At 35.4% G+C, this 96,765-nt stretch carries 54 protein-coding genes and 1 rRNA gene (1 of these 55 only partly in view); 37 read left to right on the top strand and 18 right to left on the bottom strand.

Going from position 1 to position 96,765, the window contains the following annotated elements; genetic code table 11:
• Positions 1-13: 13 nt before the first annotated feature.
• Positions 14-123 (top strand): 5S ribosomal RNA (gene rrf / locus ACFS3A_RS20925).
• A 376-nt stretch (positions 124-499) separates the two neighbouring features.
• On the opposite strand, the gene ACFS3A_RS20920 is transcribed toward rrf, so the two are convergent.
• On the bottom strand, positions 500-1,336 hold the full coding sequence (locus tag ACFS3A_RS20920; RefSeq protein ID WP_379827511.1) for an AraC family transcriptional regulator: 837 nt from the start codon (positions 1,334-1,336) through the stop codon (positions 500-502).
• Between the two features lie 125 nt (positions 1,337-1,461).
• Here ACFS3A_RS20920 and ACFS3A_RS20915 point away from each other — a divergent pair, with 125 nt between their 5' ends.
• Positions 1,462-2,229 (top strand): siderophore-interacting protein, encoded by a 768-nt coding sequence (locus ACFS3A_RS20915; RefSeq protein WP_379827510.1) that lies wholly within the window; start codon positions 1,462-1,464, stop codon positions 2,227-2,229.
• 75 nt (positions 2,230-2,304) lie between these two features.
• Here ACFS3A_RS20915 and ACFS3A_RS20910 read toward each other — a convergent pair whose 3' ends face one another.
• The 4 genes from ACFS3A_RS20910 to ACFS3A_RS20895 are packed head-to-tail and all read right to left on the bottom strand — an operon-like array spanning position 2,305 to position 7,921.
• Positions 2,305-3,006 (bottom strand): hypothetical protein, encoded by a 702-nt coding sequence (locus ACFS3A_RS20910; protein WP_379827508.1) that lies wholly within the window; start codon positions 3,004-3,006, stop codon positions 2,305-2,307.
• A gap of 37 nt (positions 3,007-3,043) precedes the next feature.
• Positions 3,044-4,207 (bottom strand): PepSY-associated TM helix domain-containing protein, encoded by a 1,164-nt coding sequence (locus ACFS3A_RS20905; RefSeq protein WP_379827507.1) that lies wholly within the window; start codon positions 4,205-4,207, stop codon positions 3,044-3,046.
• Positions 4,208-4,215: 8 nt separating this feature from the next.
• Entirely contained in the window at positions 4,216-5,472 is a 1,257-nt protein-coding gene (locus tag ACFS3A_RS20900) for a hypothetical protein (RefSeq protein ID WP_379827506.1), read from the bottom strand.
• A gap of 22 nt (positions 5,473-5,494) precedes the next feature.
• Complete coding sequence (locus tag ACFS3A_RS20895) at positions 5,495-7,921, bottom strand: TonB-dependent receptor (RefSeq protein WP_379827505.1); 2,427 nt, start codon at positions 7,919-7,921, stop codon at positions 5,495-5,497.
• A 122-nt stretch (positions 7,922-8,043) separates the two neighbouring features.
• On the opposite strand from ACFS3A_RS20895, the gene ACFS3A_RS20890 reads away from it, so the two are divergent.
• On the top strand, positions 8,044-9,042 hold the full coding sequence (locus ACFS3A_RS20890; RefSeq protein WP_379827504.1) for a helix-turn-helix domain-containing protein: 999 nt from the start codon (positions 8,044-8,046) through the stop codon (positions 9,040-9,042).
• Between the two features lie 335 nt (positions 9,043-9,377).
• On the opposite strand, the gene ACFS3A_RS20885 is transcribed toward ACFS3A_RS20890, so the two are convergent.
• Together ACFS3A_RS20885 and ACFS3A_RS20880 are read right to left on the bottom strand one after the other, a co-directional pair.
• Positions 9,378-10,592: a hypothetical protein gene (locus ACFS3A_RS20885; protein WP_379827503.1), complete on the bottom strand. Its 1,215-nt coding sequence runs from the start codon at positions 10,590-10,592 to the stop codon at positions 9,378-9,380.
• 21 nt (positions 10,593-10,613) lie between these two features.
• A complete protein-coding gene (locus tag ACFS3A_RS20880) occupies positions 10,614-12,983 on the bottom strand; it encodes a TonB-dependent receptor (RefSeq protein ID WP_379827502.1) in 2,370 nt (789 codons plus the stop codon).
• A gap of 324 nt (positions 12,984-13,307) precedes the next feature.
• Between ACFS3A_RS20880 and ACFS3A_RS20875 the strand changes: the two genes are divergently transcribed.
• Positions 13,308-15,623: a TonB-dependent receptor gene (locus ACFS3A_RS20875; RefSeq protein WP_379827501.1), complete on the top strand. Its 2,316-nt coding sequence runs from the start codon at positions 13,308-13,310 to the stop codon at positions 15,621-15,623.
• A gap of 63 nt (positions 15,624-15,686) precedes the next feature.
• Positions 15,687-16,808 (top strand): PepSY-associated TM helix domain-containing protein, encoded by a 1,122-nt coding sequence (locus ACFS3A_RS20870; protein ID WP_379827500.1) that lies wholly within the window; start codon positions 15,687-15,689, stop codon positions 16,806-16,808.
• 88 nt (positions 16,809-16,896) lie between these two features.
• Here ACFS3A_RS20870 and ACFS3A_RS20865 read toward each other — a convergent pair whose 3' ends face one another.
• The 5 genes from ACFS3A_RS20865 to ACFS3A_RS20845 are packed head-to-tail and all read right to left on the bottom strand — an operon-like array spanning position 16,897 to position 26,659.
• A complete protein-coding gene (locus ACFS3A_RS20865) occupies positions 16,897-17,949 on the bottom strand; it encodes a GntR family transcriptional regulator (RefSeq protein ID WP_379827499.1) in 1,053 nt (350 codons plus the stop codon).
• A 38-nt stretch (positions 17,950-17,987) separates the two neighbouring features.
• Entirely contained in the window at positions 17,988-19,808 is a 1,821-nt protein-coding gene (locus tag ACFS3A_RS20860) for an alpha/beta hydrolase fold domain-containing protein (RefSeq protein ID WP_379827498.1), read from the bottom strand.
• Positions 19,792-22,734, bottom strand: coding sequence for a glycoside hydrolase family 2 protein (locus ACFS3A_RS20855; RefSeq protein WP_379827497.1), 2,943 nt, complete (start codon positions 22,732-22,734; stop codon positions 19,792-19,794). The genes ACFS3A_RS20860 and ACFS3A_RS20855 overlap by 17 nt, the downstream gene beginning before the upstream one ends.
• A complete protein-coding gene (locus ACFS3A_RS20850) occupies positions 22,734-23,849 on the bottom strand; it encodes a glycoside hydrolase family 88/105 protein (protein WP_379827496.1) in 1,116 nt (371 codons plus the stop codon). The genes ACFS3A_RS20855 and ACFS3A_RS20850 overlap by 1 nt, the downstream gene beginning before the upstream one ends.
• An 11-nt stretch (positions 23,850-23,860) precedes the next feature.
• A complete protein-coding gene (locus ACFS3A_RS20845; protein ID WP_379827494.1) occupies positions 23,861-26,659 on the bottom strand; it encodes a glycosyl hydrolase in 2,799 nt (932 codons plus the stop codon).
• A gap of 460 nt (positions 26,660-27,119) precedes the next feature.
• On the opposite strand from ACFS3A_RS20845, the gene ACFS3A_RS20840 reads away from it, so the two are divergent.
• The 14 genes from ACFS3A_RS20840 to ACFS3A_RS20775 all read left to right on the top strand — a co-directional run bounded on the left by ACFS3A_RS20840 (position 27,120) and on the right by ACFS3A_RS20775 (position 54,701).
• Positions 27,120-30,263, top strand: coding sequence for a SusC/RagA family TonB-linked outer membrane protein (locus tag ACFS3A_RS20840; protein WP_379827493.1), 3,144 nt, complete (start codon positions 27,120-27,122; stop codon positions 30,261-30,263).
• A gap of 6 nt (positions 30,264-30,269) precedes the next feature.
• Complete coding sequence (locus ACFS3A_RS20835) at positions 30,270-31,802, top strand: RagB/SusD family nutrient uptake outer membrane protein (RefSeq protein WP_379827492.1); 1,533 nt, start codon at positions 30,270-30,272, stop codon at positions 31,800-31,802.
• Between the two features lie 424 nt (positions 31,803-32,226).
• Positions 32,227-35,382, top strand: coding sequence for a SusC/RagA family TonB-linked outer membrane protein (locus ACFS3A_RS20830; RefSeq protein WP_379827491.1), 3,156 nt, complete (start codon positions 32,227-32,229; stop codon positions 35,380-35,382).
• A gap of 41 nt (positions 35,383-35,423) precedes the next feature.
• Positions 35,424-37,523, top strand: a complete 2,100-nt coding sequence (locus ACFS3A_RS20825) for a RagB/SusD family nutrient uptake outer membrane protein (RefSeq protein ID WP_379827490.1) — start codon at positions 35,424-35,426, stop codon at positions 37,521-37,523.
• Between the two features lie 424 nt (positions 37,524-37,947).
• The gene (locus ACFS3A_RS20820) at positions 37,948-41,085 is read left to right on the top strand and encodes a SusC/RagA family TonB-linked outer membrane protein (RefSeq protein WP_379827489.1); all 3,138 of its coding nucleotides are present in this window, start codon (positions 37,948-37,950) and stop codon (positions 41,083-41,085) included.
• Positions 41,086-41,107: 22 nt separating this feature from the next.
• A complete protein-coding gene (locus ACFS3A_RS20815) occupies positions 41,108-43,054 on the top strand; it encodes a RagB/SusD family nutrient uptake outer membrane protein (protein WP_379827488.1) in 1,947 nt (648 codons plus the stop codon).
• A gap of 227 nt (positions 43,055-43,281) precedes the next feature.
• The gene (locus tag ACFS3A_RS20810; protein WP_379827487.1) at positions 43,282-44,748 is read left to right on the top strand and encodes a sialate O-acetylesterase; all 1,467 of its coding nucleotides are present in this window, start codon (positions 43,282-43,284) and stop codon (positions 44,746-44,748) included.
• Positions 44,749-44,910: 162 nt separating this feature from the next.
• Entirely contained in the window at positions 44,911-45,930 is a 1,020-nt protein-coding gene (locus ACFS3A_RS20805) for a family 43 glycosylhydrolase (RefSeq protein WP_379827486.1), read from the top strand.
• Positions 45,931-45,933: 3 nt separating this feature from the next.
• On the top strand, positions 45,934-46,263 hold the full coding sequence (gene rhaM / locus ACFS3A_RS20800; protein WP_379827484.1) for an L-rhamnose mutarotase: 330 nt from the start codon (positions 45,934-45,936) through the stop codon (positions 46,261-46,263).
• 108 nt (positions 46,264-46,371) lie between these two features.
• Positions 46,372-47,706, top strand: coding sequence for a glycoside hydrolase family 88/105 protein (locus ACFS3A_RS20795; protein WP_379827483.1), 1,335 nt, complete (start codon positions 46,372-46,374; stop codon positions 47,704-47,706).
• A gap of 211 nt (positions 47,707-47,917) precedes the next feature.
• A complete protein-coding gene (locus tag ACFS3A_RS20790) occupies positions 47,918-49,258 on the top strand; it encodes a hypothetical protein (RefSeq protein WP_379827482.1) in 1,341 nt (446 codons plus the stop codon).
• 50 nt (positions 49,259-49,308) lie between these two features.
• Positions 49,309-50,712 carry a family 43 glycosylhydrolase gene (locus ACFS3A_RS20785; protein WP_379827481.1) on the top strand — a complete coding sequence of 468 codons (1,404 nt, stop codon included), beginning with the start codon at positions 49,309-49,311 and terminating at the stop codon, positions 50,710-50,712.
• A 27-nt stretch (positions 50,713-50,739) separates the two neighbouring features.
• Positions 50,740-52,068, top strand: a complete 1,329-nt coding sequence (locus tag ACFS3A_RS20780; protein ID WP_379827480.1) for a rhamnogalacturonidase — start codon at positions 50,740-50,742, stop codon at positions 52,066-52,068.
• A 191-nt stretch (positions 52,069-52,259) separates the two neighbouring features.
• Positions 52,260-54,701, top strand: a complete 2,442-nt coding sequence (locus ACFS3A_RS20775) for a glycosyl hydrolase 115 family protein (protein WP_379827479.1) — start codon at positions 52,260-52,262, stop codon at positions 54,699-54,701.
• Positions 54,702-55,039: 338 nt separating this feature from the next.
• Here ACFS3A_RS20775 and ACFS3A_RS20770 read toward each other — a convergent pair whose 3' ends face one another.
• The 3 genes from ACFS3A_RS20770 to ACFS3A_RS20760 form a co-directional block, all read right to left on the bottom strand.
• Positions 55,040-56,548: a rhamnogalacturonan acetylesterase gene (locus ACFS3A_RS20770; RefSeq protein WP_379827478.1), complete on the bottom strand. Its 1,509-nt coding sequence runs from the start codon at positions 56,546-56,548 to the stop codon at positions 55,040-55,042.
• A 170-nt stretch (positions 56,549-56,718) separates the two neighbouring features.
• The gene (locus ACFS3A_RS20765; protein WP_379827477.1) at positions 56,719-59,586 is read right to left on the bottom strand and encodes a glycoside hydrolase family 2 TIM barrel-domain containing protein; all 2,868 of its coding nucleotides are present in this window, start codon (positions 59,584-59,586) and stop codon (positions 56,719-56,721) included.
• A 17-nt stretch (positions 59,587-59,603) separates the two neighbouring features.
• Positions 59,604-60,962: a rhamnogalacturonan acetylesterase gene (locus ACFS3A_RS20760; protein WP_379827476.1), complete on the bottom strand. Its 1,359-nt coding sequence runs from the start codon at positions 60,960-60,962 to the stop codon at positions 59,604-59,606.
• 245 nt (positions 60,963-61,207) lie between these two features.
• Here ACFS3A_RS20760 and ACFS3A_RS20755 point away from each other — a divergent pair, with 245 nt between their 5' ends.
• The 7 genes from ACFS3A_RS20755 (at position 61,208) to ACFS3A_RS20725 (ending at position 75,857) form a co-directional block, all read left to right on the top strand.
• Positions 61,208-64,825 (top strand): DUF4450 domain-containing protein, encoded by a 3,618-nt coding sequence (locus ACFS3A_RS20755; protein WP_379827475.1) that lies wholly within the window; start codon positions 61,208-61,210, stop codon positions 64,823-64,825.
• A 165-nt stretch (positions 64,826-64,990) separates the two neighbouring features.
• A complete protein-coding gene (locus ACFS3A_RS20750) occupies positions 64,991-67,282 on the top strand; it encodes a hypothetical protein (RefSeq protein ID WP_379827474.1) in 2,292 nt (763 codons plus the stop codon).
• A gap of 37 nt (positions 67,283-67,319) precedes the next feature.
• Positions 67,320-68,342, top strand: a complete 1,023-nt coding sequence (locus tag ACFS3A_RS20745; RefSeq protein WP_379827473.1) for a redoxin domain-containing protein — start codon at positions 67,320-67,322, stop codon at positions 68,340-68,342.
• 66 nt (positions 68,343-68,408) lie between these two features.
• Positions 68,409-70,535 (top strand): hypothetical protein, encoded by a 2,127-nt coding sequence (locus ACFS3A_RS20740; RefSeq protein ID WP_379827472.1) that lies wholly within the window; start codon positions 68,409-68,411, stop codon positions 70,533-70,535.
• 224 nt (positions 70,536-70,759) lie between these two features.
• Positions 70,760-72,610 carry a rhamnogalacturonan lyase gene (locus ACFS3A_RS20735; RefSeq protein WP_379827471.1) on the top strand — a complete coding sequence of 617 codons (1,851 nt, stop codon included), beginning with the start codon at positions 70,760-70,762 and terminating at the stop codon, positions 72,608-72,610.
• 270 nt (positions 72,611-72,880) lie between these two features.
• Positions 72,881-74,251 carry a glycoside hydrolase family 28 protein gene (locus ACFS3A_RS20730; protein ID WP_379827470.1) on the top strand — a complete coding sequence of 457 codons (1,371 nt, stop codon included), beginning with the start codon at positions 72,881-72,883 and terminating at the stop codon, positions 74,249-74,251.
• 16 nt (positions 74,252-74,267) lie between these two features.
• A complete protein-coding gene (locus ACFS3A_RS20725; RefSeq protein ID WP_379827469.1) occupies positions 74,268-75,857 on the top strand; it encodes a family 43 glycosylhydrolase in 1,590 nt (529 codons plus the stop codon).
• Positions 75,858-75,930: 73 nt separating this feature from the next.
• Here the strand turns inward: ACFS3A_RS20725 and ACFS3A_RS20720 are convergent, their stop codons facing one another.
• Positions 75,931-76,476 (bottom strand): hypothetical protein, encoded by a 546-nt coding sequence (locus tag ACFS3A_RS20720; protein WP_379827468.1) that lies wholly within the window; start codon positions 76,474-76,476, stop codon positions 75,931-75,933.
• A gap of 288 nt (positions 76,477-76,764) precedes the next feature.
• Between ACFS3A_RS20720 and ACFS3A_RS20715 the strand changes: the two genes are divergently transcribed.
• Positions 76,765-77,010: a hypothetical protein gene (locus tag ACFS3A_RS20715; RefSeq protein ID WP_379827467.1), complete on the top strand. Its 246-nt coding sequence runs from the start codon at positions 76,765-76,767 to the stop codon at positions 77,008-77,010.
• 63 nt (positions 77,011-77,073) lie between these two features.
• On the opposite strand, the gene ACFS3A_RS20710 is transcribed toward ACFS3A_RS20715, so the two are convergent.
• Entirely contained in the window at positions 77,074-77,601 is a 528-nt protein-coding gene (locus tag ACFS3A_RS20710) for a DUF6252 family protein (protein ID WP_379827466.1), read from the bottom strand.
• A 286-nt stretch (positions 77,602-77,887) separates the two neighbouring features.
• Complete coding sequence (locus tag ACFS3A_RS20705) at positions 77,888-78,724, bottom strand: T9SS sorting signal type C domain-containing protein (protein ID WP_379827465.1); 837 nt, start codon at positions 78,722-78,724, stop codon at positions 77,888-77,890.
• A gap of 838 nt (positions 78,725-79,562) precedes the next feature.
• On the opposite strand from ACFS3A_RS20705, the gene ACFS3A_RS20700 reads away from it, so the two are divergent.
• From ACFS3A_RS20700 to ACFS3A_RS20655, 10 genes are all read left to right on the top strand, one after another.
• Positions 79,563-80,534, top strand: a complete 972-nt coding sequence (locus tag ACFS3A_RS20700; protein ID WP_379827464.1) for a pectinesterase family protein — start codon at positions 79,563-79,565, stop codon at positions 80,532-80,534.
• A 40-nt stretch (positions 80,535-80,574) separates the two neighbouring features.
• Positions 80,575-82,143: a glycoside hydrolase family 28 protein gene (locus ACFS3A_RS20695; RefSeq protein WP_379827463.1), complete on the top strand. Its 1,569-nt coding sequence runs from the start codon at positions 80,575-80,577 to the stop codon at positions 82,141-82,143.
• A gap of 1 nt (position 82,144) precedes the next feature.
• On the top strand, positions 82,145-83,065 hold the full coding sequence (locus ACFS3A_RS20690; protein WP_379827462.1) for an alpha/beta hydrolase: 921 nt from the start codon (positions 82,145-82,147) through the stop codon (positions 83,063-83,065).
• A gap of 63 nt (positions 83,066-83,128) precedes the next feature.
• A complete protein-coding gene (locus ACFS3A_RS20685) occupies positions 83,129-84,178 on the top strand; it encodes a pectinesterase family protein (RefSeq protein WP_379827461.1) in 1,050 nt (349 codons plus the stop codon).
• Positions 84,179-84,184: 6 nt separating this feature from the next.
• Positions 84,185-86,731: a glycoside hydrolase family 95 protein gene (locus ACFS3A_RS20680; RefSeq protein ID WP_379827460.1), complete on the top strand. Its 2,547-nt coding sequence runs from the start codon at positions 84,185-84,187 to the stop codon at positions 86,729-86,731.
• Between the two features lie 409 nt (positions 86,732-87,140).
• On the top strand, positions 87,141-90,509 hold the full coding sequence (locus ACFS3A_RS20675; RefSeq protein ID WP_379827459.1) for a SusC/RagA family TonB-linked outer membrane protein: 3,369 nt from the start codon (positions 87,141-87,143) through the stop codon (positions 90,507-90,509).
• A gap of 12 nt (positions 90,510-90,521) precedes the next feature.
• Positions 90,522-92,543 carry a RagB/SusD family nutrient uptake outer membrane protein gene (locus tag ACFS3A_RS20670; protein WP_379827458.1) on the top strand — a complete coding sequence of 674 codons (2,022 nt, stop codon included), beginning with the start codon at positions 90,522-90,524 and terminating at the stop codon, positions 92,541-92,543.
• 25 nt (positions 92,544-92,568) lie between these two features.
• Complete coding sequence (locus ACFS3A_RS20665) at positions 92,569-94,158, top strand: hypothetical protein (RefSeq protein ID WP_379827457.1); 1,590 nt, start codon at positions 92,569-92,571, stop codon at positions 94,156-94,158.
• Positions 94,159-94,240: 82 nt separating this feature from the next.
• The gene (locus ACFS3A_RS20660; protein WP_379827456.1) at positions 94,241-95,737 is read left to right on the top strand and encodes a pectate lyase; all 1,497 of its coding nucleotides are present in this window, start codon (positions 94,241-94,243) and stop codon (positions 95,735-95,737) included.
• 117 nt (positions 95,738-95,854) lie between these two features.
• A protein-coding gene (locus ACFS3A_RS20655) for a glycoside hydrolase family 95 protein (protein ID WP_379827455.1) crosses the window boundary here: on the top strand, positions 95,855-96,765 show its 5' portion. 1,558 nt of this gene lie beyond the right edge of the window; 911 of the gene's 2,469 nt are visible here — the first part of the coding sequence; it begins with the start codon at positions 95,855-95,857; its stop codon lies off the right edge, out of view.

Below are 96,765 nucleotides of genomic sequence, written 5' to 3'. Positions count from 1 at the left end.
CAACTAAAAACCTTAAGGTGGTTATTGCGGCGGGGCTCACCTCTTCCCATCCCGAACAGAGAAGTTAAGCCCGCCTGCGCAGATGGTACTGCAGTTTTGTGGGAGAGTATGTCGTCGCCTTTCTTTTAAGAATCCTCATCAGTTATCTGATGAGGATTTTTTGTTTTAGAATTGTTTCTATTATTTTCTTTAAGCCCGGAAAACTGCTTTTAATCCCAATGCGTTAGCGATGGAAGCGGCATCCTTTTGTTTTTTTCTTTAAAAAACAAAAGATACAGCACACAGCCCGACCCGGAGGGAAACGATATTAATATTCTAACGTTTATTTGTTGATATTTCTTTATTATTTAGGTTGTATAAGTAGTTTTATTAATTGATGGTCTATTACGTTTTATTTGATGAATTTTTCTTTAAATAGAGGGAATTTAATAGTTAATATTAGTTTATGTGAGTTGTGTTGAATGATAAGTTCTTCATAATGATGTTTTTTTAGTAAAATTTAAATATCAGAACGCGTTTTTATTTTATATACAGATGGTGCTATGCCAAAATGTTTTTTAAATGCTTTGTTAAAATGACTTTCATCAGTAAAACCGAATTCATAAGTTAATTTGACCGGAGTGAAGCTTTCTTTTTTTATTTCATGTGCGATTAATTCAAATCGAAGATTTTGAATGTAAGATTTGAGGGGTTGATTCGTGTTTCTTTTAAAGTATATTCCAAAATATGTTTCAGCTATATTGAATTTTTTGGCAAGGTATGCCACTGTAAGAAATTGCGGTTGTTTAATGTTCTTGCTTATATGTTTTATGATATCATTAATTTCGGCTGATTTTTTTTCGATGTTATGTGAAATGTCAGCATTTCTTTCTATCAATGAAACAAGGCAAATAAGCTGGTAATAAATAAGATTTTCATTGTTTAAAGGATTTTTAGCCAACTGAAACAGGTAAGCCAAAAGATCTTTTGTGAGCTGTAAATCCGCGTGACTGAATGTGATTCTGTTACTAAAAGGAGAACGAGCTTTTAGCAATCCGTTAGCTCTGCCATTTGATTGCAGTACGAGATCTCGTAAAACCAATTTGCACTCTTCGGTAAACTTTATAAGATAAACAGATGTATTTTCAATAGCTTCAAGGCTGTGTTCTGCATTTCTGTTCACAAAAAACAAATGATTTTCAGTGTAATCTTTTTTTAATTCATTAATTGTATGAAAACCATTTCCCGATTCTATAAATAGAAACTCATAAAAATCATGACAGTGTGTAAACTTGTCTCCTTTATTCAGAAATGATTTTGATACAACAATAGATTGAAGTAGTTTATTTGGTTTCATATTTCAGTAGAATTATAATGTAAAAATACCAATAAAAGATTGAAAATTACCAGAAAAGACAGTTTGCATGATTGAAATTTGCAGGTATATAAAATTAAATAATTATGGAAAAAAGATCTGGAATAATGAAAGGTATACTAACAGTAAGCGAAAAAATATATCTTACGCCGAATTATATCCGTATCAGACTTCGTGGAACTGACCTGGAAAATTTCGAGGTCGCCCGTGTAGGAGATAATAATAAAATTGTATTACCTAATGATAAGGGGATTATTGTTTTTCCTGAATTTGGAGGAAGTAATAGCAGTAGTAATCTAAAAACAGTTATAAGGACCTATACAATGCGGGATTTAAATAAAGATTTTATGACTGTTGATTTTGTTTGTCATGGTGATGAAGGACCAGCATCCAGATGGGCAACTTCAGCGGTAGAAGGAGATAAGCTGGGAGTATTAATGAAAGAGAAATCGAAGCCGCTTTACCAGAAAGCAAGTCATTATTATCTGACGGGAGATCATACAGCATTGCCTGTTATTAGCGTTATTTTGGAAACGCTTCCTGTCGATGCAAAGGGAAAGGCAGTTATTGAAGTATTTAGTAAGCAGGATGTACTGAATTTAAAAAAGCCTGAAAATCTGGAAATTGAATGGTTATTTAATAGCACTCCGGGTAAAGACAGTAAGCTTGCTCAAAAATTACGTGACTTTAATGTAGACAAGAATAGGAGCATATTTGTTTATGCGGCAGCAGAATCTTCAATAATAAAAGAAATACAATATATTTTAAGAACAGAAAAAGAGCTGGACAGGGAAAAATGGCAATCCTATTCCTATTGGAAACTTGGACATGCTGAGGATGAATCTGCTCAGGAAAGAAGAGAAAGTACAAGGTAAATTCTTTAAAGGAAAAAAATATTTATTTTAGAAATGGCCGCCTTTTAACAAGGCGGCCAAATCGAACAATTAAAACTAATTAGAAATGAATAAATTTGATGTTAAAGTATGGATGACAAATTGATAGCCATCTCCTGGTCGGTCATCTTTGTATTGAATTTCAATTTGATAATTTCCTTTTTCTGTAAAAGCATACTCTAAAAGCCCGTTTTTGAGATCTTTAAAAGTTTTTAATTCATTAGATGGAGTAAAAACAGTTACCTGAACTTTTCCAGAAACATATTCGGGGACTTTTAGGTCAATTTTTTTCTGATTGCCATGTTGGATAATATTAAAGTTTAAAGGTATTTTATATTCAGATTTTGTCGCTTTTGAGTTTCCAACCTGTACATTTGATTTTGCATAAAAATAAGGTACAAACGCTGGAGTATTCGGAAAATTTAAGGGCCCTATTGTAATGTTTTTTGCAATAACCTGATAAGTTCCATTTTGACTTGGAATGAAATCAGCCTGATAATAGTCTTTCTGCACATTTGTTTTCAGTTGGCTTAATTTTCCATCCGGACTTTGCAGCCAAAGCTCAAAATTTTTAACCATTGACCATTCTTTGCCAGAAACGGCTTCCCAGCTTTCCCCAACTTCTGCAAAATAGACTTTGACAGAATGAGAAACTCCTTTTTTTCCTGCTGTATTAGTTTCGACCCAAAGGGCATGTGCCATACCGTTTTGCAGACCAAATAAGATCATGAAAACTAGTAATATTCTTGACAGTTTCATATGTAATATTATTTAGCGATTATGTGTTATCGCTTGTTTATAATTCTTTTGGACTTTTCTTTTTCTTAAATTTTCGATTATACCATATAATAAAGCCTGTAATGGGCAGACTGGTGCAAATAAGGCAGATTAAAAAAGTTAAAATTTTAGCCGGCAGACCGTACCAGGTTCCCAGATGTAGAGACAAATTCATATTTCCCATATTTAATTCTGTTAATAATTCTGGAGTTAAATCCATTTTTTGACCAGAATAAACATTTACATAATTAATATCTCCACGGTAAGTAACCATACTGGATTCCTGCTCGGTACGAATCATAAGTGCTCCCGATTTAGGATTTGGTATACCAATGGTCATCTGTGGTGTAGCTGCATTTTTGTACGAAGCAATAAGCTTTGCGACTGGAATTGCTGTTTTTGTGCTGTCAGCGGGCGGTAGGGCAGTTCGTATAGAGGCTCTTTCGGTTGTACCACTAAAAACCGTAAAAAATACATTCTTAACAGGCTCATAGGTTATAATTAATCCTGTTAAAGTTAAAACTATCGCCAATGGGAGAGCATAAAAACCCAGTACATTATGCAGGTCGATATTAATCCTTTTCCAATTGGCATTCCATTTAATCTTAAAACTTTTATTAACGTTTGTTTTGTTCCATTTTTTGGGCCACCACCAGATCAGACCTGATATCAGTTCGATCAGGAAAATGATTGTAGAAATGCGTACAATCTGCAGTCCTGTTTTTCCTAATAGTAAATTGCCATGAATCTCAGCGATAAATCGGAAAATACCGTAAGTATAATCCATTTTTAAAACTTTTCCAGAATACGGATCCACATAAATATTGCCTAAACCCAATTGTGGCGGTTTAGCAGAGCGGTCAAAAGACATAATTTTTACTGATTTTGACGGATCTTTATAAGTGGTAAATTGCATGAGCATTATCTCCGGATACTGTTTTTTTACATTGGATAAGACAGAATCTATGGCAATTTTTTCAGCGCCATTTGGAACCTCTACATAGCGAACTTCTTGATTGACAAGGTTATTGATTTCATCATGAAAGACAAAGGCAACCCCCGTGAGGCAGATAATAAAAACAATAATTCCTGAAATCAATCCCAGCCAAAGATGCAGCCAATTGTTGACCTTTCGCCAAGTGCTTTTTTGCTGTTTATTTTCTTTTTTATTTTGTAATGCCATTTACTAATTTAATTACCAGATAAGCGTACAAAACCTTTAGCTTCTCCACCTCGTGAAATACTGAAAGCCTGACTAGCCGTAACTCCATCTGCATTTAACTTATAGTATCCATTGAAACCTTCTGTTTTATTTATTATACGAATGAACAAGTTGTCATCAATTACTTCCAGATTACCAATCGTAAAGCCAAATGTGGTTAAAGGAAGACCAGTAATATGAACGGATGATTTACTTTCAATATCAACAGCATAAAAACGATACATGATATCTAAAAGATTACTGTATGAAGGAAGTTCTACTTTTCTCTCAGAAACATCAACAAATAATTTTCCTTTATAAACTTTTAAACTCCAAAGTTGTGCCCCTTCAGGCATTCCTAAATCTGTTGCTTTTAAGAACCAGTTTTGATCAAAATCAGTTTGTCCGGCTTTAATACGGAAAATCGTAGAAGGCTGTGGTTCCATAACACCAGAAGTATTATAGTCCCAACCTGTTGTTACCATATAAATGGTTCCGTCTGGAGCCTGAGTGTAAGCAGGATATTCAGAACGTGCATGTCCTTGATTTTTTACAAATGAATGTACAATCGTTTTTTCTGGTTTTCCTGTTGCAATATCGATAACAGCAAGGGTAAATTTTCTAGTATTTTCATTAAAACCGCTTCCACCTTCACGGGAGTAGCTTACGTTTACGTATAATTTCCCTTCTTTGGCTATAATGGTCTGATCTCCGGTTGTTACATTAGTACTAATTCCAGTCCCTTTTTCTACTAAAGACGATAGGTCGATTTCTCCTGTTCGCTGCATTGTAGTAGGATTAAACTTTTGAATTTTAGTTTTACCGCGATCAGCATCAAAGTAAAACCCAGTTGTTTCATCTACCACCAAATTTTGTGCAGAAGTGCCACATTTTATAAATCCGGATTGCTCCAGAATTCCTGAAGCATTTAAAGAAAAACGCACCACACCTGTTTCTCCTGATAGTGTAGCTTTATTGAAAATCCAGTTTTTATAATGTCTGAAACCGCCATAAGCTCGTGCTTGTAAAGAATAACCGCCAATGTTATCGACAGCTCCAGTTGGCAAATTATCGTATGCAGCATAATATCCCGCATTTGCTGTAGTACTTTCGGCTGTTAAAAGGACATATTTTCCTGTTGCCGAAGGTTCTGTTGTTGCAGTATCGTTATTGTCGCTGCTGCAAGATGTAAGCGCTAAACTTCCCATAGTAAGGAATAGCACCGAAGTCAAAAATCTTTTTTTCATTGTTGTTTGATTTTAGTTAAGATTAATATTTAAGGATGTAATTCAGTTTAAGATGAAAACTTCTTCCGGCATTCTGCACTCTGAAGTTGTCGTAAATCGTTTTGTCAAAAATGTTTTTGCACTCAAAATTGACTGAAAGTAAGCGGCTGTTCCATGGCGTCCATAATACACCAGCGCTTTGAATAGTTTGAGTTGGAATAATATTTGGGGCATTGACTTTTGCTTTTCCCCAAAGACCAAGAAATCCATCAGGCTCTGTGTTTTTCGGAATATAATCCAGATAATATTGATGCACATAGCCCATATTCCAGTACATTTTTAACTGATCTTGTTTATTGAAAATCTTAGAAAAATGTACATCAACTCCTAAATTGGCAAAGAAAAAAGGCATGTTTCGCAGTCTGGCTCCTTCCAGGTATCGTATAAGAGGATTTTCAACATGGTACAAGCGGAAATCCTGATACGTAAAATTTCCATTAAGACGAAGCCAGGAAATAGGAGTGACATGCAAATCTGCCTCTAATCCGATTCCTCTGACTTGTTCTACGTTTACATTCTGCGTATAAATTAAATTTACAGGAACGGAGTGTATTAAATCTTTTGTGATGCGGTAGAAAGCATTTAACTCCAAATCAAAAAGACCTTGCTTTCCTGTTCCAAAACCAATATTTCCGTTCATGCTTCGTTCAGGTTTCAGACTGAAATTAGATAAAGCAAAAGAACCATCTCCCAATATTTCACTTTGTTCAGGAAGTCTTGTTGCTAGTTCTCCTGAAATTCTCATAAAAGTTTGTCGTGTCCAGTCGTATTTTAAAGATTCTGCCACGCCCAAAGTAGATACATTTGTTTTTGTAGTTGCCGCTTTTAACATTGCTGTATTTATATCTACTTCCTGTCCAACCATATCGGCGTAATAAAACTTAACTTGAAATGTATTTCTTAGTTTTTCTTCCATTAAAACAGAGTTCAATCCTAACGTTGCAACAGCTTTATTGTAATCTGCAGGAAGACTTTGTAGATCTACAGGATTCTCGCCTGCAGATTTAGCCCCGTAAGGATCTTTTCCATTTCTCGAATATGCATTGTAGATGACATTGAAAGTAATATTATGAGAGCCAGAAATCGTATAATTTGCCCCTGTACGTGAAGTAAAGTTGGTAAACCAGACATCTAGTAAAGAGGCATTGCCGCTTTCTCCACGTTGATTTTCGTTTATAGGGTCATGATAATTTCCAAACCAATCATAAAATCCTACCAAAGTATCGTCATGAAGGCTGTTGATTTTACTGTAAACCAAAAACTGGTCAACATCCAGACGATCCTCCAAAAATTTCTTTTTATATCGTATAGTCGGAATAACAGGTGTATATTGTTCGTTATATGATGCCCCGTAAGGTTTTTCCATTAAAGCCGCGAATTGATTATCACGTTTAATGTAGAATGAAGTTAGTCCTACTCTAAATTCATCAGCCCAGGAAAGATTATGAAATCCGGCAAATATTTCTCCATAAATTTGTTTATAGGTATTATGGAAAAGCTTAACTCTTGTTGGAATTACATTGGCCGTTTCCTGATCTGGAACGCCTGCCGTAACATCATAATTGTTATCAGAATAATTGTAGAAAGAATTTAAGCCCCAAAACACCTTTTGATTTGGCGTATTATATAATAAATTGGCAGATATTCTATGGGTATTAAAGGAGCTTATTTCATAAGATAAAGCCAGATAACGCTGCTGATCTGCACGCGAAACCATGTTTACGGCACCTCCAAGCGCATCAGCTCCCAGATTTGCAGGTAAAACACCTTTAAAAACTTCGACACGTTCGAGCATATTTATTGGTATTGCCGAAATATTAAATGCATTTCCCAAATAATCAGTAGGAATACCATCTTTAAAAATTTTAATGGCCTTTCCTTGAAAACCATTGAGCATAATATTCGTATTCGCCCCTAAACCGCCAGTTTGGCGAATACGTACTCCGGCAGACTGATTCATTAGTTCAACCAAAGTAGCAGCTTGCCCCTGAACAGCTTTTGTATCCACAATTTCAGCTTTTATAGTTTCATTTTTTGCTGCCCTATTTGCAGAGGTTTTGTATACTTTAACTTCATCAATTTCTACAGATTCATCAGAAAGAATAAATAAAAGTTCTACATCTTTATTCTGCTGAAGATTCAAAATCCTATTCTCTGTTTTCATACCCATATAAGTGACTTTAAGGGTGTCAGACTTTGATGAATTTGTGGTCAAAGTAAATTTTCCTTGTAAATCGGTTTGTGTTTGAAGATTTGCCCCAACGAGCAGAATATTAGCATAAGGAATGGCGGTTTTGTTTTCAAATAAAACCTGTCCGTGTATTCTTTTAGTTGTATTTTGAGCTTTGACTTCTGTTGTAATAAAACTGAAGAAAATAGAAAGTACAATGCTATGGTATAAGTATTTCATTTAATTTATAAATTTGCATTATTTAGATTTAATAAAAACAAGGCAAAAGTAAAGAGACCGTTATACGGTTTTAACAGCATTGTATACGATAAAAGCAGTACTAGTTAGTTGATAAAAATGTTATGGAAAATGAATTAAAAAACCAGTTGGCTATTCCGAAAACTGTTATTGAAGTAGATAGTGATTGCTTGTTCACTGAGCAGAAAAGCATTATTGAAACAAAAACTAGAATAGAGTCCAATGAGTTTAGTATTGAGAAACACAGTATTAAAATTGATGGTGTTTTTATTCATTTTTATAAAAAGAATATTTTTCAGCAGCAAAAGCTTAGAGTAATAAGCAAGTCGGGTTACATTCAAATGCATTTTGAACTTTCTACAGGAGCAACCCTTTATGAATCAGGCATAAAAAGAGGATCATTTCTTCCTATCTATCAAAATCAACATATGTTGTTTTTTGAGCCTTATTTGGATGGATATTTAACTTTTCCTGTTTGTTCGGGAGCTATGACAGTTGAAATTGAATTATCAGAAGAATGGTTGAAAAAACACTTTGGAGAAGAATTAACACTGCTTCAAGATTTTGCTTTTGGTCTTAAATCCAATAGTCCATCGATTTTAGGAGGCAGAACTTACCCCATTTGTTCAGATATTTATTTGATTATAAAACAGCTTTATAATTGTCCCTATACAGGAGATCTAAAGAAATTTTTTATTGAAAGTAAACTGCTTGAACTTTTAGCTGTTAAAATACATAAAGCCGCTAATACTTTAGAAACTAAAAATCCTGTTAATATATCAAAAACAGATAAGGAACGTCTTTATCAATTAAAGGAACTTCTTTCTTCTGCAAAAAAAGAACAGCTGACAATTCAGCAAATGACAGAATTGACTTTTATGAACCGTACAAAACTGCAAAACTCTTTTAAACAGCTTTTTGGAATGACAGTTCATGAATTTGTTGTAAACAAACGGATGGAGGAGGCTTATGATTTATTAAAATACTCTTCAGATTGGACTGTTGCTGAAGTTGCACGCCATGTTGGATACAAACACTACAATCATTTTTCGATTGCCTTTAAGAATAAATTTGGTATTTCACCCAGCAAAATTTCAAATTAGGGAAGAAAAGAGTTGACATATTATTTTTATAAATCTGAAAACAATAAATTAGTTAAGGGCTAAAATAGTAATTCATATTGTTTTTCTTTATTCCAATTGCTACACTAAATGTTCTTTAGAAAACGGTTATCGGGAAATATCCGGTTGGCTTACAAAGTATGTTCTTTGTAAGATTTTATTTTTTAAAATTTGTACCTCAATATACTTACCTCTATAAAATAGGAATTGTTAATAAGCATCGAAAATTAGAAGTTACAAAAGAAATACAAATAATATAAAAAAGAATCTGTCCAGACAGACAGATTCTCTTTTATGTAATGCTTTCAGGGGATTTATTATCTCAATCTTCCAACAAATATTAAACTACCTCCGATTGCTTCAGAAACAGCTTCAAATTCAGCTGCTCCTTTTTGTTTCAAAAGACTGAATTTACCATCAGGTGCAGTGATATTTCCATAATATTCTACACCATCAATTGTACCAACTGTATAAACAGTACCATATTTTTCAAAAGAAGTAAAAGGTTCCACCTTTAATGTTTTTAAATCTACAAGCGCAAATTTTGTAGGAGCATTATACCAGTCAGCAGGTTTTGCTGGTGGCGTAAAAGTGTTATCAAGATATTGTGCCAGAGCTTTATCTCCATGAACATAAGCCACTACATTTACAGAATGTGCATTTAGAGGTGCTTTTAAGTCTACAAAAAAGTTAGGATCAAATGTACCGTTAGGATTTACCTTTAACATTCCACCAGCTGGAGGAGCTCCTGTTACAGTACTGTAATCCAACGACAGAGATGTAGCACGTGAAGGTCTGTAATACAAAGTACCATCATTTCCTTTTGCAAACGTATCATAGCCCATTGACATACGAGTATCTTTCACATAAGTTACTACTTTTGATGCTATATCAAAAACTGCAATTTGAGCATATTGCGGAAACTTGTTAAAATTTGTTGGTGTAGCAGCCACAGGTAAAATTATTTTTTTTGCCGAAGTTACATAACTCATATAAGTAGATGTTTTTACATCGGCATCGTTACTTAATGGTAATGGAGTAACCGCTATAGTTTCTGTTATAGACATAGTTGTTGGATTGAACTTAATAATTTTTCCGTCATTTAAGGCGAAAAAATAAGCTTCTGTCTCGGATACGAAAGCGGGAGGTCCGAAAGTACCGCTGACACCTGTACCGGCAAGACTTAAGGCATCTGCACTCGAAATTTTCATGTCGTTGCTCACATTGTATTTAGTTAAGGTCGAAGCTGTCCCATTCCAAACATAAGGATGTTCTCCATAAGAATAGATTGTTGCGCCTGGACCAATCTCTGTCATTGTTTTATAATCAAGGGTGGAAGGAAATTTATCGTATGCTCCTAGATAAAAAACTCTGCCTGAAGGAGTATTTACACGTACTGATGCAATAACAGCTGGATTATCACCCTGGCCTTCATCGGTTTTGTTATCATCTGAACTGCATGATGTTAAAGCGAATACCGAACACATTATTACCGCAACGGTATACTTTGTAAAAAATCGATTTGTTTTCATACTTATTGGTTGTATAATTAATTAAAATTGAGTTACTAATTTGATGTTAAATGATCTTCCCGGTTTTTGTACACCAAAAAAATCATAATTTTTTTCATTGGTTAAGTTTTGAATCTCTGCAGTTATGGCATATTTAGTACCATTAAGGCTGTTATGATAAGTCGTACCCAAATCAAAAGTCTGCTGACTCGGAATGATAAATGGATTTACAGAAGCGCTTTCCCAGCTTCTAAAAAATTCATACACGTATCTGGCATCAAGAAAAAATGATAATTTATCTGATTTGCCTATTATGTTGTGAAAAGAATAATTAGCACCTCCGTTTGCAAAAAAGTAGGGTTGATTAGGCACTCTATCTCCTTTGTAAGCGGCAAATATTCCTTCGTTTGAATCATTGTAAAAGTGTTGGTATGTACTATTGGCGTGAAATGAAAGTTTATCATTTTTAGAAGTCCAGCTTCCTGAAACTTCAATTCCCTTAGATGTTGCTGCAAATACATTCTGAAAAGTATTGTTACGGTCTAAGCTGGGCACAAATAAGATTTGATTGTCTATCTTTCTCAAAAAGAGATTAGTCTGAACCTGCCAGTTGCTTGCTTCATAATTAGCTTTAGATTTGAAAAAAAGCTCAAAATTGACATTATGACTGCGCTCCGGTTTTAAGTTCATATTACCTTGTATAAATTGCCCATCTCCAAACAATTCATCTGTTTGAGGCAGACGAGTGGCATATTCATACGTTAATCTGGTAGAAAATTGTTCATTGAATTTAAAACGAACCCCATTTCCAAAACCAAAATAGTTCACACTTCTGTTTTCTTTGATTATGGAGTTGTTAGACGGTATTTTCTCTTCAGAATTTACTTTTTGCAGGTAATTTTTAATAAACAATAGATTCTCTAATTTTTCATGAAATGCATTTATTTTAAAGTCAGCACCATTAACCCATGTAAGCAATTCTCTTACGGCAGTGGCAGGGTCATAGCCCGTAATAAATCTGTCGTCTCCGGTTTGTTTAGAATAGGTGGGAGCAGAGGTAAAACTTAAGGCATATTGGTTATTGATTTTCCATGAAGCTTTTAGACGTGAAAAAGCATCATTATTCCAGGTATAAGTATCACTTGGTCCAGTAGATTCTGAAATCTCTCCGCTGACATTTCCTGCAGAGCCTTCAATGCGTTCACCGTACCAATTGTAGACATAGTCGGATACATCTGTAAACTGTCGTTCTCTATAATTATATCCTGAGATAAAATCTAACGCAAAATTTTCACCAAAGTCATTGCGATAGGTAAGGACGGTTCCAGCCGATTTTCGATAAGTCATTACCTCTCCGTAAGGAACTCCAACCATTAATTGATTGTGCTGGATTTCTTTTGTATAATCCGTGTAAAATCCTTCTATGCTCAATTGCTTTGCCCAGCTTCTGTCTTTGATACCCGTTATTAATTGTACTCCAAAGCCATCGTATGCATCATGAAATCTTGGTACAGTTACCTTTTTTATCTTACCGGCATCATCAGGAACGTCAACATCTACTTTATAATTGTTTTTAGAGGTATCGTAAAAACCGCTTCCCTTTATAAAAAATCCAGTCTTTTCATTGTAATTATTAAGGATTAAAGAGGTTCGGTAGGTTCCAAAAGAACCTGCCTGAGCTGAAAAAGAACCACTAAAACCAGATTTTATTTTTGGGGTGATTAAATTGACAGCACCCCCAAGAGCATCTGCTCCAAATTCAATTGGAACTACTCCCTTATACACTTCTACACGATCAATTAAATTAACAGGAACTGTCGAAATCCCGAAAGTATAACCATGATATTCCAATGGAATGCCGTCTAAGAAGAAACGGATTTGATTGCCTGTTAATCCATTCATCGAAAAGTTTGTTCTGGATCCTAAACCTCCGGTACGTCTAACATTTATGCCCTGTGTTTGTGAAAGTACTTCGCCTAAATCTGTAGTTTTAAACTTCGCTTCCCGCATTTCTATTACAGAAACGGCTTGTGCCGTTTCTTCTTTTTTTCTCTTTTCAGATATACTCTTTACTACGACATCATTTAATTTCTCTGCATCGTTCGATGTTTGAGCTGTTTTTTCTAAAATAATGTCAACGGAAATATTTTGAGAATTTTCTAAAATAATGGAATGCTTTTTTGAAATATATCCATCTGAATTTACTTCGATTATGTATTGGCCATTTGCCAGATTTTCTATCAGATAAAATCCACTAGCATTTGTTTTTACACTAATTGCTGTACTTAAAAGCTGAATACTAACTCCTGCCAAAGGACTTCCAGATTCATTACTTATTTTACCTGATAAGGTGTTTTGCGCTATTAAAAATGTCGACGAAAAAATAAAGAGCAGTACTATTTTGAGTTTCATGAAATAAAGTTAGAATGTATTTGTTTTTATTTAGAATGAATAAAAAGAATTCAAAAGTATGAAATTATTTATTAATAATATACTAAGGGTATATGAAAATATTTTCCCATAAATGGTAATCTATTTTACATCTTATTTGAAAAAAAATGGCTCTTTAAATTTTGTAGTTTGTACCAAAAAGCACTATTAATGATAGTTGCTTAAGTCTTAATGTGCTCACTTTAAAATCTTAACTATTTGTGAAATAATTTAGAATGCCTACTTTTGCAAAGAATCAATCTAAATAAAAATAACGTAGTAATGTTTTTTTTGAATACCTTAAAAATGAATTTTAAACGCCCTATTTTTCTAATTATTTTAATTTTTTTAACCGTTAGTTTAAATGCACAATCACTTCGCTTAAAGGTTGAAAATGAATCGAAAAACCCTATTTCAAATGCTTCAGTTTCTTCTGGCAATAAAATTATTGGTACAACAAATAAGTCAGGTGAAGTTTCAGTTTTAAGCAGTGAAATACAAAACAATACTGTTTCAATTACAGCTTCGGAATATGAGCCATTTGTGCATGTTTTTTCAAACCTGCAAGAAAAAAATATAGTTTCAATTGTTTTAATCAGCGAAAATAAATTGCAGGAAGTTGTAATTACGGCCGGTAGAAAGCAAGAAAATATTGCTACAGTTCCTTCTTCGATAACCATAATGAGCCAAAAAGAAATACAAGTTCAAAGCAGTATTAATACTAATTTATCTTCTATTTTAGGGAATGTTATTCCAGGGCTTGGTACATCGACAAATAAAGCAACTAACTCTGGACAGACTTTAAGAGGACGTCAGGTTTTAGTTTTGATTGATGGAATTCCGCAGTCAACACCTTTAATGAATGGGGCTCGTGATATTCGTGTGGTCGATGCTAATGCAATTGAGCGTATTGAGGTGATTAAGGGAGCTACTTCTATTTATGGAAACGGTTCAGGAGGTGGAATTATCAATTATATTACTAAAAAAAGTCCATTGGTTGATAGTTTTCAGGGAATAACTACCGTTGGGACTACTTTTAATCCGCTGCATAGTAAAGAAACTTTTGGTTATCGTGTTTCACAGTTTTTTAACGGAAGAAAAAACAGATTTAGTTATGTTATTGGTGGAGCTTTTGATTACACGGGACTTCAAAGAGACGCCGATGGCAGACCTTTAGGACAGACAGACGGTCTTTCTAATTCTTCTCAGTCAAATGCTTTTGTGAAATTAGGATATGACATGGACGAGCATACTAGTTTTAATGTCGTATACAATTTTTACAGCAGTACTCAAAATGCTAAATATATTAGTCAGACAGGTGTCTATGGTCAGACTCCTACAATTGGTGTAAGAGGTACAGAACCTGGTAAAAATGCAGGAACTCCATTTAATCATAATTTTATGTTTACCTTTTCGAAAAACAATTTATTTAATTCAACACAATTAGATGTGTCGGCTTATTTGAATTCTTTTCAATCTATGAATCGTTATGTCGCGTCTGCAACAGCTTGGTATGGTCCGGGACAAACCATGATTAATTCTAATAAAATTGGAACGAGAATAAACTTGAATACGCCCTTTAAAATTGGTTCTGTTTCTTCTGAAATTACTTATGGTATAGATGTGTTAAATGATGTTACTTTTCAGGATCTGGTTGATGGACGTGTTTACATTCCTAAAATGGATATGTTGAATATTGCTCCTTATGCACAATTGAAAGTAGATGTTTTAGAAAACTTAATTTTCAAAGGAGGGTTGCGTTATGAAAATGCAACAGTTAGAGTTAAAGATTATAATACAATTGCTTCGGGACCAGGAAACCAAGGAAGTATTTTTGTAGAAGGAGGTAAAATTCCGTATAACGCTACGATGTTCAATGCAGGTCTTCGCTTTAACAAATATGAAATTTTTAATCCGTTTGTGAGTTTTTCTCAGGCGTTTGCTATAAATGAACTAGGAAGAATTTTGAGAAGTGCAGAAGAAAGTACTATAGCGAGTTTAGCAACTGACCCAATTATTACGAACAATTATGAAGCTGGTTTTTCCAGTAAGTTTTACAATTTTAATGTAACCGCAGCTTATTATATCAGTACATCAAAATTAGGAGCTAATTTGATTGAAGTTGACGGCCGTTTGGTTGCACAGCGTGAACCTGAAAAAATTAAAGGATATGAGATAACATTAGATTACAGAGTTTCTAATAAATTGAATCTAGGCGGAAGCTATTCGTATGTTGATGGAAAAGCTGAATTTGATGATGGAAGTACTGTTTACTTAAATGGATCACGTATTGCTCCTCCTAAAGCAACGGGTTATATTAATTACAAACCTACATCTGACTGGTTTTTGCAATTATCTTGGGTTAATACTGGTTGTCGTAATCGTTTTGAACCTAATACGAATGGAAGATATAATAATAGTGAAGGACCAATTTCGACAGTGAACCTGATTAATTTTGCAGGAAGTTATGCCTTTAATAAAAACTGGTCACTAAACTTAGGAGTTGAGAATTTATTAAACAACAGCTATTATTCAACTTTAAGCCAGTATCGTGCTGTAAATGCAGATTATGTTATGGGCAGCGGTATGACAACTAGTTTAAATCTGCGTTATAAATTTTAAAAAATAAATCATTTTTTGCATGCTTTGGTTATATTTGAAAACTACTTAGGAACAATATAGTAAATGAATAAAACACTTAAAAAAAATATTGGCTTATTGCACCTTTGGCTCGGACTTGCTTCCGGGTTAATTGTTTTTATAGTTGCCCTTACAGGAAGTATATTAGTATTTGAAGAGGAACTGGATGAGTTCTTTAATCCTGAATTTTATAAAGTAGCTAATATTGGTAAGGAAAAGCTTCCAATAGATGGTATTATTTCTGAAGTACAAAAAGAATTTCATCTTAAAAAAATTGATCGTATTCACTCTTTTGCTGATCCAGAAAGAAGCTTAATAATTACAGGAACTGATTCAGACAAGAAAAAAATGATTTTTTCTGTTGATACTTATAGTGGTAAAGTTTTAGGATCGGTACCTGCTAAAAAACGTTTCTTTTCGGTTGTACTTGATTTACACCGTCATTTGGTTTTGGGTGATTTTGGACAAGCCGTTACAGGAATTAGCTGTCTCATCTTTGTGTTTATGCTTTTGTCTGGACTTGTTTTATGGTGGCCAAATAAAATTAAAAACCTCAAGCAAAGATTAACGGTAAAATGGGGAGCTTCATTTAAAAGAGTGAACTGGGATTTTCATTCAACTTTTGGTTTTTATACTTTTTTAGTACTGCTGATTATCTCATTAACAGGTTTAACATGGTCATATAAGTGGTTTGAGAGTGGTATTTATTTATTAGCTGATGGAACAACTAAGAAACCTTCTGCTAAAGTTGAAAACCCAACTAAAACAGATCCGGAAGGAAATAAGTCGTTTTTCTATCAAAATATATTTTCAAAAACAGATAGTATTTACAGTTATAATGGAGATACACAGATCAGAATGCCATCTGATACTATAAATAGTATTATGGTTATTAAAATGAATCTTGAAAAAGAAATACCCAACATTGCTAGTCTTGCTTACTTTGATAAATATACAGGCAAAATTGTAGAAACGAGACCCTATGAATCATTTAGTAATGGTGATAAAGTAAGACGTTTGATATACCCAATCCATACAGGAAGCATTTATGGATATCCAACAAAAATAGTAGCGTTTTTGGTTTGTCTTTTTGCAGTTACACTTCCAATTACGGGGCTTTTAATATGGCTTGGAAGGAAAAAGAAGAAAAAGATAATTAGAAATTAAATTATTTATATTATGAGCGGGATTTAAACCTTAAGTTTGAAACCCGTGCATTTCCAGCGTCTCTTCTTTTTAACATTTATATTTTACATTAAAGAGAAGTGCGTTCAATATAACGAAATGGGTTTTTTGAAATTTCTTTTTTTCTGTTAAGAATTAGTTCTCCTGCTTTTTGTCCCATTGCTTTAAAATCGGTGCTCATAACGGTAATATCCAAAAGCGCTTTCAGCGGTGTTTCATTGTAGGAAATGACTCCTACGTCTTTTCCTACTTTAAGTTTTTTTTCTTTAATCTGCTGAATCAGACTAACCAGATCATTGTCTTCAATAGTAATATAAACCTCTTTATTTTTAAATTCTAATCCCTCATATATTCTGTCTGCGATTTCAAATTCAAAATTATAAGTATTACAGAATTCGACAAAACCCTCAACTAAAGATGCGGGAGATGGAAAAGCAGCTTTTTCAGGATGAACAAAAATTATTTTTTTATATTTTTTTAATTTTTTAATTCCTTCTTTCAAAGCATTAAATATATCCGATTTAAAATCCTGATAAACAGCTGTAAAATCTCCGGTGATCTCTTCACAGGAATTGTCTAATATCACCAATTTTTCTTTCGGGATACCTTCAATGAAATTGATCACATTTGGAGTATAATTCACATGACTCTCTTCTGCATTTCGAAAATGGGGCATAATGACAAAATAGTTGTAATTGTGAATGTTTTTTTTCAGGACTTCAATAAATAGCTGTTCGTCATTATAATAAAGATGCATATCAACATGAACATCGTTTCCCATTGTGGTGACAAATGAATCGTAAACTTCCATCTTGTAAGAGCAGGGTTTGTTGATTAAAAAAAGGATGCTCTTAGATTTTTCATCATCAATACAAACAAAATTGCCAACACCCATTACAGAAAAAGCCAGATTTCGGTCTCTCAGCTCTTTATAGGCTTTCTCAGCGGTATCACGAGAGATAGACTTTGCTTTGCTAAGTTCATTAATAGACAGAAGTCGCTGTCCTTTTTCCATCTTTCCGGATAAAATTTCCTCTGCTAGATTGTTGGCAACCTGAATATATTTAGGAATACTGGAATTAGAATCTATTTTTATTTCTGAATGCTCTGTCTTTGATGTCATCGCTTTTATGGTATTTAGTTTATGAGGTGAAGAATCTGTTAATTGCTGCCTGATTCCTTTTTTAAAATGTTTAATTCTGCCGAAGAAATTCTTATCACGGTACCGTGACGTGCTCCAACTGGAAAACTAATTTGCTCCGAAATATCTTCCCAGCCTTTTGCCGTTTCTTTAACCGCGCCGTATTTCTTTTCTGTATATTTATCAAAATAGACTATCCAGCTGTTATCAATTTTTACCGCAGTTGGTCCTTCTGCCCAGTACTTTCCCGTTATGGGTTCGCTAGCTTTACTGTAAGATCCCGTCAAATTTTTACTGTGAGCAACTTTAAGATTCTTCTGTACCGGATTTCGGGTTTCATCTTTTAGATACATTACATATTGTTTGTCTTGTTTGACAATTGAAGCATCAATTACATTAAAACCGGGATCGTAAAGTAGTTTGGTTTTGCTGAATTTTTTAAAATCTCTGGTTGTGGTATAATAAATTCGGTGATTATATCCCTTTTCTTCTTCCGATTTTGTCTCAGGGAATTTCCCATCAATAGTCGAAGCCCAGTAAATCATATATTCTTTGTTTTTTTCGTCATAAGTAATTTCCGGAGCCCAAGTGTTACGGGCTTTTTCTTCATGCATCATGACGGGAATAAAATCCTGTTTCGACCAATGAATTAAATCTTTGGAAGAAGCGTATCCAATACCTTTATCCGTCCAGCTTACCGTCCAGACCATGTGGTATAATCCGTCTCCGCCTTTAATTACGCAAGGATCACGCATGAGTTTATCTTTTCCTACTTCAGGAGTCAAGAAGGAAGTATCATTTTTAAGACTATTCCATTTATAACCGTCTTCGCTGTATGCCAGATGCAGTCCGTCTTCGCCGTTTCCTTTAAAATAAGTAAATACATAAGCATCGGACTTAAGAGTGAAATTATTTGCTGCAAGCCATTTTTCGCAGGTTTTTGGCCAGAAGGAGTTGGTTCCTTTTACACCTAAACCAAAACCGTGTCCACCGTTTTCATACAAATGCATTTCGACTGTAACTTTTTCCTTTTTTAAAGCCAAATAATAATTGATGCTGTTTTCTACAGGAACAGCCTTGTCATCTGTTGCATGCACCAAAAAAGCTTTTGGGGTTGTAGCATTTACCTGTTTTTCATTAGAATAGAAGTCAACTAGCGCAGGATCAGGATTTTTTCCAAGTAAATTATCTTTTGAACCCTGATGCGTAACACCTTCCTGAGTTGAAATAACGGGATAGATTAAAATAGAGAAATTGGGCTTTGCACTGGTTGTATCTGAAGGAATATATACTTTGTCGTTATAATGAGTACTTAAAGTTGAAGCTAGATGTCCTCCGGCAGAAAATCCCATGATACCGATTTTGTTCGGATCAATTTTCCATTTCACAGCATTGCGTCTCACCATACGCAGTGCTTCCTGTGCATCCTGCAATGGACCGACAGTTTTGTTTTTCATTATCAAATCACTAGGCAGACGGTATTTTAATACAAAAGCGTGAATGCCGATACTGTTAAGCCATTCCGCAACTTTAAAACCTTCCTTATTAATGGCAAGCATTCCGTAAGCTCCTCCAGGGCATATGATAACGGCACTTCCATTTGATTTTTCGGGGTCGGCAAAATAAGGCGTTAAAGTTGGTATAGTTACTTTTCTGACCCCTTCTGCAATTCCGTCTTTATTGTAATCTATTTTTTCTACGTATTCTTTTGACTGAATTTCATCGGGAATTTTATCCCATAATGGTATTTCCTTCTTTTGTGCCGAAGCAGCAAAACTTATCAATAAAGAAGCTAAAAATGTGGTTGCTTTTAGTTTTTGGATGTTAATCGATTTTTTCATAAAATTCTATTTCTACAATGCGTAACTGTCCCGACGCATCAACGGACGTTTTATCTTTAAATAAATCAAGTTCTTTTGTAGGATCTACTTCCGTAATTTTCGAAAAATTATCTTTTTCGGTGTTAATGCCAATCAATTCAATTGTGATTTTTTCAGCTAAGATAGGTTTTAACGGAATTGTGATATACCCTAGACTCTGAGTTGTATTTCCTTTAAAAACTTCCTGTCCATCTGCCAAAATCCTGATTGGGTAAATTTTGGATCTCCAGCCTGTAAGTTTTACTACTATTTCGTTTACAATAGAGGCTTTCGCCAAAGTATACGTTATAGTTCCAGTATTGATGTTCCCATCGTTTCTCCATTCTGTCAACTCGTTATCATCATAACTTTTGTAAGTGTCGTTATTGTTTGACGGAGAAACAGCATTTAAGATATAAACGGGTTTTCTTTTTAGCGTATAAGAGGATGTTTTGGGAGTTGGCCCACGTTCTAAGTAAGAAGGAAGATCTGTTCCTGGAAGCTGTTTTGAAAGTCCGTTTGAAGATTCTATTGGCTTGCTTTCAAAAATCAATTCAGCAGGCTGTAATCCTTTAGAAACGGCTTTAATCTTAATTTTGCCTGATTGTATCATCGATTGAATCATAACTCTATTAATGCCATTTTCAACTGGAATTTCTTTAGAAAGAATATAATTTTTAGGGCCAAGCGCAATCCCTCCAAGCCATTCTGCAGGGCCTTCCAAAGTAAAAGAAATCATATTGTTGCTGATTGAACAGCGATTACCTTCTTTATCAACTGTTTCAACATCAATCAATGCTGTGTCAGCACCGTCGGCAGTTAAGCCATTGGGATTTGTGTTTAATTTTAATCTAATGGCATAAGGCTCGTCAGAAGTGCTTTTAGAATCCTCGCTCAGAGTTGTTCCGTTTTCATCATAACCAATCGCTTTTAGAGCTCCCGATTTCCATTTTATATTTTCAAAAGTAAATAGGAATTCACTGCTTCTATTTCCAAAACCCAGTGAAGAACCATTTAAAAATAGCTCAACTTTTGATGCGGTTGAAACTACATAAATATTTTTGGTAACGGAATCAGAATAATTCCAATGTCCCATAATATGGGTGCGGTGTTTTTCGATATCCACCCAACCGTCCCACATTACTTGATGTGCCCAAAAACCGTCTTTAGGAATACGCATGGCATCGACTTCGCCGCTGGTTCTGTAATTTACTTCACCGCGATGATGTGTATTGGAATCCGAAAAAATGATATTGACACCGCCTGAACTGACTCTTTTTCCAGTTCCCGGTCTTTCTCGGTAATAATCGTACCATCGGACAATATTTTCAATGGCATGTTTGTCCTGATTATGATTGTAAGCTTCAGCAGGATTACCGCGGTATAAGGGGCCATCGCCTTCTTTATGATAGGGAGGAGAAAACTCATCCCAATATTTGCGTAGTCCTTCATCTCTAGAATATTCGGTTGCCCAAAGCGGTTTTCCAGCGCTTTTGTTAATGTAAAGCATTTCACCTCCATATTCCGCTTCACGGCTATCAAGCATTTCACGAGAACCAATAGCACGTCCTCCAAAAGGATCATAGGTATAGCGAAGGCTTTTCATTTCATGCATATGCGCTTCGCTGATGGATTCATTACCGCTTTCATAAAAAATGATACTCGGATTATTTCTGTTGTAAATAATAGCATCCCGCATCAGGTTTACTCTTTGTTTCCAAGTATCACCTTGGGCGTCTTTTTCTGTATCTCCTGCCGGCATTGCCTGCAAGAGCCCAACTCTGTCACAGGATTCGATGTCTTGTTTCCAAGGTGTTACATGCATCCAGCGAACCAGATTTCCGTTTCCTTCCACAATCATTTTATTACTGAAATCACTGAGCCATGCCGGAACCGACATACCAATGGCAGGCCATTCATTGCTGGTTCTTTGCGCATAACCTTTTAACTGCAATACACGATCGTTTAGCCAAAATTGACCGTCTTTAAAATCAGTTTTTCTGAGACCTGTTCTGGTCACTACTTCATCAGCCGTTTTCCCGTCAATTTTTAAAATTGTTTTTACATTATATAAATAGCCATATCCCCAGCTCCAGAAATTTAGTTTTTTAACTAATTGATGCGCTTTGATAATTTTGGTTTCATTAGGATTAATAAGGATTTTGTCTCCTGAAAATAACGCTTTTTGATGTCCTTCTAAATCTTCTATTACAACTTCAAATGTTGCCATTTTAGGAGTGTCGAATTCATTCTTGATTTGAGATTCAACGTTGATGACGGCACTTTCGGCTTGTATATTTATTTGAGAAGGATAAATATAGACTCCAGTCGTTTTTAGATTAGAATAAAGCGGTAATGTCTGATATAGTTTTCCAGTAATATGAAGAAATACATTTTTAGGAATTCCGCCGTAGTTTGCATTAAAATTAATGTTATTCCATTGGTAAGATGCTCCGGTGGCTTGTTCCTTGTATTTCCAGTCGTTATCAATTCGGAGTGCGATACAATTTTCCTGCGGATAAGGTTTAAGCAGGTTTGAAATATCAAAACCAAAAGCCATTACGCCATTTTCATGAAGCCCGATTTTTTGTCCGTTTACATAAATAACGCCTGCCTGACGAATTCCTTCAAATTCTATAAAAACTTTATTGTTTTTAATGCCTTTTAGTAGTTTGAATTTTTTACGATACCAGACAATTCCTGTGGTAAGATGTTCGATATCTTTTTCAAAAGCCTCTTCTTGATTGTAGGCATGAGGAAGCGTGACATTTTTCCACGAATTATCATTAGAATCACCTGCTTTCAGTTTCCAATCCGAATTGAAATTGTATTTTTCTCTCTTAAATTCCTGAGAAAATAAAGCGGTATTAAATAGAATTAACGCAGTATATAAGAGAGTCTTTTTCATCACTTCATTTTATAAATTTCTGAACCAGCCAGTAAAAAACATCCCAATCCGTAATCTTCGAAATCAGGAATTTTGTCATAAGATAATGGCTGTCCGTCTTTAGGCTCTTTTCCAGTTGACTGTAAAAATCCTAAAAATCCGTTTTCGTGAAGACTTTCTTTTGTAAGGGCATTCCAGGCTTTTTCAATTACAGGAAGGTATGTTTCTTTTTTCAAAATGCCGTTGTTTACTCCGTAAGCCATTCCATAAACAAATAATGCAGTTCCAGAAGCTTCTTTTTCTCCAAAATTAGTTGGATCGTGCAAACTTACATTCCAGAAACCGTCAGTTCTTTGAATAGGAACAAGTGCAGCAGCCATTGCTTTTAAATCTTTTACATATTGCTCTCTGTGTGGCGCGTTTTGAGGAATAATGGTCAATACTTTTGCTAAAGCAGCAATTACCCAGCCATTGCCACGACTCCAGTAGCAATCTTCTCCGTTTGGTTCTTTGTACGGAGGGTCAAAATCGGCATCACGCCACCATAAACCGTCTTTTGGATTAAAAAGTCCGTGGTCGCCGTGTTTGTTTCTCGAATACATATACATTTGATACATTTTTTCGAAATAACGATTGTCTTTTTCTAAAACCCCCATTTTCGCAAACACAGGCATTCCCATCTGGATAGCATCAATCCACGACCAGTCATCAAGCTGAGGCGTGTTTAAAAGCATGTTCAAATTGGCTTTTGTATTTTTTAATTTTTTAGGATCTGGATTTAAATTATACAAATCGATATAGGTTTGGGCTGCGCAGTAATTATCAGCATTTCGCGTAGTATTTCCACCGTTGAATCCCCATTTGTGGAACTCAGACCACGACATAGCATAATCATAATAAGCATCTTTCGGAAAAATTTCATGCAGTGCCATTAATCCTTCATAATAAACCCCTCTTGTCCAAATATTGCTAGGACGTTCTTTATTGGTAATAATTGTTTTTCCAGTCTCCGGCCATTTCTGCATAAAATAATCATTGGCCAAAATCATTTGTTTGAGCACTAATTTTTTATCAAACTGCTGCGCGGTGGCGGTATAGAAAGCTCCAATAGCGAAGATTAAAAGTAATTTTCTCATTTTAGATAGTATTATTTAATAGTTAGTTTAGATGTTAAAGGAGTAATGGTTACGGGGCCTAATAATCCAGAAGGCATTGGGCTCCATTTTGTTGCGTCAAATTTTTTATAATCTTTATCGACCATATTGATTTCATAAAAAATCTTCCATTCTTCTCCTTTTAATTCTTTATCACGAATTCTGTTGGCAGAAAGATTCGTTACCTGAACCTTAAGAATGTTTTTGCCTGATTTTAATTTTCCAACATTCAATTGATATGGAACAGACCATGCTGTTCCAACATATTGATCATTCAGCCATACTTTTGCGCTTTCGCGGACATCGCCCAGATTTAGATTCCAGGATTCTGTTTTCGTATTCGGATTGTCAAATTCCAGAGTATAGGTTGCAGAGCCTGAAAAGGCTTCGGCTTCAGGACTTAATTTTGTCCATGATTCCAAATTTGAAATTGTGGCTGGGCTTGGCAGTTTAGGGCCTCCTTTATCAAAAGTAATTTTCCATTTTCCATTTAGAGGAACAGCTTCGGCAGTCGGTTCAAAATAACTCCATTTTTTTTGTGACGCCGTGTTTTCTGTTTTTAGAAAATAAGATTTGCCCGGTTCTATTCTGATTTTGACAAATGTTTTATCCCCTGATTTTTTTACGATGGCATTGCCAAATTCCCTGTTCAGCGGATCAAGAATAATAACTTCTTTATTGCTGATCTGCAATGGAATAAAATCATCAATTGTTTTTGTGGTATGATTGACCAAATAGTATATTTTTTCTCCGTCGATTGTTCTTCGGATATATTTTAAACCTGTATTTACAAGTGTTTCTGGGTAAATCTGTACACTTTCTAATGCTGTAAAAATATCAGAGACAGGTTTTACCTCTTTGTTTTCAGCTAAAAGTGAATGTAGTTTTTCTTCCTGTTTTTTATAATCATTAAAGCCAGGAACAGATTCCGGCAGATTTTCAAAAATAATAGCAGCACCCGCTTTTTTCAATTCGATTAATTTTTGAAGTGTTGTTAAAGGCATTTTCTTGCAAGAAGGAATAATTAAAGATTTAAAAGTTCCTCCGGGCAGGACTATTTTTCCATCAATCACTTTGGCATCAGCTATGAAATTATCTGAAATAAAATCAACACCATATCCTTTTTTCATCAGTTTGTTGGTCATATCATAAAATGAGGTTCCATGCAGCCATTCGGAAAGAGAATGTATTTTAAATTCAAAAAACAAAGTACCTTTTTTGTATTCGTTCCAAGTATCAAAAATTGGAAAATACAGTAAAATTTCATTGTCTGATTTTCCCTCTTGCAGCAATGATTGACAATTGGCGATATAGGAGAATAGGGCAGGACCATCTTCCCAAATGCTGTTATTGGCATTAAAGTTTACAGAAGCATAAAACTGCCAGCCCGGCCAAGTGGCTCTGTCTGGCGAATAAGTAGAACCGTGCAGAAAAATATGATTGATTCCGTTCAGCATTAAATCTTCTGCTTCTGGTTTGCATTGTGACAATGCCGCTTTAAAATGTTCGCGAAGCCAAGTAAATGTTTCAGAAGAAACGAGATTTTTTCCTGAGATATGAGCAGCCGATGAAGAAAATTTCAGCATTACAGGATCAGCATCTCCAGGACGAATATCTTCTTTTTCACGTCTAAAGCCTGGAATATCAAAAGGCATGGAACCAAAGGTTTCACATTCCGGAATATCAGCAGAAGCATACAAATCAATTAAATTCCCAGGAGACCCATGTGCCTGAAGTTTGGTTTTAAAGTTTTTAGAATTGGCCCATTTAGTCCAGGGTTTGTCAAATTTATTCAGTAATAAATCACCAATAGTCTGACGGTAATCGCTTCGAATTCTGTTGCTTATTTCATCGTCGGTTTCATTTAGAAGCAAAGGAAGTTGTTTTTTAAGATCGTAGCCTCTGAGTTTTAAGAATTCATCAAAAAAAGCAGGAGTAAAATCGGTGCCATACACTTCATAACTGTCATTAAATATAGCTCTGATTTTGCCTTCTCGGCCTTTGAAAGCATTGTTAAACGGAACAGTGTAAGCATTTAAAGCTTCTTCAGAATAGTGGTCTAATGTAAAACCAGCTCCGCCCGGTGCAGCTCTTTTTACTTGCTGTCCTGTTTTGCCTGTAAAAACAGCATATAAAGTGTAATCTGTTTTTTTTGCAGTCCATTTTAGCTTATTAGGTTCAGGATTTGGTAATAAAACTGAACTTCCATCAAAACCTTTGTCTTTTGATTTCGATTTACTTCCCGCAAGCTGATCTGTGAGATTGATATAAGATCCGTCACTTCCATAAGCTACAACGTACAAAAGTGAAGCGGGATTTTTTTCTTTGCTGTTTTCTAGTTTGATAATCCTGTCGATTGTCTCATTTTTTTTAAGAGGATATTTTTCGACAATCAGTTTGGTAGCGGCATATTCAGGTGTAACGTGAGATCCGCCGTATGGCCATCCTGTACCCAATACCATATCGACCTGCATATGAAGACTGTCTGAAACGTGAATAGTATAATCAAGCATTTCCAGCCATTTTGGAGAAAGATAATCGATGAAGTTTTTTTCTTCGCCTTTAACCCCATAAATTGGAGTAATTTCTACACCCCCAATTCCTGCTTTATGAAAATCGAGTAAGCTTCTCTTTAAGTTAGGTTTGTCCACCGCACTTCCCATCCACCACCATCTGGTCCATGGCTGGTTTATGTTTGAAGATTGAGGCCAGGGAGATTTTTCATTTTTCTGACTAAAAGAAATTAGAGTTATAAAGAAGAAAAATGCGATATATGATTTTGGTATTCTCATTTTTTTAGTGGTTGGTCAGTTATAGTTGGTAAGGTGTTTATATTTAGTTGTTTAAATGATTTCTTTCTGTCTTAACTAGATATAATTATAAAGTAAAAATATTTTTTGTGAGTCAGAATGCTATCCTGTAGCGTCCTGTTTTTTATGAATTTAATAAATGTATTATCTACAATTATTGTTATTTGTTTTTGAATAATATTCTTTTTTTGAATGGTTAAATAAGTAATACTTTAATTTTTTTTAAAATAAATTTTGAATGTGAAAATTGGGGTTTTTAAAAGATTTGCGTGCTTGAAAATCAGTAAGTTGACACTATTTATCTTGTTAAAAAAAGTAAAATAAAAATGCGCTAGAAATATAATATATTGATTTATAACAGGATACTACAGGATACCACGGATGTTGCTTCTAAATACATTTGGATTACTAGCTAACTATTAATTAACCAAATTAAACCTTTATGAAGAACAATCTTAATCTTTTGCTGATTATGATCTTATTTTTGCTTGCCAACTCATCAGGCTATGCGCAAGAAAAAACGGTTACAGGAACCGTTACAGACCCAGCCAAATTATCAATACCGGGTGTTAATGTAATTGTAAAGGGGACCAGCAGGTCGGCCAGTACAGATTTTGACGGTAAATACTCTATTTCGGCAGCACCCGGAGAAACATTGATTTTTTCGTTTGTGGGATTTGTTAAACAGGAAGTAAAACTTGGAGCCAACGCGAGTTACAATGTATCGCTTGAAGCTGAGAGTGCGAACCTAAATGAAGTTGTAGTAATTGGTTATGGGACTCAAAAGAAGAAACTAACCTCTGGAGCAATTTCAGGAATTAAAACAGAAACTTTTACAGAACGTCCAATCTCACGAATTGACCAAGGATTAATTGGTCAGGTAGCGGGGGTTCGTGTAAAGCAAACGACTGGTCTCCCAGGACAGCCTTTTAGTATAGAAATCAGAGGGGCTGGTTCTATTACAGCAGGAAACGAGCCTTTGTATGTTATTGATGGATTCCCAATTTACACTGAAGGGTCAAACAGTAACGGAGGCTTTTCTAACGGAAGTCCCCTTGACAATATGAATCCAAATGATGTGGCTTCGATTGAAGTTTTAAAAGATGCTTCTGCAGCAGCAATTTATGGTTCTAGAGCTTCAAATGGAGTAGTGATTATTACTACAAAGAAAGGTAAAAGGGGAAAGCCAAAATTTACTTTCAATACATACGGAGGAGTTAATAAAGAAGCTAACAGAGTGGATATGCTCTCTGCAGAAGGATGGATTAAGCGTGCAAAAACGATGATCGATTCGCAATGGGTTGGTTCTGGAATTGCCGGAGCATCTGCAAGTCAGACTACAGCACAAAGAATAGCAGCTTACAATGCGGTAAATCCTGCAACTCCGCTTACAACATCCAATTCAAGATATTTTACTTATTTATATGATGACAGATGGGACATGCCGGGGCATCCGGGATTGGATTATATTGACTGGCAGGATAAAGTTTTCCGTACGGGAGAATTCAGTAATTACCAATTAACGGCTTCTGGAGCTACAGATGCTGTAAATTATTATGTTTCTGCCAATTATCAAAAAAATACGGGATACATCATTGGAACTGATTATTCTCTTTTTTCTGCAAGAGCAAATGTAGATGTTAAATTGTCCGAAAACTTTAAAATGGGAATCAATTTGGCGCCTTCATATTCAATTAAAAATGATCCCGGAGTTGAAGGAAAAGATAATACTTTGTTTAAAGCTCTTACTGCAACTCCAGTTTTTGAAAGTGCTTCAAACGCCAAAGGAGAAAAATATACAACTCGTTATCCATGGGGGTCTAGTACAACAAATATGCTGAACGCTTTAGCGAGAACAGGGAGAAATTCTATGTACAGAAATCTAATTTCAGGATATGCCAGTTATCAGTTTGCTAAAAGTTTTACTTTAAAAAGCACTATTAATTTTGATAACTCAGACAATGTAAATGAAAGTTACACGCCAAATGATGTTATTGCAAGTATCAGAGGAGCATATAATACATACAGAAGACAAAATATCGTAAATGAAAATACGCTTACTTATGATAGAACTTTTGGAAAACACAGTTTTAATGTGCTTTTAGGAGAGTCTTTCAATTCGTATGAAATTACAAAATCTACAATGTCATCAGGAGCGCTTTATAACAGTTCAAGTATAGAAACACTTCCTGCGGGATCTATTGGTTCTACTACTGCTGAGAAAAACACATTACTTTCTTATTTTTCACGTCTTCAGTATAATTTCAAAGAAAAATACATTTTTGCAGCTAGTATCAGACGTGATGGATCTTCAAAATTTGGTACAGATAGAAGATGGGGAACTTTTTCTTCTCTTTCATTAGGATGGAGAGTTAAACAAGAAGCTTTTCTTGAGAATGTTGACTGGTTGACCGAATTTAAACTAAGAGCAAGTACTGGTATAAATGGAAGTAATAATATTGGAAGTTATGCGCAATATGCAACTCTAGGTACTTACAACTACACAATTGGAGGTGCAGTTGCAATTGGTCAGGGAGCAGCTTCTATACCAAACCCTTCATTGCATTGGGAAGAATCAAAAAGTATTGATTTTGGTTTGGATTTCGGATTTATTAAAAACAGACTTACCGGAACATTTGAGTTATACAGGAAAAATAATAGCGAATTGCTTTTAAGAGTTCCAGTTCCGGGAGATTCTGGTTTTCAAACCTATTTAACTAATATTGGAGAGGTGCAGAATCAGGGGTGGGAATTTGAGTTGAACTCTTTAAATGTTAAGACACCAAGTTTTGAATGGAGAACTTCTGCAAACATAAGTCATAATGAAAACAAAGTTTTGGCATTAGGTACTGGTCAGTCTAAAATTGAAATCAGCAATGCATATGATGGAGGTGTTCCATTTGTAAAGTTAGAAGTTGGAAAGCCAATGTATACAATTTTTGGATTGAAACAGAATGGAGTAATAACTCAGGCAGATATTGATGCAGGTGGAACTACAATCGGAGGAAATAAATTAGTACTGGGAGATCCAAGATATGTGGATCAAAACGGAGACAAAAAAATCAATTCAGAAGACCGTGTTGATTTAGGAAATCCAACTCCAAAATACACGTGGGGAATTACCAATACTTTTAAATACAAGGATTTAGATTTAAATGTTTTGGTTCAAGGGCAAAACGGAGGAACAGTTTACGGCTTAACAGGACGTGCTATTGACCGTACCGGAATGGGGTCCGTAGAAAACTCATTAAACGTTGATCCAGCTGTTAGAGGAAACTGGAGAACATCTTTTGGTTATCAGGCTAACTCAGACTGGTTGTATAAGTCGGATTATGTGAGTATTAGAAGTATTTCGATTGGTTATAACTTAAGACAAGCGCTTAAAGGAATTTCAAGAATTGATAATGCCAGATTATATGTAACAGGAGAAAACTGGTTTTACTGGAATAAATACAGAGTAGGTTTTAACCCGGAAGCAGTAAATACTTCTGCAAGTTCAAATAGTGATTTCTCTGTTCCTGTTGATTATGGTGGAGCACCTTTGGCAAAATCTTTAGTAATTGGGCTTAATATTAATTTTAATTAAAAGAAAATGAAAAAATATATCATCATAGCAGCAGGTGTTTTGTTATTTGCACAGTCATCTTGTACAGATGAATTGACACAATTGCCTTTGTCACAGGGAACAATCGAAAACTTTTATGCGACTCCGGGCGATTTTGTACAAGCTAGAAACGCAACGTATTCGATAGCTTTTCATGGAACATCTGTTTATGGTTACGCAAACCGATTAATGAATTTAAGCGAAACCAGATCAGATAATTTGATGGCTACAACACAGGCATCAAGAGATTGGGAAGGAATCAACAGTTTTTATACTTCTATCAGTTCTAATACTTACGTGAAAGAAGCTTATTTAACTAATTACAATGCAATTTACAAAGCCAATCAGTTATTGGAAAAAATAGCAGAAAAAGGAGATGCGATTTTTACGAATCCTGCTGATAAAACTTCAATGGCCGCAGAAGCTCGTTTTTTGAGAGCATTTTGTTATTTTGATTTAGTAAGATGGTTTGGCCGCGTACCGTTAATAGACAAAACATTAACAGCACAAGAAGCAACAAAAATACCAAGAACAGCTGTGGTAGATGTTTATAAACTAATTATTTCCGATTTAGAATTGGCTATTGCTGATCTTCCTCCATCTTATGATACTGCAAATTTTGGGCGTGTTACTAAATATGGCGCAAAGGCATTATTAGGACTAGTTTACATGACGCGATCAAGTCCAACTTACGGTATTGATGGTTCAACATTAGGATTAAATGAATGGGATAAGGCATACAAAGAATTAAATGACATTAAGTTAAGTGGTTTGTATGCTTTCGGAGCAGACTACGATCCAATTTTTAAAACAGAAGGGAATGCTAACAAAGAAAATGTACTTGTAATTCCGTACACACAAAATATTTCAACTCCGGTGGGAGGTAATTTTATGGTGGAATTAGGTTATGAGCCTTATTTTGCTTCTTTAAACTTGTCAGCACAAGGAGCTTTAGAATCCAGACCTATTTCAAACGGTTTTATGAGCTTGTTTGCTGCAACGGATAAAAGAAAAACCTTTGGAATTGCAACAAGTTATACTGTGGCTTCCGGAACATACAAAGGCAGTTATACACTTCCGGTTTTTAAAAAATATATTGATGCAACAAGATACGGAAACGGTCGTGAGGACTGGGGAGTCGATTTTATGATTACACGTTATACAGATGTATTAATGTTAATGGCTGAATGTACGCTTCATGGCGGTGGAGGTTCACAGGCAGAAGTTGATGATATAGTAAATAAAGTAAGAACCAGAGCGGGAGTTACCGCAAATGCCTCTAATATTACATTAGATGAATTGTTCGCAGAAAGAAGAAAAGAGTTTTTTGCAGAAGGAACAAGATGGTTTGATTTAATAAGATCAGGCAAAGCTGTAACGATTATGAATGCTTGGAGAGCAGCGGAAGATACTGAGAATAAAATCAGAACTATTGATAATAATTCATTGTTATATCCAATTCCGTTGTCAGAAATGCTTGCAGTTCCTGGATTATACGATCAGAATCTTGGTTACGATTGATAAATTTTGCTCCATTTTATTTTTTGTTTTGAGGAAAATCGTCTCATTTGAGACGATTTTTTTTGTTTTGATATGGTGAAAACCGGATAATATTTCTAAAAAAATAATTTTAAATGTTATGGGAATAGGTTTTTAAATGTAGAAATCGCACTTATTTTACTTATTAATTTTATAGTGTGTAAAAAAAAATATAAAAAATTACGACAATCTTAATTATTATCTTGATTTGTTTTTTTGTAATGATTTTTTGCTCTTTTCCTTTTGAAATCAAGGCTTACATGGATTTTATTGGTTAAAAAAAACTTAATAAGTGTATTTTATACACTGTAAATTAGGCGTCTAAGTCAGGATACAACAGGATACGGTGCAAAATGCTTCTGGATAAATTTGGAATAACTGATTAACTAACCAAATTTAACTTTTTATGAAAAACAAATGGAGTCTATTTGTGGTCTTCCTTATGTGTGTACTTGTACATACTTTGGGTTACGCACAAAACAAACCGGTTAAAGGTACAATTACCGATGTATCTGGGCTGCCTGTTCCGGGAGCCAACGTAATTATTAAGGGAACAAAGCAGGGAACTAGTACTGATTTTGACGGAAAGTATTCGATAAGTGCTTCTGCGGGACAAGTTTTGGTTTTTTCTTCTACCGGTTCAAAAACAGTTGAAAAAACAGTCGGAACTAATTCAGAAATTAATGTAGTGCTTGCTGACGAAATCTCTCAACTTAATGAGATTGTTGTTGTTGGTTATGGAACTCAGAAAAAATCTGATGTAACGGGATCAGTTTCAACTATTAATGCTGAGCAATTAATGAATCGACCTGTTTCAAATGCGACTGAAGCTTTACAGGGGAAAATTGCAGGGGTTGATATTACAACAAATGAGCGCCCTGGTAGTCTTGGTACCGTACGTATTCGTGGTACCCGATCTTTGACAGCAAGTAATGATCCTTTGTATGTTGTGGATGGTGTGCCGTTAATGTCTGCCTCTGCAATTGAAACTTTAAACCCGAGAGATATCGAATCGATGGATATTCTGAAAGATGCTTCGGCAACTGCTATTTATGGATCTCGTGGTGCAAACGGAGTTATTATTGTAACTACTAAACAAGGTAAAGCCGGCAGATTTACTTTAAATTATGCGGGTACAGTAACCACTTCTCAAATTGTAGACAGATCGCCATCAATGAGTGCTTCTGATTTTATTACTTTCAGACGTTGGGCCGCGTATAACCTTGACCCGACTAAATATGCTAATCCTGCAACACCTACTTATGATAATGACAAATTAATTTTTGACAGTGCGTTAGATGGTCAGACATCCAGAGATAATGTGTTAAAAGGATGGGCAAGTGGTACATGGGATGCTTCTAAAGTAACCAATACAGACTGGACTGATTATGTAACTCAGGGAGGAGTTAGTACAGAGCATGTTATTAGTGCCAGTGGAGGTTCTGAAAAAGTAAATACATACGGTTCTGTAGGTTATTTAGATAATCAGGGTACTCAAAGAGGACAATGGTATAAACGTTATACTGCAAAACTTACTTCGAATATCACTCCTGTAGATTGGTTTAAAATGAATGCTTCTTTTAATGTTTCATGGAGCGAACAGGATTACGGTATGTCAACTTTAAGCGCAAGAAGCGGTACATCTCCGGATGCAATTTATGGTGCGGCTAAACAAATTTACAATATTGCGGTTCCTTACGCTGCAAACGGTAATTTGATTATTAATCCGGGCGGTGAATCAGGTGTTTATACTATCATGGATGAGTGGGATAAAAGTACACAGCAATCTCAGACTATGCGTATTTTGGCTAACTTTTCTGCTAGTTTAGATTTCGGCAAAATGACAAAATCATTAGAAGGACTTACTTATAAGTTGAATTTTGGACCTGATTATCGTCATTGGAGAGAAGGTGCTTATATTGATGGAACATCATCATTAAAAGTAAACTCAAATGGTAGTGCTGGTGTTAATTATGCCCGCCTTCAAAACCGTCGCGATCTTTCGTGGACTGTAGATAATATTATTAACTATGACCGTACATTTGCTGCAAAACACAAAGTTGGTTTAACTTTACTACAAACAGCATCATCCTGGAATATAGAGAATTCTTCAATGAGTGCTAATAATATTCCTAAACCATCATTTTTATGGAATGCAATGGGCTCGGTAGATGCTACAAATGCAGCCAATAATGCACGTATGAGTTCAGGCCTTACGGAACGAGGTATTAGTTCTTATATGGTTCGTACTAATTATGGTTATGATAATCGTTATTTATTAACCGTGTCAGGACGTTGGGATGGAGTTACGCAATTATCGGAAGGGCATAAATGGGATTTTTTCCCTTCAGCAGCATTAGCATGGCGCGTTAACAATGAAAAATTCTTAAAAGATGTTGCGTGGATTGAAAATCTGAAATTTCGCTTAGGTGTTGGTACTTCTGGTAATTCTTCAGTTGATCCTTATGGAACATTAGGAAATATCAGTCAAATATTCCTTCCATTTAATGGAATGAGCAATGTGATAGGTTTTACTACAAACGAACCTTATTATACTTCTACTCAAACAGGAATGCCAAATAAAAACCTGGGATGGGAAAAAACGACACAATACAATCTTGGTTTTGACTTTAGTTTCTTAAAAAACAGAATCAGCGGTACTATTGATGCTTACAAATCGGATACTAAAGATTTATTATTACAAGTTGATATTCCGCCAGTATCAGGTTATCCATACATTGTTTCCAATATTGGCCAAACCAAAAATCATGGGGTTGAGGTAACGTTAAATCTTATTCCGGTACAAACAGCAAGCGGATTTACATGGGAAACTAATTTAAACGGTGCTTGGCAAAAAGATCAAATCGTTAGTTTGGCAAATGGTGCACAAGACATGGTAAGCAACTCATGGTTCATTGGTCAGTCTATTGCGGTTCGTTATGGATATGATAATCAGGGAATGTGGCAGAATACTCCTGAAGATCTTGCTGAAATGGCTAAATGGAATGCTAATGGTTACAAATTTACACCAGGAAACGTAAGACCTAAAGATCAGAATGGTGATTATAAAATGGATGGTACTGACCGTGTAGTTGTAGGGAACAGTAATCCTAACTGGACAATGGGATGGAATAATAACTTTACTTATAAAGGGTTTGATCTTGGAATAAATCTATATGGACGTATGGGCTATACTGCTTCTTTAGGAGGTGAAGCTTTAACAGCACATGCTAATCAACGTGAAACGGATTACTGGACTCCGGATAATCCAAATGCTGAATTTCAAAAACCAATTTTAGGTCAGGCAACTTCAGGTTCAGCAGATGCTTTCTCCGGACTTCTTGGTTTTCAAAAAGCGGCATTTGTAAAAATTCGTAATATTTCTTTGGGGTATAATTTGTCTAAAGATTTTGCAAATAAAATTGGGTTGGCAAATATGAAATTATATGTTCAGGCTGTCAATCCGGGAAGTATTTACCAGTCACTAGATTGGTATGATTTTGACACTAATAGAACTTATTTCAATCGCAGTTTTGTTATGGGCGTTGAAGTTGGTTTTTAATGAATTGTGGCGAATTGAAGTATAATATTAAATGTGAAAAAATGAATAATATAAAAAATATAGGAATCGGTCTTTTATTAATGACAGGGCTGTTTTTTGCTTCGTGTTCAGAAGACTTTCTTGACGAAGAACAAACAAATGCATATTCTACAGCTTATTTTGATACACCTGAAGGGCTTCAGGCTCTAACGGTGTCACTTTATGGTAATATTCGTTGGCATTTTGGTTTTGAATGGTCTTATGGAAATACATTGTATGGTACAGATGAGTTTACCAATGCAAATGATCTTACCAACGAAATGTGGAATACCTATGATAACCGTTTTGGACCGGTAGGGGCATCAACTTCAACGGGAGCGGCGAATGGAAATGCTACGAATCCAAATGCTCTTTGGGATGAAATGTATTATGGTATTGCATCTTGTAATACGATCATAGCTAAAGCAGAAACGGTGATTTCAGATTTAAAAATCAGAAACCGTTGTTTAGCCCATGCTTATTTTTTAAGAGGATACAACTATTATAGACTTGTTGCGCAATACGGAGGTGTTGTACTGCAAACAAAACCTATTGAAGGAGTTGTTCGTAACTACGAACGCGCTACAGAGGAGAAATGTTGGGAACAGGTAATTTCTGATTTCCGTAATGCTTACAGTCTTTTTGAAGGAGAAGTTTTTACTTATGGAAAAGGGATTACATGGACAAAAGCCACTGCGGCACATTTTCTTGCAAAAGCTTTGTTGTTCCGTTCATCTGAGCGTAATGATACGTGGAATAATGCTTATAAAGATACGGATCTTAAAGAAGCAATTGATGCTTGTTCGTATGCTATTACAGCACGCGGACCACTAACACCTAATTATAGTGATTTATATGCAAACTGGACAGGAATTGACTGCCCGAATGAACAGTTAAATGAAATTTTGATGGCTGCGGGACATAATGCAGATGCGGCTACAGTTGGTCGTTTTGGAAACCGTACCTATAGCTATTTTGCCCCTCAATTTTCAAGTTTTTCAGGCGGATGGGTTAGACGTGGTGTTTGGATTGGAAGTATGGATTTTCAGCGTTGTCGTCCAACGGAATATACATACGGAATTTTTGATCACGTAAACGATGCACGTATGTGGAAAACATTTAGAACTGTTTATGGAGCAAATACTGTAGTGACTGCAAGTGCAGGTGTGAAAGTCGGAGATCCTGGTATTGTAATGATCTTGAATACTAAAAATGACAATACTTATAATAGTGCTAAATTTGGTGCTAGTGTACAAGCGCCAACTTGGACAGATGTTAATGGTCGTCTTCCGGAATGGAATACAGGAGCGAGACAAACCGCTACTTCTGGAACTTTGGCAGTTAAAAAAGGACAATTTGTACCGAACTCTTCAGTATTATACCAAAATGGAGTTTATGTAGCCCCTACATTTAAAAACCAGCCAATTTGTAACTTCTTTGCTGGTATCAATAAAACAGAATGCGGATCTCGTACTGCTGAAAGAGGTGATTCACATCGTGATGTAATTATGGCGCGTCTTGCAGAAACTTATTTGGTGCGTGCGGAATGTTATGCTCGTCTTGGTCAGTATGGAAATGCGATGCAGGATATCAATGTAGTGAGAGTCAGAGCGCAATGGAAAGCTGGAGAAAACAGATCGTATTACAATGATGGTTCTCAGGCGTTTAAAGTAAATCCTTTAAATACAGGAACTTCAGCTACAAACTTTACAGCTTCTAATTTAGATATGAATACCTATTATTTGTCTAATCCAACACTTGCTGTTACAACTGCAGCTTCAGATCTAAGATTAACTTCATTTCCTAATAATTTACCGGCTGAAGACGAGGCTGTTATGGTTAAAGTTGGAGCTTCAACAGATAAAGAACGTGCAATCAACTTTATTCTTAATGAGTCTACTCGTGAGCTTTTAGGAGAATGGCAGCGTTGGGAAACACTTTCTCGTACTGGAATGCTTATTAAACGTGCGAAAGCATTTAATGCTGAAGCAGCACCTAACATTACTGTTAATAAACACGAACTTCGTCCAATTCCTCAATCATTTATTGATGGATTGTTAAACGATGATGGCTCTAATTTATCCAGCTCACAAAAAGCAGCATGGCAGAATCCTGGATATTAGCATTTTTTATTTTTTGTTTTTGAAGAAGAAAATCGTCTCATCTGAGACGATTTTTTTTTGATTTAAATGTGATTAATAAGCAGATAATGTCATGAAAAGTTAGTCTTTGTTTTTTGAAGTTTTAGAAATGGGCTTTCGAATATTAAAATATCAATTATTTTACCTGTTAATTTATTTATTTTTAAAATTTTTTATAAAAAAATATAAGAATCTAACCTATGGTGTTTGTTTTATTTTATTTTAATGATTTTTTAATGTTTCCTTTTAAAATCAAGCCTTTTGAAGATTTTATTGGTTAAAAAAAAGTTAATAAGTGTATTTAATACACTGTTAATTAGGCTTGTAAGTCAGGATACCACAGGACACAGCGAAATTAACTTCTGAATAAATTTGGTTAACTAATTATTTAACCAAATTTAACTTTATGAAAAACAATTTGAATGTGCTGCTGCTAACAGGTATGCTTGTATTATTTCATACAATCAGTTATGCACAGAGCAAAGTAGTGAAAGGCACTGTTAAAGACGCTGCCGGATTACCGATTCCGGGAGTTAATGTACTCATTAAAGGAAGCCAGAATGGCGTAAGCACAGATCTGGATGGAAGTTACACCATTAATGCCGCTTCAGGAGATGTTCTTACTTACAGTTTTATCGGTTTTAAAAAACAGGAAATTCCTGTTGGACAGGCTGCGGTTTACAATGTTGTGCTTAAAGAAGATGACAATTCTCTCGAAGAGGTAGTCGTAGTAGGTTACGGTGTAAAAAAGAAAAAGGATCTCACAGGATCAATTGTAAGTGTGAATGCTGAAGAGATTGCATCAAGACCAGTTGTAAATGCAGTTCAGGCTATGCAGGGAAAAGCTGCGGGGGTAGATGTCTCTTCTAATGAGCGTCCGGGAACTGTCGGTAGTATTACAATTCGTGGAGCTCGTTCTATTTCTGCTTCAAATGCACCTCTTTACGTAGTAGATGGTATTCCTTTAAATTCAAGATTGGTTACAGATGCCTCAACAGGAAAAATTAGCGTTGATGCCAATTCGGGAGGTATAGATTTCTTAAATCCTACTGATATCGAAACGATTGACGTTTTAAAAGACGCCTCTGCTACTGCAATCTATGGTTCCCGAGGAGCAAACGGAGTTATTATTGTAACAACGAAAAAAGGTAAAAACGGAAAATTTACGTTGAATTACGATACTTCACTGATGACAGAAACAATTCATGAAAACGCTCCAATGATGACTGCTGCCGAATATATTGAATTTCGTCGTTGGGGAAGATATTACTCTAATCCTTCCGCTTTTCCAAAAGGAGATGCTCCAAACATTGAAAATGACAGATTGATTTTCCTGGCTTCAGCAGATCCTTCTGCATGGGCAAATGTAGAAAAAGGATGGAGGGATGCAAATGGAAATCTTACTACAACCTGGGATGGCTCTAAAGTAGCTACAACAGACTGGAGTAAATTTGTAACCCGAACAGGAAACACACAACAACATACCATTGCGGTTAGTGGTGGAACTGAAAAAATGAAAGGTTACGGTTCATTTGGATATCTGAACAATACAGGAACGCTGTTTGGACAAAGCTATGTACGCTATAGTGGTACAGCAAATGTAGATATTACGCCAACAAAATGGTTTTCAATGGGAGTAAGTCTTAACACAAGTTACGGTATAAATGAATATGGACAGTCTAATGTGGGAAGAACCGCTGTTACAAGTTCGACAGGAATTTATAATACAGCCCGAACCAATCTTCCTTATGCGGTTCCTTATGACAGTAACGGAAACAGAATTGACAACCCAGGAGGAGATTCTACTATTCGAACTCCTGTTGATGAATATAAATTGTCTCAGGATCAGCGTGTAACACTTCGTGCTTTTGGTAGTTTATATGCGCAGTTTGATTTAGGAGCAATTTCTTCTAAACTAGACGGATTAAAATACCGTATCAATTTTGGACCAGATCTTACTTCTTATCGTGACGGAGTTTATTTGGATGGTAAATCGGCTATTCGTTCAGGAACAAGTTTTGCTTCTCTTGCAAATGAAAAAACCATTTCATATACACTGGACAACTTACTGCTTTACAATAAAACTTTCGGGAAACACAATATTGGAGGAACTTTGTTAATGAGCCAGACAGAATATCATAATGAGAATAGTTCGATGTCTGCAAATGATATTAAAAACCCTGCAAACAAGTGGAATGCTTTGAATCCTGCAAATGTTACACTTGCCGGATATTCTTCCGGATTAACAGATACTGGATTATTGTCTTATATGGGAAGGGTAAGTTATGGATATACAGATAAATATTTGCTTACAGCTTCAGGTCGTTATGATGGAGCTTCCCAATTGGCATCAGATAACAGATGGGCATTTTTTCCTAGTGCATCTGCTGCATGGGTAATTAATAAAGAAAAATTCCTTGAAAATGTAAACTGGCTTAATCAATTAAAAATTAGAGTTGGTTATGGTGTTACGGGCAACGCTGCCGTTCCTGCTTATGCTACTCAGCCTCCATTAATTGGTATTGTTTATCCAACCGGATCTGGTGTAACAAACAATACTTCGTTAGGAAATGTTGATTTAGGTTGGGAAAAAACAGCACAGTTTAACTACGGTTTAGATTTTTCAATGTTTAATAGCAGAATTTCCGGAGCTCTGGATTATTTCACAAGTAAAACAACAGATTTGTTACTAAAAAGTAGTATTCCAACGACTGGCGGGGTTAAAGATACTTATCGAAATGTTGGAGAAACGGAAGGACATGGTCTTGAGCTTACTTTGAATACTATAAACGTTGCAGTTAAGGATTTTGAATGGACAACCAATATTAGTGCTTCTTATCAGCAGAACAAAATTGTGTCACTTCAAAATGGAAAATTTGACGATATCAACAACAATTTATTTATTGGAAATTCGCAAAATGTAATTTATGGTTTCGCATCAAATGGAATATGGAGGCCTGAAGATGCTGATGAAATGGCAAAATTTAATGCTGCTGCAGGGTCAAATATTTTCTCTTTTGGTAATGCAAGACCTGTAGATCAAAATGGAGATTATAAAATAGATGCTAATAATGACCGTGTTATTATTGGTTCTAAAGATCCAAAGTATATCGTAGGTATGACCAATAGTTTTACCTATAAAAATTTAGACTTTTCAATCTTTGTATATGGTCGTATGGGATATTTATACGATACTTTAGGAGAGAATGAAGGAGCTAAGGGAAGCCAAAGACAAATCAATTATTATACAGACAATAATACAAATGCTGAATACCAGAAACCAATTTATTCTGCAGGAACCGGAGATCCTTATTTTCCGGTATTAGGATATCGAAATGGTTCATTTTTAAAAATAAGAAATATTTCTCTTGGTTATCGTTTTGATAAGGAATTTGTAGAAAAATTAGGTCTTGCAAAGCTTAGATTATACTGTCAGGCTAATAATTTGGGGATGATTTTTACTAAAGTGAAATGGACTGATCTGGATACGCAAACAACTGCTTCAAACCGCGGTATGACTTTAGGACTAAATGTCGAATTTTAAAATAATTCTAAAAGACAACATTATGAAAAATTATAAAAAAAGATATATTAATATGATGCTGCTTACCGTTGTGGCTTTTAGCACTTCATGTAATAAAGATTTTCTTGATGAAGAACTGACTACTGCGTATAGTAAAGATTATTATAAAACAGAGGCAGGAATCCAGGCTTTAGCTGTTGGAACAAATTATCAGGTTTTGGCCACCGAATTTGTGGGTGAAGTACCTCTTGCTGTATCACAATCGGGTACAGATGAGTTTCATGCCGGAGGAGATCCTTCGAACTGGATTTGGAATTCCTATTCTTCAGGTTTCAAAGCTTTTGTAACAGTGAATAACGCCAATACAGTGGCGGCAAATACCAATTGGGATAATTTATATATCGGAATTGGAAATGCTAATCAGTTAATCGAAGCAGCTACTGAGATTGTGTCAAGTAATGATGCTGTCAAGAAAACAGCTTTGGGCGAAGGCTATTTTTTAAGAGCTTTTAATTATTTAAAATTAGTAAACCAGTATGGAGCGGTTCCTTTAGTTCTAAAAACAAGCACTACTGTTCAGTTAGAATTTACAAGAGCAACACCTCAGGAAGTTTTAACTCAGGTAATTGCCGATTTTACGCAAGCTTATAATTTACTTTCGAATGCTGGTGCTCCTGCAAAAATTACAAAAGATGCAGCGGCGCATTATTTGGCAAAAGCTTATTTGTTTCGTGCGAGTGAAGTTAATGACGTCTGGAACTCTGCAACAAAAACTGCCGATTTGCAGCAGGTCGTTACTTTATCAGATGAAGTTATTTCACATCATCCATTAGCGGCAAATTATCAAAATTTATGGAATTATACTACTGCTGACGGCGCTAACGAACAATTATCAGAGTTGATTCTTTCTGCGCAGTTTAATGCCAGTACTCTAATCACTACTGCAAATCAACAGCACTTGTATTTTCTTTCTACTTACGACCAGCTCCCTCAAATGAAACGTAATCTGGCCGGTGGAAGACCTTTCAGTCGTCTGGCGCCTACTTATTTTGTTTATGATGTGTTTGATCATGTAAACGATTCCCGTTTCTGGAAAAGTTTTCAGACCAAAAGCATCATTAATAACAAATCAGGTAATTATTATGCAAACGGCGATTTAGGTATTATGTATGTCGTAAACAATGCATCTGATACTCGTTTTGTGAACACAAAAAATACTGATGTGATTGTTAATCCAAAAACCGGAAAAACAATTCCAAGTGTATATGTGGCATACGCGGCAGACAAAAAAGGTCTAATGTCGGATGTTCGTTTTCCTTCTCTAAGTAAATACATGGATGGAAACAGAATCGATTTAAGTAGTATAAGAGGATCTCGTGACGTGATATTGGCACGTTCAGCTGAAACATACTTAATGGCTGCCGAAGCAAAAATACGTTTGGCAAAAGCTGGAGGAGGAGCCAGTTTTTCTGATGCTTTAGTCTATATAAATGCTGTACGAAACCGAGCGACTTATAAATCGGGAGAAAATCGCAGTGCTTATGTTGACGGTTCTGCGGCGTGGACAGTAACGGGTCAGGCAGGAATTCCTATTTCGTATACTCCTGAAAATTCGTATTACGAATCTAATAATATTGCGACTACAACTGCTCCAACAAATTTAACGATTACAAGCGTAAACGTATTACCTGCAGAGGATATGGCAGTTATTGCCAAATTAGGATACAGTAGTGATTACGATAGAATGTTGTGTCTAATATTAAATGAACGAACAAGAGAACTCTGTGGTGAATTTCATCGTTGGCAGGACCTTAGCAGGACTAAAACTTTAGTAGCAAGAGCCAGAGCTTATAATATTGAAGCGTCTCCAAATATTCAAGAGTATCATAATTTGCGTCCGATTCCACAAACCTTTCTGGATGGTGTGTATGCAAGTGGAAAACCTTTAACTTCTGCTGAAAAACAAGCGATGCAAAATCCGGGATATTAATTTTTAAGTTTTTATATACAATAGAACCGCCAATTTTAAGGCGGTTCTTTATATTTTAGAAGTAATTAGAAACATTGTTTAGACTACATTTCGTAAACAGGGTACTACAGGATACCAATAACGATTAAGTATCATATCTTTAAATTTTTAGTATTAAAATTATATAACTAATGATTTATTCGGTAAATTTTTTTCTATTATTTATTTTTTTTGGAATAGGGCTGAATTTGACTGCACAAGTAAAACTGCCGGCTTTGGTAGGGGATAATATGGTCTTACAGCAAAACTCAAAAGTTAATTTGTGGGGATGGGCTTCTCCAAATGAAAAAATAAATCTTAAGTTAGGATGGAAGCAGAATGCAGTAGAAATTACAACTAATATTGACGGAACGTGGAAAACTGTTGTTGAAACGCCACAAGGAAGCGAAAAGTCATATGAAATCACAATTGAAGCTTCCAATAAAATCATTCTTAAAAATGTACTGATTGGTGAAGTTTGGGTTTGTTCCGGACAGTCAAATATGTATTTTCCAGTGGGAAAAGAAGACGGCACTTGGAAAACAGGTGTTAAAAACTACGAAGAAGAAATTCAAAGTGCCAACTTTCCATCTATCAGATTATTTACCGTTCCAACTAAAGCTTCTCAAAAGCCTTTAGACGATGTCAGTGCAAACTGGAAAGAATGTTCGCCTCTATCAATCAAAACATTTTCAGCCGTGGCTTATTTTTTTGGACGCGATTTATACCAAAATTTGAAAGTTCCAATTGGATTAATTTCTTCTTCATGGGGAGGAACAAAAGCTGAAGCTTGGACTTCGCAAAAGGTTTTGGAAGAAAACCCAGACTTTCTGGGAATATTAGAAAATGATGCCAAAAACGAAAAATTATTTCAAGAGAAACTAGAAAAATATTATGCGGATTTAAAAGCCGAAAGAACTTCAAATAATAACGATTTAACCAAAACGGAGCTTAAAAAACCGAAAAAAGAAGAAAATAAAACTTCTTATGTTTTGTACAATGCCATGCTTCATCCTTTGACCAATTATACTATAAAAGGGGTAATCTGGTATCAGGGAGAAAGTAATGCCGAAAAAGCATTTTTGTACAGAAGTCTTTTTCCAGCTATGATAAAAAACTGGAGAAGCGATTGGAATCAGGGAGATTTTCCATTTTATTTTGTTCAGATCACGCCGCACAAAGGTCAGAATCCTGATATAAGAGAAGCACAGTTATTGGTTTCAAAATCGGTTCCAAATACTGGAATGGTCGTCACTACAGATGTTGGAAATGAAACTAATATTCATCCCATAGACAAACAGACAGTGGGATATCGTTTAGCTTTACTGGCAAGATCTAAAACGTACAACGAAAAAAATTTAGTGTATTCGGGACCAGTTTACAATCATATGAAAATCAAAAAACAGAAAATTCAGTTGTTTTTTGATGAGGTAGAAAACGGATTTAAAAAGACAGCTGATTTAAGAGAATTTGAAGTTGCAGGAAGCGATCAAGTTTTTTATCCTGCAGAAGCAAAAATTGATGGAAAAACAATTATCGTTTCCTCATCAAAAGTAAAAAATCCGGAAGCGGTGCGTTTTGCATGGAAAGCCGTTCCGAATCCAAATTTATTTAATACTGAGAATCTCCCAGCATCTCCTTTTAGAACTGATGATTGGCAGAATATTAAAAATTAAAAGTTTGTAGACTTTGTATAAAAATAAGTCCAGTTTGTCATTCCGAGAAACGAGGAATCACACTAGTAACTCGACACAGTATGTCGCCAATCTTTATCGAATCCCGAGTGTGATTCCTCGTTTCTCGGAATGACAAAATTGAGCAAAAAATAACAAAACCAAATGAAAAATAAACTAAAAAATCTTTTTCTAAATCTTGCAACTGTGTTGTTCACTTTGACAATGATAGCTCAAAAAGAAAATAAAGAAGATCAAAAACATGCGGCGCCAAAGCCATTGTATCGCGATCCTATTTATGACGGTGCTGCCGATCCTACCATTGTATGGAATAAAAAAGAAAAGCTGTGGTTTATGTTTTATACCAATAGGAGAGCAAATGATTCTACAGCTAAGGGAATTACATGGGTTCATGGCACTAAAATAGGAATTGCAGTATCAAAAGACGGCGCAAAGTGGACCTACAAAGATACTTGCAACATCAATTATAAACTTAAAGATATAACGTACTGGGCTCCAGATGTAATTGAATACAAAAATAAATACCATATGTATCTTACCATCGTACCAGGAATATTTAATGACTGGTATCATCCGCGTTCGATAATTCATCTTACCAGCACTAATTTGATGGATTGGAAGTTCGAATCGGAACTAAAATTGGCTTCTGAGCGATGCATTGACGCTTCGGTTTTTAGATTGCCAAATGGAACTTGGAGAATGTTTTACAATAATGAAAACGATGGAAAATCAATTTATTATGCAGACAGTAATGATTTGTACAATTGGAAAGACAGCGGTACAAAAATTATAAAAGACCGTGGCGAAGGGCCAAAAGTTTTTGTTTGGAAAGGAAAAAACTGGATGATTTCTGATTCCTGGAGAGGACTGAATGTGTATTCTTCCGAAGATTTTCTAAACTGGAACCGTCAGGAGAAAAATATACTGCAGCTTCCTGGAAGTGGCCAAGATGACAAAGTAATTGGAGGACATGCAGATGTCATGGTAAATGATGGTAAAGCGTATGTTTTTTATTTCACTCATCCGGGAAGAACTCCAGAAAACAAAGGAGTTGACAATTATGAAACTAAAAGAAGCTCTATACAGGTTGCAGAACTTGAATATAGTAACGGAGAAATTAGCTGTAATCGTGACAAATCAGTTCAAATTAATTTAAAACATTAGAAAATGGAAAATAAAAAGACCATTAGGAATGCTTTCAAAATGAAATTAAAACCGGGTTTTGAAGCAGAATATAAAAAAAGACATGACGAAATCTGGCCGGAACTACAGGCTTTATTGTCTGAAACAGGCATACAGGATTACACTATTTTTTTAGATGAAGAAACACTGATTTTATTTGCAGTTCAAAAAATCAGTCCTGATTTTGATGAAAAGTATCTGCCGAACCATCCATTAATAAAAAAATGGTGGGCTTATATGGCTGATATAATGGATACCAATCCAGATAATTCTCCGATTGCCATTTCGTTAAAAGAAGTTTTTCATATAGATTAAAAAATAATTTTATAACTTCTTCGCTTTCAATGACAATAGACCACTTTGGGAAACCAAAATTGTTATTGCAATATTAAATTGAATCTTATTAACCAAAAAATACTAACTATGAACCATTCATCTGTAAAAATACTTGCCTTAATCACATTTGGGGTTTTTGCTTCCGCGAATGCGCAGACAAATGATGTTACCACACCTTTGCATGCCATGCAGCCGGATTATATAACGCCTTATGTTGTTCCAGAGAAAAATAATATTGAAGCTGTTTTAAATCGGGTGTATAATTTTCTTGAAGAAAATACCGCTTCAAAAGTTCTCAATGCAAGTGACAATTCAGAAGTAAAAGATTTCAAAAAAGCAAAAGGCAAACTTGTTTTTTCTCCAGGCTCTTTCAGGCTTACAAGCTACGAATGGGGTGTTACTTATGCCGGAATGCTTTTGGCGACTGAAGCAACAGGAAAAAAAGAATATGCAGATTATGCTAATAAGCGTATTAAATTAATCGCAGATCTTGCTGAAAATTTCAAAAGCGACAATGTACAAGATTCGCCAATTCGCACCGTTTTAAAGCCGCATGCATTAGACGATGCCGGAGCACTTTGTGCTGCTTTTATCAAAGCAAAAAAAGGAGGACTAAATGCAAATGTTGATCCGGTAATAAATAACTTCATTAAATACATCAGCGAAAAAGAATATCGTCTAAAAGATGGAACACTGGCTAGAAATAGACCACAAAATAATACACTTTGGCTGGATGATATGTTTATGAGTGTTCCAGCTTTAGCACAAATGGGGAGTTATACAGGAGACAAAAAATATTTTGATGATGCTGTAAAACAAGTCAATCAGTTTTCAGAAAGAATGTTCAACAGTCAAAAAGGAATTTATATGCACGGCTGGGTAGAGTCAATGCAGACACACCCCGAGTTTCATTGGGCAAGGGCAAATGGATGGGCAGTGATGACTATGGTAGAATTATTGGAAGTGCTGCCAAAAAATCATCCTGGATATCCTCAGGTTCTAGCGCAGCTTCAAAAACATATAGCCGGACTTATGCAGTATCAAGACGGAACAGGTTTCTGGCATCAATTGCTGGATCGAAACGATTCTTATCTTGAAACTTCGGCAACTGCCATTTATACGTATTCTATTGCAAGAGCAATTAATCGTGGTTATGTTGATAAATTGGCTTATGCACCTGCAGTTTTATTAGCGTGGAATGCAGTAGCTTCCAAAGTAAATGAAAAAGGTCAGGTAGAAGGAACCTGTGTAGGAACTGGAATGGCATTTGACCCTGCTTTTTACTATTACCGTCCCATAAATTTATTTGCAGCTCATGGTTACGGACCAGTGCTATTGGCTGGAGCCGAAATAATCACACTTTTAAAAAATAATCAATTTGAAATGAATGACAGTTCTATTCAGTTGAAAATTAAGGGATAATAGGTTGTAAGTTATAAGTTATAGGTTATAAGTTATGAGGTAAGAGGTATTCGGTATTCGGTATATGTGAGAGTTTACCGTTCCAATTTTAAAAACATAACCCATAGTTTCAACTATGGGAATGCGATGATGTGCAGTATGCGTTTATCATTTTAATTTTAAAGACATAGCGCATATTTTCAATTAGATAAGGTTAATCAAAAGCAAACGGATGAAATTCAAATCAATCTCAATTATATTTTTACTTTTTTTCTCGGCGACAACTTTTAGTCAGATTGGAAAACGCTTCCCATCTGAGAAAAAGATAATCAAAGATCCGGTTACAGGTGTTGATTTAATCTTTTTAACTACGAAATCGGCAGGTGATTCGAAAACATATCCAACTCATCCGCAATGGACAGCAGATGGCGAGTGGCTCATTTTCAGAACCAAAAGAGCCAATGGTGATGCAGTTGCGGTAAATGAAAAATCAGGTGTGATGGTTCAGGTTACAGAAGGCGGTTACAGCGGTACTTTGTGTATGGCGCAAAAATCGATGAAATTGTATTATATGCGCAAAGGCGAAGAAAATACAATGCAAATTGTAGAAGTAAATCTGGAAAACGTTTTTAAGGACAGTCATGCCGGAAAAATGAAAACGGTTGCTGCTTACGAACGAATCTGCGGGATAACACCTTCAGAAATGGGCGCTTCTGGCGATATGGCTTTGGATGCTGATGAAGATCGTGTGTATTTTAGAATTGGAAGAGAAGAAGCAGCTAAACATTTAGATCCGAATGTTAAACTAGAAAAAAACTATGGTCCTAGAAATATGGGAGCAGGCCCTGGAGGTATTGGCAGTATGAATATAAAAACAGGAGAATTGAAACATGTAGTTTCGGTGCCGTTTCAAGTAGGTCATATTCAATCGAATATCTGGAATCCAGGCGAACTGGTTTTTTGCTGGGAAACTGGCGGTAAATCGCCTCAGCGTACCTGGACGGTTATGGCAGACGGAACGGGTTTAAGACCGCTGTATCCTGAATCAGATTATGAATGGGTAACTCACGAAGCGGTAATTTCTAAGGATGAGGTGGCAATGGCTATTATGGGACACCGAAAAATAGATATTCAAAAAGAAACTCCCGTTGAAGTTACGGAAAGCACAGAAATCAGAAATCCGCAGAATCCAGGACAGGAAAGCAATTGGGGAAATTCGGGAACTCGTGAAAAACCAACAGGTTTAGCAATTGTAAATTTAAGAACCCGCGAAATGATTATTGCCGGACAAACCAAAAGTGGCAGCGGATTATGGCATGTACACGGTTCTGCTGACGGAAGATGGGCTGTTGGAGATGATTTCTCTAGAAGTTTATATCTGATTGATCGTAAAACCAACGAAATGATAATGCTGACAACAGGTCACAAACAAACTGCTGCAGATCATGTACATCCGACTTTTAACAGAGATGGAACTAAAATTCAAATTCAGTCAGCAATGCTTTCTGAGGATAACAGAACTTTAAATATCTGTATTGTAAATGTGCCTAAAGACTGGCTGAAGAGAAAATAGCTTTATAAAAATTCCAAATTTTAAATCCAACCGAAACTAAAATATAAACAATGAAAAAAACAGTATTCTGGATAGTTTTTCTTGCCAATATCATTATTTCTTCTGCTCAAAAGTTGGAGAGAATGGATGCTGTTTATTCTGGAGTACCATGGTTTGATCAGAACGGAAATATCGTTAGTGCACACGGCGCCTGTATTGTAAAAGAAAAAGAGACGTTTTATCTTTTTGGAGAAGCTCATTCTGATGACAACAATGCATTTGCAGGATTTAATTGTTATTCGTCCAGAGATCTTTATAATTGGAAGTTTGAAAGTGTGGCTTTGCCATTGCAAAAAGAAGGAAAATTAGGCCCCAATCGTGTTGGAGAAAGAGTAAAGGTGATGAAATGTCCCAAAACGGCTGAGTATGTAATGTATATGCACGCCGATTCTCTGACCTATAAAGACCAATTTGTGGGTTATGCTGTTTCAAAAAACATAGAAGGACCTTATACATTTAAAGGCCCGCTTTTGTTTGAAGGAAAACCGATCAAAAAATGGGATATGGGAACTTTTCAAGACGATGATGGTTCGGGATATATTTTGGTTCACGGCGGTGAAATTTATAAATTAAGTGATGATTATAAGTCGGTTACAGAAAAAGTGAACGAAAATATAACAACAGGTTTTGAGTCGCCAACCATGCTTAAAAAAGATAATCTGTATTATTTTATTGGCTCGCATCTGACCAGCTGGGAACGAAATGACAATTATTATTACACTTCAAATTCAATTAAAGGTCCATGGGAATCGAGTGGTTTAATTGCTCCCGAAGGAACATTGACATGGAATTCCCAATCAACTTTTGTTTTGCCTGTTAAGGGAACAAAAACAACAAGTTATATATTTATGGGAGACCGCTGGTCTTTTCCAAAACAAGCATCTTCGGCAACTTATGTCTGGCAGCCGCTTACTATTTCGGGAACTTCTTTAAAAATTCCAGAGTATCAAGAAAGCTGGCAGATTGATTTACAGACTGGAATTGTGTCTGTACAAAAAAATGCAGACAAAATCTTAAAAAACACAGATTCAAAAATTAAATATTCTGGTAATTGGAATCATGCTGTAAAAGAGAATAAGATTTCAGAAAGCAAATCAGATGATAAAAATGCTTCATTTTCTGTACAATTTAAAGGACAACAGATTGGCTTTTCGAGTTTTGTTGGCAGTGAAAATGGTTATGCCAAAGTTGTTTTGACAGATAAAGAAGGAAAAACGATTACCACTGCAATCATTGATATGTACAGTAAAAGTACAATGGAAACATCAGTTTATAAATCTCCAGTCTTAAAAAAAGATACTTATACGTTGACAGTTTATGGAACTGGAGAAAGACCAAATTGGTCAGACAAAAGAAAATCAAATTACGGCAGTACAGGAAATTATATTTCTTTAACCAAGATTACCATAAGATAATAAAACACAAAAATAAAATAAGGCACAATGAAAAAGTTTTTCACTTTAGTTTTTTGCATTTTAGGGATTGTTCAAAATGCATCTTCACAAAAATACAGCAATGATAAATTTCCCGATGGAAGTGAAATTGCGCCATGGTTTAAAGATTATACCAAACTGGAGCTTAAAAGTCTAGGTAAACAATATAAAATTACAGACTATGGAGTGAGAACAGACAGCACTAAAATACAAACAGCTGCCATTCAGAAGGTAATTGACAAAGCAGCCACAAACGGTGGTGGCGTAATTGTAATTCCAAAAGGCGTTTTCCTGAGTGGCGCTTTATTTTTTAAACCTAAGACTAAATTATATGTCAGTGAAGGCGGTGTCTTGAAAGGTTCTGATAATATAGCTGATTTTCCTATTATGGCTTCCAGAATGGAAGGACAGAATCTGGATTATTTCCCGGCTGTAGTCAATGCTTACGGAGTTGATAATTTTTCAATTTCAGGAAAAGGAACGATTAACGGAAACGGAAAAAAATATTGGGATGCTTTTTGGGCGCGTCGTAAAGAAAATCCAAAATGTACGAACCTGGAAGTTTCGAGACCCAGATTGGTATTTGTGTGGAATTCTAATAATGTGCAGTTTCAGGATGTAAAATTGATTAATTCCGGTTTTTGGACGAATCACTTTTACAAATGCAATAATGTTAAACTGCTCGATTTGTATATTTTTTCTCCTCATGTTAAAGATAAAGCGCCAAGTACGGATGCTATTGATGTAGATATCTGTACCAATGTTTTGATAAAAGGCTGTTATATGTCGGTTAATGATGATGCTGTTGCGCTTAAAGGTGGAAAAGGCCCTTATGCAGACCAAGATCCAAACAATGGAGCAAACAAGAATATTATTATTGAAGACTGTAATTTCGGTTTCTGCCATTCCGCTTTGACCAATGGAAGCGAGGCAATACACAATAGAAATATAATTATGCGCAATTGTAAAATTGACGGCGCTTCAAGATTATTGTGGCTGAAAATGAGACCTGACACACCGCAACGTTACGAATATATCAGAGTTGAAGATATTAAGGGAGAAGCAAAAACGGGATTAGCTGTTTTTGCCTGGAAACAATTCTTTGATTTGAAAGGACGCCCAGATATTCCGCTTTCGTACGGCGATAATGTTACTATGAAAAACATCGAATTGAAATGCGATACTTTTTACGGAGTAGAAAACGACCCGAATGTTCGTTTGTCTAATTTCACTTTCGAAAATATAAATGTAGAATCAGTAAAAACAAATATTGACAAGAGTTTGATAAATGGTGTGACGTTTAAGAATGTTTATGTGAACAAGCAACTTGTGAATTAAGGAATAAAGAAAGAATGGCTCAGTTTTTTTTCTAGTTTGTCATTCTGAGGAACGAAGGATCGCAAAAGGAACTCTGTAAAGAATATCGCCAATCTTTGTAGATTCTCTAGTGTGATCCTTCGTTCCTCAGGATGACAAAAATGGAACTGAAATTTTGTGCCTTAGTGCCTTTGTGGCAAAAGAAAATAAAAATGAAGAAAATACTAACATTAATTTTCGCAATAACAGCTTTAAATTGCTTTAGTCAGAATGAAGAATCAGTGCAGTTTTTAATTGCAGATTCCAATCAGGCAGTAAACATTTTCATTGACAAAAACACGGATTCACTGATTGTCTGGGCTGTAAACGAACTAGCAGACGATATTAAGGAAATAACAGGAAAACGTCCTGAAATTGTTAATACAAATAAGGTTTCAAAAAAGGGAATTTATGTTGGTCAGATTTCTTCAAAATTATTTCAATACAAAAACAATCAGAAAGAATTAACGAATCAATGGGAAAAATTTTCAATTAAAAAAGAAAAAGACAATCTTTTCATTGTTGGTTCAGATGTTAGGGGAACTGTTTATGCAGTTTTTGAAATTGCCGAACGTCTCGGAATTTCTCCCTGGAAATGGTGGGCAGATGTTCATCCGTTAAAAAAAGAAAATCTTTCGTTGTATCTTCCATCAAAAGGAATTGTTGAAGCTCCATCTGTACAATATCGAGGTATTTTTCTAAATGACGAAGACTGGGGATTACAGCCTTGGGCAGCCAAAACTTTTGAGCCAGAAACGGGAGATATCGGCCCTAAAAGCTATGAGAAAATTTTTCAGTTACTCCTGCGTTTAAAAGCGAATACAATTTGGCCTGCTATGCATCCGTCTACAAGAGGTTTTTTTACCCTTTCGGGGAATAAGGAAATGGCACAGCAATATCGAATTGTGATTGGTTCTTCTCATGCCGAGCCGATGCTGAGAAACAATGTTGACGAATGGAAGCAGAAAATTTACGGCGATTACAACTATTTTACGAATAAATCTCAGGTCGATAAATATTGGCAGGAGCGATTGGATGAATTAAAATCGGCTCAAAATGAAACAATTATGACATTAGGAATGCGTGGTGTTCATGATAGTAAAATGGAAGGCGCAAAAGATTTAAAGGAATCGATTGGAATGGTGGAAAAGATTATTTTAAACCAGCGTGAGATGCTTTCAAACACTTTTAAAAAACCGCTTTCCGACATTCCTCAGGCTTTTGTTCCATATAAGGAAGTACTGGAATTATATGATAACGGACTCAAAGTTCCAGACGATATAACGCTTGTTTGGCCCGATGATAATTATGGTTACATTCGTCGTTTGAGCAGTCTAGAAGAACAAAAGCGAACAGGAGGAAGCGGTGTGTATTATCACATTAGTTATTGGGGACGTCCTCATGATTATCTTTGGTTGAGCACCACACAGCCGGGTTTGATTTGGTATGAAATGACAAAAGCGTATCAAAATGGTGCAAAAAAAATGTGGATTGTAAATGTTGGAGACATCAAACCAGCAGAATACGATACTGAGTTTTTTCTAGATTTAGCTTGGAATGTCAACAGTATTAAATCCGACGGAATTGATGAATATCTGAAAAACTGGACGGCAAGAGAATTTTCTGTTGCGTTAAGTCAAGAGTCGGCATTAATTATCAAAGAATATTACCGTTTGGCAATGCTCAGAAAGCCTGAATATATGGGATGGAGCCAGACGGAGCCAACAACTCCCGTTAAATTTTCTGATTTTTCTGAAGAAGAATCCTTAAACCGAATAAAAGCTTATGAAAATCTAGTCCAAAAAATAGACGAACTGGAAAAGCTTATTCCCGAAGAAAGAAAAGACGCGTGGTTTCAATTGATGGTTTATCCTGTTAGAGGTGCTGCTTATATGAATTACAAATTTTTGTATTGGAATTTAGCAGCTACGGTTTCAGATGTAACTCAAAAAGAAAAGTATAATACTTTGGCCACTCAGGCTTTTGAGAAAATTCAGGAATTGACCAGTTTTTATAATGAAAAAGTAAGCAATGGTAAGTGGAATTATATGATGTCAATGCAGCCAAGAAAACTGCCCGTTTTTGAAGCAGTTAAAAAGACTGAAAATCCTAAGGAAAAGTCAGTAAAAACAACTGACAGAATTTATATTCAAGCAGACCAATTTACTTCCAAAAGAGACACAGAGAATTATCAATGGAAAACAATTCAAGGTTTAGGATATAGTAATAATGCCATGACTTTGTTTCCGTTTACGCAGCGTTATTTTAAAAATGAAAAACCGTCTGTTTCTTATGAATTTGAAATTGGAAAATCAGGCGATTATGAAATTGAAGTACGTCTGCTTCCAACACATTCCAATAATTTTGACCATGAAATCGGAATTCAAGTAGACGGAAAAGGCACGGAATTCTTTAAAATAAATACCAAAGACCGGGATAAAACCTGGAAAGAAAATGTGCTTAGAAACAGTGCAATTGTAAAAATTCCAGCCTCAAATCTTTCAAAAGGAAAACATATTGTTAAGATTGAAGTCAATCAAACCGGAATTGTACTCGACCAATTAGCAGTTTACTTAGCTGCCGAAGGAGGAACTTATGAAATTCCAATTAACTAAAATTTAGCTCAAAAGTAAAGTTCTATTTTTGTAAGCTTCGGAGAAGCGAAATCTTTATAGCAAATGAAATTCCAATGAATAAAAATTTAGCTTCAAATTAAAGCTCCCTTTTTGTAAGCTTCGGAGAAGCGAAATATTTATAGCAAAATTTAATGTTTACAATACAAAAAGCTCCAGAGGAGCGACATATTTCTAGATCATAAAAATCATGTCAATAATCTAAAGCTTTTTTTAACCACAAATTGCACAAATTTCCACAGATTAATTTGCGAAAATTTGTGCAATTTGCGGTTAAAATGAAGTTTTACAACCTTAAGGAGTTCAAGTCCATAACTGCTTTATTTAGGAATTTCAATATAATCCTTCAAATTACAGTTTTTTAATTTTTGAATGCTTTCAGCTACAGTTAGGGCATTAAACTGTGCACCTTCCAAACCGGTATGCGTATGGTCTTTTGGGAAAAAAGCTTTTACTTTTTCTTTTCCAAGTAACTCATATTTTTGCGCCACATTTTCATTCAAATCAATATAAAGAACATCTTGTTTTTCTGCGGCAATTTTAGACCAATTGCCATAAGTATCAGTTCTTCGTTCTACTTTATCATTCGGCCATTCATTACGTGGGGTTTGACTCAAGACTATTGGAATGGCACCTTTTTCTTTGGCTTCGCGAATGAATTTCTCCATATACCAGCCAAAAGTATGTACAATCTCTTTAGTGCCGTCTGGACGGGTAACTTCCTGCGTTTCTTCGCCGTTTCCTTTCAAGGAACCTCTGAATTTTTCTTTATCAATATCGCCAGCATCATTATGCCCAAACTGAATGAGAATGAAATTTCCAGGTTCCAGCTGATTTTTGACTTCATTCCATAAACCTTCATAATCAAAAGTTCTGGTACTTCTGCCGCCGCGTGCTTTGTTGATAACTTCAATTCTGGTCGTATCGTAATATTGAGGAAATGGAACTCCCCAGCCAACGGCATCAGGATTATTGTTATTGTTTGCCATAGTAGAATCGCCAATCAAAAAGACTTTTTTCTTGGCAGGAAGTACAATTTTTGGATGGTCTAAAATGTATTTTTTTAGAGAATTTTTACTGTTTTTCAATTCATCAATAATAACAGAAGCGGAAAGCACAGCTCCTTTTGCCGAGGTATGCGTATGGTCTTTTTTATAGAAATAAGTGCCGGTAACTTTTGTTTCTCCAAATTTTTCCATTTCAAGAGCCATTTTTTCGTTCAGGTTGATAAAAGTTACCTTTTCCTTTTCAGCAATCTGTTTGGCCCATAATCCGTATGATGTGTCATTTCGAGGTACTTTTCCATTCTGCCAGTCATTGCGCGGAATTGGAGAGCAAATAATCGGAATTGCACCTTTTGATTTCGCTTCACGAACTACTTTCTGAATATACCAGCCGTAAGTATGTACAATTTCATGTTTTTTGGTTAAGATATTGTCTATTTCTTGGGTTTCAGAACCAATTCCTTTAATGGTGCCTCTTGCGCGGAAACTGTCATTTACAGGGCCATTGTCATTGTGTCCAAACTGAATCAGAACATAATCTCCTTTTTTTAGTTTATTTAAAACCGCTGTCCACAATCCTTTATCTTGAAATGTACGGCTGCTGGTGCCTCCCAATGCATGATTTTCAATCCTGATTTTTGTTGTATCCAGATATTGCCCAATGAAATCTCCCCAACCCCAAAGACCACCGGCTCCATCTCCTTTACCATTTTTTACAGTCGAATCTCCAACCATAAAAAGAGTAGGTCTGTTGTCTTGTTTTGATGTAAAATTGAAAAATAATACAGCCAAAAGTAATGCAGTAAGTATTTTAAATAATTTCATGTTTTGAATTATAAATTTTGAATAATGTTATGCATATTTACTTAACCGCAAAGTTCGCAAGGGTTTACGCGATGAGCGCAAAGCTTTGCGAACTTATTTTCTTTCAATATCAACAGATAAAAATCTTAGCGTTCTTTGCGGTTAAAAGATTTTAGTATTTAAACTTAAAACTATATTTTATCTCTAAAATCAAACCATAGATTCATTTTGATTCCCTCGTCTCCACTTTTGATGCGAATATTGGTAGGCTGACTTTGAGGCCCTTGCTGTTCAAGAGGTTTAAAATCTCTCATGGCTGGAATTTCATACATAAACGAAATATCTCCTTCCGGAAAAGCTGGCTGCGGATAACTGCCAGGGAAACCATTTTTAGGCAAATCCGGAGTAAATAACCTCAAAAATAGATTATCAGATTCACTGAAAACTTTAAAAGAAGAAGTTCCCGCTTTTAAATTTGCTCCAATAACATTAGCATGATAGCCCTTAAATTCAGGATATACCAGATTTTCAAAACTTTCTCCTGTTATTGTAGTATTATAATCTTTCTCCCAAATTCCGTAGGTAGTGCCTTTTATTCTATTTTTCCAAACACGGTATGGCCCCCTTCCAAACCATTTCATACCCGTGACATCCTTTTCAGGAAAACTGAAAGTGATTCCGAAAGAATTGATTTTATCTTCAAAAAATGCTCCGTCAAAACCATCAAAACCGCTTGGTGCTTTTTCGTTTTTCAGGACAATCATTTCCATTTTAAATCTTCCGTCAGCTTCCATTGTCCATTTTATAGTTGAAATTCCACCAACATAGGAAACCAAACAAACTGCTTTATCTCCCTCTTGTGAAACCTGAATGTCTTTTAATTTAGCTTTCATTCCGATAGGACGCGGGCCATTTGTTAATGGAATAGTTGAAATTCCGTTTTTAACAGAAGTAATTTCTCCATTAGCAGCATTGAGAACAACGGTAACATTATTTCCTTTTAAAGTAACTTCGGTTGCCGTTTTAATTGCCGATGCTTTTGCTTTTGTATTTTGAACGGCTAAAAACTTATTGGCATAAAAAAGCGCTTTATGAATTGGCCATGTCCAAGTATAAATTTCTTTGTCAAACTGGTCATAAGCGGTAATAGAAAGTACATCTCCCTCAGCAAAATTGTTTGGAACGGCAAACTGAATTTTACGTGTTTCTCCCGGATTTATATCTGGAATTTGAATTTTGCCAGAACTTATTGCTTGTGCATTTTTGTTGCTGTATAAAACGTCTGCATCAGATTTTAGTACTTTAAATTCCATTCTGCACGAGTTCAGATTGCTGAACAAATAATCATTTGTAATCAGAAAAGAACCGTCAAAATTTGGAGTAACTTGTTTTGGCTGAAACTGGATGGGTGCCCAAACTTCCTTTACAGTATAATAACTACCTTCTTTTTCGCGATGAGGCCCTAAAATTCCATCGGCTGCTAAAGAACCTTTCGAGTCAAATTTCATATCTCCAGTCCAATCTGAGCGTTTTACTGCTTCGTCTAGCATCGCCCACATAAAACCTCCAGCAAAAAGCGGACTTTCTTTGTAGCGGTTCCAGAAATCTTCCAGTGCGGCGCCGTGACCGTTATCATAAGTTCCGTGCATAAATTCGGTTGGAAAAAACACATTCTCGCCCGCATTAAAACGATGCATTCCCGTTAAGTAAGTTGGATAATGATGTGTATCCCAGCCGTTAAAATCAGCCCACGGATGAATCACAATTCGTTTCTGCGGGTCTTTTTCAGCAAAAACCTTATCAACTTCATAATTCCATCCTCCTTCATTTCCATTGTCCCAGATAATTACAGATGGATGATTGACGTCACGTGTTACCATTTCGCCGACCAATTTCGTTCCCGTTTCCGTATCGTATGAGTTTTGCCAGCCTGCCAGTTCATTTAAAACAAAAATTCCAAGAGAATCACAAACTTCTAGAAAGTGTTCGTCTGGAGGATAATGCCCGCGGACAGCATTCATGTTCATGTCTTTGATTAGTTTTCCGTCCAGTTCACTGATTCTTTTGCTGGTGCTTCGTCCTCCTTCTGGCCAAAACGAATGACGGTTAATTCCCTTCATGACAATTTTAGTTCCGTTTACATAAATTCCGTCCTGTTTTTTAAACTCCAGAGTCCTGAAACCTATTTTTTTATTGTATTGATGAATTACATTTCCGTTTTGTTTTAAAACCAATTGTAATTCATATAAATTAGGATTTTCTGGATTCCAAGGTTTGATGTTTTTCCATTGTGCCGAAATCCTTTCTTTAGTAGTTTTCGCTTTAAGCGGAAAAGAAAAAGCTTCCAGACTTTCTCCGTTTAAACCTTTTAACGAGGCTTCTAAAGTGGTATTTTTTGGAATATTTTTTAAATCCAAATCAACTGTGATGCTGCCATCCATTTTTGGATTTACGGCTATATGCTGAATATTGGTTTTAGGAGAAACTTCCAGCCAAACCGGACGATAAATACCTCCAAACAACCACCAGTCGGCTCTTCTTTCAGCTGCATTAACCGATTTGTTAGCAGAGTGTTTCCAGACATGGACTTCCAGAATATTTTTAGCATCATAAGTTACTAACGATGAAATATCATATTTAAACTCATAAAAACCGCCTTGATGAATAGCGCCTGCTAGCTTTCCGTTTACTTTTACCTCAGTGTCCGTCATGGCACCGCCAAAAACAATCTTCACTTCCTTGTCCTTGTAAGATGCTGGAACTTCAAATTCATATTTGTATAAACCTTCTTCTTTGCTTGGTTCTTTTTGGTTTAGTTCTTTATACCAGCGACCGTAGGTATATTCCCCAAAACCTTCCAATTCCCATTGAGAAGGGACATTTATTTTTGACCATTTTTTACTGTTATTACCGTCGGTGCAGTAAAAATCCCATTGTACAGGATGTTCAAAATCTTTTCCCGAAAGATAGATTTTGTCAGTCTGCTGTGCTGTAAGATGTAACGAAATAAAAATGGTCAGGGCTGTAATCCACTGAAATTTAAGTTTTTTTAGTTGCATAAAAGTTGGTTCTTTGGTTAGTTTCCATCTGGTTTTGAAATTTCAAAGCGAGCACTCATTGGCAGTGTCCAACTCGAAATATAGTTAGGTTTCTTCGGATCGTAATCTGGAATATCTTTTTTGATTTGTTTTTTTAACGGAACATCAAGCTGTCGGATTCCCTTAATTACACAAAGCGCAATTTCGTTAGCCCCAAAGCTATTAAAATGCGTATTGTCGTCCAATACTTTTTCCTGACCAGGAAAGGTGTTGGCAGGATATTGTACAAAAGCTTTTCTGGATACTTCATCGCCCCAGGTTTCGTAAAGCTCGGTTGTCATTTTTGTAATATCAATAAGAGCTGTATTGTTTTTTTGAGCCACGGCACGCATCGCTGGAGGAAAATCGCCATGCGTATCTTTTAGAGTGCCATTTTCATTGAAAAAACGGCGCTGTGTTGGAGTAACTAAAATCGGAATTGCGCCTTTATCTTTAGCTGCCTGAGTAAATTCTGCCAATAAATCTGAATACGATTCCCACGGGCCATTGCCGGCGCCTTTTATTTTTTCGTCATTATGACCAAATTCCACAAAAAGATAATCTCCTTTTTTGATTTGGAAAAGTATTTTTTTCAAGCGGTTGCTGGCTTTAAAAGAACTCAATGAAGAACCCGAATACGCATAATTTGCTACAACAACATTTTCATTAAAATAAGCAGTGATGAATTGTCCCCACGATGCCCAAGGCTCTACATCTTGGTCGGTAACAGTAGAATCTCCGGCTAGATAGAGAACCGTTAAATTGTCTTTTTTTGTGATTTTGATACTCTGAACAGCTGTTTCGCCTAGAAATTCAAGTGTCAATTTATCATCCCAATCTAAGATATCTTTTTCGCGGTCTTTAAGAGTAACACTCAGTTTGTCATCAATTTTAGGATTTCTAACATTTACATTAAAAACTTGTCCTGCTGATTTTCCTTTTGCTACAATAAACTCATTAACCATTAATCGGCGGGACTCCGCTTTTATGGTTGTTTTAAGGTCTTTTTGAGGAATTCCTAAAACTACTTCAACTTGATAATTTCCTTCAGGAAGTTTTACAGAAAAGTAGACAGGCTTTTCAATAGAAAAAGAATTGGAGTTTAATTTTAGGTTGGATTCGGTATTAAAGTCAAATCCATATCCTAAATCAGATTTGTATTTTAAAGATTTTGTTACCGAAATCCCTTTTTTGATTTTTAAATCAGTGCCAAACTGAAAAAGCATTGTTTTTTTTAGACTGTCTTCCAAAACGACTTTGGCTGGAAAGATATTTTTGGTTGAATTGCTCGCAAACAAAGGAAACGAGATCAAAACAGAGAACAAGAATAAATAGGAATATGTGAAAAATTTAGTCAATTTTTTAAGATTTTAATTTATTTTATTTTCAAATCTAATCGTTATGATTTTATATAGTATCCTGTACTATGATGTTAAAAAACGATGAAAAAAGTAAATTTTTATTCTATAAGTCAGGTATGTACAGGATACGATGTAATGAAAAAACAAAGAAATTGCATGAAAATAATATTGAATTGATAAAAAAATCAATAAATAATTTCGTTATGTATTTATTTTAAAAACATAATTTTTTAGCCATTTTTATGAAATCTAAAACATCCCTTATTGCAGTATTTATTGGCATTCTTTTCTGGAATTCGTTAGTAATAAACGGACAGGAAAAAACGACGCGTAAAATTCATTACGCACCCGAGGGAAATAGTTTTGTATTAAAAAATGGCACTAGAAAATTTAACAGGGCACTTTATGGTTCCAATACCGGATTTAGGGCAGAGGCGGGAGATTTACCAGAATTTGCGCTCTACATGCCAGGAATGGGAGGCAATTTTAAATTGGGTTTAATAAGTGGTAAAAACAGCAGATGGATTACTGAAGCATCAAAAATTCACACCAGCTATGTTCAAGGAACCATGCACTACGAAATTCAAGATGCTCTTTTGGGAAGTGGAAAACTAATTGTTGATGTAGTCGCTTTAAGAGAAAAAGAAGGTTTTATCATTAAAGTATCAGGTAGCAATGTGCCAAAAGATTGCAGTCTTGTTTGGGTTTACGGTGGTGCGACAGGGAAAAAGTTTAGTCGTGACGGAGATATCGGAGCCGACCCCGAATCGGTGTTTTATTTGAAACCTGAATATTGCATCAATAATAAGTATACTTTAGAAAAAGAGTCTTTTCTGTTGGAATATGGTTCAGAAAGCAACAAACAAAAAGACGGAAACAATAAGAGTTTAACAGGTTATTTTCCTGATTCAGCTGTTCATTTGGCAAATGCCGAGAAACAGAGCTCGCCTTTAGAATTGTATAATTCCAATTCAGAATCACTAATGGTGGTTGCGGGAAAAGTCAAGAACTTTCAAAACGAAAATTATTGGTTTCTGACTCCTGAAAAACTACAAAATCTTACACAGAAAGATATTGCATCGTTTTACGAAGAAGCTGTTCAGCAAACAGCAGTTTTAGCCAATAGAGTAAAGGTAGTTACGCCAGATCCTTACATCAATACCTTGGGAGCTGTACTTTCAATTGCTTCTGACGGAATTTGGGAAAGTCCAGCTTATCTGCATGGAGCAGTAGCATGGAGAATGTATCTTAATGCCTGGCGCGGTGCTTACACAGCTGATCCTTTAGGATGGCATGATCGTGCAAAATCTCATTTTAAGAGTTACAGCAACTCACAGGTTACAAGTCCTGAAAATGGCCCTGTGGTGTTTGATCCTGAAAAAAATCTTGCGAGACAGAAAGAAGAAATAGGAACATCCATGTTCAGCAGCGGTTACATCAACAGAAATCCGAATAAAAATACTGTTGCGCATCATTATGATATGAATTTGGTTTTTATCGACCAGATGCTGCGTCATTTTAAATGGACTGGAGATACTGATTTTATGAAGGAAATGTGGCCTGTACTTCAGAGGCACATTAACTGGGAAAAACGAAATTTTGACGCAGATAGCGATGGTCTTTATGATGCTTATGCTTCTATCTGGGCGAGTGACGCCCTTCAATATAGTGGTGGTGCCGTAATTCATTCTTCAGCCTATAATTATTATGCCAATAAAACTATTGCTTCTACAGCCCAAAAAATACAAGAAGATGGACTTCCATTTTCAAAAGAGGCAGACAAAATCTTAAAGGCTTCCAATCAGACTTTATGGCTTCCAAAAAAAGGAATTTTTGCAGAGTATAAAGACGCTTTAGGAAATAGATTATTACACGAAACTCCTGGAATATGGAGTATTTATCATACGATTGATTCTGAAATGTCTACTCCATTTGAGAGTTTCCAGATGTTGCATTATGTGGATAAACAAATTCCTCGCATACCCATTGAAGCGGAAGGATTAGATAGAACTGATTTATTTACCATTAGTACCACGAATTGGCAGCCTTACACTTGGTCAGTCAATAATGTGGCATTGGCGGAACAATTGCATACCGCTTTGGCCTTTTGGCAGGGTGGACAAGCCGAAAAAGCGTATCATTTATGGGAAAGCGCTTTGATAGAAAGCATGTATTTAGGAGCTTCGCCAGGAGCTTTTGAACAGCTTTTGTACCAAGATGCAATGCGTGGCGAGCTGTATCGTGATTTTGCCGATCCAATCGGAATGGCTTCAAGGACTTTAGTTGAAGGACTTTACGGAATTCAACCTGATGCATTAGCGGGAACTTTGACTATTTCTCCTGGTTTTCCTTCTCAATGGGATCAAGCCTCAATTGAAATCCCGGATATTTCCTTTTCTTTTAAAAGAGAAAATAAAAAAGACAGCTATAAAATCGAAAATCGTTTTCCATCCAAAATGAGTTTAAAGTTGCTTTTGGATGCACCTTATGATAAAATCGAAAGTATCATGATAAACGGCAAAACTGCTTCTTATAGCGCAATTTCGGAAAGTATCGGAAAACCAAAAATTTGTATTGAAGTGCCTTACAATGCCGTTTATGACGTGGTTGTAAATTGGAAAGGTTTTCCGTTAGAAACAAAAAAACAAACACCATTTTATACTAGCGGTCAAGATTTGCATATGATGACTCTTAAAGCTGAAATTCTTTCGGTTTACGATCCGCAGTCGGTTTTAAGTGCTATTTCGAAAACTCAAAATGAGCTTCATGGAAAGCTTAATGGAGAAGGAAACAGCGTGTTTTTTATAAAACTGAAACAAGGCGAAATGTCTTGGTGGCATCCTGTCGAAGTTAATTTTAAACCAAAATTAGAAGCTGCAGCAAAACTTACAGAAGCCAATACTTTAGAAGTTTCCATTAAAAACAATACTGTAAAAAAGATGGAAGGTTCTTTGGTTTTAAATAAAAATGAAAAAGCGAGCCAGCCAATTAATTTTAATGTTTTAGAAAAGAAAACAGTTCAAATTCCAGTTCAGGATTTAATGCCGGGAACGAACAGATTGGAAATTAAAAATGGCAATTCATACATTCAAAATATTGAAATAATCAATTGGGATATTCCGTTTTCGGCTTCCCATAAACAGGAATCGATTGCTCTTTCTTCTTATTTTAATGCTAAAGTTACAGATGTTTTTACCAATGAATATCTTTCGCCAAGGCCAAAAACTACTACATTACAGCTTCCGAAACAGGGAATCGGGAATTGGTGTTATCCCAATTTAGAGGTAAAAATTGACGACAGCGGACTTCGTGAAAAAGCAAAAAACAAAGAACAAATTACTTCTCCCGAAGGAATTCTATTTAAAACGCCTTCTGCAGCAGACAAAAAAAATATTGTTTTCACTTCCATGTGGGATAATTATCCGGAAAGTGTTACGATTCCGTTATCCGGAAAAGCTTCACATGTTTATTTTATGGTAGCAGGAACGACGAATCCGATGCAGAGCCGAATGACAAATGGTGAAATCATAGTAAATTATACAGACGGAACTTCTGAAATTTTAGCACTTAAAAATCCAGAAAACTGGTGGCCGATTGAGCAGGATTATTTTATTGACGGACTAGCATTTACTACGGATGCTCCAAAACCACCAAGAGTTTATCTGAAATCGGGAGAAATTTCGAGAGATTTTAAAGATTTTAAACCCATAAAAGGACTTACCAATTATGGAGTCGAAGGCGGTGCGGGAACGATTCTGGATTTGCCATTGGATAAAAATAAAACATTAAAAAGTTTGACTTTGAAAACCATTGCTAATGATGTGGTGATTGGTTTGATGAGTTTGACTTTAATTCGATAATTTGATAATGAGTCAATTTGATAATTATAAAATTGTAAAATGTGAGATGTAAAATGGACTTCTGCCGAAGTCGCGGGATGCTCAGAAAGACATTCGTTTTCACAATAATTCTGAGCGAAATTGAAGCCTTTTTGAACCTGTAAACTGAAATAAAAAATATAATTAATGAGTGCAAAACGGAATTGTTTTTTATACTTTTCTAAAGCTGTCCTTGCCATAGGGATATTAAGCTCTTTGCCCTCTTATGCACAAGTCAAAACGGATGGCTCTGATCAGTTAGCTGAAAATTTGCAAAAAGCCACACAATATGTAGTTGCAGATGTTGTATATATACAAACGAGTAAAAACATTTATGAAACAGAGGAAGATGTTTGGTTCAAAGGATATGTTTTGGATGGACAATATTTTACACCTTCAATACGCAGTAAAACATTGTTTTTACAATTAATTGAAGATAAAACGGATAATGTAGTTTGGGAGAAAAAGTATGAAATTGAAAATGGTTTTGTCAATGGACATCTTTTTCTTGAAAATTCTTTGCCAGAAGGGAATTATACATTGGCAGGTTATAGTGCTTACTCGTTTTTTAAAGAGCCCAAAGAATTTTATGCGCTAAAAAAAATAAAAATTGTAAAAACAATTAACCAGGTAAAAAATACAGTTGTTACAGAAAATGATAATGCGGTGCATTTTTCTTCTTTTCCAGAAGGTGGAAAATTAATTTCGGGGATTCAGAGTCGCTTGGGATTTAAAGCTGTAAATTCAAAAGGTTTACCAGTAGCTGTTTCGGGCACTTTATTTGAAGATAACATTCCTTTGCAAAAGTTTAAAAGTGGTCATGCTGGAATGGGAGTAATTAGTATAACTCCATTTGAGAATAAAAAATATCACATTCAATTAAATGAACCTACGCTTATTGAGACTTTGTCAATAGATACAATACATGCAAGTGGTAAGGTTTTTAGCTTAATGAAAAATACTAAAGAAACTTTGGTTTTCAGGGTTTCGCAAAGTGATGTTTTGCCAGAAGAAAAGATATATCTGCGCTTACAAGTGCGTGGAATTGTGTATAGTATTGCTGTTGGAATGCTGAAAAAAGAATTAGTTGTCAAAATTCCTATAAAAGACGTGCCGCAGGGAATTGCAGAAGTGACACTTTTCAATAAAGATTTATTACCAGTAGCAGAAAGACTTGTATATGTAAATCCTGAGCAAAAGTTAGCAATTAAAACAGAATTGGATAAGATCGATTACACCACTAGGGGTAAAGTGAATTTAAAAATAAAAGTGACAGATCAAAATAATCAGGCAGTAGTAGCTCATTTGGGATTAAGTATTCATGATAGCTTGTACCATAATAAACAAGATGCAAAAAATATTCAAAGTCATTATTTGCTTTCTACACAGCTAAAAGGAAATATTTACAATCCGGCTTATTATTTTGATGAACAAAATAAAGATCGTAAAGAAAGTTTAGATGTATTAATGCTGACTCAGGGATGGAGAAATTATGTTTGGAACGAAGAGAATTATAGAGAGTACGGCAATACCATAACACCTATAGTTTCTGACGAGTTAAGAGGTAAAGTTCAGTTAGAAAAACCAGATAAGAAAGCATCCATTATAGCTACACAAAAAGGTGTTGTGGTATTTGCAGCAGATGATTTTAAAGGTAAAGATCTTATAACTATTGATGAAGAAGGAAGTTTTACAATTACACCGGATCATTTGAAAAAAGGAGAAAATGGATATACTTATTTTAAGCTATTGGCCTTAACAAAGCCTAAATATTTGATTAATGTTAAAGATTTCTCGTTTGAACAAATTAATAAAAACCGTAAAGACAAAATCGTAGTTTACCCTTTCGCAGAACTTAAAAAAGTGCAAACGGAAGAAAGTTTTTCATTTTCTGGTCGTGAAACTGTAAATAAATTAAATGAAGTTTTGATTGTTGCCAAAAAGAAAATGTTTCGAGACAAGTATATTGGAAAATTAGACAGTTTAGCGAAACTCAATAGTGATTATGTGTGTTCTTTAAATGTTTTAAATTGTCCAAATTGGGTAAAACACGGTGGAGAAATCACAAAACCGGTAGAAGGCAAACAGTATAAAATATTTACAGGTGATGTTACTACAAACACTATTTATCATTATAAAGATTATACTGAAGCAGAGTTGTTAAAAATGTTCAACACCGTTGCTGTCGAAGGTTATTATGGTAAAAAAGTGTTTTATGAAGCTGTTTATGATGATGTAACCATAATCAATTCAACTCCGGATTATAGAAATACTTTATTTTGGAAACCAGATATAGTTACCAATCTGCAGGGCGAGGCTAATATAAGTTTTTTCTGTTCGGATATTAAAAGCCTTTTTATGGGGACTATTGAAGGAGTAACTAGTGAAGGTTTGTTAGGCAGTCAAAATTTTAAGTTTTTAGTTAAAAAATCAAAATAAGATGTTTGCTAATTAATTTCTGGAGTTCAAAAAACTCTTGATAAAAAAAGGAATAAGTATGAAGAAAATCGTATTTGTGTTAGTTATAATAGCTGTGGTTTCCTTTACTATAAAGCAAGAATCAGGCTTTTCTTTAAGTGGAAAAACCAATAATTTAGAAAATGGTACAGTCTTATATTTAAAAGATAATTTGACCGATAAAATTATTGATTCGACGACGGTAAAGGACAATCAATTTGTCTTTGCCACAAAAATAGACAAGTTTCCTTTGCGAGTTTTATTATATAATAAAGCATTTTCACAGTGGAGGGATATTTGGCTGGAGAATAATCAAATATTTTTTGATGCTTCTAAAGGTGATTTCAAAAATGCGAATGTAACGGGTTCTCAATCAGAAAATTTAACGCAAAAACTTTATGAAAATGCAAGTACATTATCTTTTGAAGAAAGAAACCTGCTAGAGAAAAAATTTGTAAAAGATAACCCAAATACTATTGTAAGTGCTTTTATTCTATCTGTATTTGCTGCAGACTGGGGTAAGGATTATTCAAAGCGATGTTACGAAAGATTTTCTGGAGATGTAAAAAAATCGGAATACGGAAAAAGAATTTCAAATTACATCACGCTAAATAAAGATGTTAAAATTGGAGATCAATACGCCAACTTTGTAATGAAAGATAAAGATGGAACTCCAAAAGAATTGTCCAAATTAATTAGAAAAGTGACACTGCTAGAATTTTGGGCTTCCTGGTGTGGACCCTGTCGAGAGGAGAATCCGAATTTAGTAAAAAACTACGAAAAATATAAACTAAAAGGATTCGAAATAGTAGCAATCTCTTTAGACAAGGATAAGAAAAAATGGCTTGCTGCAATCGAAAAAGATGGGCTGATGTGGGCTCAATTTTGCGACTTTGGGGTTTGGGAAAGCAAAACGGCATTGATGTATGGCGTTTATGCACTTCCTGAAAATTTTCTGATAGATAAGAATGGGAAAATTGTGGCAAGAAATATTAGAGGGGAAGAACTAAATAAAAAATTAACTGAACTAATAAGTGATTAAAATGCAGTTTGATACAATTGTTTTGTTTAGTCATTTGTATAAATAATTTACTAAAAATTTAAAAACATGAAGAAATACGCTATTGTTGGTGTTTTGTTATTTTCACTTTCGCTTTTTTCACAGCAGAAAATCGACCGAGAATCGCTGGTGAATCGTCATAATGTTCAAATTACAGCAATCGATACGCTGGCTTCTTTAACAGTCGGGAATGGCGCTTTTGCCTTTACGGTGGATGCAACAGGACTTCAGACTTTTCCAAAAACGTATCAAAACGGAATTCCGTTAGGAACACAGTCAGAATGGGGCTGGGACAGTTATAAAAATGCAAACGGCTATAAATTTTCAGAGACTTTAAGAGATTACAAACAGTATGGAAGAGACATTTCATATACTGTTCAAATTAAGGAACCGACAAGAAGAGTTGAGGCGGTAAACTGGTTCAGGCAGAATCCACATTTATTGCAATTGGGGAATTTAGGCTTTGAAATCACTAAAAAAGACGGAAGCATTATAAAGCCAACCGACCTTAAAGCGATTTCCCAAAAATTGAATTTATGGACGGGCGAAATTGAAAGTTACTTTGAAGTTGAAGGAACTCCGGTAACCGTTTATACTGCTTCGCATCAAGACAAAGATGAAATTGGTGTAAAAGTTAAGTCCGCTTTATTGAAAGAAAAACGACTGAAAATCAGTTTAAGAATTCCTTTTCCAACAGGAGATTGGGCTGATATGGGAACAAAATGGGAAGGAAAACAGGATTATAAAAGTACTTTATCTGAAAAATCTAAAACACAGGCTGTTGTAAAACATGTAATGGACAGTATTTCGTATAATGTGGGTTTAAGCTGGAAAGGAAATGCGCAGATTAAGAAAACAGGAGAACATTATTTTGTTTTAGAACCCTCAAATATAGATGTATTAGAATTAAGCTGTCTTTTCGCTTTAGCGGAAAAACCAGTTTCAAATTCTTCTTTTTTGGTTATCGAAAATAGCAGTATCAAAGGCTGGGAACAGTTTTGGAAAAGTGGTGCTGCAGTTGATTTTTCTGGAAGCACAGATCCGCGTGCCAAGGAATTGGAACGCAGAGTAATTTTGTCGCAGTATCTAACCAAAGTGCAATGTACAGGAAAAGTGCCTCCGCAGGAAACAGGATTAACTTACAACAGTTGGTATGGAAAGCCACATTTAGAAATGCATTGGTGGCACGGTGTTCATTTTGCGCTTTGGAACAGAGCAGATTTATTAGAAAAAAGCCTTCCGTGGTATCAGAAAGTTTTTGATAAAGCAAAAAATATTGCCAAAAGACAAGGTTTTGAAGGAGCAAGATGGCAGAAAATGACTGATCCTGATGGTAACGAAAGTCCGTCATCTGTAGGTTCGTTTCTGATTTGGCAGCAACCTCATTTTATTACCTATGCTGAATTACTATATCGCAATAAACCTGAAAAAGCAACTTTAGATTTATACAGCGAAAGAGTTTTTGCAACCGCAGATTTTATGGCTTCGTTTGCTAATTATGATGCTAAAAAAGACCGTTATGTTTTAGGGCCGGGCGTTATTCCAGCGCAGGAACGTTTTAAAGCTATGGAAACGTTTAATCCGACTTATGAGTTGGCGTATTGGAATTGGGCTTTGAAAACAGCTATTGCATGGAAGAAAAAATTGAACCAAAAAGTACCTGAGAAATGGGAAACGGTTTTAGCTAAATTGTCTCCACTGCCAATTTCAGATCAGGTTTATCTTGCGACAGAAAGTGCGACGGATTCTTATACCAATCCAGAATTTAAAACTGATCATCCTTCGGTTTTAGGAACTTTCGGAATGCTTCCAGAAACTTCTTTGTTGGATAAGAAAATCATGAAAAATACTTTTGATTTGGTTTGGAAGACTTGGTCATGGGATAAAACCTGGGGTTGGGATTTCCCAATGACGGCTATGTCTGCTGCTCGTCTGCAAATGCCGGAAAAAGCAATTGATGCCTTGTTTATGAATGTGACTACGAATACCTATCTGAAAAATGGACATAATTATCAAGCAGAACGATTAACACTTTATCTTCCAGGAAATGGCGGATTACTGACAGCAGTAGCCATGATGTGCGCGGGTTGGGACGGAACTAATGAAGAGAATCCGGGTTTCCCAAAAGATGGAACATGGAAAGTAAAAAGCGAAGGATTTAAGAAGTTTTTTTGAGAGATTCTGAGTTGCTAAGGTTCTGAGATGCTAAGTTTTTAAGTTTAGCTTGTCATTCCGAGGAACTCCATAAAGTAAATCGTCAATCTTTATTGAGCCACTTACGAGGATTTCTCGTTCCTCTGAATGACAAGAATACCTGAGAAATCTTTGTTAATCTGCCAAAATCATTTTAATCCCGATAGCTATCTAGAGCGTGAAATTTTTATAATAAATAATGAATCATGAAAAATATAATTCTATTAATAATTTCATTTTTAACGGTTTCTATTTCTGCACAAAGGCAAATGGAAAACCTCGATCGAGGCGTTATTGCTGTAAAAAACAAAGGTCAGTTTTTTATTGGATGGCGTGTTTTAGGAACTGATCCAGATGATCTGGCTTTTAATTTATATCGTAAAAGTGGTAATAAAAAAGCAGTAAAATTAAATGATAAATCCATTACTGGCTCAACAAATTTTATAGATGAAAAAGCAAATCCGCAAGAAGAAAATACTTGGATTGTAAAAACGGTTTTAAAAGGAAAAGAATCTGATGCAAAAGGAAGTTTTACGATTCCGGCTTCAAGCCCTGACAAAGATTATTTGTCAATTGCATTAAAACAAATTGAAGGTTATACGGCAAATGATCTTTCGGTGGGTGATTTGGATGGTGATGGAAAGTATGATCTTGTGGTGCACATGACAGGAAAAGGTCATGATAATTCACATACAGGAATTACAGATCCTCCTGTTTTTCAAGCCTATACTTTGGAAGGTAAATTTTTATGGGAAATCAATTTAGGAAAGAACATTCGTGAAGGCGCACATTATACTCAGTTTATGGTGTACGATTTGGATGGTGACGGAATTTCGGAGTTTGTATGCAAAACAGCAGACGGTACAAGAGACAGTCAGAATAATGTGGTAGGAGATGCATCAAAAGACTGGGTTGATCGAGATCCAAATTCAGCAACTTTTGGAAAAATTTTAAAAGGCCCTGAATATCTTTCTGTCTTTAACGGAAAAACAGGAAAACTAATTACAACAGTCGATTATATTGCAGAAAGAGGCGATTTGGCGGGCTGGGGAGGACATGGCGGAAGCGGTGGAAATGATACTAAAGGAAACCGTATGGATCGTTTTTTGGCTTGTGTTGCTTATCTTGACGGAATTCATCCAAGCGTTGTAATGTGTCGTGGTTATTATGGAAGGACAGTTTTGGCGGCTTGGGATTTTAAGGATCAAAAACTAACTTCAAGATGGGTTTTTGATAGTAAAGATTCTGAGAATCCCTATTCGGGAATGGGAAATCACAATCTTACCGTTACTGATGTGGATAATGATGGAAAAGATGAAATTATTTATGGTTCGATGTGTGTTGATGACAACGGAAAAGGTTTGTACACAACGGGTTTTAGACATGGAGATGCCATTCATGTTTCAGATTTAGATCCTGATCGTCCAGGTCTAGAAGTTTTTGGAATTCATGAAATTGAAAATGGTACAAAAGGGCCTGGGGTTACTATTTATGCCGCTGCAGATGGAAAAGTTTTATTTACGGATTCTCTAAATGAAGATGTCGGCAGAGGTGTTGCAGATAATATTGATCCAACCCGTAAAGGCGCTCAATTCTGGTGGTCAGGTTCTCCAAATTTGTATGATATGAAAGGTAATGTAGTTGGGAAAGCACCAAGTTCGGTTAATTTCTTAATTTATTGGGATGGAGATGCATCACGTGAAATTCTCAATTCGAATTATATCGATAAATATGAAAAAGGCCGTTTGTTTACTGCAAATGGTGCGGTTTCTAATAATGGTACAAAATCGACACCGGCACTTTCAGCAGATATTCTAGGCGACTGGCGTGAGGAATTGATTTTGAGATCGGAAGACAATAAAGAGCTGCGAATTTATTCTACCACTATTCCGACCCAAATCAGACAGTATACACTCATGCATGATCCACAGTACAGATTGAGCATTGCATGGCAGAATGTTGGTTATAATCAGCCTCCACATACCAGTTTTTATATGGGAGCAGACATGAAACCTGCTCCAAAACCAAATATTGTATTAGTATCGGATAAGAAATAGTACCGATTATGTATTCAATGAGACTATTCGAAAAGTATCAGACAGAAAAATACGCTTCGGAGAAGCGAAATATTTATAGAAATCGTATCAGTATCGATAGTAAAGCTCCAGAGGAGCGATATCTTTTTTACAATGATTATATATTTCGCTCCGCTGGAGCTCTTTTACATATGCATAATTGAAGTTCTATAAATATTACGCTCCTCTGGAGCTTGATAAAATAATTAATTTAGAAAGAACAGCATTCATAAGATTAAAATCAATTTCATCATGAAAAAAATAATATTTTGTACGGCTTTAGTGATTTCGTTTGTTTTTGTATCGTTTAAAAAAAATGATTCAGGAGTAACCTTAAAAGAAGTGACTGTAAATGCACCTTTTGAAATGCCAGCGATAAAAATTCCTGATTTCAGCAACTGTAAAGAATTTTCGATTACAGATTTTGGTGCTGTTGCAGGAGATTTGAATAAAACTTCTGAGGCAATCAGTAAAGCTATTGCTAAGGCCAGCAAATCGGGTGGTGGAACAGTTGTTATTCCTGAAGGAGAATGGTTAACAAAGAAAATTCATTTTAAAAGCAATGTAAACCTGCATTTAAAGAAAGGGGCAGTTTTGCTTTTTTCAGAAAACCCAAAAGATTACCTGCCAGCGGTACGCTCGACTTGGGAAGGCTATGAATGTTATAATTATTCGCCTTTGATTTATGCGTATCAATGTAAAAATATAGCTATTACGGGAGAAGGTGAATTAAAAGCAAAAATGGATGTTTGGAAACAATGGTTTGCAAGACCCAAAGCGCACATGGAAAGCCTGAAGAGATTATATTATCTGGCTTCTTACAATAAACCCATGAAAGAAAGACAGATGGTAAATGATACTGCCAATTTCCGTCCACAGTTTATTCAGTTTAATAGATGCGAAAATATTTTGATGGAAGGTGTGAAAATTACGAACAGTCCGTTTTGGACGATTCATCCTTTTTTGTCTAAAGATGTGGTGCTTAGAAATCTGAATGTTTATGCTCACGGGCATAATAATGATGGTGTGGATCCCGAAATGAGTCAGAATGTTTTGATAGAAAATTGTGTTTTTGACCAGGGAGACGATGCGATTGCGATTAAATCTGGAAGTAATCAGGATGCTTGGAGATTGAATACGCCTTCAAAAAATATTGTAATGCGAAACTGTACTGTCAAAAACGGTCACCAATTAGTTGCTATTGGAAGTGAATTATCAGGAGGTATCGAAAATGTTTTTATTGATAATTGCACCGTTGTTGATGGCGCAAAACTCAATCATCTTTTATTCATTAAAACCAATGAACGAAGAGGTGGTTATGTAAAGAACATTCACATGACCAACATAACTTCAGGAAAAATTGACGAGGGAATTCTCGGAATTGAAACCGATGTTTTGTACCAATGGCGAAATTTAGTTCCAACAATCGAAAGAAGACTCACACCGATTCAAGACGTTTATCTTGAAAATGTAAAAGCTACAAACGTCAAATTTATCTCTAGAATTTTGGCACAGAAAGAACTTCCAGTCGAAAATGTTTTTCTTAAAAATGTAACGGCTCAGAATGTTCAGGGAGAAAAATCCATTCATGAAAATGTAAAAAACTTTAGTATTCAAAACTGATTTAAATTTTAGAAAGATGAATATCAATACCCTTCTGTTCAAAATACTTTTAGTTTTTATATGCTGTTTTAACGGTTCTGTTGTTGAAGCGCAATTATTGAATATTAAAAATGATTCTTTTTGGAAAACCAAAGATGGAAAACCCATTTACAGTCAGGGAGGCGGTATTTTTAAATTTACAGAACCGATGAGCGGTGTCCAGAAATATTATTGGTATGGCGTACAATATGAAGAAGCAGATGTTTACCGCAATAATCCTGCTGTTACACTGCCAACATCAACTTTTCAGGCAGTAACCTGCTATAGTTCTACGGATTTGGTTAATTGGACTTTTGAAGGGGATGTTTTGACCAAAGAAAAAGTAAATAAAAATGGCAAAACATGGGTTGGACGTTTGGGAGTTGCTTACATCAAAGAATGGAAAAAATATGCGATGTTCGTACAACACGACTCAGAAGTATTGATTACACTTTCAGATTCGCCGACAGGTCAGTTTGAATGGCATCAGAAAATCAATATGGAAAAAATGATTGGAACGAGCAACACCGGTGACCAGACTGTTTTTACAGATGTAGATACCGGAAAATCTTATTTAATCTATTCTTACGGAAGAGGGCGAAATAAAATCTATGTTTCTGAAATTGGTATCAAAGACGAAAAAATAAATCTTTTGGATTGTACAGAAGTTTTTAAAGGCGAAAGCCGTGAGGGAAACTGTATGTTTAAATACAAGAACAAATACTATATGTTTGCGTCCAATATTTATGGCTGGGATGCTTCTTTTGCGTATTATTTGGTTTCAGACAATATTCTCGGGCCTTATGTTCCTACCAATGACATGCAGGTAATGAAAGGCACTGAAGACGATTTTGCCCACATCTCACAAACTGGATTTTTCTTTTCTGTAAAAGGAAGTAAACAAGAAACCATAGTCTATTGTGGAGACCGCTGGGCCAATTTTGCTGGAAACGGATTAGGTTATAACCAATGGTGTCCCATTTCGTTTGAAGGAACAACACCTTATTTTAATTCTTTAAACTCATGGAATCTGGAAGAAAAAACAGGAAAATGGGAAGTAGCAAAAGATAATAACTATATTAAAAATCCCAGTTTTGAAGCCGACCGCAGACACATTCCGAGTCCTGTAAAACCTGTTCAGATTCAGCTGACGGGATGGTTTTCTGAGGTTATTCAGGGAAATAAGATTTCGTTAGATTCAATTTCACCAGTTTTAAATCACTTTAATACCGAAGAAGAGCGTAAAACGGTAATCGGAGAAAAAAGTCTTGAAATCAGTGATAAAATAGATTTTAAAAGAAAAACTTTTCAAACTATTGCTTCTTCGCCATTCGTTAAGCTGAAAGATGGTGTTTACATGCTTTCAGCTAAAATAAAAAACAGTGCCGATTTTAAGAATTTAGAAATGTATGCTGTCAGTGGCAACAAAAGATTTTCCTATGCCATTAAAGAAGAAAACACAGTGTGGAAAACCATTACTATTTCGAAAATCCTTGTGAAAGGAGGAAAGGTTGAGATTGGGTTTCTGGCTGATGGTAAGGCTAATGCTTTTTGTTATGTAGATGATATTGTATTGGTATTAAATTAATAAATAAAAAATATTGATTGACCTTTATTTGAATAAAGTACAAACTTCAGTCTCCATTTAAGTTTTCTAAACATTAGTAATTCCAATCAAAACGTCCTTCCCTTATTTGTACTTTAATGCCTTTATCGTTTATGGCGTCGAACCAAAAAGTTCCTGCAATAATTGACTTTGACATATCTAAACGGGTAATTTTTAATTCGCCAGTTACTGCTTCATTTGTGTAAAATGGCTGACTGCTTTCTCCTGGGGCATAAATACCTAATGCCCCCGTCAATTCAGGTGCTATGGTAAACGTTTTGTTCAGTTTATAAACTTCACCCTCCTTTACATCAATTTTTCTAAGCATTAGTACAATTGTTTTACTTTTTCCCTTACGCAGATCAGCAAAACGCATGGTAAAATAATGTTCTCCATTCTCAATCTCAAAAAAACAGTTTACTGCAGAATTTATCCCGCTATTATGCGGCAAGAATACTTTACCATCAATTAAACAGCCCACCGTATTTAGCCCACTATTTGTTATTGCGGGTAGTTTTTCTTTTTTACCAGTAAGATTACCGTCTTCATCACAGGAACAGAACAGAAATAAAATTAGAAATGATGATAAGATATTTCGCATAGTTCAAAGTTTTTGTAAAGATGTGCTATTTTTTTAATATAAGATAAAGACTATATTAGGTTTATTTGTTTTTTATTTAGCTGTTGTTACTAAGTTTTATAAGATTAGAATAAAAGCTGATTAATTAATATTTTAGAAGTTCAAGATCAGAATTATTTTTCGTTTGATATTTTTTGGAGAAAGTGTCATTTGTGCCCTTTTTTTAACAGTACATAAAAGCAAGTGTAAAGTCTAAATTATTATATTTGGTTTTAAAATAATAATACCATAACCAACAAATCTTTCACAATGGAAAAAGCAATACAATTAAAAGTGAGAAAAGATTTGGATGCGCGCCAACAGGTCACTTTTATTAAACTTAAAGGAAGTCTGATATCCAAAGGGTATACTGAGATTATTCATATCCTGGACCATGACGAAGAGTTTCATATTAATACCTTTGAAACACCCTCAGAGAAACGCAATGAGGTGCAGCAATATATAACTGCTTTTATTGATCAGGAAAATCTTTTGGATACTGTTACGATCAAATAAAAAGAAGTTTTTCTATAACTCTATTTGGAAGAGGCTTTTGATAAACTTTTAAGATTCTGTTATTTAATATTCCATATCAAATCGTCCTTCTCTAATTTCAACTTTTTCGCCTTTGTCATTTACGGCATCAAACCAAAATGTTCCGCTTATGATGGCTTTGGCATAGTTATGATTTGTAATTTTCAATTCACCTTTAATGACTGAATTGGTTTGGTATTGAATATCATCAAAATTTTCATTGAAAATTACAAATTCTGCAAACTTTGAATTTTCACCATATTCTTTTAATTGATAAATTTTATTCAGTTCAAGTGTCTCGTTTAAACTGGCTACATTAACAGTCCTTATTTTGTTATTAATTTTTTCATTTATGGCGATACTGAAGTGTTTTTGATCGATATACTGACAAAACAGCGTAGCAGGTAAATTGCCTTTTGGTAGAAAAGCTTCGCCGTTAACAAGACAGCCTGCAGTATTGGCGCCTAATGAAGTTAATGGAGGCAGTCGCTCTATTGGTGTTTTTTGGACATCATCTTTGTCGCAGGAATTCAGGCAGATTATCAAAAAAAATAAGAGTAATAGTCTTTTCATACGTTTTATGATTTATGTGAAAATGAAATAATTTTATAAATATAGGATAAAATTTACAATGCACTTATGTCATATTTTTTTGATTCTTTAGTATTTTTATTCAAAAATGGTAAAAGCTAATCATAGCGTGTAAAAAGATCGAATCAGATTAGGATGGACGTCTATAAATAAAGCGGCACATTTTAAGATGTGCCGCTTTAATATTTTAGTTTTTCTTATGTCAGTTTCTTAAATAGTAAAAAACTTTTTTGAGTGCATGTTGGACTTCGTTCTATTGTTCTAAGAGCTAAAATAAAACTTTTTTGGTACTTGTATTTCCGTTTTCGAATGTTGTTTTGACCAATAAAATCTGCATACCGGACTGGATACCAGTGATCTCTAAATCAGATTTTCCGATTTCCTGACTACTGTAAAGCAGTTTTCCTGTAATGTCAAAAACAGATACCTCTTTTAAAGGTTCAGCATCAGATCTTAAACTAATGACTTTGTTTTTTGAAGCCACAGTAAGCTTCTGAGGTACAATAGTAGATTCATGTGTTCCTAATTTTTGGTCTTCTGTATATCGAATTTCAAAGCGGTCCGTAAAGACTCCTATTGTAGTCGAGAAGGTATAACCACCATCTCTAAGATTATGGATTGTTCCGGCTTGCTTATCCAGAAGGTAAATATCCCGAGCGGCTAAATCACCATCAGCACGGTCAATTGAAATTGTAAGATCTCCTGTAATAGCAGACCTATATCCCAACGGAATGGTATCTGACATCTCAAGTGGTAGTGCACGTCCCTGTATAACCAACTTTCTTCCTTCATTTATACTGTAAAAATCGGCAAACTTATAGGCATCTAATGTATAACCATCATATTTAGGATCCCATCCGTTAGTGGCACCTTTTATGTATCCGATTAAAATTTGTTTAAAAATGCCATCTGTATTGGTTAAATTAAGCCATACACGGTGTATTTCTTCCTGAGGCGCATTTTCAGACTTCTTAAAACATACAGATTTTAGGTTCGTAAGTGAAGACTCTACAGGGCTGGCAGCGGAATGAGCTGCTCCAGTATACAGTGACAAGAAGAACTGCAGGATAAAGTACATAAGAGATGATAAGTAAAGTTTTTTCATAATTTGATAATTTAAAATTTATAATAGTGTATTGTGCGGATATTGATTTTTACATTATTTTCAAGTATCAACAATGAGATATATAGTAATTGTGATACTGGAAGGTTTCAAAAAAGATGTGTAGTTTTTTCTTGTTAGTGATTTATAAAATTGATGTTTTTTGTCGATTCGTTAAAGGCACAAAAATGTACGACGAAATAAAAATTAAGGTTGAATTTACTTTTTGCAGCATTACATCGGTTTTTTATGCCGTTAATCGATTAAATATTAAGTTAAGGTAAGGATATGAGGACAGAATGAAAAATACCGAATGTGTCTGTAAAACTCATTATAGTCTGTTTCGGAATAAGTCAGCCTCTTTATTATATTTAATTCCTAAAAGTTCTATTTTATGCCTTCTTTCATTCTTTTTAGTTTGTACAGTAGTAATAGATAAATCCTACAAGATTAAAAAGACACAAAATGTATTTCTTTTAGAAAATTATTCTGCAGAAGAAATTTTTAGATCATTTCATATTTATAAATGCAAAACTTGTCAAATCTGAAAAAAAGTTAACTCTCCTTTTTTTCTAGGTTTGACAAGTTTTTTAGATACCGTAAAATTTATTTTGCGTCTATAAATACAAGTGCACTCGCTTTTCAGTTTTTTAATGCTTTTTTTTTTGTGATTTCACCCCAGAGTAATTGTAATATGTCCCACATCCTTTAGTTGGAAAGACTCTATGTTTGCAACTGTTGACAGTTTAAAATGCAACCTGACTTAAATCATACTATATGTTTAAGCTACTGTTCTCAATATTCAAAATACACATACGCTATCCTATTTGAAATAGTTTTTATGAAAAAGAAAATCACTTTATTATTCTGCTTTTTTTTATTTTTTTATCCGTTTCCAAGAGTGTGGAGCATATCAGTTCAGGATAACATCACTGTTTCATTAGATGGCTCTGCTGACTTTATTTCGATTCAGGAAGCAATTACAGCTTGCGGAGCTTTTCCATCTAATCCAAAAACTATTTTTATTAAAAAAGGGATTTATAAGGAAAAAATCATAATTGATTCTTTTAACAGTAATATCTCCCTTATTGGAGAAGATAAAGACCAAACCATTATTTCATTCAATAATTATAACGGTCAGCCTGATATTGGCACTTTTACGAGTTATACATTTAAAGTATTGGCTGATAATATTAGTCTTCAAAATATAACGATAGAAAATACGGCAGGTGCTGTGGGACAGGCTGTGGCGCTGCACGTTGAAGGAGATTATTTTAAAGCTGTTAATTGTAAATTTCTAGGCAATCAGGATACTTTATATGTCTCAGGAGAAAATAGACGCCACTATTTTAATAATTGCTACATAGAAGGCACTACCGATTATATTTTTGGTTCGGCTACAGCTGTTTTTGATAATTGTATTTTGTATAGTAAAGCCAATTCTTATATCACAGCGGCAAATACTTCTAAAAACAGTAAATATGGTTTTGTCTTTTTGAATTGTAAACTTTTATCTGCGCCAAATGTTCGTAAAGTGTATCTGGGACGTCCCTGGCGTGAATATGCCAATGTAATTTTTTCCAGTTGTTTTATGGATTCCCATATCAATCCGGAAGGATGGCATAATTGGGGAAAACCTGAAAGTGAAAAAACGGCTTATTATGCTGAGTTTAAAAATTATGGCCCTGGAGCTTTGACAACCAAACGTGTCAAATGGTCGCATCTGCTTTCTGTTGAGCAAAATTCCAGACTTACTTTCAATGTCATTTTCAAAGTAGAGAATCAGTGGAATCTCAGTTCGGCTACACCATAAAATCTTTAATATTCTTATTTACTATCATACTCACTAAACCATGAACCATAAATTTTATTACAAACTACTTTGTTTTATCTTTTTTCTAAATTCCCTAAGCGTTTCGGCAAAAAGCTATGATCTTAAGGCATTAGGAGCAGATAATTCGGGTAAAAAATTCTGTACAGCTCTCATTCATAAAACCATTGATCTGGCATCAAAAGACGGAGGAGGAACTTTGTATTTTCCAGCTGGTAATTACTTAACAGGTGCTATAACTTTAAAAAGCAATATTACGATCTATTTAGAAGCTGGGGCAGTTTTAAAATTTTCATCCGATTTTAAAGATTATCTGCCTTTTCAAAAAGTTCGTTACGAAGGAGTTTTTATGAAAACATTTGCTCCGTTGTTTAATGCTCAAAATGCTGAAAATATTATCATTAAAGGAGAAGGAACTATAGACGGTAATGGTTTTGCTTGGTGGGAAGAAGCGAAGAGAATCAATAAAGAACTAAAATTAAATGGTACGCTTAAAGAACCAACCGAATTACAAAAACTTTGGGTAGAGCAGAACAAAGAATTAAAAGTAGAACCGTATTATGAAAATACTTTAAAGACCCAGTTTTTCAGACCTCCTTTTATTCAATTTTTTGAATGTAATAAAATCAATATCGAAGGAATTCGCATTTTAAATTCCCCTTTTTGGACTATTAATCCAGTAGGTTGCAATGATGTGCGAATACACGGAGTAACAATCTTAAATCCGGATAAAGAACCGCACGGCCCAAATACAGATGGTATTAATCCGTCTTCTTGTTCCAATGTTAGGATATCCGATTGTTTTATCAGCGTAGGAGATGATTGTATTACGATAAAATCAGGACGAGATTTTCACGGACGCGAATACGGAAAAGCATGCGAAAACATTACCATTTCCAATTGTGTGATGCTGGCAGGTCACGGAGGTGTTGTAATTGGAAGTGAAATGTCTGGCGGCGTAAAAAATGTAGTCATTACAAACTGTGTTTTTGATGGAACAGATGCAGGAATCCGAATGAAAGCTTCCAGAGGTCGAGGTGGAGTTGTGGAAAACATTATGGTCTCCAATATAGTGATGCGAAATATAGGTCGTAATGCCTTTACGTTTGATCTCTTTTATGATAGATCATCCAAAGTAGAACCTGTTTCTGAGCGTACTCCGATCTTTAGAAATATATCAATTAGTAACGTAACAGGTAGGAGTATTAATAAAGTAGGAGTTATTTATGGCATCGAAGAAATGCCTGTCGATGAACTTACTTTTACGAATATTAATATGGAGGCCAAAGAAGGTTTTACAGGAAATCTAGCAACCAATCTGACTTTCTCGAATGTAGATATAGTGGCCGAAAAAGGTCCATCGTTCGAATTTACAAATTGTGATAAGCTCTTGTTTAATGATGTAAAATCTAAAAAACCGATTGTAGATCAGCCGATACTTAAATTAGAGAACTGTAAAACGGTATTGATCAACAACTGTTTTCAGAAAATTCCTGCTTCCGTTTTTGTTGAAACTGTTAATTCTGATGTGATTCAAGGCAATAATTTTTTGTCTCTCGTAAAAACACCTTTCCTTAAAAAAGACAAATAAAATGAAAAAGATTGTATTACTTTTTTTCTTCACAATTTCTATAAATACAGCTTTTAGCCAGGAAATTATTCCGCTTTGGGTAACGGGTAAAATGCCTAATTCTAAAGGAATGAAATTAAAAAGAATAGAAGACCGTGAGCGCATAACTCAGATTGATGTTCCCTCGATATATGCTTTTTTTACTTCTAAAGAAGAAAATACAGGAGCGGCCGTTTTAATTTTTCCTCCCGGTGGTTATAAAAAACTGACTTATAATATTGCGGGATTTCAGCTGGCAAAATGGTTCAATACTTTTGGAGTAAATGCCTTTGTGGTCATGTATCGGCTTCCAACTTCTCCTGATTTGGTAAATCCAGCTTTTGGGCCCATTATGGACGGTCAGAGAGCCATTAAAATGATCAGAAGCCGCGCTTCTCAATGGGGAATTGATCCTGCAAAGATTGGAGTAATGGGAGCGTCTGCAGGTGGCGGACTAACCGCTAATCTTGCCACAATTACTACTGATTATGCTAAAATTAATGATGAATTGGATTCGGTAAGCATACAGCCAAATTTTCAAATTCTTGTTTCGGGAGCGATCAGTATGAAGCAGAATGCCCATAAAGGAAGTTATGAAGCTTTGTTAGGAACAAATCCAGAACCGAAAAATGAAGAACTTTTTTCAGGTGAACTAAATGTTTCTACTGCTACGCCTCCTGCATTTGTTATTTGTGCAGCCGATGATCATGTCGTAAATCCACTCAATAGCATTCAATATTATCAGGCTCTTTTAAAAGCCAATATCAAAGCGGCTTTGCATATTTTTCCGCAGGGAGATCATAACATCGCGCTTCGCAATAATCCGGGTTCTACACAATTATGGCCAGCTTTATGTGAAGCTTGGTTAAACGAAATGGGCTTTCTTGCGAAACCGCAGAAATAAAACTAATTATCCGTAAGCAATTAGTTTACAAAACCAAATTAATAACTTTCCAAGACTTAAATTATGAAAAATTTCTTTTACCAATGGGCTGTTTTTATAGCCTTTATGATAATAGTACCCAACAGCTTATCGGCCCAAACTAAAGATAAAATCACAGTAGCCATAGATGGAAGCGGTGATTATGTAAAAATTCAGGAGGCAGTTAATGCAGTTCCAGCCGATAAAGCAGCACGCACCATCATTTTTATAAAAAACGGTTTATACAATACCGAAAAAATCATTGTTCCTGCTGATAAAAAGAGAATTACTTTCAAAGGTGAAAACCGCGACAAAACGATTCTGAGTTATCATATTTTCGACTGTACTGGCGGTTTAAACAATAAATGTCCAGCCGAAGATGCTGCGAAATGGGAAGGGCAGAATATTAGAACTTCAGCTTCAGTAACGATTCAGGGAGATGAGTTTAGAGCGGAGAATGTAACCTTTCAAAATACTGCTGGTCCTGTTGGACAGGCTTTAGCTGTTTTTATTACCTCAGATAAAAATACTTTTATCAATTGTAATTTTTTAGGCTATCAGGATACCATGCTTCTTGGGAAAGATGGTACACGCAGTTACTTTAAAAATTGTATGATTTTAGGCAGAACTGACTATATCTACGGTGGCGGAATAGGTTATTTTGACAGTTGTGAAATCAGGAGTTACGGCGGCGGCTGGATTACGGCTCCGAGTACACCAAAAGATCAAAAATATGGTTTTGTGTTTAACAAATGTAAGTTGACTTTTGTTAGCAACAGCCCTCGTGTTAATGATGATAAACAGCCATTTAGTCTTGGTCGACCTTGGCATAATTATCCAAAGGTAGCATGGCTGAATTGTGAAATGTCCAAAGAATTAAATCCGTTGGGATGGCCAACAACCTGGCGTATGGATTATGCTTCAACGAGTGCCGATTTGCATTTGTATGAATACAACAATAAAGGAGAAGGGGCAAATATGACTGGTCGTGCAAAATGGGAAGGTTTAAAAGCAATTTCCGCAGCTGAAGCCAAATTGTATTCGGTAGAAAATGTATTAAACGGATCTGATAATTGGAAGCCTTCAGTAAAATAATAACTTATGAAAATTCTTTTAAATAAATCGGTTTTATCGTTTTTCGTCTTTTTTTCATTTTTGTTCCATTCTTCTGCTCAGAAAAAATTAGTTTTATGGTATGATAAACCTTCCAAAGCATGGACAGATGCTGTTCCTCTTGGCAATGGAAGATTAGGAGCAATGGTTTATGGAGTACCTCAATCGGATACCATTCAGATTAATGAAGATACTTTTTGGTCGGGAAGTCCTTATCAGAATATCAATTCAAATGCTAAAAAAAGCCTGAAGCAGATTCAGAATTATCTTCAGGATGAAAATTTTATTGAAGCGCAGAAACTGGCTTTGTCTGATATAATTGCAGATCGCAAAACAACTTCGCATGGACAAGTGTATCAATCCATTGGGAATTTAGTTTTATCTGTTCCAAATCATGAAAAGTATACTAATTTTTACAGAGATCTGGATTTAAAAACGGCAATTGCAACGACTAAATATACTGTAAACGGTGTAAACTTTCAGCGTGAGGTTTTTACTTCTTTTACAGATCAGCTTATTATTATTCGACTTTCTGCAGATAAAAAAGGTGCTGTTAATTTTAATGCTTCTTTTGCAGGGCCTCTTAAAACCAATATGGTAAAAGTTACTTCTTCAGTACCTGCAAATCAGAATCAACTGCTTGTAGTTAATGGTCAATGCGCTCGTGAGAAGGAAGAAAATATAACCAATTTACTGCATTTTAATACGCAAATAAAAGTAGAGGCAAAGGGAGGAACTCAATCCAAAGAAGGAGAATCCATCAGTGTAAAAAATGCTGACGAAGCTTTTATTTACATATCAGTAGCGACCAATTTTAAAAATTATAAAGAGATTAGTGCAGATGCCGAGAAACGAGCTAAGGATTATCTAAAGGCTTTTTCTAAATCGTATCAAAAAGCTAAAGAAGATCATATTGCTTTTTATCAAAAGCAATTCAATCGGGTTCAGTTAGATTTAGGCAATTCTCCACAGATAAACAAACCAACAGATCAGCGTATTGCTGAATTTTCAAACACAGAAGATCCTGATTTGGTTTCAACCTATTTCCAGTTTGGACGTTATTTGCTTATTGCTTCTTCTCAGCCAGGCAGTCAGCCCGCTAATTTACAAGGAATTTGGAATCCAAATGCGGGACAATATCCGGCCTGGGACAGTAAGTATACAACCAACATAAATGTTGAAATGAACTACTGGCCTGCAGAAGTAACTAATCTTTCAGAATGCCATGAACCTTTTATAAAATTAATTAAAGAAGTTAGTGAAACAGGAAAACAATCGGCTTCGGAAATGTACGGTGCCCGCGGATGGGCCTTGCATCATAATACCGATTTATGGCGTTCTACCGGTGCAGTTGATGCGACTGCAGGAATCTGGCCTACTTGTAATGCATGGTTTGCTTCGCATTTATGGGAAAAATTTCTTTTCTCGGGAGATCAGTCGTATTTAAAAGAAGTCTATCCAATACTTAAAAGTGCTTCCGAATTTTATCAGGATTTTTTAATTAAAGATAAGAAAACAGGATATCTGGTCGTTTCTCCTTCTATTTCTCCGGAACATACTCCTGGCTTGCAATCGTATGAATATACAAAACCCGATGGAAGTATAGGTACAGAACGTTGTATTGTTTTTGCTGGCGTTACGATGGATAATCAGATGGTATTTGATTTGCTTTCGAATACCATTGATGCGGCTGAAATTTTGAAAGTAGATCAGCAATTTATAACAGAATTGAAAAAAATCCGTCAGCAACTACCTCCAATGCATATTGGAAAATACACACAATTGCAGGAGTGGCTGGAAGATTGGGATCGTAAAAATGATACACATCGACATGTATCGCATTTATGGGGAGTGTTTCCGGGACGAGAAGTTTCGCCTTTTAAAACGCCTGAACTTTTTGAAGCTTCCAGAAACTCGCTTATAGGAAAAGGAGATGCTAGCCGAGGCTGGTCAATGGGCTGGAAAGTGTGTTTATGGGCAAGATATTTAGACGGAAATCATGCTTATAAACTGATTACAAATCAGCTCAATTTGAAGTCTGCCAACGCCACTATTAAAGATCCGGATGGCGGTACTTATACCAATATGTTTGATGCACATCCTCCATTTCAAATTGATGGAAATTTTGGCTGTACGGCTGGTATTGCCGAAATGTTACTGCAAAGTCATGACGGCGCTCTGAGTTTATTACCAGCTTTACCTGATGTTTGGCAGAATGGAACAATTAAAGGATTAAAAGCACGTGGCGGTTTTGAAATCGAAAATATGGAGTGGAAAAAGGGCAAATTAGTTTCTGTAACGATTAAATCTAATCTTGGCGGAAATCTCCGTTTGAGAAGTTATTCTCCATTAAAAGGTTCAGGATTAAACACTGCTAAAGGAATTAATCCTAATACTTTTTATAAGTATCAGCCAGTCGAAAAACCAGTGGTTTCTTCCAGTGCCGAATTTAAAGGAACAGCAGTTGCAAAAACATTCGAATTTGATGTTAAAACAGAAAAAGGAAAAAGTTATACTTTTCAGTATGTCAACTAATTTTTGATTGTTTTCTAAAGATAAAAAGCAGCTGTGATACGATTAAATCACAGCTCTTTTTTTATAGAGAAACATTAGATGTTTTTTTACGAATTATAACTATCAAAAACAGATGTTTTTTCTGATGTAATTCCTGAATGTGTTGAAAATAAAGGGATTCTGTGAAATGCCCCCTATCATATTGTGTTTAGACCTCCTTCAAATTAGGATTAAAATCTAGTTTTGTTTTAACAATAAATCATAAAAGCAAATCCGTTTTTTCGGAATGTGTTTTTTTAATGCTGCTTATTTAAGCATTGTTTAAGTAAGGTCTCAATTCGGCTTCAAAACCATGCCTTAGAAGAGATCATTTTTAGAATACAAATTTCACTATTAACTATACTAACTAACCAATTTAAACCATTATCGTATGAAAAAGAATTTGTCAAAGAATCACTTTGGCATGGTAAAAAAAGTTAGGAATAAAGCCGCTTTGCTTTCCGCAGTAGTTTTACTCTTTGATTTTTCTGCCAATGCCAATACGAACTCAAATTCAAGCACACTAACCCGTTTCGATTTTTCCCGAAACAGTAAGAATTATAACCATTTTTCCTTTGATTTGTTTCCATCTTTTCAAAATGAAATAACAGTAAAAGGTAAAGTGGTAGATGAAAAAGGACTGGGAATTCCAGGTGTGTCTATTGTATTAAAAGGCACCAAAAAAGCAACAATGACTGATATTGACGGAAGTTTTGTTTTTGAAAAAGTTCCTTCAGAGGGTACACTGACTTTCTCTTTTATTGGTATGGAAACCCAGCATATTGCTGTTGGCGGGAGAAGCAGTTTTAATGTTAAAATGAAAGATTCCTCAACGAACCTTGATGAGGTCGTAGTAATTGGATATGGAACTGCTAAACGTAAAGATTTAACAGGTTCCGTTGCTTCTGTAAATATGAAGGATTTGAAAGATATTCCTGCAACCTCTGCTTTACAGGCTATCGCCGGACGTTTAGCGGGAGTAAATGTTACCATTACAGAAGGTTCTCCAGATGCACAGATTAACGTGCGAGTGCGTGGAGGAAGTTCTATTACTCAGGATAATTCCCCGCTCTATATTGTGGACGGTTTTCAGGTCAATTCGATTAATGATATTCCGCCTGGCGATATTGAGACTATTGATGTATTAAAAGATGCTTCATCGACAGCAATTTATGGTTCTCAAGGAGCAAATGGGGTAGTGCTTATTACAACTAAATCAGGAAAAAAAGGAAAGACTGAAATTACCGTTAATGCTTATACCGGTTTAAAAAAGACCTATAAACTTACCAATGTTTTATCTCCTTATGAGTTTGTATATTTTCAAAAAGAACTTGATCCGGGATCTAGTGTAACGGGTACCAGTTTTTATTCTGCCTATGGTTTATGGGAAGACAGGGATATTTACAAATCTAAAAAAGGCTTTGACTGGCAGGAACAACTTTATGGAAATATAGGGGTGCAGACGCATACTGATATGGGACTAACCGGTGGAGATGGAAAACTGCAGTACAAGGTAAATTATACGCATGATGAGGAAGACTTTATTATGGTTAATTCAGCTTACAAAAGAGATTATGTGAGTTTTAAATTGAATAAAGAATTAAGTTCTAAATTCCGTTTTGATTTCAACTCTCGTTTCTCCAATACGATAATTACAGGGCCAAGTGTTTCCAACGGAGGAAAACTGAAAGATGGAATTAAATATGCTCCAGTAAGAAGTTTGACTTATCTGGATCCTGCATTAGCTTTAGGCGGAACGGATAATATCACTTCAGCGGAAGCTTTGAGTAGTTTAAATGATCCTATTTACAACATTACCAACGAGTACAAAGAGCAGAACAATCTCAATCTGACAATGAATGGAGGTTTGACTTGGAAACCTATAAAAGGACTTTCGATAGTTACTCAGGGGAGTTACGGAATAAATAGAAATTATACGGATAATATCTGGCTTCGAAATACAGGAGAGGCAAGTGCAAACGGTGGACAGCCAGTAGCAAAACGTCAGGATGTAAAAGGAGCAGACTGGTCGATTCAAAATACTTTAAGCTATGATAGATCGTTTAATAAATCAGTACACAAGTTCAACTTCCTGCTTGGACAGGAAGCGAGAAGCTCTCAGGTCAATGAAACTTTGATTCAATCTAAATTTTTCCCTGCCGATTTTGGAGCTAGTGATGTTTTGGCAATGTGGAATTATGGTACGCCTCTGCCTACTTATACTACGATTGGAGAACCAACTAGAACTTCTTCTTATTTCGGACGTATTAATTATACGCTTCGTGATAAATACATCTTCAGTTTTACATCTCGATTTGATGGTAAAAACGTTTTTGCTCCAGACAACCGCTGGGGTTATTTTCCGGGAGCAGCATTCGCCTGGCGTATGTCTGATGAGAAATTCATGGAAAAGACCAAAAGTTGGTTATCCGATGCTAAATTTCGTTTAAGTTACGGAGAAGTTGGAAATGCTCGTGTAGGTTCCTACTGGCGTCAGGATTATAGTTTTGAAACAGCGGCGAATCGTCTTATTTATGTAAGTGAAGTGGGACAGAGTTCTTTAAAACCTTCTAATACTTTAAAAAATGAAAACCTAACTTGGGAAACGACAGTTTCTACCAACTTAGGATTAGATCTTGGATTTTTTAATCAAAGATTAACCATAAATATTGATGCTTATAAAATTGACACTAATGACTTAATATTAGCCGTAGCATTACCATCTAATTCAGGTTATGTTTCACAATACCAAAATATTGGAAGTACTTCTAATAAAGGAATCGAATTTACAGTAAACGGAAATATTGTTGAAACTTCTCAATTTAGATTATCAGCTAACTTTAATATTGCCTTTAATAAAAATGTTGTAAAAAGTTTAGACGGTTCTAACGAAATGATTGCTGCATCAAACTGGGCGCCTAATGTTGGACGTGATGATTATAGAGTTCGTGTAGGACAGCCGGTTGGTTTAATGTATGGTTATGTATCTGACGGAATGTATACATTCGATGATTTTAATTTCGATACTGTACAGAAAAAATGGATTCTAAAAGAAGGTGTTGCCGATGCCTCAAAAGTAATTACGACTTCAGGGAATTATTTTGGGCCAGGACATATGAAACTAAAAAAACTAAGCGGTACAGGCAACGTAATAAACCCTGATGAAGACCGAAAAGTTATTGGACGTGCGCAACCTAAACATACGGGTGGTTTTGCTCTTAGCGGCGCTTTTAAAGGCTTAGATTTTTCAGCACTTTTCAACTGGTCTTATGGAAATGATATTTATAATGCTAATAAAATAGATAACTCAACTTTCAGTGGTTCTAAACGTTACAATAACGCTAATGCATTGATGAGTCTGGATAATCGTTTTACAACCATAGATCCGGTTACAGGAAATAATATCATGTTTGGTACCGATGCGAATCCGCAGTTATTACAGGAAATAAACCAGGACGCCAGTATTTGGCATCCTTTGTCCAACTCTACCATTATTACAGATTGGGCAATTGAAGATGGTTCGTTTCTTCGTTTAGGAAATCTTACTATTGGTTATACACTTCCGGAAACAATTGCCAAAGGAAAGTTTATTCAAAAAGTAAGATGTTATGTGTCGGGTAATAACCTAAAAGTTTGGACCCGTTACTCAGGACAGGATCCGGAGGTAAGTACTAATAATTCTCCTTTAACACCCGGACTTGACTGGTCGGCTTATCCAAAAGCCAGAACCCTATTATTTGGTGCCAACATAACTTTTTAATTGTCTATTATCATGAAAAAATATATTTATACTGCATTTGTCCTTCTTGGCTTAGGAACCGTTTCCTGCAATGAGGACTTTTTAGAAACTACTTCGCCTTCTAAATTAAGTTCACAAACGGTTTTCAATACAACTTCTATGGCTAAAGCTGCCGTTATGGGAGTTTATGGAAAAATGACCGATACTTATATTTATGGACAGAAATTGTCTGTAAACTGGCAGGGAGTGAGCGATATTGAAACTAACTCAGGATTTACCACAACAGGATATAACTCTACAAGTTCTGATTCTGGAGCGGGTAATTTTTATGATGATCCTTATAACACTACAACTAAATGGGAGAGTTTGTTTCAGTTTGCCGAATTGGCTTCATCTGCTGTAGATGGTATTCGCAATTCGCCTGTGTTTGAATCTAAAGCAAATGAGATGAAGCCTCTTTTAGGAGAAGCTTTAACTCTTAAAGCCTTAGCTTATTTTGAACTGGTTAGATTTTGGGGTGATATCCCTTATAAAGGCGAACCATCAAAATCGGATCTTTCTAATGTCTATATCGGAAAAACAGACAGAGATGTAGTTTACGCAGAATTGGTAAAAGATTTAACCGAAGCTGTAGGATACCTGCCATATCTTAAAATGGCTCCGGAATATACTACTGCTGAACGTATTTCTAAGGCTTTCGCTAAAGGGTTATTAGCGAGAGTGGCATTGTTTGCAGGAGGGTGGTCATTGCATGACGGTAATCTTTTCTCCGATGAGAATGTAGAACATCATCCAACCATGCAGGCCGAAAACGGATATTATGTAGGACGTGTTAAAAACTGGCGCGATTACTATCAAATTGCCGCGCAGCAAACGGCAGAAATTTTAGGCAGTTCAGAACATCAGCATAGTTTAGATCCTAATTATGAGAATATCTGGAAAACAGTTTGTAATCTAGGGCAGAATGCTTCAAATGAAAACTTATTCGAGGTTGCTTTTGGTCTTGGGAATAATGGAGACATTGGTTCATTAATGGGGTATGAAGTAGCTTCTAATACCAAATACGGTTCAAGAGGTTTTGGAGGAAGTTATGTGAGTTCACAGGCCTATTATTTTTATTCTTTTGACCCAGATGATTTACGCAGGGATACTACTTTGTCCTGGACCAGCTATGGAAGTGAAAACAAAGAGACAATGAAAACAGATGCTCTTAGTGTTAGTTTTGCAAAATGGCGTCTAGACTGGATGAATCCTTCTTATTTGTCTTTGCATAAAACAGCGAATTCCCGTATTGCCACTGGGGTAAATTGGATCATAATGCGTTATTCCGATATTTATTTGATGTTTGCTGAAGCAGAAAGCCAGTTATCTAATCCAGATAATGTTAATGCTGTAGCGAAAATGTCACCTCGTCATGCATTAGAAACCGTAAGAGCTCGTGCTTTTGGAGCAAACTCATCGAAAGTAAAACAATATGATGCTGATTTCTTCAATGCTATTGTAAATGAGCGTGCATGGGAATTTGGTTGTGAAGCTATTCGTAAACATGATTTGGTAAGATGGGGACTTTTATACGATAAAATTGAAACCATGAAAAAAACATTGTGTTTAATGCTGGACAATAAACAGACGGTTACCATTTTTGACAAAACGTATCAGGCATCTGACTTTCCGCAGACAATTTATTACAAGTTCAAGAATGCAGAATATATTGATAAGAGTTCGATTAATTATTATAGAAATTTAGGTGCCAGTCCTGGACCAGAATATTTATCCGCTTCGTGGTTTACTAAAAATGCGCAGAAGCCAACCAGCGGAACCAATAAAAATTATATTGACTGGCCGGTACGTATTTTATTAGCTGGTACAGGTATTAATAAATCGTATGATTATTCCAGTTTCTTAAGTTCTATGACTAATGGTGGAGAAATTCAATCCAATTTAGTGCAATACACCATGGGAAATAAAAGCTGTAATTACAGACATTATTTCTGTATTTATTATGAAGATTTATTTGAGTCTAAAGGTAATTTAACGAATTCTTTTGGATACTAAACCTAAACTTGTAAAATTGGAAGAAATGAAAAAAAATATAATATTCGGACTATTTTCTTTGCTTACTTTAGTGTTCGTAAGCTGCGAAAAGGATTATAATGACTGGGAAGTAGAAGAAGGACATGAACGTCTTTTTAAAGCTTTGATTTTTGAGGTTTCTAAAGTAGCATCTACTCAGGTAGAATTAAAATTCACAAAATCAATAGATGCCACTAAATACATTTTTGAATTTAGTAAAGATAGTTTACAATTCAATCAGATTGTAAAAACGGTCGAATTGAAAAGTGCTGATTTGGTTCCTTTTGCAACATCAACGAATCAGACCAAAGTAGAATATCGTGAACTATTTAGTGAGCTGGATGGTGATTCCGGTTATTCAGTTCGTATGAAAAGTGTAAGTGAAGCGACCGGACTTGAATCTAAACTAAGTCAGATCTTTTTTAGAACCCCTGCCGAGCAATTATTTAAAAGTTATACTCCGGCAGCAAATAGTTTAACTATTGACTGGACTATTTCTCCAAGAGTGACTAAAGTAGCTTTATTCGATCAGGCGGGAGTAAATATTAGAGAAATTCCTTTAACAGATCAGCAGAAAACAACAGGAACTTTAGTTATAGATAATTTAGCCATTGGAACCAGTTATATAGTAAAAATTTTGAATGAGTCAAATGTAAGAGGTTCGCTAAATGTTAGAACTACCGGTATATTTGATAGTACTATTTATAATGTACTACCCGCTGATAACGCAACTACAATTGCTGCAGCGATTAGTGGCCTCGTAGCTACGGGTTCTAAAAACTTTACTATTGTTTTCGATAAAAATACGACTTATAATATTGGAGGAGATATCACTATTCCGACTGGCGTTAATGATATTGCTTTTGTGGGAGTTGCTGATTCTAACGGAGTATTGCCAAAATTGCTTAATGCCCGTTTTAGAGTACAAACACAGATTAATGATTTAATTATTCAATATCTGAACACGACTTCTGCAGCCGCATTTTTTATTGATTTGGGAACCAAAAATGTACACAACATTAATATTGACGGCTGCGAAATAGATAATATTAACTCTATAGTACGTTTAAGTGGTACTTCTGTAGTCAATGATGTCAATGTTACCAATAGCAAGATTTCCAGAACAGGAGGTTATGGTGTTTTCAACGTAGCCGCAGGACAGGTTATTAATTCGATAACAGCTCAAAATTGCACTTTAACTGAAATCAGTACTCGTTTTGCTGATGTTCGTGTGGCAACAAAAATTAATTTTTCAAACATTACCTGCATAAATATTACTACTGCAATGGGGCATTTATGGCTTTTTGATAATGCAAAACCAGTACAGCTTACAATTCAGAATATGATTATTGGAGGGCCAAACGGAGGAGCTAAAATCAATAGTACCAACGGAACATACGCAAGTATTCAAATTTCATACACAGGTAGTTATATGACCAAAGATTTAATTGTTGATGCCAGACCATTTACAGGAATTACAGCAGTTCCTTTAGATATTTACGGTTTATTTGTAAATCCTGCTCTTGGTGATTTTCATATCAAAGAAGGTACAGGTTTCGCTGGTACAGGCGTAGCAGGAGATAAAAGATGGTTTTGATTTATAAATAATAATTTAAACAAGGGGAGTTATGATAATCATATTCCCTTTGTTATTACTATACTAACATTATATTTTTATTATGTATAAAAAACTAACAGGTACTGTAATCGGGATATTTTTTACCTACAGTATATTATCCTTTATGCCTTCTGAAAAACGATATAAAAATTTAGATCCTTCTAAAGAGAAATTAAGAAATCAAGAGCCTTTAGAAGAACCTTTTGCTTTTCCTGGAGCAGAAGGCGGAGGTTCTAAAGCAACAGGAGGAAGAGGTGGAAAAGTAATCAAAGTCACTTCTTTAGAAGATACTGATACACCGGGAACTTTGCGAAATGCCATCAATCAGAAAGGGGCAAGGATTATAGTTTTTGATATCAGCGGAACGATTTATTTAAAGTCAGCGCTGCATATTAAAAGCGGTGATATTACAATTGCAGGTCAGACCGCGCCGGGCGACGGTATTTGTGTGGCGCACTACGATGTAAGTGTCAGTGCTGATAATGTTATTATGCGATATCTTCGTTTCCGAATGGGAGATGTAAACAAAATCGAAGCCGATGCACTTGGCGGACGTTTTCAAAAGAATGTTATTATCGATCATTGTTCTGTAAGCTGGTCAACAGATGAATGTGTTTCTTTTTATCAGAACGAAAACTTTACGCTGCAGTGGTGTATTATTTCAGAAGCTTTAAAAAACTCTTTTCATGCTAAAGGTTCTCATGGATATGGAGGAATTTGGGGCGGTAAAAATGCCACTTTCCATCATAATTTAGTAGCCAGTAGTGACAGTCGTAATCCTCGTTTGGGCGAATATGCTAATCATGCTTTTGCTCTTACCGATTTAGTTGATTTACGGAATAACGTCATTTACAATTGGGGAGGCAATAGCTGCTATGGAGGTGAAGCTATGAATGTCAATATTGTAAACTGCTACTACAAACCCGGACCGGCAACTGTAAAAAAAGATAGAATTATTTCTATTGATAAAAATACAAAAGCGAATGTTTCGCCTAATCCTGTCTATAATATTTGGGGAAAATATTACATTAATGGAAATGTAATCGAAGGTTCTCCACAAACTACAAAAGACAATTGGACTTATGGCGTTTTCAATCAGTTTTCTCCCGGCTACGGTGCAGTTTCTGATGCTGATAAAAAGGCAATCAAACAAAATATACCCCACAAAGCTTTGCCTGTTACAACACACACGGCTCAAAAGGCTTATGATCTAGTACTACAATATGCAGGAGCATCTTTGATTCGCGATGCCGTTGATATTCGCATTATTAATGATGTCAAAAGTGGTAATGTAACGATTAAAGATGGAGGAAATGGCAGTAAAAATGGTATGATAGACACTCAGAATGCTGTAGGCGGATGGCCTAATTTAGCTTCTGGCATTACTTTAAAAGATACTGATAATGACGGAATGCCTGATGAATGGGAAAAAAATAACGGTCTTGATCCTGTAAAGAATGATGCAAATGGGCATAATCTCAGTAAAATCTACGACAATATCGAGGTCTATATGAATAGCATAATAGCTAAACAGACCGAAGAGCAGTTAAAATTATAATCCTTTTTAGAATTATTCAATTCGTTTTTGTTTTTTAGTCAGCTCCGCCTGCAGAAAATAGTTTTGTTTTTTGCAGGTAAGCCGACTATTGCAGACGTGTTTTATCTTTAGTACAAAATGAAAATAGTAAAATTTCAAAGAATAGCATTATTCCTTTGTTTCATACTGGCAACTGTCCAGTTAAAAGCTCAGAAGTTAGTATTGCAATACGACAAACCAGCATCCAATTGGAACGAAGCGCTTCCTATTGGGAATGGCCGTTTAGGTGCCATGATTTTTGGGAATCCTCAAAAAGAAGAATTACAGCTGAATGAAGAAACCATTTGGGCAGGCGAACCAGGTAATAATGTTCCTAAAAAGACCTACACTAATATTGAGACTATCAGAAAGCTGATTTTTGAAAAAAAGTACAAAGAAGCTCAGGATTTAGCCAATGAAACCTTCCCAAGACAAGCACCTAAAGATTTAAATTATGGAATGCCCTATCAGACGGCGGGCAGTTTGTGGTTGGATTTTCCTGAACACGAAAAATTTTCCAATTACAAACGAGATTTAGATATTGAAAATGCGGTCACTTCCGTTAGTTATAAAGTAAATGGCGTATCGTACAAAAGAGAAATTTTAGCTTCTTTTTCGGATGATGTCGTTATAGTAAAATTAACCGCAGACAAGAAAAAGAGCATTAGTTTTTCTATAACTTCTACAAGCCCGCAATTATTGAATTCGATTAGAACGGAAGAAAATAAATTAATTTTTGAAGGAACTTCAGGGAGCACTGATAATAAAATTGGAAGAATAAAATATGTTGGTCAAGTCGGCTGTATTTTGAAGGGCGGAACTTTAACCGCAAAAACAGACAGACTTTTGATTGATAAAGCAGATGAGGTTGTAATCCGAATTTCATTGGCTACTAATTTTAAAAATTATAAGGATCTCTCAGAAAATCCGTTTCAGAAATCTAAAACTATTTTAGAAAAAGCTGCTCAGAAAAACTATGCGACAGCTTACCAAAATCATGTTTCGGCTTA

Source organism: Flavobacterium notoginsengisoli, assembly GCF_042686225.1.
Taxonomy (GTDB): domain Bacteria; phylum Bacteroidota; class Bacteroidia; order Flavobacteriales; family Flavobacteriaceae; genus Flavobacterium; species Flavobacterium notoginsengisoli.
The sequence above is the reverse complement of the archived record's forward strand: the minus strand, read 5'-3'. Positions and strand labels throughout refer to the sequence as shown.

Coding starts and splice junctions, on each gene's coding strand:
- ACFS3A_RS20920 (WP_379827511.1), bottom strand. CDS start 1,336: ATGAAACCAAATAAACTACTTCAATCTATTGTTGTATCAAAATCATTT.
- ACFS3A_RS20915 (WP_379827510.1), top strand. CDS start 1,462: ATGAAAGGTATACTAACAGTAAGCGAAAAAATATATCTTACGCCGAAT.
- ACFS3A_RS20910 (WP_379827508.1), bottom strand. CDS start 3,006: ATGAAACTGTCAAGAATATTACTAGTTTTCATGATCTTATTTGGTCTG.
- ACFS3A_RS20905 (WP_379827507.1), bottom strand. CDS start 4,207: ATGGCATTACAAAATAAAAAAGAAAATAAACAGCAAAAAAGCACTTGG.
- ACFS3A_RS20900 (WP_379827506.1), bottom strand. CDS start 5,472: ATGAAAAAAAGATTTTTGACTTCGGTGCTATTCCTTACTATGGGAAGT.
- ACFS3A_RS20895 (WP_379827505.1), bottom strand. CDS start 7,921: ATGAAATACTTATACCATAGCATTGTACTTTCTATTTTCTTCAGTTTT.
- ACFS3A_RS20890 (WP_379827504.1), top strand. CDS start 8,044: ATGGAAAATGAATTAAAAAACCAGTTGGCTATTCCGAAAACTGTTATT.
- ACFS3A_RS20885 (WP_379827503.1), bottom strand. CDS start 10,592: ATGAAAACAAATCGATTTTTTACAAAGTATACCGTTGCGGTAATAATG.
- ACFS3A_RS20880 (WP_379827502.1), bottom strand. CDS start 12,983: ATGAAACTCAAAATAGTACTGCTCTTTATTTTTTCGTCGACATTTTTA.
- ACFS3A_RS20875 (WP_379827501.1), top strand. CDS start 13,308: ATGAATTTTAAACGCCCTATTTTTCTAATTATTTTAATTTTTTTAACC.
- ACFS3A_RS20870 (WP_379827500.1), top strand. CDS start 15,687: ATGAATAAAACACTTAAAAAAAATATTGGCTTATTGCACCTTTGGCTC.
- ACFS3A_RS20865 (WP_379827499.1), bottom strand. CDS start 17,949: ATGACATCAAAGACAGAGCATTCAGAAATAAAAATAGATTCTAATTCC.
- ACFS3A_RS20860 (WP_379827498.1), bottom strand. CDS start 19,808: ATGAAAAAATCGATTAACATCCAAAAACTAAAAGCAACCACATTTTTA.
- ACFS3A_RS20855 (WP_379827497.1), bottom strand. CDS start 22,734: ATGAAAAAGACTCTCTTATATACTGCGTTAATTCTATTTAATACCGCT.
- ACFS3A_RS20850 (WP_379827496.1), bottom strand. CDS start 23,849: ATGAGAAAATTACTTTTAATCTTCGCTATTGGAGCTTTCTATACCGCC.
- ACFS3A_RS20845 (WP_379827494.1), bottom strand. CDS start 26,659: ATGAGAATACCAAAATCATATATCGCATTTTTCTTCTTTATAACTCTA.
- ACFS3A_RS20840 (WP_379827493.1), top strand. CDS start 27,120: ATGAAGAACAATCTTAATCTTTTGCTGATTATGATCTTATTTTTGCTT.
- ACFS3A_RS20835 (WP_379827492.1), top strand. CDS start 30,270: ATGAAAAAATATATCATCATAGCAGCAGGTGTTTTGTTATTTGCACAG.
- ACFS3A_RS20830 (WP_379827491.1), top strand. CDS start 32,227: ATGAAAAACAAATGGAGTCTATTTGTGGTCTTCCTTATGTGTGTACTT.
- ACFS3A_RS20825 (WP_379827490.1), top strand. CDS start 35,424: ATGAATAATATAAAAAATATAGGAATCGGTCTTTTATTAATGACAGGG.
- ACFS3A_RS20820 (WP_379827489.1), top strand. CDS start 37,948: ATGAAAAACAATTTGAATGTGCTGCTGCTAACAGGTATGCTTGTATTA.
- ACFS3A_RS20815 (WP_379827488.1), top strand. CDS start 41,108: ATGAAAAATTATAAAAAAAGATATATTAATATGATGCTGCTTACCGTT.
- ACFS3A_RS20805 (WP_379827486.1), top strand. CDS start 44,911: ATGAAAAATAAACTAAAAAATCTTTTTCTAAATCTTGCAACTGTGTTG.
- rhaM (WP_379827484.1), top strand. CDS start 45,934: ATGGAAAATAAAAAGACCATTAGGAATGCTTTCAAAATGAAATTAAAA.
- ACFS3A_RS20795 (WP_379827483.1), top strand. CDS start 46,372: ATGAACCATTCATCTGTAAAAATACTTGCCTTAATCACATTTGGGGTT.
- ACFS3A_RS20790 (WP_379827482.1), top strand. CDS start 47,918: ATGAAATTCAAATCAATCTCAATTATATTTTTACTTTTTTTCTCGGCG.
- ACFS3A_RS20785 (WP_379827481.1), top strand. CDS start 49,309: ATGAAAAAAACAGTATTCTGGATAGTTTTTCTTGCCAATATCATTATT.
- ACFS3A_RS20780 (WP_379827480.1), top strand. CDS start 50,740: ATGAAAAAGTTTTTCACTTTAGTTTTTTGCATTTTAGGGATTGTTCAA.
- ACFS3A_RS20775 (WP_379827479.1), top strand. CDS start 52,260: ATGAAGAAAATACTAACATTAATTTTCGCAATAACAGCTTTAAATTGC.
- ACFS3A_RS20770 (WP_379827478.1), bottom strand. CDS start 56,548: ATGAAATTATTTAAAATACTTACTGCATTACTTTTGGCTGTATTATTT.
- ACFS3A_RS20765 (WP_379827477.1), bottom strand. CDS start 59,586: ATGCAACTAAAAAAACTTAAATTTCAGTGGATTACAGCCCTGACCATT.
- ACFS3A_RS20755 (WP_379827475.1), top strand. CDS start 61,208: ATGAAATCTAAAACATCCCTTATTGCAGTATTTATTGGCATTCTTTTC.
- ACFS3A_RS20750 (WP_379827474.1), top strand. CDS start 64,991: ATGAGTGCAAAACGGAATTGTTTTTTATACTTTTCTAAAGCTGTCCTT.
- ACFS3A_RS20740 (WP_379827472.1), top strand. CDS start 68,409: ATGAAGAAATACGCTATTGTTGGTGTTTTGTTATTTTCACTTTCGCTT.
- ACFS3A_RS20735 (WP_379827471.1), top strand. CDS start 70,760: ATGAAAAATATAATTCTATTAATAATTTCATTTTTAACGGTTTCTATT.
- ACFS3A_RS20730 (WP_379827470.1), top strand. CDS start 72,881: ATGAAAAAAATAATATTTTGTACGGCTTTAGTGATTTCGTTTGTTTTT.
- ACFS3A_RS20725 (WP_379827469.1), top strand. CDS start 74,268: ATGAATATCAATACCCTTCTGTTCAAAATACTTTTAGTTTTTATATGC.
- ACFS3A_RS20720 (WP_379827468.1), bottom strand. CDS start 76,476: ATGCGAAATATCTTATCATCATTTCTAATTTTATTTCTGTTCTGTTCC.
- ACFS3A_RS20715 (WP_379827467.1), top strand. CDS start 76,765: ATGGAAAAAGCAATACAATTAAAAGTGAGAAAAGATTTGGATGCGCGC.
- ACFS3A_RS20710 (WP_379827466.1), bottom strand. CDS start 77,601: ATGAAAAGACTATTACTCTTATTTTTTTTGATAATCTGCCTGAATTCC.
- ACFS3A_RS20705 (WP_379827465.1), bottom strand. CDS start 78,724: ATGAAAAAACTTTACTTATCATCTCTTATGTACTTTATCCTGCAGTTC.
- ACFS3A_RS20700 (WP_379827464.1), top strand. CDS start 79,563: ATGAAAAAGAAAATCACTTTATTATTCTGCTTTTTTTTATTTTTTTAT.
- ACFS3A_RS20695 (WP_379827463.1), top strand. CDS start 80,575: ATGAACCATAAATTTTATTACAAACTACTTTGTTTTATCTTTTTTCTA.
- ACFS3A_RS20690 (WP_379827462.1), top strand. CDS start 82,145: ATGAAAAAGATTGTATTACTTTTTTTCTTCACAATTTCTATAAATACA.
- ACFS3A_RS20685 (WP_379827461.1), top strand. CDS start 83,129: ATGAAAAATTTCTTTTACCAATGGGCTGTTTTTATAGCCTTTATGATA.
- ACFS3A_RS20680 (WP_379827460.1), top strand. CDS start 84,185: ATGAAAATTCTTTTAAATAAATCGGTTTTATCGTTTTTCGTCTTTTTT.
- ACFS3A_RS20675 (WP_379827459.1), top strand. CDS start 87,141: ATGAAAAAGAATTTGTCAAAGAATCACTTTGGCATGGTAAAAAAAGTT.
- ACFS3A_RS20670 (WP_379827458.1), top strand. CDS start 90,522: ATGAAAAAATATATTTATACTGCATTTGTCCTTCTTGGCTTAGGAACC.
- ACFS3A_RS20665 (WP_379827457.1), top strand. CDS start 92,569: ATGAAAAAAAATATAATATTCGGACTATTTTCTTTGCTTACTTTAGTG.
- ACFS3A_RS20660 (WP_379827456.1), top strand. CDS start 94,241: ATGTATAAAAAACTAACAGGTACTGTAATCGGGATATTTTTTACCTAC.